Source organism: Brumimicrobium sp. (assembly GCA_023957385.1).
In the GTDB taxonomy this organism is placed as follows: Bacteria; Bacteroidota; Bacteroidia; order Flavobacteriales_D; family Crocinitomicaceae; genus Brumimicrobium.
Genome location: JAMLGZ010000001.1, coordinates 403,701 through 519,043 on the forward strand (window position 1 = coordinate 403,701; position 115,343 = coordinate 519,043).

The 115,343-nt window shown below is 34.1% G+C and carries 90 protein-coding genes (2 of these 90 cut by a window edge); 49 read left to right on the top strand and 41 right to left on the bottom strand.

Annotated elements, in window-relative coordinates; all coding sequences use genetic code 11:
* Nucleotides 1–314: the 5' portion of a hypothetical protein gene (locus tag M9897_01820; protein ID MCO5267614.1), read on the bottom strand. Its footprint begins 832 nt before the window's first position; the window shows 314 of its 1,146 coding nt (coding positions 1–314); the start codon lies at nucleotides 312–314; its stop codon lies beyond the left edge, outside the window.
* 317 nt (nucleotides 315–631) lie between these two features.
* Between M9897_01820 and M9897_01825 the strand changes: the two genes are divergently transcribed.
* From M9897_01825 to M9897_01835, 3 genes are all read left to right on the top strand, one after another.
* Nucleotides 632–1,015: a hypothetical protein gene (locus tag M9897_01825; protein ID MCO5267615.1), complete on the top strand. Its 384-nt coding sequence runs from the start codon at nucleotides 632–634 to the stop codon at nucleotides 1,013–1,015.
* Between the two features lie 295 nt (nucleotides 1,016–1,310).
* On the top strand, nucleotides 1,311–2,123 hold the full coding sequence (locus M9897_01830) for a DUF4065 domain-containing protein (GenBank protein MCO5267616.1): 813 nt from the start codon (nucleotides 1,311–1,313) through the stop codon (nucleotides 2,121–2,123).
* Complete coding sequence (locus M9897_01835; GenBank protein ID MCO5267617.1) at nucleotides 2,107–2,463, top strand: hypothetical protein; 357 nt, start codon at nucleotides 2,107–2,109, stop codon at nucleotides 2,461–2,463. Before M9897_01830 ends, M9897_01835 begins: the two co-directional genes overlap by 17 nt.
* 170 nt (nucleotides 2,464–2,633) lie before the next feature.
* Here M9897_01835 and M9897_01840 read toward each other — a convergent pair whose 3' ends face one another.
* Complete coding sequence (locus tag M9897_01840) at nucleotides 2,634–4,274, bottom strand: hypothetical protein (protein ID MCO5267618.1); 1,641 nt, start codon at nucleotides 4,272–4,274, stop codon at nucleotides 2,634–2,636.
* Between the two features lie 186 nt (nucleotides 4,275–4,460).
* Between M9897_01840 and creD the strand changes: the two genes are divergently transcribed.
* Nucleotides 4,461–5,795: a cell envelope integrity protein CreD gene (creD, locus tag M9897_01845; GenBank protein MCO5267619.1), complete on the top strand. Its 1,335-nt coding sequence runs from the start codon at nucleotides 4,461–4,463 to the stop codon at nucleotides 5,793–5,795.
* A gap of 384 nt (nucleotides 5,796–6,179) precedes the next feature.
* On the opposite strand, the gene M9897_01850 is transcribed toward creD, so the two are convergent.
* Entirely contained in the window at nucleotides 6,180–7,043 is an 864-nt protein-coding gene (locus tag M9897_01850; GenBank protein MCO5267620.1) for an Abi family protein, read from the bottom strand.
* Nucleotides 7,044–7,050: 7 nt separating this feature from the next.
* A complete protein-coding gene (locus tag M9897_01855; protein MCO5267621.1) occupies nucleotides 7,051–10,182 on the bottom strand; it encodes a BREX-1 system adenine-specific DNA-methyltransferase PglX in 3,132 nt (1,043 codons plus the stop codon).
* A gap of 374 nt (nucleotides 10,183–10,556) precedes the next feature.
* On the opposite strand from M9897_01855, the gene M9897_01860 reads away from it, so the two are divergent.
* The 3 genes from M9897_01860 to M9897_01870 are packed head-to-tail and all read left to right on the top strand — an operon-like array spanning nucleotide 10,557 to nucleotide 13,516.
* Nucleotides 10,557–11,012 carry a hypothetical protein gene (locus M9897_01860; GenBank protein ID MCO5267622.1) on the top strand — a complete coding sequence of 152 codons (456 nt, stop codon included), beginning with the start codon at nucleotides 10,557–10,559 and terminating at the stop codon, nucleotides 11,010–11,012.
* Between the two features lie 14 nt (nucleotides 11,013–11,026).
* A complete protein-coding gene (locus M9897_01865; protein MCO5267623.1) occupies nucleotides 11,027–12,061 on the top strand; it encodes an MBOAT family protein in 1,035 nt (344 codons plus the stop codon).
* A gap of 6 nt (nucleotides 12,062–12,067) precedes the next feature.
* Entirely contained in the window at nucleotides 12,068–13,516 is a 1,449-nt protein-coding gene (locus M9897_01870; protein MCO5267624.1) for a hypothetical protein, read from the top strand.
* A 53-nt stretch (nucleotides 13,517–13,569) separates the two neighbouring features.
* Here M9897_01870 and hutI read toward each other — a convergent pair whose 3' ends face one another.
* From hutI to M9897_01890, 4 genes are all read right to left on the bottom strand, one after another.
* Nucleotides 13,570–14,832 (bottom strand): imidazolonepropionase, encoded by a 1,263-nt coding sequence (gene hutI / locus M9897_01875; GenBank protein MCO5267625.1) that lies wholly within the window; start codon nucleotides 14,830–14,832, stop codon nucleotides 13,570–13,572.
* A gap of 75 nt (nucleotides 14,833–14,907) precedes the next feature.
* Nucleotides 14,908–17,208, bottom strand: a complete 2,301-nt coding sequence (locus M9897_01880) for a T9SS type A sorting domain-containing protein (protein ID MCO5267626.1) — start codon at nucleotides 17,206–17,208, stop codon at nucleotides 14,908–14,910.
* 64 nt (nucleotides 17,209–17,272) lie between these two features.
* Complete coding sequence (locus M9897_01885) at nucleotides 17,273–17,992, bottom strand: hypothetical protein (GenBank protein ID MCO5267627.1); 720 nt, start codon at nucleotides 17,990–17,992, stop codon at nucleotides 17,273–17,275.
* A gap of 1 nt (nucleotide 17,993) precedes the next feature.
* The gene (locus M9897_01890; GenBank protein MCO5267628.1) at nucleotides 17,994–18,752 is read right to left on the bottom strand and encodes a transposase; all 759 of its coding nucleotides are present in this window, start codon (nucleotides 18,750–18,752) and stop codon (nucleotides 17,994–17,996) included.
* 114 nt (nucleotides 18,753–18,866) lie between these two features.
* On the opposite strand from M9897_01890, the gene M9897_01895 reads away from it, so the two are divergent.
* Nucleotides 18,867–19,685: a hypothetical protein gene (locus tag M9897_01895; GenBank protein ID MCO5267629.1), complete on the top strand. Its 819-nt coding sequence runs from the start codon at nucleotides 18,867–18,869 to the stop codon at nucleotides 19,683–19,685.
* On the opposite strand, the gene M9897_01900 is transcribed toward M9897_01895, so the two are convergent.
* The 4 genes from M9897_01900 to M9897_01915 all read right to left on the bottom strand — a co-directional run bounded on the left by M9897_01900 (nucleotide 19,682) and on the right by M9897_01915 (nucleotide 23,097).
* Nucleotides 19,682–20,434 carry a hypothetical protein gene (locus M9897_01900; GenBank protein ID MCO5267630.1) on the bottom strand — a complete coding sequence of 251 codons (753 nt, stop codon included), beginning with the start codon at nucleotides 20,432–20,434 and terminating at the stop codon, nucleotides 19,682–19,684. The two genes, M9897_01895 and M9897_01900, sit on opposite strands and share 4 nt — an antisense overlap.
* Nucleotides 20,435–20,460: 26 nt before the next feature.
* Nucleotides 20,461–21,360, bottom strand: coding sequence for a hypothetical protein (locus tag M9897_01905; GenBank protein ID MCO5267631.1), 900 nt, complete (start codon nucleotides 21,358–21,360; stop codon nucleotides 20,461–20,463).
* Between the two features lie 61 nt (nucleotides 21,361–21,421).
* Nucleotides 21,422–22,171 (bottom strand): hypothetical protein, encoded by a 750-nt coding sequence (locus tag M9897_01910; protein MCO5267632.1) that lies wholly within the window; start codon nucleotides 22,169–22,171, stop codon nucleotides 21,422–21,424.
* Nucleotides 22,172–22,197: 26 nt separating this feature from the next.
* Entirely contained in the window at nucleotides 22,198–23,097 is a 900-nt protein-coding gene (locus M9897_01915; protein MCO5267633.1) for a hypothetical protein, read from the bottom strand.
* A gap of 111 nt (nucleotides 23,098–23,208) precedes the next feature.
* Here M9897_01915 and M9897_01920 point away from each other — a divergent pair, with 111 nt between their 5' ends.
* Nucleotides 23,209–24,321: a hypothetical protein gene (locus M9897_01920; GenBank protein MCO5267634.1), complete on the top strand. Its 1,113-nt coding sequence runs from the start codon at nucleotides 23,209–23,211 to the stop codon at nucleotides 24,319–24,321.
* A gap of 3 nt (nucleotides 24,322–24,324) precedes the next feature.
* On the opposite strand, the gene M9897_01925 is transcribed toward M9897_01920, so the two are convergent.
* Nucleotides 24,325–25,254, bottom strand: coding sequence for a pirin family protein (locus M9897_01925; GenBank protein ID MCO5267635.1), 930 nt, complete (start codon nucleotides 25,252–25,254; stop codon nucleotides 24,325–24,327).
* A 145-nt stretch (nucleotides 25,255–25,399) separates the two neighbouring features.
* Here M9897_01925 and M9897_01930 point away from each other — a divergent pair, with 145 nt between their 5' ends.
* The 4 genes from M9897_01930 to M9897_01945 all read left to right on the top strand — a co-directional run bounded on the left by M9897_01930 (nucleotide 25,400) and on the right by M9897_01945 (nucleotide 30,963).
* Nucleotides 25,400–26,488, top strand: a complete 1,089-nt coding sequence (locus tag M9897_01930) for a peptidylprolyl isomerase (GenBank protein ID MCO5267636.1) — start codon at nucleotides 25,400–25,402, stop codon at nucleotides 26,486–26,488.
* A complete protein-coding gene (locus M9897_01935) occupies nucleotides 26,488–28,908 on the top strand; it encodes a DUF5686 family protein (protein ID MCO5267637.1) in 2,421 nt (806 codons plus the stop codon). The genes M9897_01930 and M9897_01935 overlap by 1 nt, the downstream gene beginning before the upstream one ends.
* A 393-nt stretch (nucleotides 28,909–29,301) precedes the next feature.
* Nucleotides 29,302–30,072 carry a LuxR C-terminal-related transcriptional regulator gene (locus M9897_01940; GenBank protein ID MCO5267638.1) on the top strand — a complete coding sequence of 257 codons (771 nt, stop codon included), beginning with the start codon at nucleotides 29,302–29,304 and terminating at the stop codon, nucleotides 30,070–30,072.
* A 210-nt stretch (nucleotides 30,073–30,282) separates the two neighbouring features.
* Entirely contained in the window at nucleotides 30,283–30,963 is a 681-nt protein-coding gene (locus M9897_01945) for a metal-dependent hydrolase (GenBank protein ID MCO5267639.1), read from the top strand.
* An 11-nt stretch (nucleotides 30,964–30,974) separates the two neighbouring features.
* Here the strand turns inward: M9897_01945 and M9897_01950 are convergent, their stop codons facing one another.
* The 6 genes from M9897_01950 to M9897_01975 form a co-directional block, all read right to left on the bottom strand.
* Nucleotides 30,975–31,910 carry a putative sulfate exporter family transporter gene (locus M9897_01950; protein ID MCO5267640.1) on the bottom strand — a complete coding sequence of 312 codons (936 nt, stop codon included), beginning with the start codon at nucleotides 31,908–31,910 and terminating at the stop codon, nucleotides 30,975–30,977.
* Nucleotides 31,911–32,311: 401 nt separating this feature from the next.
* Complete coding sequence (locus tag M9897_01955; protein ID MCO5267641.1) at nucleotides 32,312–32,728, bottom strand: T9SS type A sorting domain-containing protein; 417 nt, start codon at nucleotides 32,726–32,728, stop codon at nucleotides 32,312–32,314.
* Between the two features lie 408 nt (nucleotides 32,729–33,136).
* Entirely contained in the window at nucleotides 33,137–34,117 is a 981-nt protein-coding gene (locus M9897_01960) for a hypothetical protein (GenBank protein MCO5267642.1), read from the bottom strand.
* A 192-nt stretch (nucleotides 34,118–34,309) separates the two neighbouring features.
* On the bottom strand, nucleotides 34,310–40,279 hold the full coding sequence (locus tag M9897_01965) for a hypothetical protein (protein MCO5267643.1): 5,970 nt from the start codon (nucleotides 40,277–40,279) through the stop codon (nucleotides 34,310–34,312).
* A 272-nt stretch (nucleotides 40,280–40,551) separates the two neighbouring features.
* Nucleotides 40,552–41,490: a hypothetical protein gene (locus M9897_01970; GenBank protein MCO5267644.1), complete on the bottom strand. Its 939-nt coding sequence runs from the start codon at nucleotides 41,488–41,490 to the stop codon at nucleotides 40,552–40,554.
* A gap of 139 nt (nucleotides 41,491–41,629) precedes the next feature.
* Entirely contained in the window at nucleotides 41,630–42,154 is a 525-nt protein-coding gene (locus M9897_01975; protein MCO5267645.1) for a hypothetical protein, read from the bottom strand.
* A 471-nt stretch (nucleotides 42,155–42,625) separates the two neighbouring features.
* Here M9897_01975 and M9897_01980 point away from each other — a divergent pair, with 471 nt between their 5' ends.
* The 5 genes from M9897_01980 (at nucleotide 42,626) to M9897_02000 (ending at nucleotide 48,391) form a co-directional block, all read left to right on the top strand.
* Entirely contained in the window at nucleotides 42,626–43,555 is a 930-nt protein-coding gene (locus tag M9897_01980) for an SPASM domain-containing protein (protein MCO5267646.1), read from the top strand.
* A 93-nt stretch (nucleotides 43,556–43,648) separates the two neighbouring features.
* Nucleotides 43,649–45,214 (top strand): T9SS type A sorting domain-containing protein, encoded by a 1,566-nt coding sequence (locus M9897_01985; GenBank protein ID MCO5267647.1) that lies wholly within the window; start codon nucleotides 43,649–43,651, stop codon nucleotides 45,212–45,214.
* A gap of 94 nt (nucleotides 45,215–45,308) precedes the next feature.
* Nucleotides 45,309–46,931, top strand: a complete 1,623-nt coding sequence (locus M9897_01990; protein MCO5267648.1) for a HAMP domain-containing histidine kinase — start codon at nucleotides 45,309–45,311, stop codon at nucleotides 46,929–46,931.
* Entirely contained in the window at nucleotides 46,928–47,617 is a 690-nt protein-coding gene (locus M9897_01995; protein ID MCO5267649.1) for a response regulator transcription factor, read from the top strand. Before M9897_01990 ends, M9897_01995 begins: the two co-directional genes overlap by 4 nt.
* A 72-nt stretch (nucleotides 47,618–47,689) precedes the next feature.
* Nucleotides 47,690–48,391 (top strand): DUF4476 domain-containing protein, encoded by a 702-nt coding sequence (locus tag M9897_02000; GenBank protein ID MCO5267650.1) that lies wholly within the window; start codon nucleotides 47,690–47,692, stop codon nucleotides 48,389–48,391.
* 75 nt (nucleotides 48,392–48,466) lie between these two features.
* Here the strand turns inward: M9897_02000 and M9897_02005 are convergent, their stop codons facing one another.
* The 3 genes from M9897_02005 to ruvB are packed head-to-tail and all read right to left on the bottom strand — an operon-like array spanning nucleotide 48,467 to nucleotide 50,834.
* A complete protein-coding gene (locus tag M9897_02005; GenBank protein MCO5267651.1) occupies nucleotides 48,467–48,838 on the bottom strand; it encodes a DMT family protein in 372 nt (123 codons plus the stop codon).
* Between the two features lie 35 nt (nucleotides 48,839–48,873).
* Nucleotides 48,874–49,806, bottom strand: coding sequence for a tRNA epoxyqueuosine(34) reductase QueG (gene queG, locus M9897_02010; protein MCO5267652.1), 933 nt, complete (start codon nucleotides 49,804–49,806; stop codon nucleotides 48,874–48,876).
* A gap of 5 nt (nucleotides 49,807–49,811) precedes the next feature.
* Nucleotides 49,812–50,834: a Holliday junction branch migration DNA helicase RuvB gene (gene ruvB, locus M9897_02015; GenBank protein ID MCO5267653.1), complete on the bottom strand. Its 1,023-nt coding sequence runs from the start codon at nucleotides 50,832–50,834 to the stop codon at nucleotides 49,812–49,814.
* Nucleotides 50,835–51,088: 254 nt separating this feature from the next.
* Here ruvB and M9897_02020 point away from each other — a divergent pair, with 254 nt between their 5' ends.
* The 4 genes from M9897_02020 (at nucleotide 51,089) to dnaG (ending at nucleotide 57,014) form a co-directional block, all read left to right on the top strand.
* Nucleotides 51,089–53,179, top strand: a complete 2,091-nt coding sequence (locus M9897_02020; protein MCO5267654.1) for a Na/Pi cotransporter family protein — start codon at nucleotides 51,089–51,091, stop codon at nucleotides 53,177–53,179.
* A 51-nt stretch (nucleotides 53,180–53,230) separates the two neighbouring features.
* A complete protein-coding gene (locus tag M9897_02025; protein MCO5267655.1) occupies nucleotides 53,231–54,556 on the top strand; it encodes a 1-acyl-sn-glycerol-3-phosphate acyltransferase in 1,326 nt (441 codons plus the stop codon).
* 68 nt (nucleotides 54,557–54,624) lie between these two features.
* Complete coding sequence (locus M9897_02030; protein ID MCO5267656.1) at nucleotides 54,625–55,059, top strand: hypothetical protein; 435 nt, start codon at nucleotides 54,625–54,627, stop codon at nucleotides 55,057–55,059.
* Nucleotides 55,059–57,014, top strand: coding sequence for a DNA primase (dnaG, locus tag M9897_02035; protein MCO5267657.1), 1,956 nt, complete (start codon nucleotides 55,059–55,061; stop codon nucleotides 57,012–57,014). The genes M9897_02030 and dnaG overlap by 1 nt, the downstream gene beginning before the upstream one ends.
* 1 nt (nucleotide 57,015) lies before the next feature.
* On the opposite strand, the gene M9897_02040 is transcribed toward dnaG, so the two are convergent.
* A complete protein-coding gene (locus M9897_02040; protein MCO5267658.1) occupies nucleotides 57,016–58,536 on the bottom strand; it encodes a tail fiber domain-containing protein in 1,521 nt (506 codons plus the stop codon).
* A 99-nt stretch (nucleotides 58,537–58,635) separates the two neighbouring features.
* Here M9897_02040 and M9897_02045 point away from each other — a divergent pair, with 99 nt between their 5' ends.
* Together M9897_02045 and M9897_02050 are read left to right on the top strand one after the other, a co-directional pair.
* Complete coding sequence (locus M9897_02045) at nucleotides 58,636–60,792, top strand: S8 family peptidase (protein ID MCO5267659.1); 2,157 nt, start codon at nucleotides 58,636–58,638, stop codon at nucleotides 60,790–60,792.
* Nucleotides 60,793–60,879: 87 nt separating this feature from the next.
* The gene (locus M9897_02050) at nucleotides 60,880–62,313 is read left to right on the top strand and encodes a T9SS type A sorting domain-containing protein (GenBank protein MCO5267660.1); all 1,434 of its coding nucleotides are present in this window, start codon (nucleotides 60,880–60,882) and stop codon (nucleotides 62,311–62,313) included.
* A gap of 51 nt (nucleotides 62,314–62,364) precedes the next feature.
* Here the strand turns inward: M9897_02050 and M9897_02055 are convergent, their stop codons facing one another.
* Both M9897_02055 and M9897_02060 read right to left on the bottom strand, forming a co-directional pair.
* Complete coding sequence (locus M9897_02055; GenBank protein MCO5267661.1) at nucleotides 62,365–63,039, bottom strand: MgtC/SapB family protein; 675 nt, start codon at nucleotides 63,037–63,039, stop codon at nucleotides 62,365–62,367.
* A gap of 55 nt (nucleotides 63,040–63,094) precedes the next feature.
* On the bottom strand, nucleotides 63,095–64,216 hold the full coding sequence (locus tag M9897_02060) for a hypothetical protein (protein ID MCO5267662.1): 1,122 nt from the start codon (nucleotides 64,214–64,216) through the stop codon (nucleotides 63,095–63,097).
* A gap of 143 nt (nucleotides 64,217–64,359) precedes the next feature.
* Between M9897_02060 and M9897_02065 the strand changes: the two genes are divergently transcribed.
* Nucleotides 64,360–65,568, top strand: coding sequence for a hypothetical protein (locus M9897_02065; GenBank protein ID MCO5267663.1), 1,209 nt, complete (start codon nucleotides 64,360–64,362; stop codon nucleotides 65,566–65,568).
* Nucleotides 65,569–65,650: 82 nt separating this feature from the next.
* Nucleotides 65,651–66,874, top strand: coding sequence for a sensor histidine kinase (locus M9897_02070; GenBank protein MCO5267664.1), 1,224 nt, complete (start codon nucleotides 65,651–65,653; stop codon nucleotides 66,872–66,874).
* Between the two features lie 5 nt (nucleotides 66,875–66,879).
* Here M9897_02070 and M9897_02075 read toward each other — a convergent pair whose 3' ends face one another.
* The 3 genes from M9897_02075 to fumC form a co-directional block, all read right to left on the bottom strand.
* The gene (locus M9897_02075; GenBank protein ID MCO5267665.1) at nucleotides 66,880–67,770 is read right to left on the bottom strand and encodes an LD-carboxypeptidase; all 891 of its coding nucleotides are present in this window, start codon (nucleotides 67,768–67,770) and stop codon (nucleotides 66,880–66,882) included.
* On the bottom strand, nucleotides 67,771–68,634 hold the full coding sequence (locus M9897_02080; GenBank protein ID MCO5267666.1) for a ChaN family lipoprotein: 864 nt from the start codon (nucleotides 68,632–68,634) through the stop codon (nucleotides 67,771–67,773).
* A gap of 71 nt (nucleotides 68,635–68,705) precedes the next feature.
* Nucleotides 68,706–70,103, bottom strand: a complete 1,398-nt coding sequence (fumC, locus tag M9897_02085) for a class II fumarate hydratase (protein MCO5267667.1) — start codon at nucleotides 70,101–70,103, stop codon at nucleotides 68,706–68,708.
* Between the two features lie 66 nt (nucleotides 70,104–70,169).
* On the opposite strand from fumC, the gene M9897_02090 reads away from it, so the two are divergent.
* The 6 genes from M9897_02090 to M9897_02115 all read left to right on the top strand — a co-directional run bounded on the left by M9897_02090 (nucleotide 70,170) and on the right by M9897_02115 (nucleotide 75,610).
* On the top strand, nucleotides 70,170–70,331 hold the full coding sequence (locus M9897_02090) for a hypothetical protein (GenBank protein MCO5267668.1): 162 nt from the start codon (nucleotides 70,170–70,172) through the stop codon (nucleotides 70,329–70,331).
* 194 nt (nucleotides 70,332–70,525) lie between these two features.
* Entirely contained in the window at nucleotides 70,526–71,278 is a 753-nt protein-coding gene (locus M9897_02095; GenBank protein ID MCO5267669.1) for a response regulator, read from the top strand.
* 115 nt (nucleotides 71,279–71,393) lie between these two features.
* On the top strand, nucleotides 71,394–71,930 hold the full coding sequence (locus M9897_02100) for an RNA polymerase sigma factor (GenBank protein MCO5267670.1): 537 nt from the start codon (nucleotides 71,394–71,396) through the stop codon (nucleotides 71,928–71,930).
* Nucleotides 71,920–72,975, top strand: coding sequence for a gliding motility-associated C-terminal domain-containing protein (locus M9897_02105; protein MCO5267671.1), 1,056 nt, complete (start codon nucleotides 71,920–71,922; stop codon nucleotides 72,973–72,975). The genes M9897_02100 and M9897_02105 overlap by 11 nt, the downstream gene beginning before the upstream one ends.
* Nucleotides 72,976–73,026: 51 nt before the next feature.
* On the top strand, nucleotides 73,027–74,448 hold the full coding sequence (locus M9897_02110) for an MBOAT family protein (protein ID MCO5267672.1): 1,422 nt from the start codon (nucleotides 73,027–73,029) through the stop codon (nucleotides 74,446–74,448).
* A gap of 1 nt (nucleotide 74,449) precedes the next feature.
* Nucleotides 74,450–75,610 carry a hypothetical protein gene (locus M9897_02115; GenBank protein ID MCO5267673.1) on the top strand — a complete coding sequence of 387 codons (1,161 nt, stop codon included), beginning with the start codon at nucleotides 74,450–74,452 and terminating at the stop codon, nucleotides 75,608–75,610.
* A 58-nt stretch (nucleotides 75,611–75,668) separates the two neighbouring features.
* Here M9897_02115 and M9897_02120 read toward each other — a convergent pair whose 3' ends face one another.
* The 5 genes from M9897_02120 to M9897_02140 form a co-directional block, all read right to left on the bottom strand.
* Nucleotides 75,669–79,802, bottom strand: a complete 4,134-nt coding sequence (locus tag M9897_02120) for a GEVED domain-containing protein (protein ID MCO5267674.1) — start codon at nucleotides 79,800–79,802, stop codon at nucleotides 75,669–75,671.
* Nucleotides 79,803–79,870: 68 nt separating this feature from the next.
* A complete protein-coding gene (pdxA, locus tag M9897_02125) occupies nucleotides 79,871–80,938 on the bottom strand; it encodes a 4-hydroxythreonine-4-phosphate dehydrogenase PdxA (GenBank protein MCO5267675.1) in 1,068 nt (355 codons plus the stop codon).
* Nucleotides 80,939–81,048: 110 nt separating this feature from the next.
* On the bottom strand, nucleotides 81,049–83,775 hold the full coding sequence (locus M9897_02130) for a gliding motility-associated C-terminal domain-containing protein (protein MCO5267676.1): 2,727 nt from the start codon (nucleotides 83,773–83,775) through the stop codon (nucleotides 81,049–81,051).
* Between the two features lie 5 nt (nucleotides 83,776–83,780).
* Nucleotides 83,781–84,146 (bottom strand): hypothetical protein, encoded by a 366-nt coding sequence (locus M9897_02135; GenBank protein ID MCO5267677.1) that lies wholly within the window; start codon nucleotides 84,144–84,146, stop codon nucleotides 83,781–83,783.
* A 341-nt stretch (nucleotides 84,147–84,487) separates the two neighbouring features.
* Entirely contained in the window at nucleotides 84,488–87,748 is a 3,261-nt protein-coding gene (locus M9897_02140) for a porin family protein (protein ID MCO5267678.1), read from the bottom strand.
* A 197-nt stretch (nucleotides 87,749–87,945) separates the two neighbouring features.
* Here M9897_02140 and M9897_02145 point away from each other — a divergent pair, with 197 nt between their 5' ends.
* The 3 genes from M9897_02145 to M9897_02155 all read left to right on the top strand — a co-directional run bounded on the left by M9897_02145 (nucleotide 87,946) and on the right by M9897_02155 (nucleotide 92,811).
* A complete protein-coding gene (locus tag M9897_02145; protein MCO5267679.1) occupies nucleotides 87,946–89,229 on the top strand; it encodes a gliding motility-associated C-terminal domain-containing protein in 1,284 nt (427 codons plus the stop codon).
* Nucleotides 89,226–90,158: a PorP/SprF family type IX secretion system membrane protein gene (locus M9897_02150; GenBank protein MCO5267680.1), complete on the top strand. Its 933-nt coding sequence runs from the start codon at nucleotides 89,226–89,228 to the stop codon at nucleotides 90,156–90,158. The genes M9897_02145 and M9897_02150 overlap by 4 nt, the downstream gene beginning before the upstream one ends.
* A gap of 139 nt (nucleotides 90,159–90,297) precedes the next feature.
* Entirely contained in the window at nucleotides 90,298–92,811 is a 2,514-nt protein-coding gene (locus M9897_02155; protein MCO5267681.1) for a T9SS type A sorting domain-containing protein, read from the top strand.
* A gap of 135 nt (nucleotides 92,812–92,946) precedes the next feature.
* Here the strand turns inward: M9897_02155 and M9897_02160 are convergent, their stop codons facing one another.
* Nucleotides 92,947–93,870 carry a mechanosensitive ion channel family protein gene (locus tag M9897_02160; protein ID MCO5267682.1) on the bottom strand — a complete coding sequence of 308 codons (924 nt, stop codon included), beginning with the start codon at nucleotides 93,868–93,870 and terminating at the stop codon, nucleotides 92,947–92,949.
* Between the two features lie 52 nt (nucleotides 93,871–93,922).
* Nucleotides 93,923–94,561 carry a CvpA family protein gene (locus M9897_02165; GenBank protein ID MCO5267683.1) on the bottom strand — a complete coding sequence of 213 codons (639 nt, stop codon included), beginning with the start codon at nucleotides 94,559–94,561 and terminating at the stop codon, nucleotides 93,923–93,925.
* Nucleotides 94,562–94,810: 249 nt separating this feature from the next.
* Between M9897_02165 and nirK the strand changes: the two genes are divergently transcribed.
* From nirK to M9897_02180, 3 genes are read left to right on the top strand one after another with little or no spacing between them, the layout of a single operon-like run.
* On the top strand, nucleotides 94,811–96,289 hold the full coding sequence (gene nirK, locus M9897_02170) for a copper-containing nitrite reductase (protein MCO5267684.1): 1,479 nt from the start codon (nucleotides 94,811–94,813) through the stop codon (nucleotides 96,287–96,289).
* A 17-nt stretch (nucleotides 96,290–96,306) separates the two neighbouring features.
* Entirely contained in the window at nucleotides 96,307–97,074 is a 768-nt protein-coding gene (locus M9897_02175; protein ID MCO5267685.1) for a formylglycine-generating enzyme family protein, read from the top strand.
* Between the two features lie 5 nt (nucleotides 97,075–97,079).
* Nucleotides 97,080–97,706: an SCO family protein gene (locus tag M9897_02180; protein ID MCO5267686.1), complete on the top strand. Its 627-nt coding sequence runs from the start codon at nucleotides 97,080–97,082 to the stop codon at nucleotides 97,704–97,706.
* On the opposite strand, the gene M9897_02185 is transcribed toward M9897_02180, so the two are convergent.
* The gene (locus tag M9897_02185; GenBank protein MCO5267687.1) at nucleotides 97,698–99,368 is read right to left on the bottom strand and encodes a hypothetical protein; all 1,671 of its coding nucleotides are present in this window, start codon (nucleotides 99,366–99,368) and stop codon (nucleotides 97,698–97,700) included. The two genes, M9897_02180 and M9897_02185, sit on opposite strands and share 9 nt — an antisense overlap.
* A gap of 122 nt (nucleotides 99,369–99,490) precedes the next feature.
* On the opposite strand from M9897_02185, the gene M9897_02190 reads away from it, so the two are divergent.
* The 8 genes from M9897_02190 (at nucleotide 99,491) to hflX (ending at nucleotide 106,431) form a co-directional block, all read left to right on the top strand.
* Nucleotides 99,491–100,579, top strand: a complete 1,089-nt coding sequence (locus M9897_02190; protein ID MCO5267688.1) for a T9SS type A sorting domain-containing protein — start codon at nucleotides 99,491–99,493, stop codon at nucleotides 100,577–100,579.
* A 65-nt stretch (nucleotides 100,580–100,644) separates the two neighbouring features.
* A complete protein-coding gene (locus tag M9897_02195) occupies nucleotides 100,645–101,223 on the top strand; it encodes a hypothetical protein (GenBank protein ID MCO5267689.1) in 579 nt (192 codons plus the stop codon).
* A 102-nt stretch (nucleotides 101,224–101,325) separates the two neighbouring features.
* The gene (locus M9897_02200) at nucleotides 101,326–102,285 is read left to right on the top strand and encodes an OmpA family protein (protein ID MCO5267690.1); all 960 of its coding nucleotides are present in this window, start codon (nucleotides 101,326–101,328) and stop codon (nucleotides 102,283–102,285) included.
* A 111-nt stretch (nucleotides 102,286–102,396) separates the two neighbouring features.
* Nucleotides 102,397–103,074 carry a TonB family protein gene (locus M9897_02205; GenBank protein ID MCO5267691.1) on the top strand — a complete coding sequence of 226 codons (678 nt, stop codon included), beginning with the start codon at nucleotides 102,397–102,399 and terminating at the stop codon, nucleotides 103,072–103,074.
* A 94-nt stretch (nucleotides 103,075–103,168) separates the two neighbouring features.
* Nucleotides 103,169–103,897 (top strand): deoxyribose-phosphate aldolase, encoded by a 729-nt coding sequence (gene deoC, locus M9897_02210; GenBank protein ID MCO5267692.1) that lies wholly within the window; start codon nucleotides 103,169–103,171, stop codon nucleotides 103,895–103,897.
* A 2-nt stretch (nucleotides 103,898–103,899) separates the two neighbouring features.
* The gene (locus tag M9897_02215) at nucleotides 103,900–104,739 is read left to right on the top strand and encodes a 3'(2'),5'-bisphosphate nucleotidase CysQ (protein MCO5267693.1); all 840 of its coding nucleotides are present in this window, start codon (nucleotides 103,900–103,902) and stop codon (nucleotides 104,737–104,739) included.
* A gap of 34 nt (nucleotides 104,740–104,773) precedes the next feature.
* Complete coding sequence (locus tag M9897_02220; GenBank protein MCO5267694.1) at nucleotides 104,774–105,211, top strand: hypothetical protein; 438 nt, start codon at nucleotides 104,774–104,776, stop codon at nucleotides 105,209–105,211.
* A 20-nt stretch (nucleotides 105,212–105,231) separates the two neighbouring features.
* The gene (gene hflX / locus M9897_02225; protein MCO5267695.1) at nucleotides 105,232–106,431 is read left to right on the top strand and encodes a GTPase HflX; all 1,200 of its coding nucleotides are present in this window, start codon (nucleotides 105,232–105,234) and stop codon (nucleotides 106,429–106,431) included.
* Between the two features lie 287 nt (nucleotides 106,432–106,718).
* On the opposite strand, the gene M9897_02230 is transcribed toward hflX, so the two are convergent.
* From M9897_02230 to M9897_02240, 3 genes are read right to left on the bottom strand one after another with little or no spacing between them, the layout of a single operon-like run.
* Nucleotides 106,719–107,273 carry a hypothetical protein gene (locus M9897_02230; protein ID MCO5267696.1) on the bottom strand — a complete coding sequence of 185 codons (555 nt, stop codon included), beginning with the start codon at nucleotides 107,271–107,273 and terminating at the stop codon, nucleotides 106,719–106,721.
* A gap of 1 nt (nucleotide 107,274) precedes the next feature.
* Nucleotides 107,275–108,342 (bottom strand): mannose-1-phosphate guanylyltransferase, encoded by a 1,068-nt coding sequence (locus tag M9897_02235; protein MCO5267697.1) that lies wholly within the window; start codon nucleotides 108,340–108,342, stop codon nucleotides 107,275–107,277.
* The gene (locus tag M9897_02240; protein MCO5267698.1) at nucleotides 108,339–108,968 is read right to left on the bottom strand and encodes a SprT-like domain-containing protein; all 630 of its coding nucleotides are present in this window, start codon (nucleotides 108,966–108,968) and stop codon (nucleotides 108,339–108,341) included. Before M9897_02240 ends, M9897_02235 begins: the two co-directional genes overlap by 4 nt.
* A gap of 96 nt (nucleotides 108,969–109,064) precedes the next feature.
* On the opposite strand from M9897_02240, the gene M9897_02245 reads away from it, so the two are divergent.
* From M9897_02245 to M9897_02255, 3 genes are read left to right on the top strand one after another with little or no spacing between them, the layout of a single operon-like run.
* Nucleotides 109,065–109,871 (top strand): PASTA domain-containing protein, encoded by an 807-nt coding sequence (locus tag M9897_02245; protein ID MCO5267699.1) that lies wholly within the window; start codon nucleotides 109,065–109,067, stop codon nucleotides 109,869–109,871.
* A 13-nt stretch (nucleotides 109,872–109,884) separates the two neighbouring features.
* On the top strand, nucleotides 109,885–112,143 hold the full coding sequence (locus M9897_02250) for a T9SS type A sorting domain-containing protein (protein ID MCO5267700.1): 2,259 nt from the start codon (nucleotides 109,885–109,887) through the stop codon (nucleotides 112,141–112,143).
* 3 nt (nucleotides 112,144–112,146) lie between these two features.
* On the top strand, nucleotides 112,147–113,202 hold the full coding sequence (locus tag M9897_02255) for an RluA family pseudouridine synthase (GenBank protein ID MCO5267701.1): 1,056 nt from the start codon (nucleotides 112,147–112,149) through the stop codon (nucleotides 113,200–113,202).
* Here M9897_02255 and M9897_02260 read toward each other — a convergent pair whose 3' ends face one another.
* Entirely contained in the window at nucleotides 113,203–113,715 is a 513-nt protein-coding gene (locus M9897_02260) for an acyl-CoA thioesterase (GenBank protein MCO5267702.1), read from the bottom strand.
* Between the two features lie 54 nt (nucleotides 113,716–113,769).
* Nucleotides 113,770–115,343, bottom strand: partial view of an acyl-CoA dehydrogenase family protein gene (locus M9897_02265; protein ID MCO5267703.1) — the 3' portion only. 115 nt of this gene lie beyond the right edge of the window; only the last 1,574 of its 1,689 coding nucleotides appear in the window; the start codon falls outside the window, past its right edge — the gene reads right to left on this strand; its stop codon occupies nucleotides 113,770–113,772.

The window sequence follows — 115,343 nt, forward strand, 5'->3', positions numbered from 1 at the left end:
AAATCTCCTCTCAACTCTAATATCTTTTGTATCCTTCGTTTAGTTAAATCTTGTAAGCTATCTCCTTTTGGATAATTGGAATAGATTAAATCTACTCTAAAAATCTTGCCTTTTCTCAGTTTCGCTACATTGCTTTGAAACACAATGTCTGAAGAACCAAATTTCATTTGAATGACCGCAAAATCAGTAATAGAGTGAATAGGTCTATAAAAATTGATTTTAGTTTCTCTTAATTGAAGGATATCATTAATATCTCGAGCATTTATACTTTGTGCTAAAACTATGAATAGCAATACAATTGAAGTTTTTTTCATGGCATTAGTTTTTAAGAATGAATAACTCGTGGTATAAATTATATAGATACAACGACTTTTTGAAAAAAGGTTACAAATCGCCTTCAACGGATGAATACGATAGCATAGAATTTAGGCAAAACACCAGCACTTATAACAATCTGGCATGGATTAGACCCAATAAGAAAAGAAATTTAGCTTATAAATATGGTTCAAAGAAGTGGCAAAAAGTACTTCGATTTAGATTTTTCTTAAATTACATTTACGTTTAGAGATTAGGTTTACTATTATAATTGCCATATCTTTGAGTTACTTACCGTTAACACAACAAAAAGATAATGAAACCATTCATAAAAATATTCATTTTACTTTGTGTCACATTCTTTGTTGTTTCGTGTGACCCAGAACTTCAAGTTACATACAGCATAAGAAACAACGCAGATAAGGAAGTTAAACTTAGATATGTAAAAAGTTACACCGACACCATTGAAACCATTATGCAGAAAGATCAAACTGAAAAAATATACATGATCAAAAAAATTGGAACGCCTTATATGGCAAACAAAAATGATGACAGTATATATGTGTTTGAATATTTTTCTGCACAAAAAGATAGTTTGCTATGGACTAAAAATGTTAAAGACAGAAGTGAATGGATATTCACTGAAACAGGAAAACATTCTTGCAAATTTGAACTGCAAATAGATAATAGTGATTTTTAAACATAAAAATAGCTGATAATTCAATTGAATCCCGATAGCGTTTAATTTTCAACTTACCCCATGCTGAACTGCTCACCTTGAGTTTATCGGAAGATGGGTGTTTCATGCTCCTTCCATAATTCCAATTTTCACCCACTGCATGGCATTATTCTTTCATCTACTTTTACTCCAAACTACTTTTATCTTGTGGTATGTTTTCTGTTTCCATTTGGTAATGGTTGTAAATGTTTTAAATTAAAACAATCATTTGTTTTGTATTGAAACAATATATATCTTTGTATCATTAAACAGCGAAATGCAAATTGATATGAACATAAAATTGTCACAAAAGCAAATAGGTCAGCGGTTAACCGAACTTCGTAAAATGAAAGGGTTGTCACAGGAAGATTTGGCTAAAAGTGTCAAAATATCCCGACCATCTTTGGCTCAAATTGAGTTAGGAAATAGAAGTGTTGATATACTTGAATTGCAAAAACTGTCATTGGTTTTGGAGTTTTCATTGGACGATTTTATGTCTAAGGATTTTTCTGTAAGACAAGATGTTGATATAAAAGAAGAAAAAAAGGCAAAGAAAGGAGAAGAACGTATTTCAGTACCAACCTTGCAGGTCAATAAATTTCAAAATGTCTTGTTGTATATACTTGAACGCTGTGCAGGTAAGCCAAATGTTGGCGAAACAGTTCTTTACAAGTTGCTCTATTTTTCGGACTTCAATTATTATGAATTGTATGAAGAGCATTTAACCGGAGCTAAATATCGCAAATTACCTTACGGACCAGTACCACAAAAATTAGATACTATCATTAATCAAATGATTGAAAAAGGTCAGTTGCAAAGGGTGAAAACAGAATATCACGGCTATCCTCAAACGCGCTATTTACCTTTAGTAAAAGCCGATTTAACTGAATTAAAAGCAAGTGAAAAAGAAATCATAGATAGGGTTATAGAACAAATGAGTGATTGGAGTGCTGCAATGCTCAGCAACTATTCACACGGTGATAAACCTTGGAAAGCATCAAAAGAGGGCGAAGAAATCAATTATGAGTTAGCTTTTTATAGAAGACCGCCTTATTCAATTAGAGTTTATGAAGATGATGAACAATATTGAATTTGATGAGCTTTTCGAATTTAAAAAGGACTTGAAGTATCTTCTCAAAAAATACAGAACACTCAAAGAGGATCTGGAAGTAGTGAAATTAGATTTGAATGACGAACCGGGTGAAAGCCCTCCATTTAACTTTCGTATTGATAATTTGGGTATAGAAACGTGTATCATTAAGGTTAAGAAAATTGCGTGTAAGGCATTAAAAGGCAAAGGGGTAAATTCAGGATTGAGATTAATTTATGCTCACTTTCCTGACGAACAAAAAATTATATTCATTGAATTGTATCATAAGAATGATAAGAAAAATGAAGACAGAGAAAGAATAACGGATAATTTTAAATAAAAGAAATAGCAAAAGGTTACAAATCGCCTTCAACGGATGAATACGATAGCATAGAATTTAGGCAAAACGCCAGCACTTATAACATCTGGCATGGATTAGGCCCAATAAGAAAAGAAATTTAGCTTATAACATAGGTTTTATAAAAGACTGGTTAAGTCAAAATATCGAGTTTATTCCTTGATAATTACCTTTTCAGAAGTTCCATCCTCATATATATACAGCATCAGTGTATTTGTTTTCTTTTCAATTTCACGACCTAGAATATCAGTGATTTTAATGGGCTTTTTATCAAGATTTAGTAGTGTGTTATTTGTTAATCCAACCGTTCCTAAAATAGCTTCACCACAGTAACTATCGTTGTCAATGTTCAAGTCAATAATACCATTAGGATTACTAATATTTACGCAAATAGTTCGCTTATAAACACCGTCTTCAGGATATAAGAAATTAACATCATAGTGCACTTGTCCAACATCTATCCATTGTTGTTCGCCCGGTAGAATATTCAGATTTGTCAATTGGTAGAAATAAGCAGCTGGTCCACAAAACCATTGTCCTACATAAACATAAGCATTTAGAGAACTGATTGGAAAATTCCCTAAGTTCTCAATCAAAATTTTAGCAAACGCTTGTTGTATCATTACATGCTCGGGGGCATTGTCCGATTGACTGATAGATACATCATAAAAGTCTATGTCGATGATTGCAGCATCCACTCTTTCTATCGTTTCTTCCTCCGATGAAGTCATAGAATAGGTGATAGAACGAATAGCTTCAAATAGTTGAATAGGATGATGATGGGAAATGTTCAATACCTCATTATTATAATCTACAAATCCATAACTTTGAGAGTTGTAACCCTCAAATGGAGCAAAATTAATTTCGTTAACAATGGCTAGATTTGCATCTAAGATGATGCGAGAAAATCCATTGACTCCCCAATTGAGCACATTGAGATGATTGTCAATATACTTAAGATGGGTAAGATCGTATTGATTGCCAAATGTTACGGTATTAACCAAGTTTAAATCTCCATCAAAAATTTTAATTTCATCTTCGAACAACACATACATCAAACCGTTGTTTGATACTAAACCTCTAATTTGGTCGGCTAAGTCAATAGTTTGTAATACATCACCATCTTCTGAAATCCCATAAATTTTAGATCCTGAAGTGGCGATAATGGGATATTCATTGGAGTAAGTTAAAACATTTGGAGCTGGAATAAGAATATCGGGAAGAGAATCAATTTGTTCTCCCGTTGTTACATTGAGTTTGATAAGATCTATTTTATCAGGTTCATCTATCGTTGCTGTATTCTTCGCAATCCATACTTCGTTTTCAATAAAAGGAATATTAGAAAAGTATTGATTATCATTTCCTAGAGGCCAATATTTCAGCCATAATTTATCTCCATTGTTAGTTAGCTTTATGGTGAAGTTAATATTATAACCCATCATGTCGCAGCCTTCATTCGCCCAGCCATGGATGTATAAATTTCCGTATAAATCTGTTCTAAAATCGAACACATTAACCAGACCTAAATTGTGATTGGAAAATTCTTCTGAAAGCATTTCTTGAAGAGATTTTTTCCACAGTTTTTCTCCAGAAATGTTATTTTTTTGAATGTAATTTCTGTTTATGTCGGTAGTTTCTTGGAAACATAAATAGGTATATGAACCAAAAACAATTGGAAATGTAAATGTTTCGTAGTCAATCCCATCGTTGATTCCGATGTCGCTTTTGAGGCCTTGAGCATTCAAATGAAGGAAAGTGAAGACAGTTAAAAGAGAGAGTATAAGAGAACGCATAATGTTTCAGTTTATTCTATTCTAAATGTAAGGATAGTTTTGATAAATCCAAAATTTAATTATTTGGAATCAAACGTTAAAAAAATATAAACCTCATTTCTTGATAAAATAAATTAAATATCAAATGGTTAAGGAACTTATATGGCTTAGTAAATAATAAATTTTAATCAAGAAAAATAAGATAATATGAATTTGAAATACAACATCTACTTCAAAATAGGAGCAATTGTAATTATTACATTATTACTTCTCATTCCGACCTCCATGATTAAAATTTTAATCCATGAACGAGAAGCAACACAAAACGAAGCAATCAGTGAAGTAAGTTCTAAATGGGCAGAACGGCAGACAATTTCTGGACCTTTTATTTCTATTCCATATTATCGTTATGTCAAAGAAACTTCACCCAAAGACTCCACAGAAAAAATTGTGAGAGTCAAAGACTACATACATATCTTGCCGTCACAACTCGAAATTTCTGGAGATATAAATCCTGAAAAACGACACCGAGGAATTTATGATATTGTTGTTTACAATTCAAAACTGGACATTACTGGAACATTCAATCCGTTTGACTTTGACGCACTCGATATTCAAACTTCAAACATCCTTTTTGACAAAGCAGAATTTGTAATCGGTATTAACGACCTTAGAGGAATTGAAGAGCAAGTTACCTTGGAGTGGAATAATGAAAAGATTTCTTTTAATCCAGGTGTTTCTTCATACGATGTTGTAGATACCGGTATTAATGCAATACTCGATATCAATCCAAACGACAGTTCAAACTATAATTTCAGTTTAAGTCTAGACCTTAAAGGAAGCCAACTTTTATATTTTACGCCGGTTGGAAAGGTAACAGACATAAACTTAACCTCTAAATGGTCAAACCCAAGCTTCAACGGTGCATTTTTGCCTGATAGTAGAGAAGTGACAGACAAAGGTTTTACAGCCAATTGGAACGTGCTACATCTTAACAGAAACTTTCCGCAAATTTGGACGGGCAACCAACACTACATAGACGATTCTTCATTTGGTATTGACTTACTTCTTCCCATCGACAACTATCAAAAATCGTATCGTTCTATCCGCTACGCTATTTTATTTATCGTATTTACGTTTTTAGTTTTCTTCTTTATTGAAGTTCTAAACAAAGTTTTCATCCACCCTATTCAGTATATTTTGGTCGGTGTTGCTTTAATCGTCTTTTACACGCTTTTACTTTCAATATCTGAGCACTTGAATTACAACCTTGCATTTATTATTTCCGCATTAGCAACACTCACGCTCATTGCTGGTTATGTGCGAGCAATCTTAAAATCAACAAATTTGGCCTTATTAATTTCGGGTATCTTGACCATTCTTTATACGTTCATATTTGTAATCATTCAACTTCAAGACTACGCATTGCTAATCGGAAGTATCGGAATATTTATCATACTTGCTCTTGTTATGTATTTTTCACGCAAGATTGATTGGTATGGTTTGAATTTAGGTAAAGGAGAGGGATACCCCTCTTCATAAACCTTATCTTATAATCCTTACAACGTACCCTTGTTGCATTTAGCTCACATTATGAGGCTTAATTCATCAAATGGGCTTTTTAATCTCAAAATACGCTTCGATAACGTGTCTTTATTCTAAGGTAGCATGCCTTACGATACGCTTTTACTAATTGAGCTTACCCACGTACGTTCGCTTCTCCTCAAAAAACAAGAACCCGAGACAAGCTCGGGTTCAATACTATTTTAGAGTGCAGTGCTATAGCAAATGTATAGTTGGGCACTTTCAATAACACAAATATACAAAAAATAGTTGAATAAATATATTTTATATAGTCATATATTATATAACCACATACTATTATCCACATCATTTTAGTCTGTATAGGCTATAAATAAAAGAAAATTATTTAAAATGATAACAAATTTGTTCTTCTATAATTGATTTAATATGAAGATTATCTTTGTGAGCATTGAACAAATTAATTATTTCATTTTCAATTTCATTTTTCCTATTCTCAGATACAACTTCAAGTAAAAAAAGAATTACTCTTATAGCTGCATATAATGAATGTCTATCATTTAAATTTAAAGGCCCAGAATTTATAGATTTAGGTGTCTTTGCATCATATAGAACGCCTCCGTGTGCACAAATATTCCGAATAAAAACTGTGACCCCAAAATAGTTGTCATATATTTTTGACTTTTTTAACCCATAATGACCAGCAATACTTTCTTTGAGTGCTTCATTCTTTAAGTTTCTGAATATCGCTAATAGACTGCCAAAAGTCATAAATTCTAATGTTTTCCATGCAGGAGCATAAATATCATTAATATGTTTTTTATGGTGTTCTTTGATGGGTTTATTAGATTTTTTGAATTGAGTATTATAAAAATTTGGAAAATCTTGGATAAATGATTCTTTCATAACATTTCTATCTACAAACCAAGTTGGACTATCTTTATAGTAATTAGAAATTTGATAGATAAGCTGTGTTCTGATATTGATCTCTATCCGGTTTAATGCTCGCATTATAATCGATTTCAAATCTTTATCCAAATAATATAATTGAATTATTGTTGAAAAACGCGTATTTGGCTTGAAAGTATTTGCTCTAGAATTAATAAAGCGAAACCAATAAAATCCAAGTCGATAATAGCCAATATCTAAAAGGTGTTCTTTAATTTTATCTTCATTAAGATCTAATTCCATCCCTCGAGATTTTAGTATCTCAATTTGCTCTTCTACTGTTGTGGCTATTCTTCCCATACTTTTATTATTTTTCTCCCTCCACAATTTTAATCTCTTCCTCCGTTAACCCATACAGTTCATACACCATGTTATCTATTTCCTTATCCGTAGCACTAATTTGCGTTTGAAGTGCCAAGGCTTTTCCTTGTTCTGCTTGGAAATATTCTTCCCATTCGGATTTTTGACCTAAACTCAATTCTACCTTCTGCTTTTTTAACTCTTTTAAGAAATCTGCATAAGATAATTCATACCAAGATTGGAGTCTATTACTCAATTTCTCCAAGGAAAATTCTCGTTCTAAAGTGCGGTGAAATTTAGAAGTGATTTCTTGGAGTTCTTTGTTGAGAGAAAGCATCAGGTCGGCTTTGGCAATGAAAGGTTGTTGGGCGGTGGGAGGGATTTGTTTGATAGGTAAATTAGATAGAAAATTCTTTTTGAATCTAATTCCTGATGTACCTAAACCGCCTCCTGAGTAATATTTTGAATATATGTAAAAAGAGAGTTTAGAATTAAGAATAGACAATAAATATTCTAAAGAATCTCCTGTTATAAAAGTGATCGTATCATTAGTGAAATACCCAAAATTATCTATTACAAAAGGTGTTGTTGATGACATTTCTTGCCAAACTATTTTTTTTTCTTTAAAAGAATCTACATACGCACAATTACGTAAATTATAAGCTGTATCACCCTTGTCATATCTCTTAGATAATTGCGGTTCAAATCCTGATAAATATTCCTTTAATGTAGGATAATCGTCTATTTCAATTTTTGAATTATCATTATAACCGTTGTGAATATTTAGTAAATACAATTTTTGATAATCTATATTATACCTACTTACATCTCTACCTCTTAAAACAGGAAATATTAATTCTTTATTTCTTACATCTTTAGAAATTAATTCATCTTTTATATCTTCCGTAATTATAAAAGCATCGTTTAACCCCGTTTTTATACCGTAAAAGACTTTGACGTTAGTTTCCTTTAAAGGTACACCTTGCTTATCAAATTTATCTTTTAATTTCTTTTCCTTTGCAGACATTATTGACCAAACATCATCCAAATTGGGTTGAATAAAAACTCTATCTTTTTCAAAAACAGAAAAATCAATAAAATTATTCTCTTTTGAGATGTCTAATCCAATAAATTCCTTACCATTATCTAAAGTCTTTTGAAAAATTAAGATATTAGAATCAACGGTTGCACTTTCAAATATTCCTGAACCTAAATCCATTATTTCAATAGGTTGAGTTTTAGAAATAAAATAATTTCTCAATGATTTTCCATAGTTGGCTCTCATCCATTTATTAGAAGTGATAAAGCCTAATAAGCCATTTTCTTTTAAAATAATATTTCCTAATTCGTAGAATAAACAATATAAATCTCCTGTTTTTTCAAAGGCTTCAAATTTGCCATTGTCAAATCCTGCGGATGATTCCATCGTTTGAATTTGTACATACGGCGGATTTCCCACCACCACATCAAATCCACCTTTGGCGAACACTTCTGGAAATTCCTTTTGCCAATTAAATGCTTTTTCCCCTGCAATTTCGGGGTCGTCTATCAACGAGTTTCCGCATTTGATATTATTGTTCAGGCTATTGAGTTTTCTGCCTTTCTGTGCCGTGCGCAACCATAAAGAAAGTTTGGCAATTTCCACGGATTCTTCGTTTAAATCCACGCCGTAAATGTTGCGTTCTAATATATCGGTAGAAATATCCGAAAAGATAAAGCCACCACCTAGTAATTGTGCACGGAGTTCATCTATTTTTTGGTGTTCTTCAATCAAAAATTCCAAAATTTGGTTCAAAAAGGAACCAGAGCCACAAGCAGGGTCAATAATCGTTAAATCCAACAGCCAATTACGGTAATCAGTCAATTTTTGGTCGAGTTCTTTGATGGTTTCTTTCTTTCGGCTTTTACGTCCTTTGGCATATTCTTCATCGTCAATGCCTAGTTCGGTTTTCTTCTCTTCGCATAATTTTCCAACGGTATTTTCTACGATATACTTCGTAATGTATTTAGGCGTGTAGAAGATTCCATCTTTTTTCCGTTTGGTTTTTTGAGCATCCACCACTTCACCGCGTATTTCGGCTTGCACATGTTCAATTTCATTCAACGAATGTTCGAAAATATGTCCCAAAATATTCACGTCCACATCGGTTTCAAAATCGTAACTGCTTAATTGAAGCGTGTGATCATGCAATAAGTCATCGTCAATTTGGATGTTATCCAAGATTTCATCAGGCGCAAATAAACCACCGTTGTAGGCAAAAATCTCGTGTTGTTTACCTTTGTGCCCCGTATTCATATAACCAAAATATTTTTTGAAACGTTCATACAATGGCACGTAATTGTCTAATTCTCGCAAGGTTTCCCACTGTTTTACAATCTCACTAATGGAATTAGGCGGCAGTAATAAACGGTCTTCAGCAAAGAATATAAAGAGGAAACGGTCTAGTAGTTTTTGTGTTTTCTTAAAGAGAATTAATTTATCCGTATCAGGATTATTTTTTACCAAGTTGGCATATATTTCTTCTCTAAATCTGGAGTAATCGGCATATAGTTTTTTGGTAATGTTTTCCTCTTGCAATACAGACGCTTCTTTCATTTTGAGCGGTAAATCACTCAAAAGATTCGTTTTTGCAACACAGAGCCATAACAAAGAAAAATCGGTTTTTGTTAAATTGAATAAGTCGAAATCTATGTGATTGACTGCATTTTGGATATAAAAACGTAGTTTCTCAAAGTTAGAGGTAATCACATACACACATTCAGGATGATGATTTTTATATCCAAAGGCTTGTGCTTCCACTTTATCCAAGTCGGTAGTGTCCGTTCCTTTTAATTCAATTACGGCAATGGCATTTTCATTTTTCAGAATAGCACCGTCCACCTTCTTGCTATTGGCGATGTTTTTAAGTTCTGTGGTCAAGTTAAAATCGGGTTCAGGATTTAGCGTATATCCCAAAACCTTAACAAAGAGTTCTCTTAAAAATCCTTCCTGAAATTGTTCCTCTTTCGAGTTTCGAATATTTTCTTGAATCTGAGGATTGCCGAAATAAGCTTGAAAATCTGCAAATTTCTCATCGATAAACGCACTGTCTAATTCATTCAGATATTTATTTTCAACAGATTTTTGAAAGATACTCATAGGTACAATTTGATTTTTTTGTAAATGTTCCTTTCAAATATAAATAATTTAAAGAAGTTAATTGGACCGAAAAGGAATTTTCGAGTCTTTATTTGGGACTGATAACTAGGAGGACTGTCGGTCCGAGTGATTTTTTGCAAAAGATTGCTTGGCCAGAGCATGCCGAAGGGAATCGAAACCTGATACTTCTATTTGGTTAACTCAGCAGTAAATTCTTACAGTTTTCTCAATTTTCATAAAGAATTTTTTTTACTTTCGCCCCATATTTACTGTTAGACCTGCCCTAACGCAAAGCGCCCAAACCTTACTAGTATGTTCTTTTGTGGACAGGACAGTGCAAAAACGAAAAAAATTGATACTAATATATTTACAGAATGTTATTTAATTCCTTTGCTTTTGCGGTATTTTTTCCGCTTGTGTTTATTCTATATTGGGCTATTTTCAATAGAAAAAATATAAAAGCCCGTAACTTTTTCTTAATTGTAGCGAGTTATGTGTTTTATGGTTGGTGGGATTGGAGATTCCTTTCTCTCATAATAATAAGCTCGTTACTGGATTTCCTCATTGGGAAATATATACACCAACTCAATCTAAAAGAAGAAATACCTGAGTCTGATGAGGTAGTCTTAGGAGAAATCAAGCGGAAAAAGAAAATTTGGTTGTGGGTGAGTGTTGCTGTAAACATTGCTTTCTTAGGATTTTTTAAGTATTTCAACTTTTTTGCCGACAGCTTGGTGGATTTGTTTGCTTTGATTAATATACATCTAACGCCAACTACACTTCATATTGTATTGCCGGTGGAATTAGTTTCTATACTTTCCAAACATTGAGTTACACCATTGACATGTATCGCAAGCAGACGGAACCTGCAAAAGATTGGATGCAGTTTTTTGCTTTTGTGAGTTTTTTCCCTCAACTTGTCGCTGGACCCATTGAAAGGGCAAAAAATCTATTGCCACAGTTTGAATCCTTAAAAACCCCTGATTACAAAAATTTTCGTTCCGCCATGTTACTCATAGCGTGGGGTTTTTTCAAAAAGATGATGATAGCCGATCGGCTTGCCATTTTTGTAGAGAAAGTTTATGACAGTCCTGCTTCCGCAAATGGTTTCCCAATGATTTTAGGAGTGATTTTTTTCGCTTTTCAGTTATATCTTGACTTTTCCGCATATTCTAATATTGCCAGAGGAACTGCTACATTATTTGGATTCAAATTGATGCGAAATTTCGACAATCCCTATCTATCTACTTCGTTTGGAAACTTTTGGAAACGTTGGCACATCTCGCTTTCATCGTGGTTTATGGATTATGTTTATATTCCACTCGGTGGTAATCGCAGAGGTCAATCACGTACAATGGTGAATATACTGATTGTGTTTGCTGTTAGTGGATTGTGGCACGGTGCTTCTTGGAATTTTGTGATTTGGGGAATTTTAAATGCTTTGTTTATGATTGCTTTAGATCCTTTATTAAATTTCAATAGAAAGAATAGTCCAAAAACTGAAAAAGAAAAGTTTCTACCTCACATCATTAAATCATTCTTCATTTTTGCAGCGTGGGCAGTTTCACTCATATTTTTTCGAGCGAAAGGTTTTGACGCTGCTATAGAGAGCTTTAAAAGTTTGAGTTTTGCAAATATTTCTGAAATAGCGAATTATGGACTAAATAAGGCAGAATTGAAATTGTCCTTTATCCTACTGGGCATTTTATTGTTGAAAGAGATGTTTTGGGAGTGGAAAGGAGAAACAATAGAAACTTATTTCTATAAAATACCGGGATTATTCCGTTGGGTTATCTATATAGTTTTAGTCTTAAGTATTGTTTATTATGGGCAATACGGAACGGGTAACGAGCATTCATTTATTTACTTTCAATTTTAAAGAGTGATGAGCAAAAAGAAATATATAAAACAACCACAAGTAGAAAAGAAATCTAACATTGTAGAAAAATCATTTTCGTGGTGGAAGTTTTCGATAAAAATTATACTTCTTTTCCTTGCTGTTTTGTTAGTGGTAATCTATACAGATAAAAAGGGCTATTTTACTGCTGATCAAAAGAACAATCACATCAAGAGAAAGTGGGCTTCTTTTTACGATTATACTCAAAAAAAGGAAGTGGATGTTATTATTTTGGGAAATTCACATATTATAACCGGAGTTGATCCATTTGTTTTATCTGATGCGACAAGCTCAACCTGCTATATTTTGGGTAATTCCGGCACAGGAATTATTGATGCTTGGTTTCAGTTAGGTGAAGCATTGAAGCATACACACCCAAAATTAGTCATACTGGAAACGTATTGCATTAACAATGAGGAGAAATTTGGAGGGAATATAACCCCATATCTTCAAAGTTTTGATGCACAAAATGATGTGTTATATAAATTGAAACGCATGCCTCAATTGTTTAATAGTGATAGTTGGGTTTCAGCTTGGTCGCCGTCTATTCGCAATCATTCATTTTTATTAACTGATACGGAAAGAATAAATTACAATATCAAAAACCAGAAAGAACATAAATCTAAAAAATTGGATTTGGGTAGGTTTGCTCGTTTTGGATTTGGCTTACAAGACAGTACTTTGGCTAAATATGATTCGATTGGTGCACCAGCTAATGGCAAAGAATTTCAAATATCTGCATTTTCAAAGAAGTATTTGAAAGAGATTATGGAAATGTGTGAGGCCAAAGGAATCCCGTTATTATTTCTTACAATTCCAATGTATTACAAGCATGTTGCCCATTACGATAGTTGGAAAGCAACCTTGAATGAAGAGTTGAAAAAATACCCAAACAGCAAATGGTTTGATTTACAAATGCCTTACGATACACTGCTTTACACTCCAAGTATGTTTGAAAATACGTATAAGGAAAACCAACACTTATCCAATTTGGGAATGATGGTTACTGCTTACAAACTTGCAGGATACATAGATGAAAACTATCCAAATCTTTTACCCGACCGTTCCAAAGACCAAAAATGGATTAATGATTTTAAAACTTCCACCCATTTTGTGTACAACCAGAATATTGCAGATGGAATGAAAGGTTTTACCTCTATTATAAAAGATAAACAGATTGGAGATTTTCATATCAGAGAACTGGCTATGCAAGTAAACAAAGAGAGTGACCGGGTAATTCTTAAAATAGATAAACACGAAAATTTACGAGATACTCTAACCGTTCAATACAGTATTACAATGCAAGGAAATGATTTTATTACACCCATAAAAATGTACAAAATGAAAGGAATCTTTCCACCCAAACATGAAGTTTACTTCATTGATGTGCGAAAAGACGTGAAGATTAGAGAAATTGTAAATATTGAAAATAAGTAATTGGTTTATCAAACCATTGCAACTTCTTGATTTTATATAATTTGTTTAATTTCTTATTCCTCTGTGGAATAAACTACTTCTCCATTCAGAATCACTGTTTCTATTGTATTCTCACCAAATGAATAAGGGATTCTAGCCAAAGATGAGATTCTTTTTGTAACTAGGATATTTGCTTTCTTACCAATACTGATAGATCCATGTGTTTTTTCAATTCCCATGGCATACGCTGTGTTCAATGTTGTAGCATTTAAAGCTTCAATAGGTGTCATTTGCATTTTGGTACAAGCCAGCGAAGTTAACAACTGCATATTTCCACTAGGTGAAGAACCTGGATTATAGTCTGAAGCAAGTGCAACAGGCAAATCAGCAGCCATCACTTCTCGTGCTTTTCCGAAGGGAATAGAAAGGAAGAAAGAACAACCAGGTAAAAAGGTTGGCATGGTTTGACTTCCTTGTAAGGATTTGATATCGTTTTCATCTAACTCTTCTAAATGGTCAACGGAAAGCGCTCCAAAGTCCACAGCTGCTTTGACACCACCTAAAATAGAGAACTGGTTCACATGTACTTTTGGAATTAACCCATATTTCTTTCCGGCTTCCATAATACGTGTCATTTGCTCAACTGAGAAGTAATTGCGTTCACAAAAACAGTCGATGTAATCTGCTAATTTTTCTTCTGCAATTTTGGGAAGCATTTCATTAATAATTAAATCGATATATCCTTCTTGATTTTCCTTATATTTTTTTGGGAAAGCATGAGCGCCCAAGAAAGTTGCTTTAATAGTTAGTGGTGAATTTTCTTTGAGACGTTTAATGACACGTAAAATCTTTAATTCTCCTTCTACAGATAAACCATAACCAGATTTAATCTCAATGGCTCCCGTACCATAAGGAATGAGTGCATGAATTCGTTCCAGGGCCTCTTCGTAGAGAGTGTCTTCATCCATTTCTTGCAGGTGTTTGGCAGAATTTAAGATTCCCCCACCTTTAAGTGCAATTTCCTCGTATGTTAACCCTTTGATTCTATCTTCAAATTCACCTTCACGGGTAGCAGCAAAAACAGCATGTGTATGAGAATCACAAAAGGTAGGAAGTACATATTTTCCATCGGCATCAATCACCTTTAAATCTCTCCAATCAAGAATTCCTTCCCAATTATCCATTGTATCGTAAGCGATAATTTCACCGTCTTCTATGGCAAGATATGCATCCTCCAAGATGTTTCCTTCCTCCATTTCTTTCCCTTTTTTATAGGATGAAATGTTTTCTCCAGCTTGGAATAAACCTTTTATGTTTTTAATTAAGATTTTACTCATATTCTATCTTTCTTGTGTGGGCAAAGATAGATATAATGTTGGAAATGTTCTGGTAAAATAAAGACGAACCTATAACTATTCGAGTATGAGTTTCTTAGTGATAGTTCCCTGCTCAGAAATGATATGTACTAAATAAACACCTTTAGAGAACTGTCTTGTTTGAATGTTGGTTTCCGTATTCGTTGTAGAAAGCGAAAGCACTTCTTGACCTAACATATTTTGAAGCGCAATGGATTTAACTCCTGACAGACTCGTACGAATCGTAAACTCATTGGTAGCAGGATTTGGGTAAATAGTCACTTTTTCTAGCATATCTTGATTATCTATTGAGGCAGGTCCAACGCATACTTTATAGGTGATAGAACTTCCAAAATCAGCGTCAGCCTCAGGTAATTCAGCAAGAATATTTCCACTTGAAACCTCAGTAAGAGTCATGCTTCCAGTATAGTTACAATTTCCGAGTCCTGCACCAGAAACGCCATCTCCATAGGCATCTATTAGCGTTAAAAAATAACAGCCTTCATCTAAGCAAAATTCTTTTTCTACTTTGTAGTTATAGTTATATGAACCTGGGTAGTTACTTCCCGAATAAAGAGGTTGCCCTAGACTATTTGCTAAGTTCCAAGATGTTTCTTCCGCAAAACAGCCTAAATTGAATACAAAATCGAGTAAATACCCATTCGTATTAACATTGAATTGAGCATTGATAAGATCGTTGCTGATATTTTCGTCTGTGCTACCATTTGGATTACTCAGCTCAATATTGATATCGTTTTGTCCATTTACACTTGTAAATAAAGGCAAAAACACAGTGTCAATCTGATTTGTTGGTAGATTTCCTGTCCAAGTTATACTTTGTGGTGAGCCGTTGTTGTATGTATAATTAACCGTTAGCGAGGTAAGTGCATCATTTCCTTTATTCTGAATAAGTACTTCTGGGATAAATTCTGATCTACAGTTGGCATCTGATAAATTCAGGAATTCAATAGCCGCAGCGTCAACGGTGAATGTTGTTTCATAAGGATTATATCCTGGGATGGAATTGGCATCTGTTCCTGAAGGATCTAGCCAATATTTTAATTGTTCGTCATTTCCACTTCCATCAGGTTTCCATGAATTATGTAACCTTCCGTAATAATCATATCCTGTTCCTGCGTTTGCACAACTGGAATTTCCACCCCAAAGTTGACCAATAATTCTCCCTTTGTGATTATATAAAGGTGAACCTGAAGAAGCACTCTCGGTAGCAGTATTTCTATCCCAGACAACTATCCATGAATTTTCAAATTCATGTGTTGAATTTGGATAGTCAGCGGCGACAGCTGGATTATCATCAAATGAAATTTTCTTAATATCTCCTTTTGGATGATGTATGCAAAAAGTGGATGGTGGGGGAGTATTGCTATTATCCCAACCTGCCATAAATGGATTACAACTGGCTGGAATTATTCCATTATCAAGTCCAGCAGTGATCTCAACTAAACAAAAATCGGATGGTTTCCTTTTAGCTCGTAAAACCGCACCTGATAGGGATTCAAAACTTGGACTTGATCCGGGGTTTGAACAAGTTGGAGCTTGCCAATTGAAGCGAAAAATCCATGTAGCCACATCTTGATGAGATGTCCAGCAGTGGTTTGCTGTTAATACATAAGGAGTTCCATCATTATTGGTGTTATTGATAGTGGCTCCAGAGCAGAATCCATTACTTCCTGCTACAATCATGACGGCGCTGTTGCGTTGATCTTGATAGGGTAATCCATCAGGGCAATTTACGTTCATTTGACAACTCCCAGAAGAACCAAAGGCCTTATCTAAAAACTCCTCTTGTGAGCGATATCCGTATGTTGCACGTGCAATATTTATGTTACCTATATTAGAAGCATTTATCGCAGGCACAAAATATTCTACAATAACTGTATTTCCATAGACTAACTCTGCACCTAAAGCACCTTGATACAAGTGTTTTCTGGTAAATTTACCTAGTACAAAGTCACCTGTTGGGTTATAGATATACAGTTCATTTCCGCTTGGAATCTCAGAATTTTTGAAAGTAAGATTGATGCTTTGTGCATTTTTCATCTTAATTGCCAATAGCCAAATCTTATCTCCGTTTGTTGTAGTAAACCATGTTCCGGAGTTCGTTAAATCTAAATCTGTTTCATAATTATATCCAAACCGCCATGGACCATTTTGTAAGGAATCGTTGATTTTATCTTCGGCTCTTAGAAGAGCAATGTTAGGTTCATTAAATACGTAAGAGGAAACATTATCCTTTGCATAGAATCCTAAGCCATGTGGATGACCTCCATCTCCTTGTTGACCATATACAATAGAGAATACACATAAAATAAATACAGATAAAACAACTCTTATCATATTCTAGGATTTTAACTATATGTTAAAACGAAATGAGGAAGTAAAAAGTTTGTTTATACAAATCTTATTTTACCTTCATACCTTTCACCACTCTTTCTTTACGAAGATCTTTCTTGTAGTTTTTCAACTTAACCATGAGATAGGCAGAGGCACTCCCGCGAACTGCATAGTAAACGGCATCACCGTAATCTAATTCTCCTTTTCCATCTGCCCACTCAGCTTCTAGATAGAATCTCCCATTAGTAATGTTTTTACGCTCATTAAAACGAAGTGTTTTTCCATTTCCTACTTCAAAACGAATAGAAACAGAACCGTCTTCAGCTCTTTTTTCTAAAATACAAGGTCTATTAGCAGGTATAATGATTCTCTCAGAAGAGGAAGAAGAGGAAGAAACCAAAGTACCTGAAGTACCTGTTGTAGATACTTTATCCTGTTTATCACTCCTTTCTAAAATAATAGTTTCGGAAGTATAGAATTGCACTTTTTTAAGCTTCTCATCTGATAAATCAAATTCAGATCTTAGTTTGGTAGTGTAAGGGACTCTTGTTGCACAACTTGCCAACAAGATGATTGAGATTAATCCAACTAAAACTCTCATCGTTTTGTAATTTTTTAATTTAAATACGAAAATAATAAACAAAAACGATTCCAAAGCGATTAAATTGTGAATTCTGTGATTTATATCTGTAAAGACAAGGTCTTCTTTTCCATTTTTAAGATGATGAAACAAATAGAAGTAGGCATTGAAAAGAAAAGACACAACCCAATATACAGAATTATTCATCCTATTCAGGTTGTGAGAATTTATCAGCTGGCCATTTTTCTGGGTTATTGACAATATAATTTGAGATATTTTGAAATGATTTATCGTTGCGAATAATATGGTCGTGGAACCGGGATTGCCATTGAAATTCGAATCCCAAACGGTGGGTGTGTTTAGAAACCGCAGATTTATAGGAACGAATAATGGTCGAAATTGAATTTGATTTCGGTGAAATCATTGACATTTGTTCATTTTTGGGGGATAATATGTGTGGTGATGGGGATGGTTGGGATAATGATGATGGTGGTTGTGGTTGTGGTAGAGGCGTTGCATGCAACGCCTCTACAATGCCACCCCCATATTCCACAATGTCCCCCCCATATTCCACAATGCCATCCCCATATTCCACAATGCCATCCCCATATTGAATACCATTTCCAAAATGAATATCATCATCCCCATTTCCATATTCCACAATACCATCATCCCCATATTCGGTATTAACATTATCATTGGTCAATATCAAAACCCCATGAATATGATTTGGCATTACAACAAATGCCCCTAATTCGACATTTTTGGTGTGTTGTGGGATTTGATGCCAGAAAATATCGGCAATGACACCAATATGTGACAATTCCATTTTTTTGTTTACAATTTTGCCAAAATAATGTTCCCTATTTTGTGTGCAAATGGTTATGAAATATGCACCAGCCCATCTATAATCCCAATTTTGCAAACGGGTAGATTGTATTCTATATTTATTCTGAAATTTATTCATAATTGGTGGTTTTTTTTGAAACATATAGATTAATATCTAATTGTCCCTTATTAATTAAAGATAGTAAAATTATACTACCAAATAATGCATACACTTTATTAATTTTGTATCCTCATGAATCTACTTCGATTCTTCATATACAGTAATATAGTCATCAGCCTATCAGCAGGTGCGTTAGCAGGTGCTTGTGCTACCAAACTAGGTAATCCACACAATTTTGGAATAGGAATAACAGTGTTTTTTGCTACCTTATTTATTTATAACATTCAGCGTGTTTTTCGACATACTGAGGTGTCTGAAAATTTTTCTGCTAGACATCAATGGATACAAAAACATCTTATTATTCTGAAAGTGTTTTCTGGTATTGGCATAGTAGGTTCTATAGCAACCTATTTCTTTTGGTTAGGATGGAATATAGATTTTTGGTTTTTAGCAATTAGTGCCATTATTGGAGTACTATATGCTTATCAGATTACGCCTAAGTGGCTAGCTTTACGTGACATTCCATATATCAAAATTTATTTGATTGCATCTCAATGGGCATTAACCTCGGTATATTGGCCGTATATGCGCATAGCAGATAGCATAGATTTTCCAATAGCATTAGGGATTTCTGTCTTTACCTTTATTTTGGCAATTACGATTCCTTTTGATATCCGTGATATTGTATATGATCAACCAACAAAAAAAACTATTCCGCAACTCGTTGGAATACAAAAAGCAAAATGGATTGCAATAATGATACTGGGAATTAGTGCTTTTACGCTTTATAGTTTTGAAAAGGAAGTTGTGCATTCCTTTCTGTTTTACTCCGTTTATATTGTTTTTGCATTTTTAATTCTATTCTCTTCTACCCAAAAAGAAGAAATGTATTTTTCCGGGTGGATAGATGGCTGGATAATTATTTATGCTTTTCTGATTTATTTAAACTAGAATCTCAAACCTACATTAATACCTAATTGAAATGATTTGACTTTGTCTACTTCTTTCTGAAGAATATTGGAAGAATATTGCAAGTTCAGTCCTACTCCAAAATTTCGATTCCAATATTTCAACGTGAAGCCACCATCTAGGCCATAAAACCTATGTCCAATATGGCCTGCAACCATTCCCACATTGAATTTATAATCTATTCCACTATATGGGTCAAAATGTTGAGAAATGACTAGACCAGGCTGAGGGAGGTTGATCCAGAATTTATTAGGTATGATAAGTGGAACAAAATCGTCTGTTTCTAATCCTCCTATTATAATAGAAAAGAAAGTCATATCCAATCCAAAACGAATTTTTGATGTTTCACTAGCTTCTTTAAAGAAGTAGGAACCGCCAAGACGAAAGCCAAAGCCTAAATCATTCTTTTGATGAAGCAACATTATATTCTCAACTTGGAATCCGTTGCCGTCTCCATACGAATAAGTATATGAATCATTAGCATAATAGTTAGAGTATAAATAATTTAGAGGAAGGAAGTCTATATTTAAGATAAAACGTTTACTAAGTGTAGGCTCTAAATCCTTCTTCTTGCGGAGAGATGAGTTCCAGTTGTCTCCTATTTCAGTGTGAGTTGTTAACTCTTGAGATGGGAGTATGGCCATATTGCTCTCATCTAGATACTGGCTATCAGTTTGAGCAATTAAGCCACTTGTGAGCACTAATGTGATTAGAAATAATGTAATTTTCATGCTATTTTCTTTTAATTATTTGTGTCTTAGAAATAGAATCCACAATTCAATCCAATTTGATGTGCCTGACTTTTGTAGTTTGATTTCATTCCCAAGTTACCACCGGCAAATTGATATTCACACCCAATCGAAAAATGTCCAATCCAATATGAAAAACGATTTCGTACACCAAAAGAAGCAACCTCATGATTAGTATCTGCGAACAAAAAACTCATACCAGTATTGAGACGAAAATCTATTCCACTATTTTCAGTTAAATGATATCTTATAATTGGACCTAGCTGGCCAATACCTAATAAAACAGCACTTTTATTCATGTTTTCCATATTAAATCCTACTGTTGCAGACACATACTGTATATCTAAGCCTGCATAGAATTTTCGTTCTGGAGTCATTTTGCCAAAAAAGACACTACCCCCCATGCGGAAACCCCCTCCTACAACTTCAGAATGAAATTCTTGTGGTACGTATGGTTGAGGAGAATAACCATCTAGATATATCATATCATTATAACTATCTATATATCTTGTTGAGATGTAACTAAATGGAACAAAGTCGAAATATTTCACGAAATTTTTATATGGGTAAACCTTTTTGGGTTTGATGGGCGTTGGCGGAGAATTCTTTTGAGCTTCTGTCACTGTAGACTTCTCTTCCCTTGGTTCTTTATATAAATCTTCAATGCTCTTCTTTAATGTTGCTAAATATCCATAATTATTCTCCTCAAATGCAACAGCCATTTCTTTTCTTAAATCTAATTCTTTTTTGAGCTTAGCAGCCAGACTATAATCTTCTTTTAGATAGGCTTCTTGGATGAGTTCTGTAAGGGCTTCCATCCGTTTTTCGTTAGCTACTTTAGGATCTTCGCTTTGAGCAAAAGTCAAAGTCGTAACAAGAATAAACCCTAATAAAATATATAAACGCATAAGTTTTGTGTTTTAAGATAATATACAAAGATATGTAAATTTATTAATAACACCCGTTGTGCTAGAATCTCAAACCTACATTAATACCTAATTGAAATGATTTGACTTTGTATTCTTCAATTTTTTGAAGATTAGAAGAATATTGCCAGTTCATTCCTACTCCAAAATTTCGATTCCAATATTTCAATGTGAAACCACCATCTAAGCCATAAAATCTATGCCCGATATGTCCAGCTACTATTCCCGCATTGAATTTATAATCGATTCCGCTATGTGGGTCAAAATGTTGTGAAATGACTAGGCCAGGCTGAGGGAAGTTAATCCAGAATTTATTAGGTATAATAAGCGGAACAAAATTATCTGTTTCTAAACCTCCTATCATAATAGAGAAAAAAGTCATATCCAATCCCAAACGAATCTTGGATGTTTCACTTGCTTCTTTAAAATAGTAGGAGCCACCAAGACGAAAACCAAGACCAAAATCATTTTTATTATAGAGCGCTATATTTTCTACAGTAATGTACTTATCATTTTCATCCCAATAAGAATATGAATCATCTTGGTAATAAGAAGAATATACATAGTTCAGAGGAAGGAAATCAACATGTAAGAGGAAACGTTTGCTATTTGTGGGCTCTTTATCTTTCTTCTTGCGGAGAGATGAACTCCAGTTGTCTCCTATTTCAGTGTGAGTTGTGAATTCTTGAGATGGGAGTATGGCCATATTGCTCTCACCTAGATACTGGCTATCAGTTTGAGCAATTAAGCCACTTGTGAGCACTAATGTGATTAGAAATAATGTAATTTTCATGCTATTTTCTTTTAATTATTTGTGTCTTAGAAATAGAATCCACAATTCAATCCAATTTGATGCGCCTGACTTTTGTAGTTTGATTTCATTCCCAAGTTACCGCCGGCAAATTGATATTCACACCCAATTGAAAAATGTCCAATCCAATATGAAAAACGATTTCGTACACCAAAAGAAGCAAACTCATGATTAGTATCTGCGAACAAAAAACTCATACCAGTATTGAGACGAAAATCTATTCCACTATTTTCAGTTAAATGATATCTTATAATTGGACCTAGCTGGCCAATACCTAATAAAACAGCACTTTTATTCATGTTTTCCATATTAAATCCTACTGTTGCAGACACATACTGTATATCTAAACCTGCATAGAATTTTCGTTCTGGAGTCATTTTGCCAAAAAAGACACTACCCCCCATGCGGAAACCCCCTCCTACAACTTCAGAATGAAATTCTTGTGGTACGTATGGTTGAGGAGAATAACCATCTAGATATATCATATCATTATAACTATCTATATATCTTGTTGAGATGTAACTAAATGGAACAAAGTCGAAATATTTCACGAAATTTTTATATGGGTAAACCTTTTTGGGTTTGATGGGCGTTGGCGGAGAATTCTTTTGAGCGTCAGCCACTGCAGACTTCTCTTCCTTTGGTTCTTTATATAAATCTTCAATGTTCTTCTTTAATGTTGCTAAATATCCATAATTATTATCCTCAAATGCAACAGCCATTTCTTTTCTTAAATCTAATTCTTTTTTGAGCTTAGCAGCCAGACTATAATCTTCTTTTAGATAGGCTTCTTGGATGAGTTCTGTAAGGGCTTCCATCCGTTTTTCGTTAGCTACTTTAGGATCTTCGCTTTGAGCAAAAGTCAAAGTCGTAAAAAGAATAAACCCTAACAAAATATATAAACGCATAAGTTGTGTGTTTTAAGATAAAATACTAAGATATGTAAATTAAGTAATAACTGATTAAACTAAGTTGTTAAAAGTGACTATCTTTAGATTAAATTAATAAGAGCTAAACAAATGCAACACTATCTTAATACCATTACATATTACTTCGCATTTTTTTTCTTTCCCTTTGTTGGATTTACACAATCGATTGATTCTATTACTGCTATAAATACTACCGTAAAAGAATCTTCTGGACTCATTCTTATGCAAGATCTGTTAATCACGATGAATGATTCAGGTGGAGATAATGCATTGTATGAACTCGATACGATTACTGGCTCCATCAATCGAAGAATAGTAGTCGAGAATGCTACGAATCACGACTGGGAAGCATTAACTCGAGATGATGATTTTATTTATATTGGAGATTTTGGTAATAACGATGGGAGTCGTACTGACTTAAGGGTATATAAAGTCTCCATTGTTGATTATTTATCGACAACGAATGACTCTGTGAGTGCCCAGATAATAACATTTGATTATGAGGACCAAACTGATTTCACACCGCTCAACATGCAAACAAATTTTGATGCAGAAGCTATGGTGTCTATTGGTGATAGTTTATATATATTTTCAAAAAATTGGTTGGATAGAAAGACGAAGATTTATAGTTTAAGTAAATCACCTGGAGATTATACAATTTCATTTTTGAAGGAATTGAATGTGAATTTTTTGGTGACTGATGCAACGTATAATCCTCATTTTAATTCCGTTATATTAATTGGTTATTGGGCAGGTGGGAATTATATGGCAGAGTTAGGTGGAATATTATTGCCAACACATCCATTCGGCAATGTTTCTTTATCCACGAATTTGATTACTAAGCCAGTAAATTCAATTTTACAACTCGAAGGAATTACGTATAAAGCACCTAATTTGTATTGGGTTACATGTGAGAATGGAAACGGACAAGTGGCACAACTCTTCGAAATGTTCTATCAGCCGATATCAGTTGGACTCAAAAATCATCATCAAACCGATTTTAAAACGTTTTATAATCGATTTGAAAAAACAATAAATGTCGTAGGAACGTATGATTCCGGGCTTATTTATGATGTAAACGGAAAATTCATCCGAAAAATTACTGGATCAGTAGAATCCGTGGAAGATTTGATGCAAGGAATTTATCTTTTTAGGTTTCTTATCTATGGAAATGAGGTTATAAAAAAGATTGCTATTTGGTAAATTTTATGATAACAATCCTGGTTCAGCGTTATCATCTTCCTTTTTATGAGCCAGATTTCCTAAATTTTGAGGTAGTGGCACAAACTCTTCATTATCCAATTGTGGTAAAATAATTCTTCCCTGCTCCCAATCTGCTTTTGCTTGTTCAATACGGTCCTTGCGAGATGAAACAAAATTCCAATAAATATAGCGATGCCCCAATGGTTCTCCTCCTAACATCATAAAAGTTGCAGTGTCATGAGTTGTTATAATAGGAGATTCAACTTTTGAGAATACTACCATCTGTCCTGGCTGATAGGTTTGTTGTCCTATTTGAATACTTCCATTTACCACATAAATTGCACGCTCGGAGTAGTTATCAGGAATACCAATTTGCGCTCCTTTCTCCAGTTGTACATGAAGATAAAATAAAGGAGAATAAGTTTTTACCTTACTTTTTAGACCAAATGCTTCTCCTGCAATTAGACGTATCCATACACCTTTATCTGTATGTGTTGGTAGTGCTTCAGTCTTGTAATTTTCAAATTCAGGTGTAATTTCTTCTTTTTCTTCAGGTAGAGCTACCCAAGATTGCAACATTTCTAGGTGTTTCCCAGCTAATGAATTTTGTTGTTCAAAACGTTCAGAATGGGAGATACCGCTACCTGCTGTCATCCAATTGACTTCTCCTGGTTTGATTATTTGTTGCACCCCCAAACTATCTCTATGCGTAACTTCACCACCTAAAAGATAAGTGACAGTTGCTAACCCAATATGTGGATGTGGAAGTACATCCATTGCTGAAATAGTTGTAGGATTAATTTCTATAGGTCCAGCGTGATCCAAAAAGATAAAGGGTCCAACCATCCTGCGTTGACGAAAAGGCAAGATTCTACGAACGACTAATCCTGTACTAATCGACGCTTCTCTTGCTTGAATAATAATCTCTGGCATAACTTCTTTTGATAATGAATATACAAAACAATGCAATATAACGTTTGTTTAAGATATAATTAGTTAGATTGGAATACTTTTTGAAAATTAAAAACATACTTTGAACACGAAAAATGTTATTTTTGAACCTTTAAAAATTAAAACTATGCGTATTTTATATACTTTCATTTTGGCTACTTTAGTAGTAAGTTCAGTATTTGCTAAAGAAAAACCAAAGAAATTACCTGCAGGACTTTATGCCGAAATTAATACGAATAAGGGACAAATTCTGATTCATCTATTGGATGACAAAGCTCCCATGACAGTTGCTAACTTTGTTGGCTTGGCAGAAGGGAATTTAAATGTGTTGGGTAAGCAAATCACCAAACCGTATTACGATGGAGTTACTTTCCACCGTGTAATTAAAGATTTTATGATTCAAGGAGGAGATCCTACTGCCACAGGAGGGGGAGACCCTGGATATAAATTCTATGATGAAGCGGATAATGGTGTTATTCATGAAAGAGGAGTGTTATCTATGGCGAATGCTGGACCCAATACAAATGGTAGTCAATTTTTTATTACACATGTAGAAACTCCTTGGCTAAACGGAAAACATACTGTTTTTGGAAAAGTATTAGAAGGAATGGATGTTGTGGATGCAATTCAGCAAGGAGATACCATGAAAACTGTAAAAATTATCCGTATTGGGAAGGTATATAAAAAATATAATGCTTCTGAAACGTTTAAAATAGCTTATGATAAAATTAATGATGTAGTAGAGAAAGAAAAACTGGAGCAAATCAAATTACAGGCACAGAATGAAGCTCGTTTAGCTGAAGCAAAGGCTAAAACACCAGAAGAGTATAAAGATTATTTCTATAAAACTGTCAAAACATTAGAGCCTAATGCTGTACAGACAGAGTCTGGTTTGGTTTATGTCATTCGTGAACAAGGAACAGGAGAACATCCAAAACAAGGAGATAAAGTTAGTTTACATTACAATGGAACCTTGTTGTTTGGAGGTAAATTTGATTCCTCTTACGACAGAAATCAGCCATTGGAATTTGATTATTTGGTGATGGGATTAATCTCGGGATTCAATGAAGGAGTAGGCTTAAGCAATCAAGGAATGAAGATAGATTTATATATTCCTTATTATTTAGGATATGGTTCAACTGGTCGTCCTCCTGTAATACCAGAATTTGCAGACTTAATTTTCAGCATTGAAATCCTTAATATAGAAGGAAAATAATGAAGTACTTTTCGATTTTAGTAACCTTTCTTCTTGTGGGTATAGGAATAGCTTCCGCCCAAGAGAAAGAGATTCAAGTTTTGGATAATCAAACCAAGAATCCTATTTCTTTTACTAAGGTATTTGATGGAGTCTCTTCTCCTAGTATTGCTGACATCGATGGTAAAATCAAACTAGAAATTGTAAGCTCAAGGAATTATTCATTCCGTTTCTTTATGTATAAAGATACGGTAATCAGAGGTGTAGATTTAGTGCGTATGCGTAAAGTCTTTTTATCTCCAGAAGCACAGGTATTAGATGAAGTGGAAATTAGACCGGGAGTTAATCCTGCTCATCGAATTATCCAGCAGGTGATGAATAATCAGCGGGAGAATGATCCACTTCAAAACAATTCTTTTGAGTATAATTCCTATTCAAAATTATATCTAACAGGAGAATTAGAGCAGAATGTAGATAGAGATACAATAACGGATTCATCTACCCTTAAAGCCCTTAATTTTTTAGATAAACAATACATTTTCTTGACAGAAACACGGGCTACACGTACTTTTAATCCTCCGAACTACGACAAGGAGGTAATTACTGCCTACAATGTTTCAGGAATTAAAGAACCCATGTTTGCTACATTCCTGAATCAGTTTCAATCATTCTCATTTTACGACAATAATTTTACTTTAGGAAATAGTGAATATATAAACCCGATAGCGCCGGGTGGACTCAGAAGATATTTATTTATTCTGGAAGATACTATTTTTCATCATGGGACTTCAGATACTACTTATACCATTAGTTTTCGTCCGCGAAAAGGAAAGAATTTTGAAGGCTTAAAAGGATATCTTTATATCAATACTAAAAATTGGGCCATTGAAAAGGTTATTGCTTCTCCTTATTCCTCTAAAGAAGATAACTCAGGGTTTGAGGTGAAAGTTATCCAAGAATATAAATTCACGAATGGACTCAAATGGTTTCCCGAAAAGATAAGTACTGAATTTAATTTTGGAAATGCTATCTCCATTAATGGCATGGATGGTATTGGTAGAGGTTCTATGTATATCTCAGATGTGCAATTTGATGGTGTTTCTAAAAAAGGATTTAATCCCGTTTCAGTACAAGTAGCACCTACAGCCTTGGCTGATTCAACAAAACTTGCTGAAGTAAGGGGAAATACCGCCACAGGAAAAGAAGAGAAAACATATCAAGTAATTGACAGTGTAGCTCAAGAGAATAACTTCCAACGTTTATATAATATTCTCAAAATTGCATCTACAGGTAAGATTCCAATTAAGGTGGTTAGTTTACCTATCGACCGTATCATTCGTTACAATGACCAAGAAGGATTTCGTTTTGGATTAGGTGTTGAAACTAATATGATGCTTAGTCGTATCTTCCAAGTAGGCGGGTATTTTGCGTATGGAATTCGTGATAAACAGTGGAAATGGGGTGGAGATTTGTCGTTCACTTTTGAGCAATCACGTTTGGTACAATTGAAATTGCATTATAGCGATGATTTACGTGAACGAGGAGGAACAGATTTATATGATAACTCGTTTAACCTTTTATCGGTAGATTCCTATCGCGAATTTTTTCTCAATAAGATGGATAGAGAGCGTTATGCAGGAATTAGTGTAGGAGCTTATATCAAACAAAATATTCGAGTACAAATTTTTGGAAACTATAAACGCTTTAGTTTTGTAGATAATTACAGATATAATCCGCTGTTTACTAACGGAGGAACCAATGATAAATTTGATATTGCTGAAGTGGGAACGGTTATTAATTGGAATATCCGTGAACGTGTGATGATATTAGATGATCAGCGTGTTTCATTAGGCACAAAGTGGCCAAAAATCACTTTTGAATTTGCGAAAGGAATCAAAGGACTAGCACTAGCTAATTATGATTATTACCGTTTCCAATTAAATATAATACAAGATTTTAAGATACGTGGTTTTGGAAATTTAAGTTTAACCACCCAAAATGGTATGACTTTAGGAAACGTGCCACTTAATTTGAGTCAGGTATTACAAGGAACAGGAAGAAATTATACATTATCTGTTCCTAACACCTTCCAAACTATGGTGCCTGCTGAATTCTTTAGTGATAGGTTTACTTCCTTATTCATGCAGTTTAGTTTTTTACCAATTAAGAATAAGACCAAGTGGACAGAGCCTTTATTTGTTATCCAAAGCGCTGCTGGAGTGGGAGATATGAAAAACAGAACAGATCATACGGGCTTTGATTTTAAAACCCCTGATAAAGGCTTTTATGAATCTGGATTAACGATAGACAATCTGTTAAAATCTAATTTTGTAGGACTTGGAATAGGTGTCTTTTATCGTTATGGACCTTATGCCTCTATATACGAAAAGAACAATTTCTTTTATAAGTTTACAATACGCTTTAGCTTATTTGGAAATTAAAAACTGAAGTTCATTTGAAAAAATAATGTGCAAAATAAAAACATCCGCCTAAGCGGATGATTTTTATGATAAGGCGATTGGGTGGAATAGTATCTTTATTGCTTCTATCATAATCACAATGACAGATGGTAGCACATTATTTCAGTGTTCAAAGTTAATTCATGCATTTTATACAAAAAATACCCTCACTAGGGTATTTTCTGGTTTTGCGGCTTGTTTTCTATTAACTTGAGTTCGATTATTAAGTAGGAAGTTACCTGAAATTCGCAATAAACTCTTGTATTGCCATAAAAAAAATGTACTTTAGTATTTAATTCATTTTTACTTTTCTATTTATATGGATATGATTTTTGTTTCATGTATCTTGTTTGTTAGCAAATTCACAATGATGTTATGATGAAAGAATCTTTTATTGATATCAAGAAAGAATGGCGTATTATTTCCCAAGATAGAGTTCCTTTATCTACTGAGAAATTAGCGGCAGAACTTGCCTTTTATAGAAAAATGCTTTCTGTTGTTGCGATAGGAGAATCTTATTATCTTATCTTTCTTCCGGGGAATCATTCAATTGAATATGTCTCTAATAATATAACGACTTTATTAGGCTATCAGCCTAATGAATTTGATATTGAGCTCTTTTTAGACAGCATACACCCACAGGACCTGCCTAATTTTCTTAAGTTTGAGAAAAAGGTTGTAGATTTCAAACGTAGTCTTCCTCCTGAGAAGATAATGAGCTATAAAACACAATATAATTATCGAATAAGAAAGAAAGATGGAAGCTATATCTCAATTCTACAGCAATCTCTTACTATTCAAACAGATGAAAAAGGTGCAGTTATAAGAAATCTAGTTATACATACAGATATTTCTTCATTTAATCCATCTACAAGAATGACTTTATCTTTTATAGGCTTAGAAGGTGAACCATCCTATAAGAATGTAATAGAAGATGCGAGTATTTTACCTAAACTATTGTTTACTCCAAGAGAAAGAGAGATTTTAGGACTTATTTATCAAAATAATAGTACAACAGAAATTGCAAATAAGCTTTTCATAAGCCCTTTGACAGTTAGAACCCATTTAAAGAGCATCCATAAAAAGGCAAAAACGCATAGTTTGATTGAATTATTTATTAAAGTAAAAGAAGAAGGTTGGTTCTAGTGGCTTAAATTTAAAACCTAACAAATGCTAAGGATGATTAATTTTAACCCATTTTGCATTTAGAATCTCTTTTGTAAATAATTCCTATTTCTTATATCTTTATAAATTCAATACAACCCATAATTGGAGAAATTATTGATTTTATTCGTTTTTATAAATGTACAATGTGTTAATTTTACTATTTTTATAAAAACAAACTTTAATTATATTATGAAAATAACATATTACGGGCATTCTGCATTAGGGTTAGAAATAGGTAACACACACATTATTGTTGATCCATTTATTTCTGCCAATCCTGCTGCTAATTTGGTTGATTTAGATAACCTTAAAGCAGATTATATTTTATTGACACATGCACACTACGACCACATATACGATGTAGAACGTATAGTGAATAGAACCAAAGCAAAAATTATTGCTAATCATGAAATTGTTACTTGGTATAACACACACAAACAGTATGAAGGGATAGCCATGAACCAAGGTGGAAGTATGAATTTTGATTTTGGAGTACTGAAAGCGGTAACAGCTATACATTCTTCTTCCTTTCCTGATGGTTCATACGGTGGAAACCCACTTGGCTTCATAGTAAGAGCAGATGGGAAATCAATCTATATTGCAGGAGATACTGCTTTAACTATGGATATGAAGATTATTCCTATGTTTGATAAGTTAGATTTGGCTATTTTACCTATGGGAAGTGTATTTACTATGGATGTTGAAGAGGCAGTTGTTGCATCGGAATGGATTGAGTGCAATTCTATTATGGGAGTACATTACGATACAATGCCTCTTATCGCTATTGATCATGATAGTTCTAAGCAGAAATTTGCAGAGAAAGGTAAGAAATTGACTTTATTGAATATAGGAGAATCTATTCAAATGTAAGTCATATACTTTTAGAACATTTTTAGTACAATCCATAGCGAAGTTACGGATACAAATATCCATAGCATAACTCCTAATAGGAAAGGCTTTATTCCAGTTTCTTTAATGTCTTTCACGGAAAGTGTACTTCCAATTAATAATAAAGTAACAATCAGTAATTTATGTGACACCAATGTGATTGAGGAGGTCAATTGTTCGGGCAAAGAAAAATATGAATTAATAAAAATTGCTGCAATAAAGAGTAGAATAAACCATGGAAATTTTATTTTCCCTTCTTTACTCTTAAAAAGAAGCATAGATAAAAGAGATACAGGAATAATCCATAAAGTTCGAGCTAACTTAACTGTTGTGGCTATCCTCAAGGCTTCTTGTCCATAATCTAAAGCAGCACCAACTACAGAACTGGTATCGTGAATGGCTACTGCAGCCCATAATCCAAATTGCTTTTGACTTAATTCAAAGAAATGACCAATAGGCGGAAAGAAAAATAAAGCAATGGCATTTAAAAAGAATACCACTCCAAGAGCTATAGAAATATCCTTAGCAGTTGCTTTAATTACAGAGGATACCGCAGCAATTGCACTTCCACCGCAGATGGAAGTTCCGGAAGAAATCAAATATCCTAACTTTGTATCTAATTTTAAAAGTTTAGTGAGTAAATAACCTAAAATTAGTATTGAGAAAATGGTAAAAACGGTTAGTTCAAAACCATCTTTTCCTGCTTTAACCGTTTCTTCTAAATACATTCCAAACCCTAAACCGACTACAGCAATTTTTAGAGACCACTGAATTAATTTTGTTTTTATTGCTTCAAAATAATTCCCGAAGAAAAGAGTGACGAAAAAACCTGAAATTAAAGCACCGGCACTGTTTAATATTCCCAAAATAGCAGCCACTAGAAGAAGCAGATAAAGGATGATTATACTATTTTTCTTGGATAAAATCATGATTATTAACCTCTATAATACGTATATGTTTCTCAGGTGAAGACTTGTAAGTACTCAAAAACACCTTTTTATCTTGACTGTAACTTTGGGTAAAAGAAATAACTCTAGTTTGTTTTAATTTGTAATTCATATAATTATAAAGTTCAAAACTAAATAAAACTCGTTATACATTTACCATAAAACGTAGATTATTGCATTAGAACACGTCACTCCTTTAACTGTTGGGATGATAATACAGAGAGAGGGCAAAACAGTTAACTTTGCCCATCAATAGTGACTTCTCTCACAATTCTTCTTACGTATGACTCAAGTGATTTTTTATGAGGATTGTTCATTTAAACTATAAAATAAAACCATCCCGAAGGATGGTTTTACTATTGTGTTATGATTAAACACTACTACTATTTTTTCACAAATTTTGAAACTTTGCCTAACTCAGATTTTATTACATACACACCCGGAGTTAATGACTTGACATCAAGAGTCTCAACTCCCGAATGAATAATTGTGGATAGGATTATTTTTCCTGTTACATCATACAAAGTGATGGTTGAAGTAACATCTGATGCGATAAATAACTTATCCTGTACCGGATTTGGATAAATATTCCATTTGTTTGTCATTACTTCGTCCATTCCAAGTGTTTCGACGTGGATGCAATCTGATTGTTCGGAACATGAACCTTCGGTAATGATTACTGCGTAATCACCGGTTTGTGTTGGTTCAAATACTTGATTGATGGCCCCAGCGATCGGCTCGTTATTGTTGTTACAATCTATCCATTGATAAGTTGCTCCATTTTGATTTGCAGTTAGCACATTTCCGGCTACGGAAACTGTTTTGTCTATATTTGGAATGGTAAGATTTAGCGTAACAATTGAATCACAACCGTTTGCTGCCCCATTTCTAATTGTAAAGGTTGCCGTTGTGTTACTTTCTGAATATTTTTTCTATCACCTAATGATTTGGTTTCTTCTACTGTATCTTTGGTTGTATGATATCTTCGGCATCATGGTTGGTTAAATGAACCTTTGTTGTAAATGTAAAATCCCATTGGGCTTTTAATCCCGAAATAGAACACCAATTCTTCACGATGCCAAAGATGTCACACGTTTATAGAAAAATAATGCGCCATTCCTACAACTACACGCCACACTGAGTGAGCTTGCAATGATTTTGCCGAAGTGAAGTTGTTGAACAGTTTACAGTAAATAAATTAGTGTAAACTAAATTTCAGAAATCACTTCAAAACCTTTGTAGCTTCCCGTAACCGCTAATCCGTAAATTTTCTTAGCCAAGCCCGCTGCCTTAATTTTTAAGGCAATTTCATTAATGGTGGCGCCACTTCCTATTGCATCATCAAAAATCAATACATTATTATATGATTTATTTTCGGAACCTATATAAAAAGTTTTATTTGCGTTTTCAATTCGTTCAGCCAACTTAGATAGTGCTTTTTGGGGAATAACAATGTTGTTCCTGATTTTCTGCACTTTAATCTGAGGCAAGGTTATCCCCAAGTTTTTCTCAAAATAATCCATAATCTGAACAGTTCTTTTTATGGTAGGAGGAACATAAACAATGGCATCTATTTGATGTTCATCAATAAAATTTGCCATTCGGTATTTAATCTCAGAAACAATCATCTTCATGAGCGATTTATTTTGTCCTTGCTTCGCATAATGCATTAACGTACCAAGACGAGTTTTTCCGAAACGTTCAATGGCATAAAAATCAAAGTAGTACAAATAGTCAACACCTATCTCTTTGATTCCTTTCGTATGTTGCAATTTTTGCAAACCATTGATGAAACCACTTTTATTAAAATAACTAAGGTATTTTTTTCGGGTTTCGATATATTCTCCTACGGTTTTGTTAAAATCCAATCCTTGAATAGCACACCAATACTGCATAGCTTCTACACCCCACAATAAATTTCCAATTGCCTGTACAAGTATCAGATGTTCCGACAAAAACCGCTCATCTTCAACGCTTATTTTAGGCAATTCAAAAACACTCCTTTTATCAGCAATGCGATAAAAAACGTGTGGAATTTTACCATTCTTTTCCACCAAACCTTTTTCAATAAGCCTATCCAATAATTTATGAATGTATTGACGAGAAAAACCCAGTAAGTTTGTCAGTTCTTCAACTGTACTCATCTCCTTTTTTTGCAAAAATTTTACTATTTTATCCTCTGATTTCATACAACTATTTTTACAAAGATAACAAATTAGTTTACACTAAACAGTTTACTGTAAACAAAAATAAATAGATGACTATCTTTTAACCCTGTTTCTACTGCATAATTTGGGATAAACATAAAATCCTTTCGGGATAAAAAAATAAAACCATCCCGAAGGATGGTTTTACTATTGTGTTATGATTAAACACTACTACTATTTTTTCACAAATTTTGAAACATTACCTAAATTGGATTTTATAACATATACACCCGGAGTTAATGAATTGACATCAAGAGTCTCAACTCCCGAATGAATAATTGTGGATAGGATTATTTTTCCTGTTACATCATACAAAGTGATGGTTGAAGTAACATCTGATGCGATAAATAACTTATCCTGTACCGGATTTGGATAAATATTCCATTTGTTTGTCATTACTTCGTCCATTCCAAGTGTTTCGACGTGGATGCAATCTGATTGTTCGGAACATGAACCTTTGGTAATGATTACTGCGTAATCACCGGTTTGTGTTGGTTCAAATACTTGATTGATGGCCCCAGCGATCGGCTCGTTATTGTTGTTACAATCTATCCATTGATAAGTTGCTCCATTTTGATTTGCAGTTAGCACATTTCCGGCTACGGAAACTGTTTTGTCTATATTTGGAATGGTAAGATTTAGCGTAACAATTGAATCACAACCACTTGTTGCTCCTCCAATGATTGTAAAGGTTGCCGTTGTGTTACTCTCAGAATACGTGATGCCATCTATCCACGTAAATGAAGCACAAGCTGTTTGTACATCTACACCTATTGTAGAAGAACAAGCAGCTTCATAAGCACCCAAGTCTATAGCTACTCCATATTGTCTGGAGTGCCCTGATAAATCTCTACTATTGGTATTTAATCCTGTAAATAACGCATTACTACCTGCATCAATAGCTGGTGAAGTACCGTTTAGTGTATAATTACCATTAGTAGCATCTGTAAACACTTGACTCTCTGTAATCCCGATAGCAGAAATGCTATTAGGTAGGGCATCGTTTTCTACTAACGAATAGTGTGCAGATAGTTGGTCAAATTGATTGCTTATACCTCCATAAATAATACCGTTGTTTACTGTAACCGAGAAGTTAGCTAATGGGTATGCGTTCTCGGCATACATTGCCGAATTGTTTCCAGCAATGGTTACATTAGTCATTGTAGCATTACCTTCTCCCATAAAATACGCCCCAACTCCTGTGTTTTGGGTAATTGCTACATTGGTAATCGTGGAGGAATTATTCTCATTATAAATACCAGAAACAGAATTATTAGAAATCAATAAATTAGACAATGTTGGAGAAGTATTTTTATTCACGATACATCCCTGATCGGAAGTTCCGGCAGCATTGGTCAATTCAAAGCCATCTAACTTTGCAGAAGCACTTACACCATTGTTGACGTTCCATACGATAGGACGTTCATTTTTTCCATTTAGAATAGAACCCTGACCGCCAATTCCTGGCATAATTCGATTATCTGTTAAATCTGCAATTCCATTATCTGGATCAAAACCACCATAAATTTCCACAGCATCTTTCATCACGAAACTATTCGGTGAAGGTACATCGTAATTGCCGATTGCCACAAACACTTTTTGTGTTCCTGTTGCATTAATCGCCTCTTGTAAATTTTCCGTTGCATTCGCCCATGAAGAACCATCGCCTTTTCCTGTTGCTACCGTTTTTACATACGAAATTCCGTTTTGGTCATGCGTAATGAAAAACTCATACGCTCCTAAATCAATAGCTGTTCCATTTAATCGAGCATTTCCTGCAAGATCTTTGCTATTTGTATTCAATCCTACAAATAATACATTGCTTCCAGTATTTACAGCAGGAGAAGTACCTTTAAGTGTAAAATCTCCACTGGTTATATCGGTGAAAATATCTGTTGCACTGGCTCCATTAGCGGAAATATTGTTTGGAATAGCATCGTTTTCAATAAGAGAATATTGAGCAGAGGCCTGAGATAGTGGATTAACGACAGTACCAAAGATAATACTATTCTTTACAAGCACAGAAAAATCTGCTTGTGCATCAGTATTGGAAGCATAAAGCGCATTGCTTGTGTTTTCTGCAATAGTAACGTTACTTAATACAGCATTTCCGATACCGTCAAAATGAACACCTTCACCTGTATTGTTTGTGATGCTAACATTGGTTAGTAGAGAAGAGGAATTTGTACCGTAGATTCCAGTAATTGCATTTTCTTTAATGAGTAAATTTGTCAATGTTGGAGAAGCATTAAAGTTGAAAATACAACCTCTATTACTAGGTCCAGTAGCATTTGTCAATGTAAATCCATCCAATTTTGCAGAATTGGTTACACCGTTGTTAAAGTTCCATATGATAGGTCGCTCGTTTTTACCGTCTAATACAGATCCTTGCCCTCCAATCCCTGGCAGGATTCGATTATGGGTTAATTCTGTAATCCCATTATCTGGATCAAAACCACCGTATATTTCAACTCCATCCTTCATGACGAAACTGTTAGGAGATGGAACATCATAATTTCCAATAGCAACAAATACTTGCTGAGTTCCTGGAGCATCAATAGCACCTTGTAAATCTGCCATGGCATTTGCCCAAGAAGAACCATTTCCTAAACCAGTAGGATTAGTCTTTACATAGGCAATATTCGATACACTTGGTGTAAATACAAATTCTATTGCTCCCATATCAATGCTTGAACCAATAACTCTCGGATTACCTTCCAAATCTTTTGAATTGCCATTTAATCCTGGAAATAATGAATTGCTACCAGCATTTACAGTAGGAGATGTTCCTTTGAGTGTATAATTTCCAGCGGAAGCATTGTTAAAGATGTTATTAATGGAATAACCTGTTGTATTAATGTTTCCATTCGTAGTGGTGATGTTTCCTTCAATAAACGAATAGAAAGAAGTAAATGAGCCAGAGCCGGTCATTGCTCCAAAAACAATGGAATTATTTATTGTACCGGTTGATCCACTTGTTAAAGCAAAAACATTAACAGGTGCGCCCACATTTATTTGTGTATTGTTTGCTACGGTTACATTGTTCAACGTAATTTGGTCGGATGAACCTGCTAATTGAAGAAGATTCGTTCCGAAATTGCCATAGATTTTAGCATTGGTAATTGTGGTTGAAGAGCCGTTGCTATAAAGCGTAGAGCCGTTTGTACAAGAATTGTTGTAGAAAGTAATTGTATTAAATGTTGGGTTACTTCCTGCTTCATTGTAGATAGCTCCACCACGATATGTTGCTGTATTCACGGTGGTTAAACCTCCTGTGATGGATGGAGAAGAATTGTTAACATTGGCCATTGCTCCACCTGCACCTGTTGTACCTTCTGCATTGTTTCCGGTAAAAGAGACATTAATTAATGTTGGCGAAGCGTTTTGGTTGAACATTCCAGCCCCCATTTCATCTGTTACTTTACCTTGGTAAATAGAAACATTATCTAAGATGGCAGTATTATTAAGTGCCGTTGTATTTAAGAAATCGTTGTTCACCACTCTGTTTGCATTGTTACCATTTAAGATGGTTCCAAAATAACGAGGACTGGATAAATCTTCATTTCCATTTATAGGTTGGAAACCACCATAGATTTCAACATTATTCTTCATTCTAAAACCTGTAGTTGGTGCGATGTAATTTCCGGTAGCTACAAATACTTTTTGCGTTCCATTTGCATCTATCGCACCTTGTAAGTCGCTGGTGGCATTTGCCCAACTGTCTCCGTTTCCATTTCCGGTGGCGGTTGGTTTTACATAGATAACACCATTAGCATTAGCTTGAAGGAAATTGCTTTCATAAGGTCCTAAGTCGATGATTCCACCATTTCCAAATAGGTGCACACGAGCATTGCCTGCTAAGTCGGTAGAAGATGCAGAGAGCCCGGGGAACAAAGCATTGCTTCCCGCATCAATGGCTGGAGCACCAACTTTAAGTGTTAAATCGCCATTACTTGGGTCTGTAAACATTGTGGAAGGAGAAACGGATGTGGTGTTGGCATATAATTGTGAAAATTGTTGGGTTGTTGTACCTCCTGTTGAGTTAGAGATTAACCCGTAAATGATGGAATTATTCACTTTTACTGTTGCACCATCAATCGATTTAATGGCAGGGACACAACCTGCAGGGGCACTACTCGGAGTGAAAACAGAAACATTATTAAGTGTAGTAATACCCGTGCCACCACCATTATTAGTTGCAGAAATTGTGTATAATGTAGCATTTGCTGTAGCATAAAACAAAGCATTCGTCAGTGTCGGCGAGCAGCCATTTAAGGTTGCAAGAGCAGAACCAAAATTTGTATTTGTTGCCGTGTTTCCTTTAAAGATAACATTTGTGATGGATGGATTCGAATTATTCTTAACCAACATTCCACCTCCACCGTCATTCGTTGTATTTGAAAGAAATTGAATATTTGTCATTACAGGGGAGGAGTTAGTTAAACCCATTCCACCACCACCATTGGTTGCTGTATTCTCTCTAATAACAATATTGCGAAGTGTTGGGGAAGCATATTCTAAGGAAATTCCACCTCCATAGCCTACAATGGAACGATTTCCATTAGCTACTGTAAAACCATCTAAAATGGCTGTCGCATACATGGGGTTACCAGAAGTATATTCATTGCGAATCACCGAAATTTGATTTTGTCCGTTTAATACGGATCTATTTACGGTAGCAGAAGGCAAAATTCGATTGTGAATAAGCGAAGTGATTCCATTGTCAGGGTCAAAACCACCGTAAATTTCTAGATTGTTACGCATAACGAAACTACCTGGGAACGGTGCATTAAAATTACCTATGGCAACAAATACTTTTGTTCCATTTGGGGCATCTATTGCTCCTTGTAAGTTGGCAGTAGCGTTTGCCCAACTATCTCCCGTACCTGTCCCGGTTGATGTTGGTTTAACATACGTAATCCCGTTACCATCTGGAAGAATACAAAATTCGTATGCACCACAGTCAATAGTTCCTCCATTGTTAAATTGGAAAACGCGAGGATTACCTGCAAGATCTTTCGTGTTAGCAGTTAGTCCAGGATATTCTGTATTACTTCCTGTATTGATAGCAGGAGAGTTGTAACGCAAAGCATAATTACTATTTGCATAATCTACAAATACAGCTGTTGGAGGAACTGTTGTTAAATTGCCATATTGCAGACTGTACTGAACATTCGGAGAACCTGGATTAGGTTGTGAACCATCATAAAGAATAGAGTTTCGTACATTTATGTTACCACTCATATCTACTGTAACTGCAGGTATTAAGGCACTTGTTAATGTATTAATGTTTAATATAGTTACATTGTATAAATGAGTTATACCACCACCTATCGAATAAACAGCACTTGTAGCAGAAGTGTTTTCGACCATCAAAGAATTAATGAGTGTTGGAGAAGAATTATTACTATACATAAGATAGTTGGCATTTCCTTTAAAAACTACATTGGTTAAAATCGGCGCACTTGTATTCACATTGTGGAAAGTACCTTGATTAGCGGCACACGAATTATTTAAGAGAAGTACATCAAAAAATTCAGGTGAAGCATTGTCGTTATACACTGCTCCTCCTGCACTTCCATTGGCATTATTGTTACGAATCACTATGTTTCTGAAAGTTGGAGACGCATTCCTGTTGTAAATCCCAGCACCGTTATTACCCGAATTTGTAAGCCCGTTTTTAATCGTAACTCCATCTAAAATAGCTGAGGTTGTTAAAGCAGGAATAAGATTGAAATCATTATTAATGACTCTATGTGTTCCTTGTCCGCTCCAAACTGTTCCTTCTGTTGTTGAAGTAGGTAAAATTCTATTTTGTGATAAATTCACAATTCCATTATCTGGATCAAATCCGCCATACATTTCTACATTATTTCTCATCGTAAATCCGGTCATAGGTGCATTATATGTACCAACCGACATGAAAACTTTGTTTCCTGAGCCTGCATAGAACATAATTCCGGAAATATCATTGGTTGCATTTGCCCAACTATTTCCCGAACCATCTCCCGAAGGCGTAGGTTTTACATAAAAGATGCCATTTGCGTCAGGCGTTTGTGCTATTGCTGAAGAACAAAATAACACGACAATCCATGTCTTTATCAATTTGCTCAACAAGACATGCTTATTCAATCTTTTCATCATACAGTTTTGTTTTTTTAAATTCAGAACAAATGTAGATGCAGCGAATATTTTCTTGTCTCAATCAGGCGTAACAAAAGCGTAACAAAAATATTATATAACGAATTTAATAATGTAATATATTGCTAAACAATATTTTATAAATAACAAATAAATATTGAAATTATCCATTTCGCATTTAAAAGAACTAATAAATCCTTGAATAAGTTAACCTACTAATTCGTTAAAATTGAATGTCGATTCCAACTTTACAATTCTAAATAGGCAAGGATTAGCTAAATCTTATCGATTAATGATTGTGGAGTATCATCGATATTGCCATTCATTTTCTTTCGCACTCTATTCCATGTTACTCGAATTGCGCTATTAGAGATACCTAATGTGTAAGCCATTTCCTTGTGTGATAAATTTAATAGACTCAGCATAAGATAGCGACACTCAGCTTCAGTAATAGTGGGGAATTTATCCTTTAGTTTTGTAATAAAATTCGGATAAATCTTTTCAAAGCTATATTTAAATGAGATCCAGTCGTCATCCGTTAGTATTTTAGTAGATTTCAAATTGGAAATAGTTTCTTGAGAGGGATGATTATCGTTTTGTTCGTAAGATTGAAAATTTTTAAATTGATTTTGTAATTTCTCATTAATAGCTATTTGATCCTCAATTCTTATGATAAACTGATTGATTTTAAATTGTGCTTCTTTTAAATCATTTTCTATTCTTAATTTCTCAATAATGATTTGTTGTTTCTTTCTCTTATTAATCAGATGCCGAAGTAAAATAAATATAGTAAGTAAAATGATGATTATTATTAATAAATAAAGTTGATTGATTCGTTTCTGATTTTGAAGTCCAAACTGGGTCTCTTTCAGTAATTGATTGTGCCTGTCAATTTTTTGTTGTGCTTTTAATAACTGAATTACATTAAATTCATCTTGTTTGTGATTGATTGCAAAAGTTGTTGAGTCTATATAAATTGATGCTAATTCTCTATCTCCAAATTGTGCTTGCCATTTACTCATAATTGGAAACCACTCAGTTAGACGTTCGGATTGTTTAGATAAGGTAATAAACTTTCGGGATTCGTTTAAATGTATATTAGCAATTTCAGCATTTCTTTTGATTAAGAATATGTCGCTTAGAAGAATGCCAGCCCCAGCAGCCGTACCATAATCATGTATCTGTTTTGACTGTTCTAAATCAAATTCCAGCAAAGGTACAGCACTATCATATTTTTGTTGAAGATAAAAATTTGCCCCTAAATTTCCCTTAGCGATATGTTCCCATTCATTTAATGATTTCTGGTATGGAGTACGTAGGATTTGATAAAAATAGTTATTTGATTTGGCATAATTACCTTGTTTTTTGGTAACACAATCCTAAGGTATTGCGTGCTGCATTCATGAACATGATATTTGAATCATCTTCAGGTAATTCAAGTATCCGGTTTAAGTAATATTCGGCTTGTTTATAATCTCTAAAAACATAATAAGATTGTCCTATCATATTTAAATCTCTATGTTTTTCGGGATAATCCGTATAAGATATTGTTCCGATTTCCTTACCTAATAAGATATATTGCTCAAATGCTAACTCATAATTTCTTATTTTTGACCAATAGTAGTCAGCCAATACACGAATTGCTCTAATTCTTATTGGTTTTAATTGATATGTATTAGCTTCATTTATGATTTTGATTAAAGATGAAACACAGTCACTTGAGCACTTATCTCTATATTCGATAGTATAATAAATTGAGAATAGATTTATTTCTAATTCTAAGGATTTATCATTATTAGATTTAGCAAATTGTTTTATTTTATTAATATTTTGATTAATCTTAGAGGTATCTTTTATGGCAATTAGATTTGTATACATATTTTGTAAGTTATGTATATTCTCGGCATAAGATTTATGTAATAGATGCTGATATTGCCCATTTGAATATAGTGTAATAAGAAGGCAAAAGAAGGTAAAGCAGAGTTGTTTTTTTGAATGGTAAAGTATCGACATATCCCAACTCATGTTAATAGTGTTATTAAACTATCTAAAATAAAATAATTCATATATTAGGACAAATTTATAAAATTAAGCCATTGCAATATAAAAAATCTTATAAATCGCAGCAACCCTATTTATAAGTAGTTCTCGGGGTGGTAACGCCCTTTCCTTAAAAGTATGAATTAAGGTTTCAAAATAAATAAACAATTATTTTGTCACTATTTAGAGATAGAGTTTAAACTACTAAGTCTATCTTTGCCTTTCATGTGGCGAGATAATCTCAATATCATTTCTAAGTTAAACTTTCATAGATTCCGAAATCTTGGTCTGTTGTATTACTCCTACTTTTTGGCTAAACATTTTAAGAAGACGAATGCTATTGGTTTACCATACGCTGCAAGCATTGAGCCTACAACGGCTTGTAATTTAGCTTGCCCAGAATGTCCAAGCGGATTAAAACAATTTACACGCCCCACGGGGAAATTGTCTTTAGAATTACATGAGAGAATGTTAGATGAATTGGGAAAGCAATTATTTTATATCAATTATTATTTTCAAGGTGAACCATTCTTACATCCCCAGTTTTTAGAGTTGATTAAAGCGGCTAAGAAGCATAAAATATATACAGCTACTTCTACCAATGCACATTTTATTACCCCCCAGAAAGCAACAGAAATTGTGACTTCGGGTTTGGACCGCCTAATTATTTCTATTGATGGAGTAACCCAAGGTATTTATGAACAATACCGTAGAAATGGAACGTTGAGTAAAGTTTTGGAGGGAGCTAAAAATATGGTTGAAGCAAAGCACAAGCTAAAAAGCTATACGCCACATCTTATTTTTCAATTCTTGGTTGTTGGGGCTAATGAACATCAAGTAGATGATGTGTTCAAACTCGGTAAAGAAATGGGTATCGATGAAGTGAGGTTAAAAACAGCGCAATTTTATGACTATGGGCATGGTAATCCACTCATGCCTAAAAATGAAAAGTACGCACGTTATAAACGCATGAAAGATGGTACCTATAAAATTAAGAATCCCCTAAATAATGAGTGTTGGCGTATGTGGTCTTCAACAGTGCTAACTTGGGACGGAAAGGTGGTGCCTTGCTGTTTTGATAAAGATGCCAAACATGTGTTAGGTGATGTGTCCAAGACTCCTTTTAAAAAATTATGGCAACATCGTGCTTATCAAAACTTTAGAAGGCTCGTTTTTACAGATAGAGCAAATATTGATATTTGTAAGAATTGTTCTGAGGGAGGGAAAGTGTGGATGTAAATTAATTTGAAATATCTAAATTTATTAGCTACATGCTGTAGTTAGAATTATTTACCTTATCTTTATATTTAAAATTAAATATTAAATATGCTTATGAGACTATTTTCTACCTTATTTATGATCCTTTCTGCAGGATTTTTATTTTCTCAGGTTTGTACTATTGATTATGGTAATAACGCTCCGGGTACTTATCCTGGAACATTGCCGAATGGTTTTGTCGGACAATCCTATGGACAAGATCTAACACTCGTTTTTCCAGCCGATACCAATGGTGTAGATTTCACTTCTTTTAGGTTAACTTCCATTGAATTGCCTTTAGGATTATCATGGTATTGTCTAGATGAATCAAATGGTTGTGAAGTGAACCCGCAACAAGATCCTTTTACTTGTGTACGCGTATATGGTACGCCTGCTCAAAATGGAACTTATACTGTAAATGTAATTTCCCACGCTGAGCTATCTGATGGAAATGTCATGGAGTATTCCTTTCAAGTAGGATTGGATATTAATGAACCAACAGGTATGTCATCAGGACTGAATCCGTTGTTTAGCTATACCCCTTCACAAGGGTGTGAAACAGCTACTGTTAATTTTACAATTTTAAATCCATTAAATATTCCAGCTATACCGGGGCAAACAGCAGGTATAACACATTCTTGGGATTTTGGTAATGGGAATACTTCAAGTAGTGCAACTCCTCCAACTCAGCAGTATTTAGCTCCTGGAAACTATACCGTTATTTATAATCAAACGATTGATACAGTTGGTTTTTATTTAAAGAAAGTTGTACTAAACAGTGTTGCTTGTTCAGATGCAGTAGGTTTTGGAAATCCAGATATTTATATTGAGATTTTAGATGGTAGTAATAATAAGGTATATAGTACTGAATCTACCCCAACAGATGCAGATTTACCTATCACATTTAATATGAATCTATTGATGAATAATCCTCCATACAAGATAAATGTTTTGGATGATGACTCTGATAACTGGTGGGGTACAGCAGATGATAATTGTGTAGATAATGCAGAAAATGATTATCCTGTACCAATCTATTTACCAAGCGTAAGTTCAGTGGGAGCTGTTACTCAAACTGGAAATGCTGGTGGACTTAGTTTTACTTATAATATTAATAAATATGTGGAGGACAAAGGTGCTACTGCTACAATAAAAGTATATGCGAATCCTGCTGCTCCTATTATTGATGATTCTAATGCACCAACTAGTATTAGCACGGATGATTTAGGATATGTTTACCATTGGAATACAGATGGAGTAAGAGTATTTAAGTACAGAGGTACTGAAATTAATCCTCATGAAACTGGAAATTATACCGTTACAGCAGTTGATAATCATGGATGTTATTCTACTTCTGATTATGTATTTTTGGATTACACTGGGTTGGCAGAAGAAAATATAAATACATTTACTATGTATCCTAACCCAACTGATGCTATGGTGAACATTCAATTTTCTGAAGTAGTGAATCAAGGTGTAATTTATGTGGTTGATTTATCTGGTAGAATTGTAATGCAAGAAAATATTCAGGCAGCAAGTAATATTTCCCTAGATGTTACGACTTTGAGAAGTGGTATGTACAATGTGATACTTACCGATTCAAATGGAAAGGCTTCTTTTGAAAAATTGATTATTCAGTAGTAAATTATATACATTCTTTATAGGGATTAGCTTTGTTAAAAAAGGTTAATCCCTATTTTTTTGCTTTCAATACTTGTAATTTAGATTATTATACATGAGAATATTTCGAATAAAGCATATTGTATTTCTTACGAGTGTTGCCTTACTAGTTTTGGTTTCATTACAATTGTATCAGGTTTTTCAGTTATATGATAAAAAATCTGAGGAGTTTAATACACATATCAACAACATCTTAGGCAAAATTGCTATCCGACATGAGAAAGCTTCAGACTTACAACGTTACAGTGCCTTCTTTGGAAAAGATTTTAGAGGACAATACAAACAAGCCTTGAAACAAGAGTTCCAAAACCTATTGCCTGTAAAAGAATCCGTTTCTATAAGAGACACTTTTATTTATGAAGATGGAAGAAGAGTAAAATATTTACAAATCACAGGTGAAACCTATGATTCCATTAGCCATTTGTCTGCCAATCACAGTGTATTAGTTAGAGATATTAGTGAAATGGCTAGTTATATTCGGAAAGGAGGAATAACTTCTTCAGCTGATTCGAGCAATATTGCATATCAATTAGACCGTAGGGTAATGAATAGCTTATTTAAGAAATCAAAATATATCAACGATATAATGATTTCTGTCTTTCACGATTTTAATCAGGTTACTGCGAATGATAGGATTAATCTTGCTTTTCTTGACTCTATTGTTGCCCAAACCTTTGAGGAAGAAGAGTTGGATACGAAATACAGTTATGTAATCTATGACGAAAATAATGAAGCAGTAGAGTTCCCTTCCTATACCGATAAATATAATCTAAAGATAATTAAGGAGAAAGCAGAAAGAATTAAATTATTCCCTGGAAATGTATTTGACGAGGAACTAATGTTATACGTGTACTTTCCCCAACGAAATTTTGTACTATTTCATGAAATATGGCCAGCACTCACCGTTAGTTTTCTTTTGGTGATTTTGATTGTACTGTCTTTCTATGTATTATTTCGTGCTGTTATTGAAGAACGTAAGTTAGCTGAAGCTAAGAATGATCTTATCTCCAATATGACACATGAATTTAAAACTCCAATTAGTACAATATCACTTGCCTGTGAAGCAATGAAAGATGGCGATATGAATAAAGGAGACATGTCGAGTGTATCTCCTTTTATTACGATGATTGAGGAAGAGAATAAACGTTTACAGGGTTTGGTTGATCAAATTCTACGTAGCGCAATTTTAGACCGCGGAAAATTTAATTTAAAGAAAACACAATTAGAATTAAATGAAATCGTTTCTAATGGCGTAACAAAAGCAAAAATGAGAATCTCGAATGGCACACTCAAGATGGAATTAGAACCGGGAATGCTTCCGTTTATGGGGGATGCTGTGCATACGAGTAATATCATTGCAAACCTGATTGATAATGCTATTAAATATTCCAAAGAAACAATTGATATCCTTGTAAAAACACAAAAATTATCAAACGGAGACTATAAATTTTCCGTTATAGATAAAGGTATTGGTATAAAACATGAACACATAGATAAAATATTTGATAAACTATATAGAGTTCCAACTGGTAACGTGCACAATGTGAAAGGGTATGGATTAGGTTTAAATTATGTGAAAACAATTGTAGAAAAAAGTGAGTGGGATATACATGCTTATAGTAAATATGGAGAGGGAACTACTTTTGAAGTAATAATTAGAAACGTTGAAAAAAAATGAATGAGAAAAGAAAATTGTTGTTGGCTGAGGATGATAAAAACTTAGGTTCTTTACTTTCCTCCTACCTAATGGCAAAAAATTATGATGTAGATTTAGCAAAAGATGGGAAGGAAGCACTCGAAAAATTCCATCAGAATACTTATCAATTCTTGATTTTAGATGTAATGATGCCTATTATGGATGGATTTACAGTAGCAAAAGAAATTAGAGAACTGGATTCAAAGATTCCTATTCTTTTTCTTACAGCCAAATCATTGAAAGAAGATAAATTGGAAGGATTCTCTATCGGTGCAGATGATTATATGACCAAACCTTTCAGTATGGAAGAATTGGTTGCTCGTGTGGAAGCTATTCTCAAAAGAACCTATTCTAACGAAAACAGCGTAGATGATAATTATACCATTGGTACTTTTGAATTTGATACACAGCGACGTATTATTAGAAATGGTGCAGAAGAAACTAGTCTTACTACCAAAGAAAGCCAGTTGCTTAAATTATTGGTAAAAAATAAGAATCAGATTCTAGATAGAAATGCAGCTCTTAGAGCCATTTGGGGTGATGATAGTTACTTTAATGGTCGAAGTATGGATGTATATATTGCCAAACTTCGTAAGATGTTAAAGGATGATGAAAATATCCAGATTATCAATGTTCATGGTAAAGGATTTAAGCTGATAGACCAGTAAAATCAAGCACTTTTATTTTTGGCACATTATTCGTTTATAATATGGTATTATAAACCAATAAAATTTATAGCCATGAAAACAATTTACTTATTCGGGGTAGTGCTAATGGCTTTTACATGTGAAAGCTTTGCACAAAGTCTAAAAGAGTTTGGTCAAAATGAAACATCTTTAGATCAAGCTGAAAATACTACTGCTGATAATAATAATGAAGCAGCAATGATTATTTATAATCCGAATTCTCCAGGAACTGGATATTATAACCCTTATGGATATGGGACTCCTAATCCTTTTGGAAATAATCCTTACGGCTATAATCCTTATGGTAACAATCCTTATGGCTATAACCCATACGGTAACAACCCTTACGGTTATAATCCTTATGGTAACAATCCATACGGTAACAATCCATACGGTAACAATCCATACGGCAATAATCCTTATGGTTATAATCCTTACGGTAATAACGGTTATGGAAATAATAACGGTTATGGAAATAATCGCAATACCTTCAATCAGTTTTTACGCATTATTCAAGATGAAAGCTTTGATAGTAACCGTCTAAAAATGGCAAATGATTATGCTCGAAAAGGAAGAATGACTGCTGAGGAGATTGCTCAAGTTTGTAGAACTTTTACTTTCGATAGCTATAAATTAGAATTTGCTAAAGTTGCTTATCAAAATTGTATAGACAAGAGAAATTACTTCTTATTGAGGAGCGCGTTTACTTTCGCAAGTTATTACAACAATTTGATGGATTATGTGAATGCTCATTAAGTAGAAAGTAGATTAGGAATATAGTTGGGGTGTAATTTATTGCACCCTAATTTTTTTTATAGTAAGCTCTCTTATTTATTTTTTAAATAAGAAGAAAACGGCAAGTACTAAAAACACAAATCCAATAAGGTGATTTAAACGAAAAGTATCTGTCTTAAAGAAAAATAGTGCAAAGGCAGTAAATACAGTTAATGTAATAACTTCTTGAATTACTTTTAGTTGCCAGATATTAAAAGGGCCACCATTATCGGAGTAGCCAATACGATTCGCAGGAACCTGGAGAGAGTATTCAAATAAGGCTATTCCCCAACTAATAAGAATAATGCTTACTAATCCTAAATTATCAAACCATTTGATTTGTTTAAATTTTAAATGACCATACCAAGCAAAAGTCATAAACGCATTTGAGAGAATAAGCAAAAGAATAGTGAAAATAGCTCGTTTCATAAAGAATAATTTGATGCAAATTAAAGGAAATATGTTTATTCATCTTTATCAAAAAGGAAATCAATATTTCGTTTAAGTCCTTCGTATTTTGCTCGTTTTACTGCACTGTCTTTAAATATTTCTTTATAAATATCTTCCGTAATCTCTTTCCATTCAGCTTTGGTAAATTCCAATATTTTGGGGCGTGGAGTTAATAGCGATTCTTGATGAGGTGTGGCAAATTTATTCCAAGGGCAAACATCTTGGCAGATATCACACCCAAACATCCAATTCTCCATTTTTCCTTTAAATTCGGAAGGTAAAAGTTGATCCTTCAATTCGATAGTGAGGTAAGAAATACATTTCTTTGCTTCAATTTTGTATGGTGTAAGCGCTCCTGTTGGACAGGCGTCAATACATCGGGTACAAGTTCCACAATAATCTTTAATAGGACCATCATAGACAAGTGGCAAATCAATAATTAATTCACCGATAAAATGAAAAGATCCTTTTTGAGGAGTAATGAGTAAGGCATTTTTTCCAATCCAGCCTAAACCTGAGCGTTTTGCCCAAGCTTTATCTAAAACTGGAGCAGAATCTGTGAAAACTCTTCCTTCTACTTCACCAATTTCTTCTTGAATTGCTTTAAAAAGCTCCTTTAGTTTATCCTTAATCACAAAATGATAATCGATACCATAGGCATACTTGGCTAATTTAGGAGCTTCAGGGTCTTTTTGTCGTTCTTCTGGGTAATAATTAAAAAGTAAGGAAATCACTGATTTTGCCCCTGAAACTAATTTACGTGGATCTAATCGTTTGTCAAAATGATTTTCCATCCACTGCATCTTTCCATGCCATCCATTTTTCAGATAAGCTGCCAGATGAGGAGCTTCGTCTTCTAAATAGTCAGCTTTTGATATACCGCAATACATAAAGCCTAATTCTTGAGCTTTATTTTTTATAAAACGAGTATTCTCCTCAATAGTCATTAGAATTAGAATAAATTCCCTTGCGGATTGGAAGGAAAGATTCCCAAATGCTCAAATGATTTAGGAGTAGCTTTACGTCCACGTTGTGTACGAACTAAATATCCTTCTTGAATTAAGAATGGTTCATACACTTCCTCTAAGGTTCCTGCATTTTCACCTACTGCTGTGGCGAGAGTGGTTATACCTACAGGTCCCCCATTAAATTTTTCAATCAAGGTACGCAATAATCTATTATCCATCTCATCTAAACCGTTTTTATCGACATTCAGTGCAGATAAAGCGATATTAGTGATTTTCAAATCAATCTTGCCTGTACCTTTTATTTGTGCAAAATCACGAATCCTTCTTAGTAAGGCATTGGCGATACGAGGAGTTCCTCTACTTCTGCTGGCAATTTCATGCGCTGCTTCATATTCGATTGGAATATTTAGTAAGTTAGCAGAACGTTCTACGATTAAGGTAAGCGTCTTAGCGTCGTAATATTGCAGACGAGAATTAATACCGAATCTTGCTCGAAGAGGAGCGGTTAGTAAACCTGATCGCGTAGTGGCACCAACCAGCGTAAATGGGTTCAATGCAATTTGTACGGTGCGTGCATTAGGTCCTGAGTCGATGAGAATATCTATCGTAAAATCCTCCATGGCAGAATAAAGATATTCCTCTATTACAGGTGATAGACGATGTATCTCATCAATAAATAGTACATCTCCTTTTTCAAGATTAGTAAGTAATCCAGCTAAATCACCTGGTTTATCTAGAACTGGTCCGGAAGTTACTTTAAATCCAACATTTAACTCATTAGCTATGATATTAGCTAAAGTCGTTTTTCCGAGTCCTGGGGGGCCGTGTAATAAAACATGGTCGAGAGGTTCTTTTCGTTGTTTTGTAGCTTCTACAAAAATACGAAGATTATCTATAATGCTGGCCTGACCGGTAAAATCGTCAAAACTTTTAGGTCGTAAGACTTTATCCAAATCATTTTCTTGACTCTCGCGTTCATAATGATAATCGAAATCTTCCTCTTCCACTTTATAAAAATTGTGAATCAAAAATACAAAAAAGTATGATATGTAATTGTTTTAAGAACTCCTTCTAAAATTTAAAGATATCCAATCTTGTGGTATGATATTTAAATAAGACTAATTTATATATAAATATCTATATGTAACATACGAAATAACAGTTACTTATAGTTGAATTAGAATATTTCGTCGGAAACTTTCATAAAATTAAAGTCTATTCCAAAAAATACATTTAATTTTGTTTGCAATTAATGAGTTTTATGAGAAATATTCTAACACGCTTCTTTTCTGTATTTTGTGCTATAATTTTTTCATTGGGTATCCATGCTACCACCGCGACAGATTCTGTTGATTTGTTTCATAATGTTTACACGACTTCCTTTGAAGAGGGGTTGGATATTTATTGGAGTGTAGATTATCAAGCTTATGAAAAATTATTGGAAGACAATTATTCTATTGTTATCGCTTATAATACAAAAGCAAATGCATCCAGGAATTCCAATATAAAAGAATGGGGACGAGTTGATAATATACCTTTACAAGAAACTCATTTTACGTTAGAACATTTAAAGGGAGATGAGAAATATTATTTTAAGATTGGTGTCAGCAATGGTGAACAAGAATTTTGGTCGGATAGATATTTAAGTAAGACAAAGCGTGGTTGGGGTCTTTTCCGATTTATGGTGCTCATAGGTTCTTTGGGGATGTTCATTTATGGTATGAAAATCATGAGTGAAGGAATCCAGAAAGCTGCAGGGCGTACACTGCGTAATATCTTAGGTTCTTTGACTTCCAATACATTTAAAGGAGCACTCACTGGTTTTGGGGTAACTGCATTAATTCAATCCTCTTCCGTTACGACAGTAATGACGGTTTCTTTTGTAAATGCTGGAGTTCTAACCTTATTACAAGCTACTGGAATTATCATGGGATCCAATATTGGTACTACCCTTACTGGATGGATCATTAATATCTTTGGTTTTGAAGTTGATTTATCCGCTTATATTTTAGTTCTCTTAGCTATAGGCGTTCCGTTAATGTTTGTCAACAAATCGAAATTAAAAGGAATTGCAAATGCTATCATTGGTTTTTGTTTATTTTTTATTGGACTAGAATTCCTAAAGGGTGCCGTTCCTACGTTAGGGCCTGATTCTGCATTGATTCATTTCTTTATTAATTTTAAAGATATCCCGTTTATTAGCACCTTGTTGTTTGTTTTATTAGGTACCTTATTGACCGTAATTATTCAAGCCTCTTCTGCTGCTTTGGCGTTAACTATGACTCTAGTCGCTGGAGGGATTATGCCTTTTGAGGTGGCAGCAGCCATTTGTTTGGGAGAAAATGTAGGCACAACAATTACTGCTCAATTAGCTGCAACCGTGGCTAATGTACATGCTAAAAGAGCTGCTTGGATTCACACCCTATTCAATCTGATTGGAGTAGTATGGGTGATTCTGCTATTCCCATATTTCTTAGAAGGAATCAAGTTATTAATGATTTATTTTGGGCAAGGAGACCCTTTTGAAAATCCAAAGGAATATGCCAATACAGGGATTGCTATTTTCCATACGGCATTTAATATTTGCAATGTATTATTATTAATATGGTTTGCTCCACAATTAGTTAAATTGTCTGAATTTATCGTAAAATCTAAGGGCGGAGCAGATGAGGAATTTCACTTGGATTATATTGGTACCGGATATATGTCATCCCCTGATTTATCGTTATTAGAGGCTAAAAAAGAAATTGCAAAGTTTGGCGAATTGACTAGTAGAATGTCACTCTTTGCAAGAAGTATGTTGCTTGAAAAGGTAAAAAAGAAACAACGTAAGATTGCCGAACGAATCTCAAAATATGAAGATATTACGGATAGAGTTGAAGTAGAAATTGCAAATTACTTGAATAAATTAACGGAAAGTGGATTAAGTAATGAAACAGCTTCCCGTATTCGTGGTATGAATAGTATTGCAAATAACCTTGAACGTATTGGTGACATCTTCTATCAAATTTCTAAAGCGATTGAAAGGAAAGAAGAAGAAAAAATCGAATTCACTAAAAAGCAACGTCATAACCTAATTGAGATGTTTGATTTGGTAGATGAAGCATTTCGAATTATGTGTGAAAACCTAAATAAACACTCCGCAGATGTACATATTGAGGAGGCTATGCTGGCCGAACGAAATATTAATCATAAGCGTGATCAATTACGTCGTGAATACTTAAGAACGGTATCAGAAGATAAAGATGCTCATTTACAAGGAGGAATTATTTATAATTCAATTTTCTCATCCCTAGAAAGAGTAGGAGATCACATCATCAATGTTTCTGAAGGAATTGTTGGGAAAGTGTAAACACTGTTTTTTCTATTTTTTAATATATCTTTATCTTATCGAAAGAATTCTATGATATACAGATTACTGCAAATTATCATCAATATAGGTATTCATCTCTATTACAGAGAAATACGTATAAACAATGCAAAGAATCTGGAACTTATTACGAAGAAACCTACTATTATTATAGCCAATCACCCTAATACGATTATGGATGCTTTTGTGATTGGAACAATTTGTAAAAGTCCTGTGTATTTTATGACGAAAGCCACAGTTTTTACTTCTCCTTTAAAATTGCGCCTCCTCAAATCGATTAAAATGATTCCGATAAATCGGAATTTTGAGAAGTCAACCAAGGGTGTAGATAATCGAAATTCACTATCAGCCTGTTTTCAATTACTCAAAGAAGGTAAAACCTTAGGGATATTTCCGGAAGGAACTTCTTTCCAAGAACGTGTATTACGGCCTTTACAAACAGGAACTGCAAAAATAGCATTGGAGACTGAACAACAGAATGATTGGAAATTAGGTTTACAGGTTATTACTATTGGAACCTATTATGCGCAGCCCGAAAAATTCAGGAGTGATATATTGATAAATATTGATGAGCCAATTCATATTGGAGATTTTCAAGCAAAATTTGAAGAAGACAAGAAAGCAACTGTTAATGAGCTAACGGAGATATTTAGAAAACGTTTAGAAAACGTTTTGGTTACGACAGAAACTAAAGAAGATGAGCGATTAATTGAAGAAATATTTCAAATTCTAAATACTCGATATATTTCCTCTGAAATAAAAGGAATACAGAAGGAAATGAACGAGATGAAAGATATCAAAGAATCATTTTATCTCATCAAAGAATCATTCCCAGAAAGAATAAACGAAATAAGAAGAAGTGTTCACACACTTAATGTGAGATTAGGGAAATTAAAAATTGCACCTGATTTCTTGGATAGAAAATTTAGAACACTTTTATTCTTACGGCAAATACTTTTTTCTTCGCTTTTCCTTTTATTCATGACTCCAATCGCTCTCTTTGGATTAATCCATAATTTCTTTCAGTATTGGTTGACTGATAAGATTGTTCTGAGAATATCAAAGGATATTGAATATTATTCATCGCTTGCTATAGTTATAAGTGCTATTCTCTATCCAATTGTTTATACTAGTTTTATACTCATTATAAGTATATGGCTTCCATTGCATTGGTGGGGTACATTAATCTATATTATATTAATGCCAACTACGGGTTTATTTGCATTCTGGTATTTTAAATATCTTCAACATATTCGATATAAAATACATTTTTTATTGCTTAAAATAGGGAAGAACAGAGCCTTGCAGGAACTATTGGATGAAAAAGCCAAGATTAGAAGTTTACTAAATCTTGATTAATAATCAAATCAATTCCGTATTTTTATAGAGTTGTTTTAAATATATCTTTGCATAAAAAAATATCAAAAATGAATAAATATCTTTTTATACTCTTATTAGTTTGGATGGGTGGAAGTTGTACATCTCATTCTGAAGATAGAGCTACTAAAAAAGAAGTTCGGAATTCAGCCATGCAACAAGCCGAAAACCAGTCGTTGATATACGAAGGAGAGAATGGTGAATACAGAGAATGGTATCCAGGACGTAAGCAATTAAAGATAGAAGGCCGTACGAATGATAACGGAGATAGAGTAGGTATTTGGAAATCCTATTTTGAAAATGGCTCAGAACAATCTGTTGTAGTATATGAAAATGGATTGAAAGAAGGAATTTATATCGTACGTTTTCCAAATAATCTAATCCGCTATCGTGGGGAATATCTCCATGATGAACCCATAGGTATTTGGAAATTTTATGATGAAGAAGGAAATTTAATTGAAGAAAAAGATTATTCAAAGGAATAATGTCGGCAAGGATACCTCCACATATCGTAGATGAAATTATGAATACCGCCCGTATTGAGGAGGTAATTGGAGAGTATGTACAATTAAAGAAGTCGGGTTCGAATTATAAAGGATTAAGTCCTTTTACAGATGAAAAAACGCCTTCTTTCATGGTGAGTCCTGCCAAGCAGATTTTCAAATGTTTTTCAACAGGGAAAGGGGGTACTGTTGTTTCTTTTTTAATGGAAATTGAGCAATTTAGTTATCCCGAAGCTCTCAGATGGCTTGCAGATAAATACAATATCCAACTGCCTGAAGAGAAGCCGTTATCAGAAGAAGAATTGCAAGAATTAACTGAAAGGGAGAGCTTGCAAATCATCAACACCTTTGCGCGAGATTATTTTGTAGAGGCTATGAATAATACTTCGGAAGGAAAGACAGTGGGCTATTCATATTTTAAAGAGAGGGGATTTACTCCACAAACCATCGAAAAGTTCCAATTGGGATATTGCCCACAGGAAGAAAAATCATTTACCGAAACAGCTCTTGAAAAGGGCTACAAATTGACTTATTTAGAGCAGTTGGGTCTTACAAAATCTAAAGAAGATAGACATTTTGATTTCTTTAGTAGTCGCGTGATATTCCCCATTCATTCTGTTTCAGGGAAAGTACTTGGTTTTGGTGGAAGAACTCTTCGAACAGATAAAAATGTAGCTAAATATTTCAATTCTCCAGAAAGTATTCTTTATGATAAGAGTAGAACTTTGTATGGAATTTATTTTGCTAAAAATGAAATTCTTAAACAAGATAATTGCTTTTTAGTTGAAGGTTATACGGATGTAATTAGCTTATCTCAGGCAGGTGTAGAAAACGTAGTGTCTAGTAGTGGTACTTCTCTAACCATCGGTCAGATAAAGTTAATACAACGATATACCAATAATATTACTGTTTTGTATGATAGTGATGCAGCTGGTATTAAAGCCTCTTTCCGAGGAATTGATATGCTTTTAGAAGCAGGATTAAATGTAAAGGTTCTACTATTTCCAGAAGGGGATGATCCTGATTCTTTTTCTAAACGAGTAAGTAAAGATGAACTGCACACATATTTAAAGGAAAATCAACAAGATTTTGTGGGTTTTAAAACAGAGATATTACTTAAAGAAGCAAATAATGATCCTTTACAGAAAGCAAATCTTATCAAAGAAATTGTTAGTTCCATAGCCTTGATTCCTGATGCTATTACACGTTCTGTATATCTCAAAGAAACAGCAGCTAATTTTGATTTTCAGGAGCAAACACTCCTGAATGAATTGAATAAAATCAGAAGAACCAATGCAGATAAAGAGGCTGGAAATACTGCAATTCCTACGGAAGGACTGATTTCTCATCCATCTAAAAAAACCACTTTGGATAGTGAGAACTTTCGTAGAGACTTCCTTGCTCAAGAGAAAGATGTGATTCGTTTGTTGGTGTTGTATGGCAGTAGAGCTATAGAGTTGCAAGATGATGGAAAAGAGAATACAGACATGAGCGTGTCAGAGTTAATTATTAATGAAATAGAACGAGATCAACTCTATTTTGAAAATCCGTTATTCCAAGAAATTTACAGTCAATGTAGAGAAGGAATTGCTGAAAATATTTTCTATGAATCTCAACATTTTCTACGTAGTTCCAATCAAAAAATAGTACAATTTATTACGGATATTTTATCTACTCAATATGAGGTGAGTGGTAAGTGGTTTTCTAAATACAACATCGATATCACTACAGAAATCCATTTGTTAGCACAAGCTGTTAAAGAATCTCTTTATCTATTTAAGAATGCACATATCCTACGTCGCATTGAAGAAATACAGGATCTACTTAAGGAACATGCGTCTGATGAAGAAAAAACGAGAGATTTACTTGTAGAACTAATAAAATTGGAAAAGATACGTGGTGCTTTTGCCCAGCAATTAAACAGGATAATTTTATAATTTACTTGTTTAGTTTCTCCTGTAATTGTTGTACTTCCTCTTTTAATTCATTGATTATTTCTTGCTGTTCTTGAATAGCCTTTGTAAGTATAACAACCATTTTACTATAGTCTATGGCCCATGTTTCTTTATCTTCATCAACAGGTTTGCTCACCATCTCAGGGAATATATCATAGACTTCTTGTGCTAAGAATCCAAAATCTTTTCTCGTATCTAAATCCACAAATTGAATATTCCCCTTTTCATCAAATTCTCTACTTAGCAGTGTATAATTGTAGGTTTTTACTTGCATTATTTTCTCTAAAGTAGAGGCAAGAGGTTGGATATTTGTCTTACTTCGTTGGTCACTTATTGTGAAATTTCCATAAGCATAAATACCATCTAATTGTATATATGCTAATAATTGTTCGTTCCCGCTTGTATTATAATTTCTAAAATAAAAACCTCTATCATTTGCGCCGTTAGCCGATGTTTGCCCATTAGAAGTTGTATTCCATAAGTCCACCCCACTAGATCCAGGAGAGCGATTCATACCAATAGCTAATGCTCCCACTCCTGTGTTAAAATTATGTCCAGGCATTCCATTATTTCCAATATTATTAGGGTCACAATTGAAATTTCCAAAATATGCAAATCCCCCCGTAACTGAGAATTTAATAAATGGGTTGTCAGAATAAGTTGGATCAGTCGTATTGATATTTATTGAATTCACACGCACGTTTCCATTACTTTTTATTCTCATCTTCTCAGTGAAATTATTTGCATTATTGGTGTAAAAACTGAGATATCCCGATACTTGATGTGCGGAGGAAACCATCTCCAAATAACTTTCAATAGAAGCAGTTTTTCGTAAATCAGTATCTGTTCCTATTGCGCCAGCAGCTGCAAAATTAATTACTCCTTGACGGCTATTATTAGCAATATTCATTCCTGTAAGATTTAATGCGGCAAAGTCATTTATTGTATTTCCCCAGTCATTGATATGAAGTAAAGAAGGAGAACTTCCTGGATTATAATTTGCTGTAAATGTTGTTCCCATTCCGATTCTAAGACCATTAGAACCATCTGACTTAATGCGCATTTTTTCGTAACCATTTGCTACAAATGTAACATCTTGATTATCTGTTGTCCCTATAAAGTTATTATCAGCAGGAGTATTTAATGGACTGGAAGAAGGTGTTGTTCCGATATTTCCATGAAGTAGCCATGATTTTTCCGTTTGAAATCGTACCCATACATTATTCGATCCATCCCAATAATAATAGCCCGGTGTTACATCGTTGGCAGTAGCTAGATTATATACTAATAGGCTATTAGCAGGACTCGACACAGGAGATGCTGAAGTTGTTTGTACTAAATTAATACGAGGGATAAGAACCCCTCTATTATTACTAGTATTAGCATCTATATCTAGCAATGCTGAATTATCTGGTGTGGCACCCGTTTCATTAATCCCTACATTTTGCCCAAAACATAGGAATATTGTAGTAAGAGAGCAAGTGATTAGTATTAACTTTCTCATAAGCAATGTGTTTATTTAAACAAATATATATAAAATATGAGTGAATGAATAGTAATAGTTTATATATTTAGATAATTAATTATTGAAAACGAAGAGTTTATGAGAACAATACTATTTTTTATCTTTTTAGTTCCAATTTGGATTTTTGCTCAAGGCCCTATTATGTCTATAAAATCTCAGACAGATCTTGCGTACATTAAAAATAACAGTAGAAAAATATTAAGTGAAAATTTTGAAAGGAAATATGAATTACCTATTTCTAATATACATGGAGAATGGTATGTTTCATTTATTGGGAAAGTAAAATCAGATGTCGTACCCAATTACCCGGGAGTGATTATTGGAGAAGGAAAAGGGAAAATTAGAAGTGTAAGAATCAAATTGTTAGAACTAGATATTATCCCCCAACTCACAGTGCTTGAATACCTTGAAATAGCAGGAAAAATCAAACCTGATTTAGATAGAGTAAATTTTGATACAGGAGCAGATAGCGTTCATCGTGGACTCACACTTCCGCGTGCATATACTGGAAAAGATGTGATTATTGGATTGAATGATTGGGGTTTTGACTATACAAACCCGATGTTTTATGACACCTTACTTCAACAATCTAGAATTATTGGTGTATGGGATCAGTTTAAGAAATCAGGCCCAAATCCACAAGATTATCCGTATGGTACAGAATATAGTACAACCGCTGATATCTTAACGGCTGAAACAGACACAACGAATCAATTAAATCATTCTACACACGGAACTCATACTGCTGGTATTGCTGGTGGAAGTGGAGCAGGAGTTATCTCTACAGGGATGGCTTTTGAAGCACAATATCTATTTACAACGATTACCTTGGATGAAGCTTCCGCAATTGATTCGTGGTATTGGATGTATGATAAAGCGACCTTATTGAATAAGCATCTTGTGGTTAGTATGAGTTGGGGTTTATATCGTTTTGGAACACCAGATGGAACTTCTCTTCTAAGTCAGGCTATTGAGGAATTGACAGATTTGGGAGTATTATTCGTTTGTTCAGCAGGAAATAACGGTAATGTAAACTTTCATATAGAAAAAACATTTGCTAATGATGAAATCCAAACAAAAGTGGATTTCTATGACTATGCATTACAGGATAATATGTGGGGACAGAGTGTCCATGCGTGGGGTGAGATGGGACATAATTTTGAAATAAAGTTGGAAATTAGAAACCCTTATGGGGTAATATTTGCTACAACTCCTTATTTCTCCACCCAAATAGATGATTATGTGGTTGATACTATTGTGATAAATAGCGGAAATGATTCCATCTTCTTTAATATTGCTTCACAAACTGCTTTTCCACAGAATTTAAGACCCACTATGCGAATTCGCGTGCAAAATAAGAATCCAAATATTCAGGTTATTCTGTATGTAAAGGCAACGGATGGTACGGTTCATTTGTGGAATCTGATAGAATTAAATACAGGAGGAGGAAATTGGGGAGTGGCATTTTCTTCTGTTGGACCTGGGTCTGTGATTGGAAATAAAGATTATGGAATTAGTGAACCTGCCTTAGCTACTGATTGTATCACAGTGGCAGCACATTCTTCAGCGTATATTAGCCAAACTGGGAAATTAATCTTAGGTCAGAGAGCTAGTTTTTCCAGTATAGGACCAAGACTTGGAGGAGATATGAAACCAGATATATCAGCACCTGGAGTAAGTGTTTTGAGTTCCATTAATTCATATACAACAGATACATATTCAACTATTGCTTCAACAACATTTAATGGGAAAAACTATGATTTTGCAAAGTTTTCTGGCACCTCAATGTCCTGTCCTGCCGTTGCTGGTATATGTGCGCTGATTTGGGAGGCAAATCCTTATTTAAGTCCACGTGATATTAAACAAATCGTAATAGAAACAGCAAATCAAGATGAAAAAACAGGATATATTCCACCAGAAGGTGATGTGAAATGGGGACATGGGAAAATCAATGCCTTGAATGCTATTCGTGCTGCTATTAACTTTGTAGGATTAGAAGCATATGCTCCTTCAACCGAAGATTGGCATATATATCCTAATCCTGCCACGTCTATTCTTTATGTTTCAGGATTAGATAATTTGCAGGATGTAAAGCTCATTGATGTGAATGGGAGAATTATCCAATTAGATGCTAATAAAACCTCTTGGAATATGGAATCTTATAATAGTGGGGTTTATCTGTTTAGAGTGGTTTCAAATAATCGGGTTTATCAAAAAAAATTAATTCTTCAATAAGTTGACAATCAGCTTAAAAAAATTGTTAATTTTTCTTATAGTATTTTCTTTTCATATACTTTTGCTTAAATTAATAAATGAAAAAAAATGAAAAAAAACCTACTTACTATTCTTGGAGTTTTCGTATTAGCTTTTAACACACAAGTTACTGCACAATTTAATGTGAAGGCTATAGTAAATTCCGATTTCGATGGATATAAATTTATCCCTTCAGATTCTTTAACTTTCACATGGAGAAAGGGAGTATTAAATACAAATTTTGCACGTGATATTTTGAAGATGAATGGACATTATCCGATGTATTTATTAGAAGGATTTATTCCAACTCCATATAATGCATATTCTAGGTATAGTGATTCTTTGACAAAGACATTTCATTGGAATGAGATTTCATCTGAGTATTATACAGACATGTTAGAGAAAACAAATGTAGAATTTGATGCAAATGGTCGTGTTATCAACGTGGATTTAACTTATTATGATGTCCCTACTGATTCATGGATTTCCTATGAATATGATGAGTATGCTTATGATGCCCAAGGGAATATTGTGTCTATCACGAACTACTATGGAAGCCCAGACCCATCCAATAATTATAGTTATACCTATGATGCAAATGGAAATCTTACATCAGACGAACAGGCATATTATAGCGTGGGTAGTTGGGTAAATTATATGAAAAGAGACTATACATATGATGCTAGTAATAATTTTACAGGTGAAAGAATTTATTATTGGGATAATGGAATTTCTGCGTGGCTTGAAGATTATGGTTATGATTATAAATATGATGCTAGTAATAGAATGAATACTATGTTATCTTTAACTTATAATACGTTGAGTTTAGATTGGGAAATAACTGATTCAGCAACCGTTGTTTATAATACGCAAAATAAAGAGAAGGAATTTACATCCTTCTCTTGGAATGGTTCTTCTTGGGATCCTTATTACTCTCGAAGATATTCATATAATTCAGATGGAAATATACTTTCAGAATCAGAACAGCATTGGGATAATGTGTATTGGATGTGGGTATATGATAACAAAAGAGAATATGTCTATTCAGGTAATAATTTAATTACTAATACATACTCTTACTGGGATAACGCTGAGATGGATTTTATCGATTTAGATCGATATGTATATAGTTATGAAGGGAATCGTATTAAAAAAATGACTTCTGAACGATGGAATGGTACAACTTGGAAATCTTATTTTGGCGAGGATCAAACTGTATTTTACTACGATGGTAATACAACGGGAATTGATGAGCTATCTAAGAATGAATTTACTGTATATCCGAACCCTGCAACGGATAATATTCAGATTAAAATGGATAATAATATGATTTCCAGAGTAGAGATTCTAGATTTGAATGGAAGAGTAGTATTTAATAATCAAACACCGATTAAAGCTTCTTCTATGACTATTCCAGTGAATCAATTGGAAGATGGAACTTACTTTGTAAAAGTGCAAAGTGGTGATCAAATAGGCACAAAGAAAATCATAGTTAGAAAATAAAGAATTAATAATATAATATAAACTGCGTTTCAGAAATGGAGCGCAGTTTTTTTATTTATTCCAATTTATCTCCCGGATACCTTCTTCTTTTTGAATTTCCATTAAGATGGGTAAAATATTATCTAAATGAAATTCTTGAAATCTCACCTCAATTGTAATTTCTGTATCAGTTTTAATAAAATTAAAATTAGATATGGGAAGTTCTTTATGCACCATTAACTTATTCATTAATTCTGCTGGGTTTTGATTGGGCTCGATTATTATTTTGATATATTTTTGCATAAAGAGTTGTGAAAATTTCTTTTCAATAGGTTGAAGCATAAATAAAATAACAATAGCAATAAGAGTAGTAGCGATTGCGGCAAAATATAGCCCTGCGCCCACAGCTAAGCCAATCGCTGCAACGGTCCACAACCCCGAAGCAGTTGTTAGTCCTCGAATTAAGCCCGATCTTAGAAAGATAATTGTTCCAGCTCCAAGAAAACCAATCCCACTGACAACTTGTGCGGCTATCCTAGAGGGATCCAATGTGATTGATGGGTTACTAATAACATCAAAGAAACCATAACTGGAAACTATAAAGATGAGAGATGAGCCCAAACATACCATCATGTGTGTTCGCAGTCCTGCAGCCCAGTGCTTTCGTTCTCTTTCTAAACCGATAATTGCACCTAATAGGGCTGCCAATCCCAAACGTAATAAAATTATTTCCCAGCTGATCATCATCTTAGTTAAATCTTATGTTAGTACTAAATTACGATGTTATAAGAGAAATCCCAAATTATGCTTTATGAATAAAGCGCATGATTTCAAAAGAAATATTTGTGAAGAGTAATTTTCCGTGAGCATTTCGCTCTACATTATAGTGGGCATCATTGAATAATTTATTAAAGTCTAGCACATTATTTCCAGATATAAAACGAGCAAAATTTGCTAGAAAATCTTCCTCCTCTTTTGAAGAAAAAGTTTCTTGAGTAGGATTGTAATTTTTCATAATACTCTGACGTACCATATACAAAGCATATCTTAAAAATTGTTTTTGCTCCTCACGTCCAAGAGTTGACATTCCCTCAGCCCAATTTAACATAGGAATAACTTGTTTCTTGTATGAAACACGCATCAACTCCACAAAACGATTAAAATTACTATTTCCCGAACCATCATCTGTTTTGAGTAATTCTTCGGCTAATGTTAAGTTGCCTTCTGAACCTGCGGCGATACTTCTCAATAATTCAATATCGTAGTTTCCCTTAGTTTGTAAATAAGAAACAATCTCTTCTTCTTGGATTGGTTTTATGCGAGCTATTTGTGTTCTGCTTAAGATAGTTGGGAGTATGGTTTCTTCAGATTCTGCCAACAGAATGAATATAGTATCACTAGGAGGTTCTTCGATGATTTTAAGAAGTTTATTGGCACAAGCTGTATTCATTTCTTCTGCAAACCAAATAACACTCACCCTATGTCCTCCCATAAAGGATTTAAGGGTCAATTTTTTAATAATCTCGGCACTCTGAGAAACTGAAATAACAGGTTTTCTCCCTTTATCGTCTGAGAGTGTAATCCAGTTATTTAAGGAGGAATTAGGTGCCGACAATATCATGTTCTTCCATTGAGGGAACTGTGGATCCGATGTTTTTGACTCAGCTTGAACTGTAGGGAAAGAAAAATGTACATCGGGATGCTCGAGTTGCTGAACTTTTTTACAATTATTACATTCGCCACAACTATCATGTTCTCCTTTATTTTCACACAGTATATATTGAATGAAGGCGAGAGCCATTGAGGTACCTCCAAATCCCATATCTCCTACAAAAAGGTGTGCATGCGGAATTTTACCTGAACAAACATCAGTAATCAACTTTTCTTTTAAAAGTTTATTTCCAATAATCTCCTTAAATTGCATGAGCTAAAGGTAGCTATTTTTCGATTTTATATCATGAGAAATTTTTCTTTTTGTTAGAAAAACTTCTTCTAACTGATTTCACTCTAAAAAAAGAGTGGTAATTTGCTTAAATTTTCTAAATTTGCTGTAGAAAAATTTAAGAAATGAAAAATAGAAACAAACTAATCATTGGGGCATTATTTTTAGGGATGACCTTTTCTTCTTTTGCAACACCGATAAATATTTCTTTCGGGAATACAGTTGAGAATACACAAGATGGTGAAAATGTTAGTATATCTTTAAAAATTGAGTATTTAGGAAATCCTCTAGATGGAGTAACCGCTTCTATTATTAAGGATGGAAGTGTTTTAGCTGAGTCTACCTCTAATATTAAGGGAGCTATTACCTTAACAGCTAATAATTATGATAATTCTCCAGTAGAACTTCAACTTAAGAAAGAAGGATATCAAACTCAAATTATGACAGGTTTAATTTTGAGAACTGGTAGTAAATATACTTTTTCTATGGTGAAAGGTACAGGCACAATTACCTCTGAGATATCAAGTAGATTAGACGAGATAAACCAACAAAGCCAAGATAAAGTTGATAAATTAAACGAACAAGCTGAGAAATCTAAAGCAGAAGCAGAAAAAGCAGCTAAGGAAGCAGAAACACATACTCAAAATAAGGAAGAAGCTCAGAAAAAAGCTGAAGAAGCTCGTTCCGCTGCAGATGCAAAAGCTGAAGAAGCAAAAAAACATGCGGAAGAATCTAAAGCATTAGAGCAGAAATTAGCTACAGATGATAGCCAAAAAAGATCTGAAGAAGATAAAGCTCGTGAGCAAAAATTAGCTGATTTAGAAAAACAACAAGCTGAAGAGGCTGCCGCTAAAGCAAAAGAGAAGGCTGAAGCACAAGCTGCTAAAGATGCAAAAAAAGCAGAACAAGATGCTGCTAAGGCTGCTAAAGAAGCTGAAGCTCAAGCAAAGGCTCAAGCAAAAGCAGAGAAAGAGGCCGCTAAAGTAGCTGCTGAAAAGGCAAAGGAGGAGAAGAAAGCCGCTAAAGAAGCAGAAAAGGCTAAAAAAGAAGCTGAGAAAGCTGCTAAAGAAGCTGAGAAAGCAGCAAAGGCAGAAGCTAAATACAAAGCGTCTTTACAGAAATTATCTGACCAGCAAGATAAAGTGAAGAAATCACGTGAGAAAATTGCTGCTCAAAAGGCAAGTTTAGATCAGAAAGTTGAAAAAGGAAAAATTGATGCTACAAAAGCACAAGAACAATACGATAAAATCAAGGCTTCTGAATTGAAATTGGATGTGCAAGATAATAAGATTCAACAAAGTCTAATTAAGCTTAAACAGAAGTATAAGAAATAAGATATCTAATTTTTTAAAAAGAGCCGTCCAAATTTTGGACGGCTCTTTAATTTTTATATATTTACTAAATGACTGATTAACAATGATGAAAATACTAAATCCAAATATATCATTTGATGACTATCGGGAACAAGCCAAGTTTCTCTTTATTTGGCGCTTGATGGTTTTTAGTATTATGTTAACAACTCCTTTTACAGTAAGCCATATTTTTATTGCACAAGATCAATTTCTATATTTCCTTATTTCCTTAATAAGTGATATACTTATTATTTATTTTTTGTGGAAGAGACCTGAAAAATATAGATTAATCACTCTTCTCTTCTTTTCTTCTGTTTTTTTAATTGCTGTTCAATTCATGTTTACCCTCGGGAATCCAGAGTTAAATGTTCAAGCATTTATTTGGATGATGATGGTTGTTATTTGTACTTATTTTACAGCTGGAAGTTTTTGGGGCACCTTATACTTAGTCTTGACAGCTACCGCTTTTAGTATTTATTATTTTACATATACACCTATTGAATATGTTGGGATACAACAAATGTCTTTGTTTGATAAACTAACATCCATTGCCCAAATATCATTAGGTCTTAGTATTATCGGTTATACTATGTTCAGTTATCATTCAGTGAATACCCATGCTTTTAAAGAAGCTAGAGATGCTTATCTGAAGCTGAAAGAGGAAAATGAACGAGTAGAAAAGAAAAACAATGAAAATATAATCCTCCTTCAAGAAGTCCATCATCGTGTTAAAAATAATCTTCAGGTTATTATTAGTTTACTTCGTATTCAGTCTTCTGAATTTAAATCGCAGGAAGCAAAGATTGCATTTCAAGATACTATAAATAGAGTGCTATCCATGTCTCTTATACACCAAAAGATCTATCAAAAGGAATCTATGGTAGATATTGATTTAGAAGATTATTTAAAAACCTTATTGGCCGATTTATTACAAGTGAGTGGAGAGCAAAGTAAGGTTCGCTATGAGGTTCATTCAGATTTTAAAAGTATTGATATTGATAAAATGGTTCCTTTTGGATTGATTGTTAATGAACTATTGTCGAATTCCTTAAAACATGCCTTTAATTTTAGTCTGGAGGGAGATTATAGAATAGTTATTGATATCAAAAAGGGAAGCGGCCCAGAATATTTCTCTCTAAACTATCTAGATAATGGGGTGTGGAAAGAAGGAACTGATAAGTCATTTGGTTTACAATTAATTGACATATTTACGGAACAATTGAATGGTAAATATAGACGTGTCATAAATGAAAAAGGAACTCAATATGAATTTGAATTTGGAGAATGATTTCCTTAAAAGAATAAACTAGCCGTTTTAGCACCTACTTCCAGTTGAGCCTTTACTCCCATAGGAACAGCTCGATTATCATCTAAATGCCCACCAGGGTAATCAAATGCAATAGGTATATTCATTCCTTTAAAATGGGATAAAATAATTTCATATAAGGTGGATCCAAATGGCACTTCTGTATCTTTTACTTGTGAGAAATTTCCTACTATGAGACCGTTGATTTTATTAAAGACTCCAGCATTTTTAAGTTGATAAAGACTCCTGTCAATTGCATATAAATATTCTCCTACATCCTCCATAAATAGAATCTTATTAGAGTAATCAGGTTGATAAGGAGTACCAATCAATCCCGTTAAAACAGTAAGATTCCCGCCTACAATTTCTCCCAAGCAAATTCCTTCCTGATTATTTTGTGTGGTCTCCCATGTGTAGGAAGGAAATTCACCTTTCAAGCTTCCAAGTAGAGAATGAATTGCCTGTTCCGAGTTTTCTTTAAAATTTAAAGGCATAGTAGCATGCATAGAGGCAGTTCCTCGTTGAGATAGAAACTGATGGAATACAGTGACATCAGAAAATCCCACTAACCATTTTGGATTTTTATCAAAAGTACTCCAATCTACCTTATCGACAATATGTATGCAACCATACCCGCCTCTGGCACATAAAATTGCTTTTGCTTCAGGATGGTTAATCGCCCATTGCAAATCTTCAGCACGTTCTGTAACAGTGCCAGAGAAATAATTATGTCGCCCTCTGCAATGTTTACCTAAAATAACTTCAAAACCATTCGCTTCAATAAGTTGGATAGCATAATCAATATATTCTGCTTCTATCGCTTTAGCAGGTGCAATGAGCACTATTTTATCTCCAGGTTGTAAGAATTTGGGTAACATTTAGTAAGTTTTAGTCATTCGTTGGTCTACAACAATAATCCAATCGGCACGATACCGATTCTCTTTCTCAAGTTGTTTAATGTTTTCTTGTTCAATTGTTGAGATTGTAACAATTTTTAAATTGGAATTCAGTTGCTTTAAATACCAATATATTCCTTCATAGTTTTTGCTATGATATTCCCCATTAAAATGGAGAAAAGGCACTTTGTCTTTTATCCATTGCGTATAAATAAAATGAGCCATCGTAGCATCCTTAATCGCTTGTGCTTTTGGAAAATTAGGATTGGCATGTGCCGCATCACCAAACATATTTAACATAGCTTTATACCCAGGAAGCTCTGGATCATATTGAATAGGAAGTGGGGCTACTAATTGTTTTTCTTCAGGAGTTAAATCACTTTCTAAGGCTTCCAACCCTTCTCTATATACCTGAGAGGCGTATTTTCGTGGGATATTTGTGGCAATAAAGGGTATCTTATGGTCTTTAGCAAACTCAACAAGAGGGCGATAGTCTGTATCGTAATTTGACCAGAGTTTTATTAATGAATCCATCTCTTTAGCTGTGATTTCATCTAATAAAAAACGATTTAAAACGATTTGCTGATCACTTTCAAACATTTCAGCACCCATGTTTAGACTCCCATTCTTGTAGAGATGCTCTGCCAATATTAGTTCAAACCAATGAGCAATTGGATTATTATGTAGCTCCCCAAAAAGTACGATATCTCCTTGAGTAGTTTTCTTTAGAAAGGAAGCAGTTTTAACCTTCTTTCCTTTTGAGTTATATATCTCAAAAGGGCGAATCTCTTGACCCCAAGAGGAAGAGAAGTAAAAAAACATAATAACTGCTAATACGTATTTCATCTTGAGATAAAAGTAATAAAAAAACCACATGAGATAACACATGTGGTTTTAAAACTTATTTGTTGGATGTATTAATTGATACTTCCAATCATTTTAGAAGGAATAACCCATTCGTCATATTGCTCTTCTGTTACATAACCAAGTGATAAGGCAGATTCTTTTAAAGAAATCCCTTTCTCATGTGCATTGTTAGCAATCTCAGCAGCTTTATAATAACCAATCTTTGTATTCAATGCAGTTACCAGCATCAATGAATTATTTACTAAATAGTTAATTCGTTCATGATTAGGCTCAATTCCTGCTGCACAATGGTCAGTGAAAGAAACACAAGCATCACCAATTAATTGTGCAGATTCCAATAGATTTGCAGCCATAACAGGTTTAAAGACGTTTAATTCGTAATGACCTTGAGTTCCTCCAATTGTAACAGCAACATCGTTACCCATAACCTGAGCTGCTACCATAGTCATAGCCTCAGATTGAGTAGGATTTACCTTTCCAGGCATAATAGATGAACCAGGTTCATTCGCAGGAATGATAATTTCACCAATTCCAGAACGAGGACCTGATGCCATCATACGTATATCATTTGCAATTTTATTTAGAGAAACAGCTAATTGTTTTAATGCACCATGAGTTTCTACTAAGGCATCATGAGCAGCTAAAGCTTCAAATTTATTTTTTGCAGTTATAAATGGAAGTCCAGTTAATTCTGCAATTCGTTGAGCTACCAATTCAGCATATCCTTTTGGAGTGTTAAGTCCTGTTCCAACTGCTGTTCCTCCTAATGCTAGTTCTGATAAGTGAGAAAGTGTATTTTTAAGAGCAGCTATACCGTGATCTAATTGTGCAACATAACCAGAAAATTCTTGCCCTAGTGTAAGTGGAGTCGCATCCATTAGGTGAGTTCGACCAATTTTAACTACATCCATGAATGCTTTTGATTTTTTGTCTAAAGTATCTCTTAGATACTGTACTCCAGGGATTGTTGTTTCTGCAACTTTCTTATAAATAGCAATATGCATTCCTGTTGGGAAAGTATCATTAGAAGATTGAGATTTATTTACATCGTCATTTGGCTTCAAAAACTTTTCACCTTCTCCTAATTTGTTTCCTAAGATTACGTGGGCACGATTAGCGATTACCTCGTTAACGTTCATATTTGACTGTGTTCCTGAACCAGTCTGCCAGATAACTAATGGAAATTGATCATCTAATTTTCCTTCCAAGATTTCATCACATACTTTTCCAATTAAATCTCTTTTCTCTACCTCTAACACCCCTAGCTCACAATTGGCTATAGCAGCAGCCTTCTTCAAATATGCAAATCCGTAGATAATCTCCATTGGCATAGAGGCATGTGGACCGATTTTAAAATTGTTTCTAGAGCGTTCTGTTTGTGCTCCCCAATACTTATCAGCAGGTACTTTTACCTCTCCGATGGTGTCTTTTTCAATTCTATATTCCATTTTTATTTTTTTTATTAAATAATTTTATACTTTTACCACACGAATAAAACACAAAAATAATATATCATGAGTATTTTCGGTATAGTTATGTTTCTTTTAATTGCTGGAATGGCATTTTGGTTACTTCTTTTTCTTATGGGATTTATATTGCCTTATTGGATTACCATTGGCACTAAAGAGTTGTTAAGACCTAAAAAGGTTTTTGACGAAGAAATTAAAGAGAAATAATTTTTCTAAAATTAATATATTAAAATCATAAGGCACAAGTTGTTTTATGATTTTCGTTTATTGTATTATTCCCGTTCTTTGAGCGGGATTTTATTTTGAATAATTTCTGTTTATCGAAGAAAATTTTATTTTCGTTGAAGAAATATATTAAAATATAGAAGATTTTGATATATTTGGACTATTAATCTTATACTATGTCAAAAATTAAGGTTTTAGTAGTTGAAGACGAATCCATTGTCTCAAAGGATATTCAACAAAGTTTAAAGAGATTGGGGTATATTATTGCTGGGGCATCTGCTACTGGAGAACGCGCAATAGAATTGGCTGCAGAAGAACATCCCGATATCGTGTTGATGGATATTATGTTAAAAGGAGATATGAATGGGATAGAAGCAGCAGAAGTTATTAAAAGAGAACATCATATTCCTGTAATCTTTCTAACTGCTTATGCCGATGACGCTACATTATCAAAAGCAAAAATAACAGAACCTTATGGATATATTATAAAGCCTTTTAAAGAAATAGATTTGCATACATCAATCGAAATGGCTTTATATAAGAATCAAAAAGAGAAAGAAATTAAAAAAGAACGCGATTTATTATATTCCTTAGTAGAAAATCAGGATTCCAATGAAAATATCTTTGTAAAATCTAATTTTAAATTGGTAAAACTAAATAAGAAGGATATCTATTTTGTTGAAGCTTTGAAAGATTATGTGGTAATTAATACACAGGATAAACGATATACCATTCACTCTACAATGAAAGGAATTGAGGATAAATTAGGAGAAATCGATTTTATACGCGTTCATCGCTCCTTTATTGTTAGAATTGATAAAATTGCCTCTATAGAATATCCAAATCTTCAAATGGAAGATGATAAAAAACTAATCCCAATTGGTGGTTCCTATAAGGATATTTTGATGGAAAAGATTAATACAATCTGATTCTTACCTATTTGTATATTTTCTTTTAACGAATGAAGTCCTGCCATTCTATTTTTTTTTCATGGTGTGTGCAACCTTTCTTCTTATAAATTAGTCTATAGCTATAGAACACAAAATGAATGAAGAGGATCTTGTAAAAAAATGTGTCTCTGGAGATGATAAAGCGCAATTTGAATTATTCAATCGCTTTTCATCTACCATGATGGGCGTTGTGTTGCGATACATCAACGATCGGGAAAGAGCAGATGATGTTTTACAAGATGGATTTATTAAAGTTTTTAATAATCTTCATCTTTTTGAAAGTAAAGGTTCTTTGGAAGGTTGGATACGGCGAATAATGGTAAATACCTCTTTAGATCAAATTCGTAAGGACAAAAAAGATAAGTTTAATATCGAATTAGATGATTCTTTCATAGAAATTGTCCAAGAGAATGAAGTCGAAGGAACATTACAAGCCGAAATTTTGATGAATTTAGTTCAGCAATTGCCTGACGGTTATAGGATTGTTTTTAACATGTATGCAATTGAAGGATATAGTCACAAGGAAATCGCAGATAGACTTAATATCTCAGAGAACACATCAAAATCTCAGTATTCACGAGCTAAAGCCGCTTTACGAGAAGTATTAGAAAAATTAAATATTGAAAGATAGAGATAACATAGAAGAATTGTTCCAAAAAGAATTAGGAAATTATCATGCAAAGGTAAATCCTGAATTGTGGAAAGGGATCCAAGCAGGAATCCAAATTGGAGGAACTGCTTCTAGAGTGGGAACTTCTATTGGTGTTATTGGTAAAACTATCATTGGTATAATCTCTATTGCTGCAATTACTACTGGTGTTATTATGGTGAATAATACTCGAAACTTTGAAAAGCACCCTGTAGAACAACAAGAAATAAAGCCAGAGCAGGTAACGACAGAAACAAAACACGAAACAGTATCTTCAGGTGATAATAGTGACCAAACTAAACTAACTTCTGATACACAAACTTCTCATAAATCAACTCCAGATATGGAAATTACCTCTTCCGTAACAGTTGTTGAAGATAATTATGTAAAAAATGATGTTGCCTTACCATTTGAGAAAGTATCAAATACTCCTGTTTCTTCTCAAGAAACTAACCCGACAACTAAAGAGGGAAGTAAAGAGAATAAGTCAACTTCTACTATTACAGAAGTAGATTCATGGGAAGACGTAGAGGTTGTTTACAGTCAAAATAATCAGTTTGTAAAGTTTTCTATTCAGAACTTACCAAGTCAAGCTGAAGTGATATGGGATTTTGGAGATGGTAGATTCGAACACGCTGTTAATCCAGACCATTTCTACGAAAATTCAGGAAATTATCAAGTAAGATTGACTGTTCAAAATGGCAATCAAAAAGTAGTCAAAGAAACACTTGTTAAAATTGTACTTCACGGAGAAATTACCAACTTACCTAACATCTTTACACCAAATGGTGATGGTAAGAATGATGAGTTCTTTATTTCTTATAAGAACATTGAGAGCTTCCAAATTACGGTAATGGATCAAACGCAAAAGGTTGTATTTACGTCAAACGATCCCGATTTTAAATGGGATGGAACTGATTTATCTGGTAATCCGGTAAAAGCAGGTACGTATATCTACATTATTGTAGCTAAAGATAATGCTGGCAATACTATCAATAAATATCAGCGTTTAGAAATAATGCGATAATTGTTTTTTCCTTGCACATTTTCTTAAATTTGTGTCAATTTCTAATACAAAATGGTATTTAGCAGTAGCCTGTTTATTTTCTATTTTCTGCCGATATTCTTGATTTTCTATCATTTTTCAAAAAATGTAAGTTACAAGAACATTGTTATCCTGTTATTTAGTCTTCTTTTTTATAGTTGGGGAGCACCATATTATGTTTTTGTAGTAGTAGGCTTTACAATCTTCGATTTTTATGTCGTACAGTTTATGCACAATCAAACCAATGAGCGTAGGAAACGACTTCTCTTAATGTTATCTATTACAACAAATCTTGGGCTTTTAGCTTACTTTAAATACGCTAATTTCTTTGTGGACAATTTCAATAACTTATTGATGCATATTGGATTTCATGCAATTACGTGGACTAAAGTTGTACTTCCTATAGGGATCTCGTTCTTTACATTTCAAGCACTAACTTATTCTATTGATGTATATCGAAAGATTCATGCTCCTGCTAAAAGCGTGTTACAGTATTTGGTGTTTGTGACATCTTTTCCGCAAATGATTGCAGGACCAATTGTTCGTTATACTGCTGTTGCTGATCAGTTACCTTATAGAGAAGAAAAATTAGATGATAAACTGATAGGAGTGTATCGTTTTTGTATTGGCTTAGCAAAGAAGGCTTTAATTGCCAATGTAATGGCTGAACAGGCTGATGCAATCTTTGACGGAGATTTAATTAACCTCCATGCAAAAGAAGCGTGGGCCGGTATGCTGGCATATACTTTTCAAATCTATTTTGATTTTTCAGGATATTCCGATATGGCAATTGGATTAGCTAAAATGATGGGATTCCATTTTCCTGAGAATTTTAACTCTCCTTATATCTCAAAAAATATTAGTGAATTTTGGCGTAGATGGCATATTACCTTAGGAAATTTTATGCGTGATTATCTATACATTCCACTCGGAGGGAATCGCGTAAAATCAAAATCTAGATTGTTTTTTAATCTATGGCTTGTTTTTATTCTTTCTGGTTTGTGGCATGGTGCTGCTTGGAATTTTGTACTTTGGGGCGCCTTTCATGGGTTATTCCTTATATTAGATAGATTATTTCTTATAAAAATACTGAATAAATTAGGGAGCATATTCTCTATTCTCTTCACTTTTATAATTGTTATGTTTGGCTGGGTAATCTTTCGTTTGGAAAAAATGGAAGATATTGTTTTGTACTTTAAAGGGTTATTTAATTTTGAAACGAGTAGCTATGAGTCTTCGATGGAATTTAAAACTATTCTTGTTATAGCATTCCTATTTGCTTTTATTGCTGTTTCACCTATTGGGAAAAAATTAGTCGTTTTCTTTTATGAAAAGGAAAATTACTCTTTAAAAGCTAATACGTTATTCATGATATTGTCAATTGTATTGCTTATACTAAGTGTGAGTGCTATTACTTCATCTGGCTTTAATCCATTTATTTATTTCCGTTTTTAATATGAAGAAGGAATGGCCAACATATTATAAATATTTTCTACTCGAGGTTTTCTTGCTTGTTTTGTGCTTGCCTTTGCTCCAAAAGAAACTCACTTTATTTGAATTGAAGCCGTTATCGGGCGCAATAGAGGCTCCAGTTGCTCCTGGTTTTGGATGGATGGATTGGATGGATGGAAAGTATCAATCACTTAAGGAGAATCAGATTAAAGAATCGATTGGTTTTTATCCACTTCTTATCCGCTTATATAATCAACAACAATATTTTCTATATAATGATACTCATGCACAGGGAGTAATTGTAGGGAAAGAGGATTATTTATATGAAAGAGCATATATAGAAGCTTATCTTGGAATGGATTATTTGGGTGAAGATATTATACAGGATAAAGTCCGAAAGCTGAGAAGAATTAGTGATACATTAAAAACAAAAAACATTGAGTTGGTTGTTTTACTTGCGCCAGGGAAAGGAACATTTTACTCAAATTATTTCCCTGATAAATACAACTCTGCACCTATAAAGAGAAATAATTATGAATCTTATCGCGATGCATTTCATAGCACGGGCATACATTTATTAGATTTTCAAAACTGGTTTTTAAGTATGAAAGGAAGAACTCCTTACCCTCTATTTTCTAAAGGAGGAATTCATTGGAGCTATTATGGTGAAGTTTTGTCTGGAGATTCACTTATCAAATATATGCAACAGCTGCTTCCAAATTATCAAATTCCATCATTAGAAATTACAAAAGTTATTTCAGATGGTGAAATAAGAGAGCGTGATAATGATATCCGAGAAGGATTAAATCTTTTGCTAAATAATTTTTCAGAATTTAATTTGGCATATCCTTCTTTTGGTCTGGTTGTGCGTTCGCAAGATAAAAATAAAGAAAAGGCAAACGTTTTGGTTGTTTCTGATAGCTTTTATTGGGGTTTATTTAATTGGGGAATGTCTAGAGATGTATTTAATAATAGCGATTTCTGGTATTATAATGAAATGATTTACCCAGAAAGTTATGAAAAAGAAACTCGTGTTCAGGATATTGATATGAAAGCACGGGTAGAATCTAATCAAGCAGTTTTGCTTATTTGTACAGATGGAAACTTGCATAAATTTGCTTTCGGTTTTATAGATCAACTATATCAACAGTATTTTCCTGAATAAATAAAAAAAATAGGCTACCCATCGGGTAGCCTATTTTATATACTTTACTTTGACTTTACTATTGCTTTACAATCTTAAAGACTCTTTGACCATCCATATTAGAGATTCGTAGGGTATAAATACCTTTCTCTATATGTTGAATGTCTAATTTAGCTGTATTTGCATTGTTAAAGATTTTATTCTCAACTAATACTATACGACCGTTGATATCTAGCAATTCTGCTTTAAGATCAGCAGCTGTTGATGTATTTTCTATGTTTAGTATATTAGTTGTCGGGTTTGGATATACTATAATATTTGCGAACTCTTCAACATCCAATGAATTGTAATCACAAGTACCATCTACTATAACCTCAACTAATGTAACATTATCTGCACAAGTTTGGTATTCAACTGTGTAAGTATAATTATAACTTCCAGGGATGTTACTAGCTATAACTGAGGTATTTGTAAGCGTTTGGTTATTAAAATCTACCCATGTACCATCTGTTACAAAGCTTCCAGGTGTAAGTGCATCAAATAAATCAAACGGCTCATTTCTACATACTGTAAAGTTAGATACAGCAATACCTGCTCCTAAACTATCTAAGCAAGGGTCAGTTCCTAGAATAACGTTTAGGGTATAATCCTCAACCTCACCATAAGATAAAACATCACAAGGCGTTCTATTTATATAGTTACGAATACGTATTCTTGTAGTACCAAGAATTGCATTTGAAGGAACTGTAATGCTAGCAGAATAGCTGTTTAAAGAAGAAGATGTACCAGTATTCGAAGAGAATACTTCTTCACTTGCTTCAAAACTACCACTTTGATCCCAGTCAATCCAAATACTAATTCCAGGAGAAGCACCACTTTGTGCATCAACATTAATTTGGAAAGTTGAATCAATTGGAACTTCTACTACCATATTTGTATAATCACCGTATTCATTTGGTTCAATTCCAGTTCCTAGATTACTGATGTTAATATCCCCACCAGTTGTAGAAACATTATCAATCCAATACAATCCACCTATAGAAGCAGGAGGAGGGGTACAATAACACTCATTAGCTGGCTTTATAGAAACTGTTATTACATTAGAAGTGTCAGCTGTTGATGTTAAATCACAACCAATGATTAAACGGTAATATGTTTCTGAAGTAATACCACCAGCCACGTCATAAGTATACCAGTTAGCTCCTGTTATATTAGACCAACTTGTTCCATTTGTAGAAGACTGCCATTGGAATTCTAATCCATTAGCAGGGCTAGATGCACCTACTGTTGCTAGTGTGAAATCTTCGTGTGCACAGATGTCTATGTCTGAAGCTGTTCCAGCAATAGGAGTTCCAGTACAGTCGTCTAATGGCAATACAACGAATGTATAATCTTCAAATTCAGTATATTGAGTTACTTCACACGGTTCTGGTCCACTATCATTTAACCAATGAATTCCAATTCTCATTCTAGTTGCACCAAGAACGGCAGTATTTGGAACGGTGAAAGTACCTACTACAGGCTGTCCTACTGAATTATAACTTGTAGAAGTATATACAGCTTCACTTGCATCAAATTGTCCATCCTGATTCCAATCTACCCAAACTCTTGTTCCGAAGCTAGATGATGAGGTATAGTTTGCTGTAAATGTAACATCGACAGTTCGAACTTGTGTTACGGTATCTGTTGCGGTGTAATCACCATATCCATTAGGAGAAAATCCAGTTCCTAGATTGCTAATGTTTTGTACTCCTCCAGTAGTAGAGAAGTCATTAATATAATAACTAGGTCCAGTTCCACCAGGTGTACAATAACATTCGTTATAAGGTTTTAGATTAACAGTAACAACATCTGATGTATCGCTATCACCACTCATAGTACAAACTACAATTAATCGTAATTCTAATGTGTCAGTAAATGCACCAGCTGGGTAGTTAAGATTTGGCATATTCATACCAGGTATATCTGCCCAAGTACCATTTAATTCACGACCTTGCCATTGATAGGTAATTCCATTTCCAATAGTAAAACCACTTACTGTAATATCAAATGGTTGGTTTTCACAATTACCAAATGTTAGAGGACCATCAATAATTCCTGCATCTGGAACACCAGCACAGTCTATCAATGCCATAATTTCTACTAAGTAATCTTCTGTTTCACTATAGATACCGTCAACAAAACAAGGATCTAAATTATTTCCATCTTCATAATATGTATATTGTACTCTTAATCTATGAATTCCTGGAATGTTTGACGCGATAAACTGAGGGAAGTTAACTGTAGAGTTTGCTTGAATAGTATTAGCAATGGAAGCAACCATCTCAGAGGCTTCGAATGAACCATTATCATTATAGTCTATCCATATAGCAGCTCCATGAGCTCCACTTCCAGAACCTGAAGATAGAGAAGCTGTATAAGATAACATGGGAATAAGTTGAGCAGGTGCAACAATGCCAGTATAATCACTATATCCATTTGCAGTAATATGCACACTACTTACTGAAGTATTATTAATACTCTCAAGTGTAAAGTTTACAATATCGTCATCACTCATAATTAGTCCAGTAGGTACACAATAACAATCTGTAACAGCGTTTAATGTAACAGTAACAACATCTGTAGTATCAAAATCTGTATTATTACAAGATACAATTAGTCTAAATTCCATAGTATCTGTAAATCCACCAGCAGGATATTGTAAATTTGGTTGGTTACCAACTGGTGCAGGAACAGCTGTCCATGTTCCACCTAACTCACGTGCTTCCCACTGATATGTAATACCATCCCCAAAAGTGAATCCAGTAACATTGATATTAAATGGCTCATCAAGACAGTTACCAAATGTTAATGGACCACTGATAGTTCCAGCATCAGGAGTTCCGGAACAAGGTATAAGTGCATCTATTGTTAGCGTAAAATCTACGGTAGATCCCTCATCTACTTCCTCGCATGCATCAAAATCGTAAGAACCATCCCAATCCCATGTACCTCTAACGCGCATTCTGTAGTTACCTGGAGCAACTCCAGCAGGTATTGTGATGGAAACAGTTTGAAGCATATCTCCATTTTGTTGTGCCATCAATTCGGTAGAAAAATCATCATCAAATTGACCATCCATATCCCAATCCACCCAGACTTTAAAAGTAAATTGGTCATTATTTAAATAATTTGAACTTAAATCAAATGTTTGAGTTGGATAAGAAAGAAAACTTTGTGCAGTTTCATCTGCATAGGATCCCAAAGGATAAGAAGATGTAGAATAGTTTATGTCTGTTAATGCTCCATTTGTGGTAATTGTTTCTAAGTATGAACCTGAATAAGAAACAGATGGTTCACAATAACACTCATTTGCGGGTTTTACTGTAACAGTTATAATATCTGAGGTGTCAGAATCAATTCCATTACAAGTAACAATCAATCTAAATTCTAAATCGTTTTGGAAACCCCCTGCAGGATAATTTAAATTAGGTGATGATGCTGCATTTTGCCAAGGAAGCGAACTTCCTACTTCATGTCCCTCCCACTGGTAAGTGATACCATTTCCAATGGTAAAACCACTCATATTAATGGTAAATGCTTTATCTGCACAAACGCTAAAAGTTGAAGGACCAACAACGGTTCCTGCACTAGGAGTGCCAGAACAAGCAGAAAGTGCTAAAACTTCTATATCATAATCTTCAGTTTCCCCCCAAGTTTCTGATATACAAGGATCAATATCGTATCCACCATATACTAATCTAACTCGCATTCTATGAACACCAGGTATAGCTGTTACAGGAACAGTAAAATTAAAAGTCTCTGTATTGCTGTTCATTCCTAGTCCATTAGTGTTTGCTATTTCTTCAGAGGAATCAAAAGTACCATCATCATCATAGTCAATCCACGCTCTAACCTCTTCAAATTGTGGCGAAGAATATCCTGTACCTACAGTTAAGTCATAAGAAAGACCAGGAACAAGATCAGGTACATCTAGACTTCCACCGGTATTATCCATATAACTACCTGTAGAACATCCACTTGGGTTGTTTAAAGTAATGCTTGCCCCTTGAAGAGATACAAGGTTAATATCGTCTCCACCACTACATCCAGAAGAATACGTAGGAGTACAATAAGTTTGTGCATTGACATTAAATCCAACTAAGGATAATGTCATAAATAAGAATAATTTTAGCCGATTATTCTTATGAGGGCTTAATTTAAATCCTTGCATAAAATATTATTTTAATGAAAGTACAAATTTAGAATAAATAATTTTTCCATCAAATGAATATGAGTCTATTATTCCTTATTATTGGAAAGCTGAAGTGGATTTTTACTAATTTCTTTGATGAAATTTCGTGTTCTAAATATATCGATTGCTAGGTAAATTGCACTTCGCATCGATTGTTCGTCAGCAACATCTTTCCCTGCAATATCAAAGGCAGTTCCGTGATCAGGAGAGGTTCTGACTATTGGTAACCCTGCTGTAAAATTTACACCTTCATTAAATGCTATTGCTTTAAAACCTGTTAAGCCTTGGTCGTGATACATAGATAATACGCCATCAAAATTTTTGAATTGCCTGCTTCCGAAGAATCCATCAGCAGGATAGGGGCCGAAAGTTATGATTCCTTCATTCATTGCTTTCTGAATGGCAGGAGATATAATTTCAATTTCTTCTTTTCCCATTTCTCCTTTCTCTCCAGCGTGTGGATTTAACCCTAATACAGCAATTTTAGGGCGGACTATTCCAAAATCTTTCTTTAGACTCTTTTCAAATTCTTTTATTTTGTTTAATATCTTTTCTTCAGAGATTTGATTAATGGCTTCTTTGAGTGAGACATGTGAAGTCACAAGTGCTACTCTTAGATCACCAGCAACCATAAGCATAAGAGCTTCTTTTTGCCCAGATAGATCAGCTAAATATTCAGTATGTCCCGGAAATTTAAATCCTGCTCTATGGATTGTCTCTTTGGAGATAGGAGCCGTAACTAGTACGTCAATTTTCCCAGCAGCTAAATCTTGTGTGGCTTTCTCTAGTGATAAAAAGGCATATTTCCCTCCTTCTTCAGTTGCTTTTCCTAATTCTATATTTGCAGCATCTTTCCAGCAATTTATAATATTTACCTTTTTATCTTGGATTTCTGAGGCATTTTCGATACCATGAAAAGTAAATAAGTCATCTTCAATCGCTTTTTTATGAAAAGAAATCAATTTAGATGATGCATAAATTACGGGTGTACAATCTATAAGTATTTCCGGATTACGAAGTGCTTTTATGGTGACTTCAGGACCTATGCCATTGATGTCACCAATCGAAATCCCAACTCTGATTGTTTGTTTTTCACTTTTTAGATGTTCTGCCACTTTTCTTTATTTTATGCAAAAATAATAAATGCTGTAGATTTACATGTATGTCTATTCATTTTGAATAAAAAAAGGGAACCGAAGTTCCCTTTCCTTATCGTGATATTTTGTTATTTTTCTCTAATAAGGTGAACGAATCCATGGTCTTCAACTACTTGATCCCCTGAACCAGTTGCTTTGAATTTAAAGAAATACGTTCCTTCTGTACAAGCTACTCCAGTATTATTAACTTTTCCATTCCAAACAAAGTTCACATCATCACTTTCAAAGACTGGATTACCCCATCTGTTCACAATCACAATCTCTAGGCTCTCAGCATTCTCTAGATTGATTGTAAATCCATCATTATCTCCATCTCCATTAGGAGTAAAAACGTTAGGAGTGGTATATGTAAGAGGTAAATAAACATATATTATCTTTGAGATTTGATCGGAACATCCTCCTGAATGTGTGGTTAATGTCACCGTATATTCCCCATCCTGAGTATAAGTCATGTGTTGGTCATCTTGATTGTTTACAGTAATTCCTGAACTATTTCCAAAATCCCAGTCATAACTATCAGCTGCACCAGATGTATTTGTAAATGTAACATTTAGAGGTGCTGGACCCTGCTGTGGCGTTGGAGTGAAATCAGCTTGCGGTGGAGGAAGTTGCTCTATAAAAATACTATCAAAAGCAGAACATACAGCATCAGTAATTGTAAAATAATACCATCCTGAAGGTTTGTCTTGCCATACAGAAGCCGATGTATTATTAGGATTGTTTTCACCTGGTCCTGTCCAATTATAATGAACCGTACCTGTTGCACCTGTAGCAGAGCCAGATACCCAACCATTATCTAATCCACAATCTGCTGGATTCTGAATCATTGTGTCTATTGCGAGAGTTTGATTGACTATAATAGTTGCTGTATCTATATATTGGAATCCACAACCATCGGTTACTGTTATATAATGGTCATATGTACCATTTTGTAAAGCTTCGTAATATGCTGTATCGCTTGCCGTTCCATTGTCCCATAAGAAAGTAAAAGGAGGAACAGTTCCTGTTGCACTTGACCAAACCTTAGCAGAGTCAGTAAAGCAATAAATAGAAATATCTGTTGTATTTACATTAATTAATGTATCTAATACGATTAGCTGTACTGTTGTATCATAATGACAACCAAAGTTATCTGTAACGTTGAATGTATAACTATATGTTCCTGGTAAACTTGGTTGTACTACGATATTAGTATCTCCTGATAATCCAGAAATAATAGTTGGATCTGGCGTCCAATATGAATCAGTGATTGTATTTTGATATGTTTCATTATCAGGGTATAAAGAAGGATCAAAAACAATACCCCAACTAAATATATATCCATCATCTATAGACCAGTTATCCTTTACGTGTAAAGTCCAGTTACCATTTAATGGGCATCCTGCAAAACCACTAAATGAGTCTTCTGGAGCATAAACCCCGTTTGGATTCATGGTTTGTCCAGGAGAGGGAGCTGTTGGAGGAGTAGGAATAGTATTCGTTGTAAAGGTTGCTGCAAATGATCCCCAATTGTTATTCACTGAAGAGAAGCAATAGTCATACCCATTACCTGGGCCACCACCTCCTGAATCGTCAATAGGTTCACCTAAAAATCGGTTACCCCCACCAAAACCACCTGGAATTGATCCAGTGGTATAGGAATTAAAGATAGTTACAGCTGTTCCATTTGGACAAACTAACCACATTTCAAGGTCACCTAAATAACTGTGTTCCATATTTACACACATGCTTACAATATCTCCAGCATTTGTGAGAGTAGAACCAGCAGGAAATCCACTCATGTGAATATCTGTTGTATATTCGGCATTTGAACCATCGGGTAAAAATGTTAAACCAGCGTATTCCCCACCAATTTGGAATGCATTTCCTGGCACTTGAACCCCTACGGTATCAGAAGGAGTAACCCCCCCCATTAAATCAGTATGAGCTTTAAAACAAACAACAGGATCTAAAGGGCCAGAGCCTGTAAAGCTAGGTGTAGTACTTACTCGAATTTTGCATTTAGAAGATGTGTTATGCGGATAGGAATCTGTAATCATTAAACTTACAAAATATCCTGAAGCATCTTGTGGTTTAAACCAAACTTGTTGTGTATTGGCAACCGAACCATCACTAAACTCCCAAAAGTAAGAAACGTTTGATTGAGTTTGTGAATACCCCATTCCATTGTTTTGAAGAGAATACGGGAAATTTGGATTAGCTACTAAAAGCACGGAATCACCTTGACAAATATCTACATATCCCGTGTCTAATGGATTCATAGCATTACTTCCTTGTCCATTGATATATCCTTCAATATGCATCTCAATTGGTTGTGGAGGTGAGAAACATGCTAAATTAGCAGCCCAACCTGTTGCTTGATTTGCACCATCTGAATGAAATACAAAGGTTAAACATCCTGTTGGATTTTGCCATGATGCAACTACTCCAAAACCAGAAGGGTCGGTAGCATTATTATAAGCACCGATTAATGGATATGTAGCATCTGGACCATCATAGATATAAAGAGTATCACTTGGATCCACATCCCATGATAATCCCATACCACCAAAAGCAGCACGAATCTTTGGTGTTCCATTTGGAATATCCGGACAAATAGTGAATGTTTGATTTGCATTTGGGCTATAATTTCCACCTGCACCGCCATCATCATAGAAATTAGCAATACCAACGTCCGTATTGGATGAACAAGTTACAGGGCTATTAGGTGGATAACTAGGACCTGTTATACTAAATTGAGAAAATAGTACAGAGGTAGAAAGTAATCCAATAATTAAACTCGTGATCTTTTTCATAATTATTATTTGATTTGCATAATGGTATTCTTGGAATAAACAATAGCTATTTTGTTGGTTCCTTTAAATTTAAAATACTGATTTCTATTGTCTAGTAAATCAACCCCCAAGCTTATAAAAGTTTGAGGAGTAGATGGATCTGCATCTAATTCACCATCAAATTGGATTGTTTTTCCATCTTGTTCAAAATATTCACCGATAGATACGGCTACATCTAATGCCCTTACTAGGATAGAATATTCATCAGGGTTGTTTTTTTGCATGCTTACTAATTCTGATTCAGAATATCTTGGCAAAAGTCGTTTATCAATATTTTGAGAAAAACCAATGCTAGCAAAGCAAAATAGTGTCATAAATAATACTGTTTTCATCGTGTAAAATTAAGTTAAAAAGACGAAGTTACGATAAATAGACGATTTGTCACAAAGAATGGTTGCATCTTTTTGTTTTTTTTAATCAGCAGTGCATTTATAAAAACTAATAAAATCATTGATTTTTACTGCATATGAAATGTGTTTAGTCAGCCCTCGATACATTTTTCTTTGAAAAAATACTCGGTCTGATAGTTTATCTAGATGTCAGACCGAGTATTTTTGATGATAGGAGAGAATGTATTAAGGGTTGACATCATAATCCTCAATTTACTTTAAATACGCAACAAGTTGTATTCAATCTATATAAATGAAAAATTAATTAGAAATTGAAATGAATACTATCTTCCTCCAGGCTTACGAGTTGGTTCTTCTCTTGTTGGGGTAGATTGATGGGGGGCTTTTTCTTGTTCTTCTTGATTTGGCGTAGTTTCAATAACTGGTTTTTTCCCCTTTCCATTTCCTTTATCTTCATCTGCATTCTCATTCGATTTTTCTTGAGTTGATAAACAAGGACTTAAAATAGGATTCTCATTTGTTCCAACAATTGGTCGTCTTTGAGATTTTACACATATATTCCAATTGATGCCTATTCGTTTAATTTCTACTGTTAAGTTTCCTATGAAATTATAATAACTACCAGAATTAAGTGTGTAATCGGCTCCGTTTACAAGTGCTTTTCCTGCAGAAGATGTTTTGAAAAATACTCCTGATGCTGGACCATTATATGTGAATTGTGTATTATTTGTTAAGGTATTCAGATTGTATGTTCCTGTAGGTGTCTGAATGCACACATCATATTCCTTTACTTTTGTATCAATGAACACGCCACACACTGGATCAGGAGTATTCGGTATATTGATATCTATAGGAGTTTTTGTTTCAACTACTCTATTGATAGAAGAACTTGCCATATCTTCACCAGCTGAATTAACTCCTTTTATTGTAAAATCATTCTTTCCCAGTTTTAGATTGACAGAAGAAATAATTTCTCCGTTAGAAGCATTGAATGTGAATTTCTGTTGGTCAATCTTTTCATTATTAAGATAAACAGTAACGTTTTCTTTTGCAGTTACATTCTTTACATATCCTTTTAGTTCATATATAGAAGTTGAAGTAGATAAGCCTGGAGTTGCAGGATTAATAAATCCGACAATGGGTTTTTCTATAACTGGTTCTCTCTTTACTTTTATAGTTACCTGATCAGTTGCTGTTCCATCGTTGTTAGTGACTTTAATTTTAACACTATTACTTTCCTGAGATAGGGAAGGACTTATATCAATTTGTTTAGTTGAACTATTAAAATTGAAATTAGTAACGATTAAATTATTGACAGTTACCTCTATCTGCTGTTTTTGAGTGATGTTTTCTACTTTTGCTACCACTTGTTGTGTTGTTCCAGTTGTAGTAAATGGATTTGTAGCCGGAATGATTATCTTCACAGTTGGAGGTAAAGCGACTATTTTCTTTTTCTGAATTACCCTTGAATCGGTTGCACTTCCAGCGGTATTCGTTACATTAATCTTAACTAAATGACTCTCTGAGGTAATAGGGAGATCAAATTCGATTAATTTGGAAGATGTGTTGAAATTGAAAATTGAGATCACTCTATTATTATCTAATATTTCAATCTCTTGTCTTTTAGTTATATTCTCTGCTCTAGCAACAATCCTTTCTACTGTATTGGAAGTAGTATATGGATTAGCTTCTGGAGTGATTATCTTAACTGTAGGAGGTAAAACAACAGCCTTTTTCAGTATAATTTGAATATCATCACTAGCTTCTCCAAAAGCATTTGTAGCAATTACAGTAATATAATTCATTCCTGTCATCAAACTAGCATTGAAAGATACTTTCTTCGTACTGGAATTAAAGTTAAAATTGCTTGTGTTTACACCATTAATTCTCACCTGAAGCTGAGCTTTTTCATTTATGTTTGTAACAGTTGCCTCTACTGGTTCTACATCTTTTGATGTATTGTATGGTTTATTATTTGGTTTAATAATCTTTACTGTAGGAGGAGTTCCTTGTGGTGTAGTTTCTCTGGAGTAAATTAATACGGTTTTATCCATATCAATCCCTTCTTCATTAGATGCTATGATTTTTAATTCATTCACCCCTGACAATAAAGTTAAGTTTGCTGAAAAATTAACCCCAGATTGGCTGCTAAAACTGAAATCAGAGAAAGGCTTGTCGTTAAAGGTTACTGTCAATTGATTCCTCGCTTGTATATTTTGAACGTTTGCCTTTACAATATAATTTTCTTGATTTACTATATAAGGACTGTATTCAGGTGAAACTATATTTACTACAGGTGGAAGCCCATCTGGAGTCTCCTCTTCACGGAAAATAATTACCTCATCTTGATCAGTTCCATCCGCATTTACCCCCACTAATTTAAAGATATTATTCCCAGGAACGAGAAGTATATCTGTTTTGAAGGTTTTATTATATGGTGTGTAGATAAATGATGTATATACTTCTCCATTTTGTGTAAATGTAAGTTCATTTGCACTATTTACATATTGAACGTTTGCCACTAAAGAGAATACCTCATCTTGTGTAACTGTAGAAGTAGTATAAGGGTTAGTAAATTTGATTATAGGAGGGCGTTTTGGAGTGGGAACTGTTGTTTCATCTCGCCCGTTATTTGGAGGAGTTGGTTGTGTAGGTGTAGGCTGAGGATTGGTTGGTTGTGGTGCAGTTTCTGGCTCTGGTTGTGTAATTGGAGGGGTGATGTGATCATCACGATCTTTCGTAATGTTTCCTTTAGGGAAATACCATTTGATATAGAAACTAGTGTAATGGTAAATATCATTCTTAAATTTGCTTGGCTTCCCTTCTTGAGTTACAGAAGTACCATCAAAATAATCACTGCGGAAGAAAGTAGAACGATGCTCTAATCCTATGGACCAACGGGCATTGATAAAATACCCTATACCAATCCCTATACTAGGTAGAATGGTAGATGCTTCTTTACGAGTTTTATTATAGGCTTTTCCTTTACTGTTTTTATCCAATGGCACAGTATATTCTTGTTTGATAATATCTCCAGAAGGATGTGTATCGTATGGATATATGTTCCACCCAGCGCCTTCTGTATATTCAGAAAATAAATCTCCTTTTGTTTGTGTAAGCGTGTAACCTAATCCTCCAAAAATATAAGGATCAATTCCATATCGTTCACGTAAACGATTAAAGTGTAAGGCTAATTCCAATGAGAAATCCGTTTGTCTGGCTCTAAAATTTTGAACAACCATACCAATTGTATCATAGTATTGCTTTACTGCAAAGTTGTTCCCAATAGAACCAGTAGCTTTTGTATCTTGACCATACCAACTTCCTCCAATTACACGAAAGCGTAAATCAATGGAAATAGGAGAACTATACTTTTGATTAAATGAATAGCCTAAATTGATTCCTGCACCGATTGGAAAACGTTTTTTTACGTTTTTTACATCGGAGGTATGCCATGTATGCCCTAAATCTAGACCTAAAAACCATCTTGAAGTATTGTCATAATCATCATAGTTAATTTTTTGCCCAAATGAGGATGAGCCAACTAAATAGATTAAAAAGATTGCAAATATAAATCGTGTCATAATGTTTATTTTTCTCTTGGTATCCAAAAACTAAACCAAGGATTGTACAAAATAAAGCAAAAATTAGATAATTTCTTAATTTTTTGGAAAATAGACTATTTAGAAATGAGATATCTTTCCATGATCTATCTTATTTTTCAGCATAAATAACATAAAATAATATTATCTTCGTTTTCTCTAAAAAGATTTAGAAGCAAATGACATTCAGATATCTCATCTTCTGTTTATTTAGTTCCCTAATATTTCACGTGACGTGGGCACAAGAATCCTATAATAATTGTGCAAATGCCATAGAATTATGCCCAGGTAAGAAATTTACTTTAAATAACATCAATGCGAATGCTACTGTTTGCTCAAATTGTGAAGATGATTTTACTTTTTGCTTTTCAGGGAAGAACACTATCTGGGCTACATTTAAAACCAATGATTTAGGTGGAACTGTCAATGTGAATTTTTCAAATTTGGTGTTCCAAAACCTCCCAGGACAAGGGAATGAGTTGCAGGCTGCTTTCATTGAAGCTACTCTGCCTTGTATTTCTTCTTCCTACACATTAATATCAAATTGCCAAGCAAATGGGACAGGGAATTTTTCTATTACAGCTACTGCCTTACCTCCCAATACGACTTATTATTTAGTCATAAATGGATCCTTTGGCACCTCCAAATATGCGGAAGCAACTTTTGATGTGCTTGTGAATGGACCTGGAGCAAACAGAAATCCTTGGTTTGGTATTAGCTCTAGTTCTGCAACTCTTTGCAAAGGGAATGCTATTACCGTTTATTCAAAGGCCTTAGGTTGTGATGAGCAATCTGTTACAGAATGGTATGTAAATGGAAGTCACATGGGAACTACTATTGATACTTTTTATATATTTAATTATCTTCAAAATGGAGATGTGGTTTCCGCCAAAACTTCTTGCTTCAATCAATGTAGAGATACTGTTTATAGTAATACACTAACCTTTACCGTGTTAGACTTTCTTGTAGATGCGGGCGAAGATAAATATATTAAAGAAGGAGAAAGTGTTATATTAAATGGGCAAACAACAGGCACTAATGTTGTGTGGACACCTAATTATGAAATAAGTGATCCCAATACAATAACTCCTATAGTGAGTCCATCCACTACCACAACCTACTTTCTAACAGCTGATAATGGAATTTGCTCTATTACAGATGAAGCAACAGTATTTGTTGAGAGTGGATTGGAAATACCAAATACATTTTCACCGAACGGTGATGGAATTAATGAAACATGGGAGATTTTAGGAATAGAACAATATCCAGATTGCAGTATCCAAGTATATACGCGTTGGGGACAATTAGTTTTTCAGACTACTGGATATACTGTAGAGAAAAGATGGGATGGAACTTCCAAGTCAGGAAATAAACTAGCTTCTGGGGCATATTTCTATGTAATTAATCTCCGAGATAAACAATTTGATAAACCATTAAAAGGTACAGTTACTATTGTAAGATGAGAAAAAAAGGATGTATTCTTATTGGATTACTATTTGTGTCATATATGGTATATGGTCAACAAATTTCGCAATATTCTCAATGGTCTTTTAATCAATTTGCTATTAATCCAGCATTGGCAGGTGTAAAAAAATGTTTAGATATTCGTACAGCCTACCGTGCGCAGTGGATAGGAATTGAAGGCGCACCCCAGAGTGGTCTGTTTACAATTAACGCTCCTTTGTTTAAAAGAGCAAAAAGGTATCGTGACTTTTTTCATGGTATCGGAGGAAAGATCGAGCGTGATGCTTTTGGACCTCTCAGCAATTTTTCTGTTGGATTGGCTTATGCCTTACATATACCACTTGGAAAAGAGCAACATTTAAGTTTTGGAGTATTGGGAGGTGTGCAACAGCTTGGATTTGATCAAACAAAAGTAACTACTATAGATGCAGACCCTGCTGTAGCTCAATCTTCAAATAATTTTTTATTTCCTTTAATAAGCTTTGGTGGTTGGTATTCTGCTCAACATTTCTTTGTTGGCGCTGCTGTTGATCAGTTGGCCATGAATAAATGGAAAAATATTGGGTTTGCATCTCGTTTCCGAATCCATACAAAAATTCAGGCAGGGGGGAAATTCTCATTTGAGAATGGAAATTCTATTTTACCAGTACTTTTAGTAAGAATTCCACCTGCTGGACCGATGAGTATAGATTTCAATGTTATGTTTGATATTAAGAACACGGTTGTTTTAGGTTTAGGTTATCGTAATACGGATGCATTGATTGCTTTCTTAAAAGTGAGCATTGGTAAATTTTCTATTGGGTATAGTTTTGATTTTATTACCTCCTCTATTCGTGGAGGAAATTTCCATACACATGAAATCTCCCTTCAATTTAATGGCTGTAGAGAAAAGGCTAGATCTCAGAGTGCTTGCCCACTATTCGAATAGTAAATCAAGAATATAAATGATTTAACTGCAAAGAACGTAGAACTTCGTGATATTTACGGTTAAAAATAAACAGTTAGCCTTCATTAAAACAAAGCAAAAGGGAATAATATTTGTATCTTTACAGCAAAAAAAAATTATTATGAAAACAATATTGTCTATCTTAATTTTAATCTATCCATTAGTAATTCTTTCACAAAATGAAGAACAGCCCCCAATCATTTTTGAAGGAGTAGCAGTTTCAGCTACAGAATTTTTTATTGATAGTACTGGAAAGGCAAATACAAATACTACTGGAGAATATGGTTTAAGAAGCGCATACACAACAAACACTTCTTATCTTGTTAAAGTTACAAGAGTATTGAAAGGGCATGAATATATAGATACTGGTTATGTTGAAGTAATTACAAAATTAAGCCGTAACCACATCAACAATAATGGTAAATACGAAAATTATATACCCAATATGTATCCTGGAATCTTTTTTATGGAATTAAATACTATTCCTGCAACATTAGAAAGGGAAACGGATAATAAAAATATATTACAACCTTTCCATTTTAAGCCTATGAAGATTGATTTAAATAGATACGATTGCGCTGGTGTAAAAAGTAATAATTACAACATTTTCTATAAAACCGAGGAAGACCTTGCAAGATTTATGAATGAAGAATATGGTGTTGACTATCTATATGATACTGATTATAGTGATGTTCCTAGTGATAAAGTAAATGACGAAAGTTCTCAAACTAAAAAAAAAAGTGTTTTCTTAAACGATGGTTCAGCAATAAAAAACAATAATTATCAAGAGAATCTCATTAATTACAATCAGTTTATCGCCAATTCAGAGATCAAAAAGGCTAATCAAACCGAATTTACTGCGAAATCTAGCCATACTCTAAAACTTGAATTGGGCAACGAAACTATGACGGATGATGTTAATTTCCGGTATTACGAGTTTGATATTTTAGCAAGTGATATTGAAGGAGGTTATTTTGACAATTTACTTATTCGTTTAACTTATAATACAAATGCATTTGGAAGCAATCTTGTAACAAATGGAAATGTAATTATAACAAGAGGAGCAAATTTTAATCCAAATACATACATTGACCCAAACATTAATGTGATCGATGAAAATAGTTCAACCTTAGGCATTCCTTTTGGATGCGAATTTAATGCGGTTTCATTAAATAGAACAAAACTTTCTTCAATTCCTCAACAAATTCTTCACGTGAAGATTACTATTCACCAGTGCGAACTCCCTGTAAATATTGAGTTTTTCGATATCTTATTTACGCCCATTTTCTCTTTTTATACTATAAATTCCAATGATGAATCAACTGATATCTATTCATACGATTCTACTGATTACGGAATATCTATCCAAGATGAACTTTGCAAACCAATAATCACTTCTTTTACTCCTTCAGTTGCAACAGGAATTGGGGAAGTAATTACTATAGAAGGAAAATATTTTGGTGAAGATAGATTTCATAATAATGGATTAGATTCAGCTCAAGTTAGATTTAGAAATGCGGATGTAAATTCGTCAAATTTTCCGACCTCGCATTTAACTCGTTTAGACCCAATAGACTACTTGTATTGGTCTGATACTGAAATTAAAGTTTCTGCAACTTCCTTAATAGTGTCAGAAAATAATGCTGGTATTGGAACAGGTAAATTCATAGTTAAAAACAAATGGGGTGATAATACAACTTCAAATACTGAGTTATTTGTAGAATATTCTATTCAAAATCATGGTTTAGATTATGGGAATGAATATCTTAAGAAGCGAGGTAATCTAATCTACGATACAACTGGTTATGTCTTTGCTTTCAATTCAGAAATTTTAAATGACTCAATAAAAAAAGTAGTAACGGAGAAAGCCATTAGAGATTGGGCGTGTCAAACAGGCGTAAATTTTAAAATACTCTACGATGACTTATCACAAACTCCAAATTCATTGATATCAATTGGTAGTTCCAAGACCAACTCAACAGATCAATTTGCATATACTGACCCATTAATTTCTGTTACATGCTTTCAAGATGAGATAACAAAACATGAAATATTTGTAACTGGATTTGAAATAGAAATGAATTCTGATACTCCTTGGGATTATTCATTAAATAGTGTATCTCCAACTAAGTTCAGTTATTACTCTGTCCTTATTCATGAATTAGGTCATGCCCATCAATTAAAACATGTTTTAAATGCAGAATATGAATTAATGAGACCTACAATTGCATTGGGACAAAGTAGAACTTTTAGCCCTAATTTATTTGCGGGGACAGATGATGTAATTAATTTTAACGCAACTAATAATTATATCAATTGTGATCAGTCTCCAATGGTATTCGGAGAGCCTGATTGCACAACAAATTCAATTACAGAAAGCCATATAGATGAAGATGTTTTTGTTTATCCAAACCCATTTACTGAACAAATCATAGTTGATTTTAATTCAAATAATGTTTTAGGAACTGAAGTGAAAATATATAATCTTTTAGGCAAGGTTGTTCATTCATCTTATTACAAGTCTATTCAACAGCCAATTATACTAAATTTAAAGAATATTAATAAAGGAATTTATTTGTTAAAAATAAAAACTGGTGATAGGGTTCTTGATAAGAAAATAATTAAATCTGAATAAATAATTTTAACGAAACGCTAACACAGTTTATGGAAATGGCTAATAAACGCTTTGTTTCTATGTTTCTTGTTAGAATTTGAGCTGTTGATTTGAGATTTAGGTTTACTTAAAAAGTACCACTTCCCGTTTCCTTAACTATCTATTTGTCCCCTCTGGGAACATAACCTTGTTAGGCTGTGCATTGAGCAGAGGAAGAGCTTTTTGTAAAATACGCGTTCTACGTCCCGTAGTATCCTCTGGTTCCACTGGGTATTGTACAACGGCTTCTAACCATGCATATTGATTTACACGAAAATAGACTGCTGGTTCCCACTTTTCAAGCTCATGAGGGATCATATAGGAGTATCGTTCTTTAAAATCTTCCATGGTGGCAGCTAAAAGACATCCTTCCACAAATTTCAGATCACTAGTGTAAGCAATTTGGATAGGAGTTTCGTTCCAAATGAAAGGCTCTTGCGGACCAGAATAATTGATAACTTCTGCTTTTAGGATGATACTATTAGGGAAGCGTATAATTCGACCACTGCTTCGATCATTATCGAGATATTCTCCACTACATTCAAGAATAGTTGTGTCTAAATACCCAATTTCAATTACATCTCCTCTTTTCCCCTCAATTTGTATCCTATTTCCTACCTGATAAGGACGACGAAATACAATATAAACCCATGCGATAAATGATGTAATGGGAGCTTGAAGCGCGAAACCTAAGACTAAAGAAATTAAACCAAAGCTAACTGCTGCTGCATAAAGATTTTGAAATAGGAAAGCAATGACGACAATAAAAATAAGAATGACTGTAAGTAAATTGGTAATTCGATGTAGATTATATCTATCTCCTTCAACTTCTGTTTCTTTATCAATAATGCGAGATGCAATTCTGCTAATTGCAAAAATAATGGTAATGATGAATATACTTAATGTGAGTTTCTTTAAGAAAGGAAGCAGACTTCCGAGCGATGAAAATATTTCTAAATTAAGTAAGTAATGTAGGATAAGTACAGATATAGCAAATATTATATACACACCTATTCTGTATTTGGGTCTTTTAAAAGTCATTTGCATAAGTCATTTTATGGACTACTAAAATAGTAATTATTAAAAAGCACCTCTATTTTTGAAGTGATAAACTATCTGATTTTCGTTTGAGTTCTATCAAATCATCTACAGTAACTCCTAAACTATCAGCAGTATGTTTTAATTTTAACAAATCATCTGTAGATATATTATTATCCTCTTTGAATGGTTTAATCTTATCTACCCACAACATACTTTCCTTCATAAATGGAAAAGTCTGAATAGTTATCTTTTGAATAGGTTCATACAAAAGCGAAGCATCTTTAGTTGTAGAAGGGATAAATTTCCCTTTGTCATCATATCCTTCCAAAATGGTTAGTAGAATAGAAAGAAGATATACTACTTTGATAATTCCTAATATCATTCCTATGAGTTTGTTTAGAAGATTGAGTTGCATAGCCTTTACCACTCCTTCAAGCATTTTTCCAGCAAAATAAACCATAGCCCCAATTGCTAAAAAGGTAATGGTGAATGCAATAATTGGTATATAACTTCCCTCAGTTTCCGTATTTTTTAAGATAAGGTTAGACGTCCAGTCGCTAAAATGGATAGCAATATAAATTCCAGTGAGTAAGGCTAAAAGCGTAAATACTTCAATAATAAATCCTTTCTTGAAGCCAAACCAAGCTCCTATACAAATGGGAAGAATAAGTAAAATATCTACATAATTCATGATACAAATATAAAGACACGAGACTATGCTACTTAACTCAATCTAAAATCTTGCTAACATGTTTTTTTTGAAAAGATAGTCTCTCGATTGTTAGTTATAAAATAAGATGAAACTGTCTTTATTCATGTTATAACCTAATATTTATCATGTGCCTTTATGATTGTTATCAAAACAACCGAAATAGTTTATAAAACATATCCCTTAATAATAACGAATACGTATTTTTGCTGAAATTTAAAAACTATTGAAATGAGAACATTAAAAAAATTATCAAACAAGAAAACATTATTTTTCTTTGCACTTGCAGCAGTAGGTTTACTCTCTTCATGTGCAAATAAAAATGATGGAAAAGGAAGAGTTGAAAAAATCAACCCTTGGGATATTAAAGTAGAAGGAGAAATGATAGCAGAATTAACTGCGCCACCATTTGTTCCTAAATCTACTGCTGACCGAAAAGCAACAAAACTTATTGTTGATATGGAAATCTTGGAACACGAAGCAGAAATGGTAGATGGTGTTTCCTACACTTACTGGACTTTTGGAGGGACCGTTCCTGGAAGCTTTATTAGAACTAAAGTGGGAGATGAAGTGGAATTTCACTTAAAGAACCATCCAGACAATAAATTGCCTCACAACATTGACTTACATGCTGTTACTGGACCGGGTGGAGGTGCTTCCTCTTCTTTTGTAGCTCCGGGTAGAGAAATTGTCTTCTCTTTTAAAACATTAAATCCGGGCTTATATGTTTACCATTGTGCGACAGCTCCTGTAGGTATGCACATAGCAAACGGTATGTATGGTTTAATCTTGGTTGAACCAGAAGAAGGTTTACCACCAGTAGATCATGAATTCTATATTATGCAAGGTGATTTCTATACGAAAGGTGCTTATGGAAAACCTGGTCACCAACCATTTGACATGCAGAAAGCTATTGATGAACAAGCAGATTATGTAGTATTTAATGGTAAAGTTGGAGCTTTAACTGGAGACAATGCTCTACAAGCAAAAGTAGGAGAAACTATCCGTATTTATATGGGTAATGGTGGACCAAACTTAGTATCTTCTTTCCACGTAATTGGGGAGATTTTTGACAAAGTATATGTAGAAGGAGGGGATTTGATTAATGAAAACATTCAAACAACTTTAATCCCCGCTGGTGGGGCTGCTATTGTTGAGTTTAAAGTAAACGTACCGGGAGATTTAGTCTTAGTTGATCACTCTATTTTTAGAGCATTCAACAAAGGAGCTTTAGGTATTATCAACGTTGCAGGAGATAAGAATGATGTGGTATTTAAAGGTAAAATTCAGGAAGGTATCTACTTGCCTGAAGGTGGTGTAATTCAATCTATGCCAAATGGAACAGCTAAAGAAGAAGGACCAATTGTAGAACTTTCTCTTGCTGATAAAATTGCAAATGGTGAGAAATTATACAAGAAAACATGTTTTGCTTGTCACCAACCGGAAGGGCAAGGTATTGAAGGTGCTTTCCCACCACTCGCTAAAGCTGATTACCTAAACGCAGATGTAAACCGTGCTATTGAGATTGTGTTGAGAGGTAAATCTGGTGAAATTAAAGTTAACGGAAAAACTTACAATAGTGTGATGCCTGGCCAGAACTTGACTAATGAAGAAGTTGCCTCAGTATTAACTTATATTTATAGTCAATGGGGTAACAACAAAACAGAGGTTACTCAGGAAATGGTTCAGAAAGTTAGAACTAAAAAGTAATTTATAAAATTAGAGCCATGCTTTTTAGATTGTTTTCTATAGTATTGATTTCTTTATTCTCTCATTTCATCTATGGACAATCTAAAGGTATGGCCTTAATTAAAGGAGGTAGCTTTAAACCTCTGTATGTTACGGGTCAAGATGCAATCAAAGTAAATGATTTTGAATTAGATATTTACCCAGTAACTAATGTAGAATTTCAACGATTCTTGATTGAAAACCCAAAATGGCAGAAAAAGAATGTACTTGCTTTATATGCTGATAGTCATTATCTCAGTCAATTTGATGAAAGCTTAAAACTAAAAAATGGGTTTAAACCAAATGCACCTGTCACTAATATTTCTTGGTTTGCCGCTCGTGCCTACTGTGAATGTCAAGGGAAAAGATTAGCAACCGTTGATGAATGGGAATATGTTGCACGTGCCGATCAAACAAGTAAAGATGCTTCTGATAAGGAAGGATTCACAGCATACATCTTAAGCTGGTATGAGAAACCAAATTCGTATGACAAGGTAATTGGAAGTACGTTTAAAAACTATTGGGGAGTGTATGATATGCACGGCTTGGTTTGGGAGTGGACGTATGATTATAATTCTGTATTAATCTCAGGAGAATCTCGCAAGGATTTAGATGAAAATGCTAATCTCTTTTGTGGTGGTGCTGCTGTTAATGTGGAAGATCTAAGAAATTATGCTGCTTTTATGCGTTATGCGTTTAGAGGTAGTTTAAAATCCAATTATTCTGTGAAAAACTTAGGATTTAGATGTGCTAAATCTGTAAAATAATAACGATGACTAAATTCAACTATATTTCTATCATTTTCTTATGTTTCTTTTTCTTAGAAAGTTGTTCTAATCAGGAAAATACTGCTATTCATGAAGAAAATTTAAAAACAGAAAAGGAAGCATTTTCAGGAGAATTACCTGAACTTTCTGTATATCATTTACCATCTACTTGGACCAATCAAAATAATGAAACCATTAAATTAGAGGATTTACGTGGAGACATTATTGTTACGGTAATGATTTATACTTCTTGTAAAGCTTCTTGTCCAAGACTAGTTGCTGATGTTAGACGTATTTATGAAAAAGTTAGTGACCATACCAACGAGCAGACTAAATATGTATTTGTTAGTATAGACCCCGAAACAGACACCCCTGAAAGGATGAAAGCATTTGCTAAAGAGAATGAGATGGATACTGACCAATGGATGTTTTTGAGAGGAAATATGGATGATATGCGTGAATTTGCTAATGTTTTAGCTGTAGGTTACAAGCGTATTTCACCTTTGGATTTTTCTCATTCAAATATTATAAGTGTTTTTGATCAGAATGGTGTCTTACAATACCAAAAAGAAGGTTTAGATCAGAATATTGACCAAGTTGTTGAAGAAATTGAAAAGTTATCTTTACAGTAAACATATCTTTTCCAATATCTTTTCAGTTATTATGTAAGTTGGTTTAACTCCAGTTAGACCTAATCCCCCCGATGCTAATGTGCTTCCTGTTTCTAATGGATTGTCTGAAGCATAGTAGGCATATCTGATTTTTATGTCTGGAGAAACACTCTTTCGTATTTTTGACGCAGCCTGAATAGCTTTCTGGTAATGTGCTCCTTCCATTTCCAATCCTATTACATTCCACGTGGATTTCATAAAATAGGTTAATACATCTTTGTTTTGAAGCGAGGTTCCTAATACAGTTATCATATGCCCCTTTATACTTCGAATATCTTCCTTTTCAAAATCTTCCAGATAAAAATCATTTTCAAAGGGATAATTATCAGTCGTTCCCTCAAAAATATGAGCCTGTGGTATCATAATATCTCCTTTTTTTCCTTTTAGAATTCCTGCCTTGCCCATGATGGAAATGGATTGTATATTTAAAAAGATATCCTCTTCCTTACCTTGTTTATAAGGCTTAAGTAGTTCATCCATTGTTTCAAAGGCCTGCTCTCCAAAAGCATAATCCATCACGATGATTACCCCTTGATTGAATATTTTACGAGAGAGATAGCTTTGACTTGAATCAAACTTGGATAAATCAAAGATTTGAACGTCGATGTTTGTTCCTGATTTATCTTTTAAGTAAGTCATTCCTTGTGTAAGCGCAAAATCAAAAATGTCTTTGCGTTCTTTTGTATTCTCTTCCATGCTCAACCGTTCAAAAACTTCTCTCTTAGATAGATTTTTATTCTTTTGTAGAATAATTTGTTTCCCAAATAGATAATTCATCACGCTATGCATATTAGCACTAATGATATGAATAGGTTTTGTTAGGAGATGTTGCTCTTTTAATTCTTTCTTAATTCTGTTTGCCCATGCGTCTCCATGAAAATGATGCCCAGTTCGTTCTCTAAGGATTGAACTAAATAAAATAGTTCGCTTATTGATATCCAAAATTTCGTCGATTGCTAATTTTCCAATCCAATAGATTATTTTTAGAAATCTATGTGGACATTCATCGGTTGAAAACGTTTTATAAACGTTTTGCACTTCATGAAATGGTCTTCCAGTGATACTGGCAACATGAAAGAGGGTGATTTCAATATCCTTTTCTGTTAGATTATCTTGAGAAAGCATTTCTTGTATCTTATTCCACTCATTAGATAAGGTTCCTTTTTCATCTAGGATTACTCTTTTTGCAATTTTATGAGATTCAATAAAAAGAAAGGTAAGATGTGTTAAAATATCATAGATATCAGAACGCCCTCGAGTAATCTCAATATTCATCTGCTCTTTATCTAAGCGATAACAGATTCGCCTCCTTTTAGGTGGGATGATAATCTTTAAGTGAGATGATTTATAACCTTCATCACCTGTAAGGTTAATAATAGAACATTCTTCAATACCTTCTGGTAATCTATCTAAAACATATACCAGTCCATTCAATTCCACTTTTTCTTCTTTTATAGAACCATAAATCTCTGGTTGTAGCTCCAATAAACTTTCTCGTAACATGATTCCTGAAACGCCCATTGGTTTATAAAAGCCACGATTAAACAAATGTCGCATAGCAACATAGATGCGTTCTATCGCCTGAGTAGCTTCTTGAGCCTTTGTTAATTGTCTGTTCTTCATTTCCTTAGATTGTATGGATATATGATTAAAATCAGTTTCTTATAAATACGGTAGTGTAAGATTTTTTGTTAAGCACAATATACTTTAATTTCATAGTTTATTAAACTATTAAACTATAAATTATGAAAAAGGTTTACTACTTATGTATATTTATTTTACTTGGTTTCTCGCTATATGCACAAGAAACTATTGGAGAAGAATCTATGCCACAGGCGGGGTGGACTTATATAGTATCTCTAGATAATACTTCTACTTACTCTATTCCTGCTGGTTCACAAACTGCACAATCATGGGATTATTCTTCATTAACAGAAGCATATCCGAAAGTGCCTACGTATGACTCTACTAAATTCACTCCTTATCAATCAGATTTTCCGAGTTCAACTCTTTACACAAAAGGGCCGGCTTATATGTATAGTGGTTTATTTGGTGGTGCCCCAGTAGGTCAGTCTGCACTGGCAGAAGGATATATGTTTTGGAGAGTAGATCCAACTGGATTCTGGTCAGAAGGATTTGTAGCAGAAAATGGTCCGGTAGCTTATGAAAAAATTCCAATCATGCCAAACGAAATGATTATTCCATTGCCTGGAGTTTTAAATGCTACTTACTCTAATTTCAGTAGTTATCAATATACTTTTCAGGTAAATCCAAGTGATTATGATACCTTATATGTTTCTAAAACTTCTAAAACTTTTGAATATGATGCGTGGGGAACTTTGACTACTCCGTATGGAACTTTTAATAAGGTAGTTCGTGCGCATGAATATCGAATTAAAGCTGATACAGTATATATTAAATTAAACGGAATGACTGTTTTTACCTTAGAGTGGAGTAGAGATACTAGTAATATTTATTACTATATTGATAAAGATACAGAATACCCTGTGCTAACTACTTATGCCGATAAGAATAACGTGGTTCAGTTCACAGAATATTATAAAATGAAATTAGTATCCACCATGGGAATAAAAGAAGAACAAACTTCACAGCTTTCTTTATATCCTAATCCTTTCAATAATCAAATCCATTTCTCTACTGATATTCCTGAATCTTCTCTTCAGTTCTATAATTTAGAAGGGAGGTGTGTAAAAATAGTATCCATAGAGAATGAGGGAATGATTGACGTTTCTGATATGCATGCTGGAGTATATATCTGTAAGCAATATTCAAAAGACGGTAGGTTGTTACAGGTTCAGAAATTGATAAAGTAATCGACTTTTTGCTATCTTTGTTGGTATCTGGTTATTATAACCAGGTACCTTTTTTATATTGTTTTATGCGTATATTCTTTATTCTTATATTGGTAATAGTCTTGGGAGCTTGTGTGCCTGCTAAAAAGTATCATGAACTTTTGATTAACCAACAAACTTGCAATGATGATTTACAGGAATACAAAACTATTGTAGAAACGCAAAGCATGCAATTAGATGTGCAAAAAGAAATTATTGAATTGTTGAAAGAAGATACGACCAATTATGGCAATCAGTATAGGGTATTAAAAGCTAAATATCAACAAGTAAATCAAGCGGATAATCCTTTTAATTCTTCCAAAGAGTTAGGTAGTGGAGCTGGTGGTATGAATGATCTGAGAGGAAAACCAAGAATGCGTTTAGCTAACTTATCTTCAATTCCGGAAACACCTCATACCGACATAGTTGTTATTGCTTTCTCTTTGGTTGTGAATGATCGTGGGAAAGTAGTTAGAGTTAATGTAAGAAACGAAGGAACAACTACAAATAATCAAAAACTGATAGATGAGGTAAAGGAATTAATTCTAAAAGAAGTAAAATATGAGCCCAAAATGGGAGCAAGAGAAGAAATGTTTGATTATAATGTAACGATACAACCTAATTAGTAGCTCCTTTATTAAAAGTTAGTTGTTTACAAGTAATTCATCCCTTATTTATTTTAGTAGTAACATTTCCGAAATTTGTGAGATAACTCATAAATTGAAGCTATGCGTATTTTATTTGTCTTTATGTTGGTAATAACCTTAGGATCTTGCGTTCCAGCCAAGAAGTATAATGAACTTTTGGCTAAAGAAAAAAGTTGCAGTGAGGAATTAAATAAATATAAAACACCTGCTTTAGACAATGAAGCAAATTTAAAAACAGCTCTCGCTCGATTAGATCTGATAGAAGGGGAAATTAAGCAGTTGAAAGAGGATACAACTAATTACGGCAACCAATATCGAGCTTTAAAGGCAAAATATAAGCAAGCAATTGGTTTAAGTGATGCCTTCGAAGAAGAATTGGAAAAAATCAAAAATAGTGACGCACAACATTTGGCCCGTATGAAAGCTGAATTGGAAGGTAAAATTATTGAGACACAGCGCAAAGAAGATGAATTGATGGCAATGGAAAGAACCCTCAATGAAAAACAGAAGTTACTTGCAGAGAAAGAAGAAAGAGTTCGTGAATTAGAGGAAATGATAGCAAAACAAGACGCCGCAGTAAAAGCATTGAGGGATAAAATTGCAAAAGCTTTACTTGGGTTTGAGGGTAAAGGGTTAACAGTGGTCGAAAAAAACGGGAAGATTTATGTGAGTTTGGAAGCTAAATTATTATTCCCTTCGGGAAGTACGGTGGTTGATCCAACTGGAAAAACAGCTGTTATCCAATTAGCAAAAGCTGTAGAAGGTGAAAATGATATGGAAATTGTCGTAGAAGGACATACAGATACAGATCGATTAAGTAGTTCTGTTTCTCCTAAAAACAACTGGGAATTATCTGTTTTAAGAGCAACAGCCGTAGTAGAAATCATGACAGCAAATTCAGATATAAATCCAGCGATACTTACGGCAGCAGGTCGCTCTGAATTTCATCCAATTGATCCAAATGACAAAGCAAAAAACCGCCGTATTGAGGTGATTATTGCACCTAAATTGGATGCTTTATTTGAATTAATTTCCAAGTAAGAGAGAGTAATATATCTTCCTATTTCTTCTGCATCCCTTTGTTTATATAGGTTCTCATTTTTGGCTTAAGTTTTGTTAAATATTTGTTAACGAAATTTTAAAAGAAAAATTATGGAAACTAAAAAACAACATCGAGCAGATATTGAGAGCCTACGAGTTCCTTTGGTATTTTTAGGCGCTTTTATCATTGGAAGTATTGTAACAATGTCCTTTGCGTATAAAGAACCTTTGTATTTGGTAAAGAATAATCAAGGGCTTCAAATGAAGGATAATATTCCTATTGAATTCATTGTAGAGGAAAAAATAATAGAGAATGATGTACCTATCATACAGCCTATTGAGATGCCCCAACCTATCATTGAACCAACAGAGCTTTCTAAAACAAAAGATAATGTTGATGAGGATGAGAAATTAATTGTAAAGGTTGATCCTATTATAATTGTTGAGCCAATTATTGATAAACCAATAGCTCCCATTGTTATTTACCCAGATTTAGAAGCTGAGTTTCCGGGTGGTTTGGTTGCCATGAAAAAATTTATGGGTGAAGAAACAAAGTATCCCGAATATTCTCAAACTGTTGGAGATCAAGGTAAGGTCTTTGTTGAATTTGTAGTAAATACGGATGGAAGCATCGAACAAATTAAAGTGATTAGAGGTGTTTCTAAAGAGTTAGACGCAGAAGCAATGCGTGTAGTACGAAAAATGCCAAAATGGAAGCCTGCTCAAGTGAATGGTGAAAATGTTAGAACACGGTGTCGTATTCCATTTAATTTTGGTTTTAGAAACTAAAGAAGCTATAATTTTAGTTGTTTTCAGAAAAAGTCTGCCCATAGGTAGGCTTTTTCCTTTTTATGTTGTACATTGTGGGGTAAATTTTAAACGTATGTGGACTAAACGAGAAATTTGTAGTTTTATTGATCTAACTTCCCTTAATTCGTATGACTCACCTACTAGCATAAGAGCATTTATTCAGCAGGCAATCGATTATGATAAACAAGGATTTTCGGTAGCAGCTGTTTGTGTTTTCCCTAATTTTGCTCCTTTAGTCATTGACCTCTTACAAGAGAGTTCAATTAAAGTAGCCGTTGTGGCAGGTAATTTTCCCAACTCGCAAGGGTTTCTTACCACTAAAATACATGAATGTGGATTAGTACTTGATGCTGGTGTAGATGAAGTGGATATAGTGTTAAACTTAGGGGCTTTTGATGAGGGAGATTATGAACAAGTAGTTTCTGAAGTGAGAGCATTTAAAGGAATAATGCCTAATCAGACGCTTAAGGTTATTTTAGAGACGGGTTACTTAAAAACTCCTGAGAGAATTCAAAAAGCATGTGAATTAGCTATTGCAGGAGGCGCTGATTTTCTTAAAACTTCTACTGGCAAAGAATATCCAGGAGCTTGCATAGAAGCTGCTGAAGTTATGGCAAAAGCTATCTCAGGCTCTGCAAAAAAGGTTGGATTAAAAATTAGTGGTGGCGTGAAAACTTATGAAGATGCTGTGAAATACTGTGAAGCAGTAGAGAAGCACTTAGGAAAAAATTTTATGACTCCAAAAACATTCCGCATAGGTGCTAGTTCCTTAATTAAGGATTTAATGAGAGAATTAGTATAGACGTGGTACAAAATCTTTTTGAAAAATATAAAATTGCCATCGAAGCAGCTCTTGAAGCTTCCAATGAAATTCTACGCATTTATGTGTTGGATTTTGAACGAACTATAAAAGAAGATGGTAGCCCTATGACATCTGCTGATTTAAAATCATCTGAAATTATTGAACGCTACCTTAATCTAACATTTATCCCTTACATTGGAGAAGAGCAAGAGAAAGCTCCATATTCCAAACGAAAAAATTGGAAGCAAACATGGTGCTTTGATCCTTTGGATGGCACAAAAGAATTTATCAAAAAAAACGGCGAATTTGTTGTTAATATAGCTTTAATAGAGGACAATCAACCTATTTTCGGTCTCATTGCATCTCCTTTCTTTAAAAAAATCATTCTCGGAGAAATTGGAAGTGGAGCGTATGAATTTTCTTATAGTGATGCACTTAAGCCTGAAAAATGGAAGAAAATACCAACCTTAGGAACACATAATTCCCCTTTACATATTATTTCTTCTAAGAGTCACTATTCAGGAAATTTATTGTTATTGGCTGAAGATTTAGCTAAAAAACAGGGAGAAATACGTTCAACTCGCATGGGGTCTGCACTTAAATTCTTTGATTTAGTTAACGGTAGGGCAGATGTGTATCCTCGTTTTGCTCCTACTATGGAATGGGATATTGCTGCTGGACAAGCTATATATGAAGCTGTAGGTGGAAAAATTATTGATGTAATGACTGGAAAATCATTAACCTATAATAAAGAAGATTTGTATAATCCCTATTTTATTGCCTATAATCCATCCGTGCAAGTTTCTCTCGATTTTATTCAGCAAAGTATAATAGATGAATAATTATATTCGGTATCTTTGACAAAAATTTAAAAATATGAAAGGATTAATTGCAGCGCACTCAGGAATGAGATATATTGTTCTCTTATTTATATTGGTAGCAATCATTAATGCAGCACGTAAATTAAAAGCAACTAATTATACCAAGAAAGATAACCTCATTAATTTATTAACGATGGTATTTCTACATATACAGTTATTGCTTGGAATGATATTATACATCAAAAGCCCAAAGGTTCAGTTTGCCAAAGAAATGATGAAGGAAACTACGTTGAGATTTTTTACTATGGAACACGTGTTGATTATGGTTATAGCCATAACTCTAATAACTCTTGGAAAGATGAAGGCAGGTAAGTTGGAAGATCCTACAGCCAAACATCAAATCATTTTTAAATATTATGGCTTAGGATTAATCATTCTTTTTGTTGGAATTCCTTGGCCTTTCCTATACAATGTAGGAGCACAATATTTCTAAAAAATGTGATCGCTTTATAGATGGAAGTTGGTAAATTAAATTCTCAGTGGGAAGGAGAGCGCGCTGTTCTCATCGGAATTATTGAGAAAGGGAAGGATGAAAAAGAAGCGATAGATCATATCGAAGAGCTTGAGTTTTTAGCACAAACTGCGGGTGCACATACTCAAAAACGGTTTATGCAAAAAATGGATATGCCTGATACGCGTACTTTTTTAGGAAGTGGTAAGATTGAGGAAGTTCGTGATTATGTTAAAGAAAATGAGATTGATGTAGTTATCTTCGATGATGAACTTTCTCCTGCACAACTTCGAAATATAGAGCAAATTTTAAATATAAAGATACTCGATAGAAGTACGTTGATTCTGGATATTTTTGCATCCCGTGCACAAACCGCACATGCGCGTACCCAAGTTGAATTGGCACAGTATGAATATTTGTTGCCAAGACTAACTCGAATGTGGACGCACCTTGAACGTCAGAAAGGAGGTATTGGAATGCGTGGACCGGGAGAAACACAGATTGAGACAGACCGAAGAATTATCAAACAAAAAATTTCTTTACTCAAAAAGAAATTAGTGGATATTGACAAGCAGAAAGCTGTTCAGCGCGGAAATAGAGGGCAACTGGTTCGTGTTGCATTAGTAGGATATACCAATGTAGGCAAGAGTACCATTATGAATGTTCTGAGTAAATCGGATGTTTTCGCAGAAAATAAACTCTTTGCAACATTAGATACTACCGTAAGGAAAGTAGTATTAGGTAATTTACCTTTTTTACTTTCCGATACAGTAGGTTTTATTCGAAAACTCCCTCATCAGTTGATAGAATCTTTTAAATCGACACTTGACGAAGTTAGAGAAGCGGATGTGTTAGTTCATGTGATAGATATTTCTCATCCAAATTTTGAGGATCATTATCGTGTAGTTAATGAAACTCTATCTGAAATCGATAAGACGGAGAAGCCAACTATTTTGGTTTTTAACAAGATAGATGCATATAACTATATTCCTCAGGAAGATGGAGATTTAAACCCAAAAGAGTTGGGAAACTATTCATTAGAAGAGCTTAAAAAACAATGGATGGCTAAAATGAATAATCGTAAATGCGTATTTATTTCAGCTCAAAATAAAGAAAATTTGGAAGAACTTCGTACCGTACTTTACGAGGAAGTAAAGCGAATTTTTGAAGTAAGGTATCCTTATAATAATTTCTTGTATTAAACCCGTTGTGCATTTAGGTAAAATGCATGATATAATCTTAGATCCCGACACTCTTTCGTCCGTCGGGGTGATAATACATGGAGGGGGTTAGGCGGTCGGCTTTGCCGACCGATAGTAACCCCCAACAATTGTCACCCCGAGAACCTTGGTTGCTTGGGGTCTATTTTTTTAAATAAATTCTATTTTCTTACATCCTCGCAGATTAAACACAATCTATATATAGTAGAGATTATTGTTCTTATTAGTTTTTGTAGATGCACAACGGGTTGTATTAAATCATTTTGTAGCTATACTAACACAAATTGGTAATCTTTTAAGAGCGCTCTTAATGCAGGGTCAGGTCCCAAAAACTGTTCTCCGAATCGGTCCATTTCTTCTTTAGTTTCTAAAGAAAGATTTTCTTGGATTTCTTCCATGAGTTCTTGACCTATCACAAAAGGAGCTGCATTTAGAATTACTTCTCCATTTACAAAATTCCCAATAATGTGGTATTCATCATTGAGCTTTATTTCATTATTGGTTAATAAACAGCGTTTGTTCCAGTTTTCTTCCCAATTATTTTCCCATAAAGCAGTTCGTTTTTCCATCATCCCTTTTTCCGTCATGACTTGTTCCATATAGGCTCGGGAATGTTTGCTCATTTTGGCTGCTTGTTTTTCAGCACAAGGAGTACAAATGGCTATTTCAAATATGGTAACTTCTTGGTGTTCATCAATGCGTTTGAAAGCTTTCTCGATAGAGTAAGGTTGTCCATTATAAAGAGATTCTCCACACACTTTACAGTGATGAAATGTTTCTCCATCCACATCCGAATAAAATGGTTTAGGAATAATATTGCTCATATTATTTTTCTAATTCTTTTAAATAATTCTTTAGATTTTGTTCATCCTTCATATTTAGAATTAGCAATTTATTTCCTGATTCTACAACGATATAATCATGTAAACCTTGGATGATTGCTTCTTTATCATGAGATAAATTTATAACACAATTGGAAGAATTAAAAACAAAAGTTCTATCTCCTTTGATATAGTTTCCGTTTGCATCTCGATCTAAATGATTGTATAAACTTCCCCATGTTCCTAAATCACTCCAATCAAAGTCAGCCAAAACAACTTCTACATTTTTAGCATTCTCCATAACCGCAAAGTCAATAGAAATATTTTCACAGTCTTGGAATGCTTTGTTTACATACTTAACCTCTTTTGCGGTATTATAAACACTCATGTTGCCACAAAATTGATTATACAATTCAGGTTTAAATTTTTCTAATGCACTTAAGATAGTAGATGCTTTCCAAACAAAGATTCCAGAATTCCAATAGTAGTCACCACTTTTAAGAAATATTTCAGCCACCTCTCGGTTTGGTTTTTCGGTAAATTGCTTTACTTTAGAAACTTGCCCTGGAATGGTATCTCCATCTAGATGGAATTGAATATATCCATAACCTGTATCTGGACGGGAAGGTTTTATACCTAAAGTAAGGATATTTGCTTTATTTGCTGAATGTTTTAAAGCGATTTCTACAATGTTCTTAAATTTATCTTCTTTTAGAATCAGATGGTCAGAGGGTGCTACCAACAAATTTGCTTTTTTATTAATAGCATAAATCTTTGCAGCAGCATAAGCGATACAAGGGGCGGTATTCTTGCGTTCAGGCTCTGTCAATATCTGATTTGCTTTAAGTTGAGGTAATTGTTCTTTAATTAAGGCTTTATAACGTTCATTGGTAATAACGTAAATATTCTCTTTTGCGATAATTTTTAATAGCCTCTCATACGTCAATTGAATCAAGGTCTTCCCAATGCCTAATACATCCAGAAATTGCTTGGGTCTTTCCTCTACGGATAAAGGCCAAAATCTACTCCCTACTCCTCCGGCCATGATTACTGCATAATTATCTTTGTTCATATAGTTTCTTTTATAGGTTCTACTTCAGCCATTCTACTGACTAAAAATTGTTTACCTGTTTTAATTTCTTTACACAAATATCTACTCCTTCTTAAATTTCCACGCTGAAACACTCTATCTTTTAAGCGAAAATAGGAATTATTACCAACTTCTTCGAGTAATACCATAGATTCCTGTCGTAAATCATATTTTTTGAGGGCACGAGATAGATGCAGATCTGTACAACTAGAAGCTTTGGGATTGTTAATGCTTTTAATAATAGCAATTTCAATATCTTTTGGTAATGTACCCATATTAATAATTGGAATGAGAAGACTGCGAAATTCTGCCTTCCATTCATCTCCATGTGCTTTAACTCTACTACCATGCTTCACATGTGTGTTTAAATGGGCAAATTCATGAATGGTGGTAATCATAAATGCGTAAGGATTTAGGTTGCCATTTACTGTGATGCGATGAGGTTTATCTTTGTGCGGCATGCTATAGTCTCCTAATTTGGTAGATCTAGGCTTACTCACTGTAAAGGAGAGCGATTGGGAAAACATCAAATCTGTAATGTACGGAATAAATTCTTCTGGTACATACCTTTTTAACGATTTACTGATTCTCTCTCTTTTGCTTAGCATAGTAGCAAAAATAGAAAATAATTCCCTTAAATCTACACTGAGAATATAGAGTGTTTCAACAAATTCATTAGTTTTGTTATTTCGTATTATACAGATATGGGATTTTTTCAGAAATTAAGCGAAGTGTTGATGATTAAGAAAATCTTAATTCATATTGCATTAGTGATTCTCGCATGGATACTTATTATTTTTGGAAGTAAATTATACTTTTCTGGATTCACTCATCATGGGGAAACAATAGATGTTCCTAATTTCTTGAATAACAACATAAAGGATGTTCCTAAACTAATAGGAGATCGTGAATTGGAATATGAAATTTTGGATTCGGTATATAACCCTGATTTAGTAGCGGGAACAATTATTTATCAAAATCCTATGCCTACTGATTCAAGCGGTGTAAAAGTCAAACAAGGACGTGTAATTACGGTTCGAGTTTCTAAGCGTTCTAGAGATGTAATTGTTCCTGATGTAATCAGTAAAAGTCAGCGTTTTGCAGAAGCGATTTTACTTACCAAAGGCTTACGTACGAAGGTGATTTATGTACCTAGTTTTGAGGATCAAGGAGGTGTTATTGATGCAAAATATAAAGGAAAGAAAATCACACATGGGTTGAAGGTGCCTATTAATTCAGTTATTGAGTTAACTGTTGGAAAGAAAACCTTAGGCGCTCTAGTGGATGTTCCGAATTTACTTGGCCTTACAATAAGTGAAGCAGAAGCTCGTTTTAACGGAGGTACAAGTTTGCAGTTATTCTCTATCTGCTCCGCATGTCAAACCAAAAGCGATAGTTTGAATGCTAAGATTATCCGCCAAACACCAATTGGGGGAGATAGTAGTAAGATTCCAATGGGATCTACAATCACTGTGTTCTTGTCACCTAATGCAGAAGATAATAACGATTAGGAAATATTAATTTATGAAACAAATTTTTCTCGTATTTTTCACACTATCTATGTTTCCTCTATGGGCACAGGATGGTGTTAGTCGTATTACGGTCAACCCAGACTTATTCAAAACACAAAAAGAAGTTTCAGCTATTAAGGATAAATCTCTTGTAAATAGCTTTGACAGTACGGTGGTTTATCTTACGGATACGCTTACATTACCATTTTTTGATGAATTCTCAAGAGATAATTTTCAGGAATATAACGCCACCTTAGGAGATCCAACCTTAGGAGAAAAATTATACTATCGTATGTTGGATGAGAATACTTCTCTTCCATTAGATCCAGATACTAAATTGACTAATACAAAAACTTTTAAGTCTATTTATGATCCTATATTGGATACCACGATTTACTATTATTTTGACTCTATTCGTTTCTTATATGATGATTTATCTAAATATGCTCCTGATTATATATTGAATTATGCATATCCTCCGTTTTATGTGTTAGACACATTGGATGGTTCAGGAGATCCTGCTGATACTATTTGGTTGAATGCTAGTAAATGGGATTTTGTACAAGATTCTGCTCGAATCTTTTTCGATACTATCCATGCTCCAACTAAACTTTGGTTAAATCGACAGGCATATCATAATTATCGTTTTGCCGTAAAACCATGGTCATTAGGTGTGGTTACTTTTGATGGATTGGACGAAAATGGATACCCATATAATTTCAATTCAAGTATCAATGCAAATGCAGACACTTTGTTAGCTAAACCACTTGATTTATCGGTAAATACTAAGGCAGATTCTATCTACTTTAGTTTCCTCTACCAAAAAGAAGGATTTGGTGATATTCCAGAAAGTAATACAGACTCTTTATTCTTGGATTTCTATTCTCCTATTGCGGATAAATGGAAACGTGTATGGCGAACTAATGGCGGTGCAACAACCGATTTTAAAGTAGCTCATATTCCAGTAGTAAACGATAATTATTTTGCAAAAGGATTCCAGTTCCGTTTCATTAATTATGGGTCACAAGCAGGTTTATTAGATCATTTTCATATTGATTATGTGCACTTGAGAGCTACCTCAGGATATCAAGATACACTATTTAAAGATTTTGCCATTGTATATCCTATCAATAGTTTATTGAAAGATTATACGAGTGTACCATGGAAACATTATCAGAATAATCCATCTGGAAAAATGAGTGATGCAGTTGAAATGACGGTACGAAATGGAAGTGAATTAACTGAAAACAACCAAAATGGTGCTGTAAATGTGTATTATGAAGGAAGTCTAGAAGGTAGCTTTGTAATGAATGCTTCCACACTCTCCGGAGGGAATATTAACTATGCCCCTCGAACAACATATGCTAGTTTCCATGATTTTTCTACAGGATATAGCTTTAATCCCACTCTAGGAAATGATACCATGGCTTATTTTGATTACGAAGGAATTGCTACAGCACAATTTCCAAATAATCCTGTGAATGATACAACCTTTGGAAGACAAGTATTTGAAAATTACTATGCGTATGATGATGGAACAGCTGAGAAAGCGTATGGTGTAACAGGAGAACAAGGGTTATTGGCCTATAAATTTGAAGCATACCAACCCGATTCCTTAATTGCTGTACGTATTCATTTTGTACCCACAGTGGTAGATGTTTCCAATCATCTATTTTTACTTACTGTATGGGATAACAAAAATGGAAAACCAGGTAATGTGCTATACCAAGATCAGTTCTTTTATCCGAACCAACCGATATACACTCATGGACAAAATGAATTTAAAACATATTTCTTTAAAGACACTATGAAAGTGGGAGTTGGAGAGACCTTTTTTGTTGGTATGCGTCAGTTGGAAGAAGAGCGTTTGAATATTGGGTTAGATGTAAATATTGATAATTCAGATAAAATATTCTGGAGTATTGATGGGGGAGGAAATTGGTATAATTCTAATTATGCTGGCTCTTTGATGATTAGACCAGTGGTAACAAGCAACATGGATATTTATCTAGGTATTGAAGAAAATGAGCAAAAAATAGTTTCTACTGATTTTGTGGTTTATCCCAACCCAAGTAGAGGAATGATTCATATCCGAATGGAACAAGAATCTCTTGGAACTTCTTTTGAAATTCGAGATCTCAATGGAAGAATTGTAAAATCATTCACAGAAACAGAAAATGTTGATATTTCTTTCCTTCAAAAAGGAATCTATTTAATCAGCAGAATAGATAATCATCAACTAGTTCAAACTAAAAAAATAGTAGTACAATAAACTATGAATTTGGATGAAGAATTTGATGACTCAGTAGAGAATGAGGAGGGTGAGGAACTATTTGAACATCATAAATACGTTGCAGATAAAGGTCAAGAGGTATTAAGAATTGATAAATTCTTGCTGGACCGCATGCCAAATACATCCCGCAATAAAATTCAGAATGCCGCTAAGAATGGAAATATTCTTGTGAATGGTGCCACAGTTAAACAAAATTATAAGGTTAAACCCCTAGATGAGATATCTATAGTCATGCCTTATCCTGTTCGAGAGATTGAATTAATTCCTGAGGATATCCCTTTAGATATTATTTATGAAGATGATGAGGTTATTGTAGTTAATAAGCAAGCTGATATGGTTGTTCATCCGAGTTATGGACATTATACAGGCACCCTTGTGAATGCATTAATCTATCATTTTGAACAATTACCTACAAAATCTAATGACTATTTTGGTCGCCCTGGATTAGTACATCGCATTGATAAAAACACAACTGGTTTATTGGTTGTAGCTAAGACAGAAGATGCACTCACTAAATTGGCTAAACAATTTTACGATAGAACAACTGAACGTCGCTATCAAGCTTTAGTTTGGGGTGATGTCAAAGAGGATGAAGGAACCATTGAGGGAAATCTTGGTCGCTCCTTACAAAATCGAAAATTAATGACTGTTTTTCCGGAAGGTGATCATGGAAAAGTAGCCATAACACACTATAAGGTTCTTCGTCGATATGGGTATGTTACCTTGATAGAATGTCAATTGGAGACTGGTAGAACACATCAGATTCGTACACACTTAAAATATATAGGTCACCCACTTTTTAATGATTTAGAATACGGTGGAAATAAAATTTTAAAGGGAACCACTTTTACCAAATACAAGCAATTTGTCGAAAATAATTTTGCGTTAATACCTGGTCAGGCTTTACATGCAAAAACGCTTGGTTTTGAACATCCAAAAACAGGTGAATACATGCGTTTCGATTCTGATCTACCTCCAAATTTTCAGCAAATTTTAAGTCGTTGGGAAACCTATTTATCCGCTCGAAACGAGGAGTAATTAAGCTCCAAACAAAGCCTTTAATTCTGTAGCATCTTCTGGCTTCATTTTGCCATCTAAAATGAGTGCTAATTGTTTTCTTCTAAGTGCTCCATCAAAGCGAGTCTGTTCTTCCTCTGTTTCAGGAATTAATGGGGGAACGTTGATAGGCCCTCCATGTTGATCTACCGCAACGAATGTATATATTGCTTCGTTGTGCTTCACACGCTCGCCTGATACTTGATCTTCAACGAACACATCAATATATACTTCCATGGAACTGGTAAAAGCTCGTGATACCTTTGCTTCTACTGTAACCACTGAAGATTCTTTAATGGGTGTTTTGAAACTTACATTGTTTACACTTGCTGTAACCACAACACGACGAGAATGGCGTTGTGCAGCAATAGCAGCTGTAATGTCCATCCAACTTAATAAGGCACCACCAAATAGATTTCCATGGTCGTTTGTATCGTTTGGTAGAACAATCTTAGTGGTAATAGTTTTTGATTCGGAGGGAGTTTTACCTTTCATGTCTTTTTTTGGCAAAAATAAAGAATATATGGGAATGATTCATAATAAATCTATCTACCCTTCATTTTTTATACCTATTAATGGAAATGCTCTTTTTAAAATCTGTTCATAATCAATTTGTTCTCCATCAAATGCCCCAAAATTCCCCGTAATTCCCTGCACTAATCTTAATTCGATAAAAGCTTCACTTATAAATTTTGGAGATTCTTTTTTGAGCAGACAAGCTTGTGTAATTAGCATTAATTTTTCAGTGAGTACACGCCCTTTGGATTCAAGTGTAGTTTGATTTGAACGGAAGAGATGTAATAAAGTAGCAAGTTCTTTTAAAATCCGCTCGTCTCCTTCAGACATTCTTTTTAGCTCATCCAAAATAGACTCTACCATTTGAGGATGTTTGTTTACAACACGTAAAACATCCAAACACATCACATTACCTGAACCTTCCCAAATTGAATTCACAGGTGATTCTTTATATAAACGAGCCATTATAGCATTCCCGTCCTCAATGTAACCATTTCCGCCGAATACTTCCATAGCCTCTGCAGTTATAGCTTCTGCTCTTTTACACACCCAGAATTTGGAAGCAGGAGTCATAAAACGCTTCCAAGCGAGTGCAGTAGAATCACTGTCTCCTTTTTCAAATGCTTCTGCTAGACGGAGAGCCAGTACTTGTGCTGCTTCTGTTTCCAGAGCCATATCTACTAATACATTTCGCATTAACGGTTGGTTATAAAGCGTTTTTCCGAATGCTTCTCGGCGTTGTGCATAAGCAATTGCTTGCACTGTTGCTTGACGTGCTATTCCTGCACTGCCTAAAACACAACAAAATCGAGTTGTATTTGCCATTTCCATAATTGTAGGTATACCTCGCCCTTCCTCACCGATTAAGATACCATAGGCATTCCTGAATTCTATCTCACAACTGGAATTGGATTTATTACCAAGTTTTTCTTTGAGTCGTTGAATTTGTAGAGGATTTTTTGTGCCATCTGATTTCCAACGAGGAACAAAAAAAGTGCAAATCTCATTCGTATCAGTAGTTTTTGCAACAACTAGGTGAGCGTCACACATGGGGGCAGAGAAGAACCATTTATGACCTGTAATTTTGTATGCATGACCTCGCCCGGATTCTCCCATAGGAGTAGCATAAGTAGTATTCGTTCGTACATCAGATCCACCCTGTTTTTCCGTTACTCCCATACCTATCCAAATAGATTTTTTTTGGGCAATAGGTATATCTCTTTCATCGTATTCAGAACTCACTAATTTATCTTTTAATTCCTCCCAAAGTTTGGGCTCTTTCTGTATGAGCGGAATACAAGCAAGTGTCATTGTAGCAGGACAAAGAGCACCAGCCTCTACTTGTGTTTGCATCATAAAGTTGGCTGCTACATAAGACCAACGGAAGGGTTCATTACTGGCGTATCCTCGTCCAATTAATCCCGTAGTTTTACAGTAAGCCATAAATCGATGCCATGCTGGATGAAATTCAACAAAATCTGTTCGATTTCCCCGATTATCAAATGAGTGTAAGATGGGAGTATAGGCGTTTGCCAGAGATCCGTCATGATAACTCTCTTCACTTCCTATTTGTTCTCCAAAAATCTTAAGATCTTCTGCCATTTCAT

What these genes read in the sequence shown, in the direction of transcription:
- M9897_01825 (MCO5267615.1), top strand. Translation starts at nt 632, where the DNA reads ATGAAACCATTCATAAAAATATTCATTTTACTTTGTGTCACATTCTTT.
- M9897_01830 (MCO5267616.1), top strand. Translation starts at nt 1,311, where the DNA reads ATGCAAATTGATATGAACATAAAATTGTCACAAAAGCAAATAGGTCAG.
- M9897_01835 (MCO5267617.1), top strand. Translation starts at nt 2,107, where the DNA reads ATGATGAACAATATTGAATTTGATGAGCTTTTCGAATTTAAAAAGGAC.
- M9897_01840 (MCO5267618.1), bottom strand. Translation starts at nt 4,274, where the DNA reads ATGCGTTCTCTTATACTCTCTCTTTTAACTGTCTTCACTTTCCTTCAT.
- creD (MCO5267619.1), top strand. Translation starts at nt 4,461, where the DNA reads ATGAATTTGAAATACAACATCTACTTCAAAATAGGAGCAATTGTAATT.
- M9897_01850 (MCO5267620.1), bottom strand. Translation starts at nt 7,043, where the DNA reads ATGGGAAGAATAGCCACAACAGTAGAAGAGCAAATTGAGATACTAAAA.
- M9897_01855 (MCO5267621.1), bottom strand. Translation starts at nt 10,182, where the DNA reads ATGAGTATCTTTCAAAAATCTGTTGAAAATAAATATCTGAATGAATTA.
- M9897_01860 (MCO5267622.1), top strand. Translation starts at nt 10,557, where the DNA reads ATGTTATTTAATTCCTTTGCTTTTGCGGTATTTTTTCCGCTTGTGTTT.
- M9897_01865 (MCO5267623.1), top strand. Translation starts at nt 11,027, where the DNA reads ATGTATCGCAAGCAGACGGAACCTGCAAAAGATTGGATGCAGTTTTTT.
- M9897_01870 (MCO5267624.1), top strand. Translation starts at nt 12,068, where the DNA reads ATGAGCAAAAAGAAATATATAAAACAACCACAAGTAGAAAAGAAATCT.
- hutI (MCO5267625.1), bottom strand. Translation starts at nt 14,832, where the DNA reads ATGAGTAAAATCTTAATTAAAAACATAAAAGGTTTATTCCAAGCTGGA.
- M9897_01880 (MCO5267626.1), bottom strand. Translation starts at nt 17,208, where the DNA reads ATGATAAGAGTTGTTTTATCTGTATTTATTTTATGTGTATTCTCTATT.
- M9897_01885 (MCO5267627.1), bottom strand. Translation starts at nt 17,992, where the DNA reads ATGAATAATTCTGTATATTGGGTTGTGTCTTTTCTTTTCAATGCCTAC.
- M9897_01890 (MCO5267628.1), bottom strand. Translation starts at nt 18,752, where the DNA reads ATGAATAAATTTCAGAATAAATATAGAATACAATCTACCCGTTTGCAA.
- M9897_01895 (MCO5267629.1), top strand. Translation starts at nt 18,867, where the DNA reads ATGAATCTACTTCGATTCTTCATATACAGTAATATAGTCATCAGCCTA.
- M9897_01900 (MCO5267630.1), bottom strand. Translation starts at nt 20,434, where the DNA reads ATGAAAATTACATTATTTCTAATCACATTAGTGCTCACAAGTGGCTTA.
- M9897_01905 (MCO5267631.1), bottom strand. Translation starts at nt 21,360, where the DNA reads ATGCGTTTATATATTTTATTAGGGTTTATTCTTGTTACGACTTTGACT.
- M9897_01910 (MCO5267632.1), bottom strand. Translation starts at nt 22,171, where the DNA reads ATGAAAATTACATTATTTCTAATCACATTAGTGCTCACAAGTGGCTTA.
- M9897_01915 (MCO5267633.1), bottom strand. Translation starts at nt 23,097, where the DNA reads ATGCGTTTATATATTTTGTTAGGGTTTATTCTTTTTACGACTTTGACT.
- M9897_01920 (MCO5267634.1), top strand. Translation starts at nt 23,209, where the DNA reads ATGCAACACTATCTTAATACCATTACATATTACTTCGCATTTTTTTTC.
- M9897_01925 (MCO5267635.1), bottom strand. Translation starts at nt 25,254, where the DNA reads ATGCCAGAGATTATTATTCAAGCAAGAGAAGCGTCGATTAGTACAGGA.
- M9897_01930 (MCO5267636.1), top strand. Translation starts at nt 25,400, where the DNA reads ATGCGTATTTTATATACTTTCATTTTGGCTACTTTAGTAGTAAGTTCA.
- M9897_01935 (MCO5267637.1), top strand. Translation starts at nt 26,488, where the DNA reads ATGAAGTACTTTTCGATTTTAGTAACCTTTCTTCTTGTGGGTATAGGA.
- M9897_01940 (MCO5267638.1), top strand. Translation starts at nt 29,302, where the DNA reads ATGATGAAAGAATCTTTTATTGATATCAAGAAAGAATGGCGTATTATT.
- M9897_01945 (MCO5267639.1), top strand. Translation starts at nt 30,283, where the DNA reads ATGAAAATAACATATTACGGGCATTCTGCATTAGGGTTAGAAATAGGT.
- M9897_01950 (MCO5267640.1), bottom strand. Translation starts at nt 31,910, where the DNA reads ATGATTTTATCCAAGAAAAATAGTATAATCATCCTTTATCTGCTTCTT.
- M9897_01960 (MCO5267642.1), bottom strand. Translation starts at nt 34,117, where the DNA reads ATGAAATCAGAGGATAAAATAGTAAAATTTTTGCAAAAAAAGGAGATG.
- M9897_01965 (MCO5267643.1), bottom strand. Translation starts at nt 40,279, where the DNA reads ATGATGAAAAGATTGAATAAGCATGTCTTGTTGAGCAAATTGATAAAG.
- M9897_01975 (MCO5267645.1), bottom strand. Translation starts at nt 42,154, where the DNA reads ATGTATACAAATCTAATTGCCATAAAAGATACCTCTAAGATTAATCAA.
- M9897_01985 (MCO5267647.1), top strand. Translation starts at nt 43,649, where the DNA reads ATGAGACTATTTTCTACCTTATTTATGATCCTTTCTGCAGGATTTTTA.
- M9897_01990 (MCO5267648.1), top strand. Translation starts at nt 45,309, where the DNA reads ATGAGAATATTTCGAATAAAGCATATTGTATTTCTTACGAGTGTTGCC.
- M9897_01995 (MCO5267649.1), top strand. Translation starts at nt 46,928, where the DNA reads ATGAATGAGAAAAGAAAATTGTTGTTGGCTGAGGATGATAAAAACTTA.
- M9897_02000 (MCO5267650.1), top strand. Translation starts at nt 47,690, where the DNA reads ATGAAAACAATTTACTTATTCGGGGTAGTGCTAATGGCTTTTACATGT.
- M9897_02005 (MCO5267651.1), bottom strand. Translation starts at nt 48,838, where the DNA reads ATGAAACGAGCTATTTTCACTATTCTTTTGCTTATTCTCTCAAATGCG.
- queG (MCO5267652.1), bottom strand. Translation starts at nt 49,806, where the DNA reads ATGACTATTGAGGAGAATACTCGTTTTATAAAAAATAAAGCTCAAGAA.
- M9897_02020 (MCO5267654.1), top strand. Translation starts at nt 51,089, where the DNA reads ATGAGAAATATTCTAACACGCTTCTTTTCTGTATTTTGTGCTATAATT.
- M9897_02025 (MCO5267655.1), top strand. Translation starts at nt 53,231, where the DNA reads ATGATATACAGATTACTGCAAATTATCATCAATATAGGTATTCATCTC.
- M9897_02030 (MCO5267656.1), top strand. Translation starts at nt 54,625, where the DNA reads ATGAATAAATATCTTTTTATACTCTTATTAGTTTGGATGGGTGGAAGT.
- dnaG (MCO5267657.1), top strand. Translation starts at nt 55,059, where the DNA reads ATGTCGGCAAGGATACCTCCACATATCGTAGATGAAATTATGAATACC.
- M9897_02040 (MCO5267658.1), bottom strand. Translation starts at nt 58,536, where the DNA reads ATGAGAAAGTTAATACTAATCACTTGCTCTCTTACTACAATATTCCTA.
- M9897_02045 (MCO5267659.1), top strand. Translation starts at nt 58,636, where the DNA reads ATGAGAACAATACTATTTTTTATCTTTTTAGTTCCAATTTGGATTTTT.
- M9897_02050 (MCO5267660.1), top strand. Translation starts at nt 60,880, where the DNA reads ATGAAAAAAAACCTACTTACTATTCTTGGAGTTTTCGTATTAGCTTTT.
- M9897_02055 (MCO5267661.1), bottom strand. Translation starts at nt 63,039, where the DNA reads ATGATGATCAGCTGGGAAATAATTTTATTACGTTTGGGATTGGCAGCC.
- M9897_02060 (MCO5267662.1), bottom strand. Translation starts at nt 64,216, where the DNA reads ATGCAATTTAAGGAGATTATTGGAAATAAACTTTTAAAAGAAAAGTTG.
- M9897_02065 (MCO5267663.1), top strand. Translation starts at nt 64,360, where the DNA reads ATGAAAAATAGAAACAAACTAATCATTGGGGCATTATTTTTAGGGATG.
- M9897_02070 (MCO5267664.1), top strand. Translation starts at nt 65,651, where the DNA reads ATGATGAAAATACTAAATCCAAATATATCATTTGATGACTATCGGGAA.
- M9897_02075 (MCO5267665.1), bottom strand. Translation starts at nt 67,770, where the DNA reads ATGTTACCCAAATTCTTACAACCTGGAGATAAAATAGTGCTCATTGCA.
- M9897_02080 (MCO5267666.1), bottom strand. Translation starts at nt 68,634, where the DNA reads ATGAAATACGTATTAGCAGTTATTATGTTTTTTTACTTCTCTTCCTCT.
- fumC (MCO5267667.1), bottom strand. Translation starts at nt 70,103, where the DNA reads ATGGAATATAGAATTGAAAAAGACACCATCGGAGAGGTAAAAGTACCT.
- M9897_02090 (MCO5267668.1), top strand. Translation starts at nt 70,170, where the DNA reads ATGAGTATTTTCGGTATAGTTATGTTTCTTTTAATTGCTGGAATGGCA.
- M9897_02095 (MCO5267669.1), top strand. Translation starts at nt 70,526, where the DNA reads ATGTCAAAAATTAAGGTTTTAGTAGTTGAAGACGAATCCATTGTCTCA.
- M9897_02100 (MCO5267670.1), top strand. Translation starts at nt 71,394, where the DNA reads ATGAATGAAGAGGATCTTGTAAAAAAATGTGTCTCTGGAGATGATAAA.
- M9897_02110 (MCO5267672.1), top strand. Translation starts at nt 73,027, where the DNA reads ATGGTATTTAGCAGTAGCCTGTTTATTTTCTATTTTCTGCCGATATTC.
- M9897_02115 (MCO5267673.1), top strand. Translation starts at nt 74,450, where the DNA reads ATGAAGAAGGAATGGCCAACATATTATAAATATTTTCTACTCGAGGTT.
- M9897_02120 (MCO5267674.1), bottom strand. Translation starts at nt 79,802, where the DNA reads ATGCAAGGATTTAAATTAAGCCCTCATAAGAATAATCGGCTAAAATTA.
- M9897_02130 (MCO5267676.1), bottom strand. Translation starts at nt 83,775, where the DNA reads ATGAAAAAGATCACGAGTTTAATTATTGGATTACTTTCTACCTCTGTA.
- M9897_02135 (MCO5267677.1), bottom strand. Translation starts at nt 84,146, where the DNA reads ATGAAAACAGTATTATTTATGACACTATTTTGCTTTGCTAGCATTGGT.
- M9897_02140 (MCO5267678.1), bottom strand. Translation starts at nt 87,748, where the DNA reads ATGACACGATTTATATTTGCAATCTTTTTAATCTATTTAGTTGGCTCA.
- M9897_02145 (MCO5267679.1), top strand. Translation starts at nt 87,946, where the DNA reads ATGACATTCAGATATCTCATCTTCTGTTTATTTAGTTCCCTAATATTT.
- M9897_02150 (MCO5267680.1), top strand. Translation starts at nt 89,226, where the DNA reads ATGAGAAAAAAAGGATGTATTCTTATTGGATTACTATTTGTGTCATAT.
- M9897_02155 (MCO5267681.1), top strand. Translation starts at nt 90,298, where the DNA reads ATGAAAACAATATTGTCTATCTTAATTTTAATCTATCCATTAGTAATT.
- M9897_02160 (MCO5267682.1), bottom strand. Translation starts at nt 93,870, where the DNA reads ATGACTTTTAAAAGACCCAAATACAGAATAGGTGTGTATATAATATTT.
- M9897_02165 (MCO5267683.1), bottom strand. Translation starts at nt 94,561, where the DNA reads ATGAATTATGTAGATATTTTACTTATTCTTCCCATTTGTATAGGAGCT.
- nirK (MCO5267684.1), top strand. Translation starts at nt 94,811, where the DNA reads ATGAGAACATTAAAAAAATTATCAAACAAGAAAACATTATTTTTCTTT.
- M9897_02175 (MCO5267685.1), top strand. Translation starts at nt 96,307, where the DNA reads ATGCTTTTTAGATTGTTTTCTATAGTATTGATTTCTTTATTCTCTCAT.
- M9897_02180 (MCO5267686.1), top strand. Translation starts at nt 97,080, where the DNA reads ATGACTAAATTCAACTATATTTCTATCATTTTCTTATGTTTCTTTTTC.
- M9897_02185 (MCO5267687.1), bottom strand. Translation starts at nt 99,368, where the DNA reads ATGAAGAACAGACAATTAACAAAGGCTCAAGAAGCTACTCAGGCGATA.
- M9897_02190 (MCO5267688.1), top strand. Translation starts at nt 99,491, where the DNA reads ATGAAAAAGGTTTACTACTTATGTATATTTATTTTACTTGGTTTCTCG.
- M9897_02195 (MCO5267689.1), top strand. Translation starts at nt 100,645, where the DNA reads ATGCGTATATTCTTTATTCTTATATTGGTAATAGTCTTGGGAGCTTGT.
- M9897_02200 (MCO5267690.1), top strand. Translation starts at nt 101,326, where the DNA reads ATGCGTATTTTATTTGTCTTTATGTTGGTAATAACCTTAGGATCTTGC.
- M9897_02205 (MCO5267691.1), top strand. Translation starts at nt 102,397, where the DNA reads ATGGAAACTAAAAAACAACATCGAGCAGATATTGAGAGCCTACGAGTT.
- deoC (MCO5267692.1), top strand. Translation starts at nt 103,169, where the DNA reads ATGTGGACTAAACGAGAAATTTGTAGTTTTATTGATCTAACTTCCCTT.
- M9897_02220 (MCO5267694.1), top strand. Translation starts at nt 104,774, where the DNA reads ATGAAAGGATTAATTGCAGCGCACTCAGGAATGAGATATATTGTTCTC.
- hflX (MCO5267695.1), top strand. Translation starts at nt 105,232, where the DNA reads ATGGAAGTTGGTAAATTAAATTCTCAGTGGGAAGGAGAGCGCGCTGTT.
- M9897_02230 (MCO5267696.1), bottom strand. Translation starts at nt 107,273, where the DNA reads ATGAGCAATATTATTCCTAAACCATTTTATTCGGATGTGGATGGAGAA.
- M9897_02235 (MCO5267697.1), bottom strand. Translation starts at nt 108,342, where the DNA reads ATGAACAAAGATAATTATGCAGTAATCATGGCCGGAGGAGTAGGGAGT.
- M9897_02240 (MCO5267698.1), bottom strand. Translation starts at nt 108,968, where the DNA reads ATGCTAAGCAAAAGAGAGAGAATCAGTAAATCGTTAAAAAGGTATGTA.
- M9897_02245 (MCO5267699.1), top strand. Translation starts at nt 109,065, where the DNA reads ATGGGATTTTTTCAGAAATTAAGCGAAGTGTTGATGATTAAGAAAATC.
- M9897_02250 (MCO5267700.1), top strand. Translation starts at nt 109,885, where the DNA reads ATGAAACAAATTTTTCTCGTATTTTTCACACTATCTATGTTTCCTCTA.
- M9897_02255 (MCO5267701.1), top strand. Translation starts at nt 112,147, where the DNA reads ATGAATTTGGATGAAGAATTTGATGACTCAGTAGAGAATGAGGAGGGT.
- M9897_02260 (MCO5267702.1), bottom strand. Translation starts at nt 113,715, where the DNA reads ATGAAAGGTAAAACTCCCTCCGAATCAAAAACTATTACCACTAAGATT.